The sequence below is a fragment of the Luteimonas salinisoli genome (genome assembly GCF_013425525.1).
In the GTDB taxonomy this organism is placed as follows: Bacteria; Pseudomonadota; Gammaproteobacteria; order Xanthomonadales; family Xanthomonadaceae; genus Luteimonas; species Luteimonas salinisoli.
The window spans coordinates 1-104,002 of the sequence record NZ_JACCKA010000054.1 but is presented as its reverse complement, the minus strand read 5'-3'; the positions used below and the strand labels follow the sequence as shown (position 1 = coordinate 104,002).

Genomic DNA, 104,002 nt, shown 5'->3' with positions numbered 1-104,002 from the left:
ATGGCCGGACCGAAGGGCGGAGCAACACCCCCGGCGCGGCTCCCGCCCCGCGCAGCAACCGAAGGCGCTCTTCCAAGGAGCCACCTGCCAGAGGCGGCTAGTCATTGGCCCGGCCCCGTGGCGACGGCGAAAGATCCCCGCAACGGATGGGGCTGCCTGGCGCGGCCGGACCGAAGGGCGGAGCAACACCCCCGGCGCGACTCCCGCCCCGCGCAGCAACCGAAGGCGCTCTTCCAAGGAACCACCTGCCAGAGGCGGCTAGTCGTTGGCCCGGCCCCGTGGCGACGGTGAAAGATCCCCGCAACGGATGGGGCTGCCTGGCGCGGCCGGACCGAAGGGCGGAGCAACACCCCGGCGCGGCTCCCGCCCCGCGCGGTCGACCGAAGGCGCTCTTCCAAGGAGCCATCTGCCAGGCACCGCGATTGACTGTCGCCGCCCCGTGGCGACGGTGATGGATCACCACGACGGATGGGACTGCCTGGCGCGGGAACCGACCGGCGCCGCGACGATGGTGCGTTACCCGAAAGCCGCATTGGCGAATCACCGGCGCTTGCACCACAATGCCGGCTCCGTCCGCAGACCGCCGTACACGATGCCCAAGCACAAGAAGGGAAAGAAGAAGATCGAGGCTCGCCTCTCGCCGATCCACGGCAACGGCGTCTTCGCCACCGACGCGATCGCCAAGGGCGAGCGGGTGATCCGCTACAAGGGCAAGCTGCGCACCCACGACGAGGTCGATGCCGAATACGGCGACATCGACGAGGACGGCCATACCTTCCTGTTCACCCTCAACGACGACTACGTCATCGACGCCAACGTCGACGGCAACGTCGCCCGCTGGATCAACCACAGCTGCGCACCCAACTGCGAGGCCGTGATCGAAGAGGACGACAAGAGCCGCCCCCACAAGGACAAGGTGTTCATCGAGGCCGTCCGCGACATCGCCGCCGGCGAGGAGCTCACCTACAACTACGGCATCACCCTGGACGAGCGGCACACTCCGAAGCTCAAGAAGCTCTGGGGCTGCCGCTGCGGCGCGAAGACCTGCACCGGGACCATGCTGCAACCCAAGCGCTGACCGCCGCGCCCCGAGCTCCGTCCGCGACCCTGCCGCCGGCTGGGCCGCGGCGATGTCGGTCCGGGAGTCGATGATCGCGGGTCGAGGGTCGTGGGTTCAGGCGGAGTCGGCAAGGAGCGACGCCAGTGTTCCAAGGGCGCCGCGGCCGTGCCCGCCTGCCGGACGCGCCCCGTTGCGCGACGGCGCGAAAAGGTTGCCATGACCAATGCCAGTCGGATCGGCGCGGCATCGCGGGTAGCGTGCATCCCTCCGGCGCCGACGCCTCCCCGAAGGACCTCGATTCCCGATGCGATTCGCGCACGCCGCCGCCGCGTTCCTGGCGTTTTCCGCAGTAGGCCTGCCGGCCGCGGCGGTCGAGATCGACGGACGCGTCGACCCGCTCGAGTGGGACGGTGCGCATCGCGTCACCGACTTCCGCAAGGTCCAGCCGCTCAACGGCGAGCCCGCCTCGCATCCTACCGAGGCCTGGATCCTCGCCACTCCCGAAGGTCTCGCGGTGGCGTTCCGCAACCTCCAGCCACCGAGCGTGCCGCGCTCGCGCGAGCGGCTGCCGCGCGATTTCCAGGCACAGGTCGACCGCGTCAACCTGATGGTCGACTTCGACGGCGGCGGCCGCACCGGCTACGCCTTCACCGTCAGCGCCACCGGCGACGTCTACGACGCCGTGATCACCGACGGCAGCAGCTTCAACAGCGACTGGGACGGCAGCTGGCGAACCGCCGTCAGCGAGGACGCCGAAGGCTGGTCGGTCGAGATCCTGGTGCCCTGGCACCTAGCGCCGATGCGCGGCGGCGACGGCGACACCCGCACCCTGCACGTGTACCTGGACCGGGTGGTCGGCGCCAGCGGCGAGCGCGTCGCCTGGCCGGCGGCCAGCTTCCAGCGGCCGCGGTTCCTCACCGAGTTCGCCCCGCTCGAGGTGCCCCGCCACAGCCAGTCGCTGCTGGCGATCACGCCCTATGTCTCCGGCCTCTACGACAACGTCGACGGTCGCGGCAACTTCGAGGGCGGCGCCGACCTGTTCTGGAAGCCTAACGGGCAGTTCCAGCTGACCGCCACCGTCAATCCCGACTTCGGCCAGGTTGAGAGCGACGACCTGGTGGTGAACTTCAGCGCCACCGAGACCTTCGTCAGCGACAAGCGTCCGTTCTTCACCGAGAACCAGGGGCTGTTCGAGTTCACCACTCCCTCCGACTACAGCCAATTGCTGTACACGCGCCGCGTCGGCGGCCCGGCCGACGACGGCTCCGGCGCCGGCGACATCACCGCGGCGCTGAAGCTCAACGGCAATGCCGGCGCGTCGCGGTACGGGCTGTTCCTGGCCGACGAGGCCGGTGCCGCGGGGCGCAGGTTCGGCGCGCTGCGGCTCACCCACGACCTGGAGCGGCAGAACCTCGGGTTGATGCTGACCCGGGTGGAGCGCCCGTTCCTGGACCGCGAGGCCACGGTGCTGGGCGTGGACCAGGACTGGCGGCCCACCGATCGGCTCAGCGTCCGCACCCGCCTGCTGGGCAGCCGCGTCGACCAGGACGGCGCGACCACCCGCGGCGCCGGCGCGACCTCCTATGCCGACTACGAGATGGAGCGCGGCTGGCGCCAGCAGTGGATGGCCATGCATTTCTCCGACGACCTGCAGATCAACGATTTCGGCTATCTCTCGCGCAACGACCTCAACTATGCGCACTGGCAGGTCTCGCGGCGCCTGGCCTCGCTGCCGGCCGCATCGCGCTATTCGGCGCACGACTGGCGCTGGCGCGTCTCGGCCACGCGCAGCGACAGCGGCGAAGGCCTCTCCGAGCAGTTGCGCATCTCCCGCAGCAGCACCCTGCGCAACGGCAGCGAGGAATACGCCCAGGTCAACATCAACAGTGCCGGCGTCGACGACCTGCTGACCCGCGGCCACGGCTCGCTGCGGGTGCCGCCGCGCACAAGCGCCTACTACGAATTCTCGCGGCCGCGCCGGGGCGCTTGGGCGCACGAGGTCGAGGCCGAGGTGTTCGGCGGCGGCCTGTCGGGAAACCGCCGCCTCGGCCATTTTCTGGAGTACGTGCCCACCTTCCACGTCAGCGACCACCTCAACCTGCTCGCCGGCCTGTCGATCCTGCGCCGGCCCGACTGGCTGGTCTGGCAGCGCGACAATCTGGTGGGCAGCTTCTCCCACCGCAGCCTGCAACTGGAAGCCGGGATCAACTGGACCATGGCCGAGCGCCAGGAACTGCGGGTGAAGCTGCAGGCGCTGGCGCTCGATGCGCGGCTGCGCCAGGCCTACCGGGTCGAGGGCGGCCGGGCCATCGCCACCGCCGAGCCGGTCGACGATTTCAGCGTCCGCACGCTGGGGTTCCAGGTGCGCTACCGCTACGAGCTGGCGCCGCTGTCGCACCTGTACGTGGTGTATGCCCGCGGCGGCTACGACCAGCTGGCGCAGGCGGGGGACGACCTCGGCGGCATGCTGGGCGACGCGCTCGGGCTGCGCGACGACGAGCAGCTGCTGGTCAAGTTGAGCTACCGCTTCGAGCGGTGAGCGCGGTAGCGGCCGATGCGTCGGCGCCATTGCCGGCCATCGCGCTCCGGCAACGGTTGCACCGCGGCGGGCGCCGGTTCACGGCTGCAGCTCGCGCAGCTGCGCGGAGGCGATGCGCCAGGCCCGCTGTTCCGCGCTGGCGCCGTCCACCACGGCCCGGCGCAGCGTGTAGGCGCCCACCTGGCGGATCGCGGCGCCGTCGCCGCCGCGCGCGGTCACGCTGACGGGGATCTCGACGTAGCGCGAGCCCGCCGCACCTTCTACCGGGCCGGCGTCGCCGACCTGCACGGCCAACTCCGCGGTGGATGCGAAAGCATCGGCGAACTGCTCCGGGGTCTGCCCGCTGCTGCGGCCGCCGTCCGACCACAGGGCATAGGCGCGCGGGTAGTCGCGAGCGGCGAGCGCCGCGTAGTAATCGCGAATCACCGCGACCGCGCCCGCCGCGCCCGGCTCCGGTCCTTGCGCGGGTTCCGTTCCCGGTGCCTCGGATACGGGGGCCGGCGTGGCGGTGGGGTCGTGCCCGACCAGGCCGGCCTCCGGGTTGTCCTCGAGCGGCGGCAGGCCGCCATCGCCGTCGGCCGGATAGAGCGGCGGGATCTCGGGCGCGGGCGGCGGGCCGCCGACCACGGCCGCGCCTGGGCCGGCGCCCTCGGGCATTCCGGTGACTGCGCCCGCCGGCCCCGCCGGTGCCGGCAGAGGCTCCTGCCCGGCGGCCGTCGGCTGGTCGTCGGTCGTCCCGCGATCCGCGCCGCCGCAGGCAGCCAGCAGCAGCGCGTGGATCAGGGCGATGGCGATCGTCGGGCGGATGCGGCGCATGGGCGTGGACCGGAGCGGGCGGAAGGGCATGGCGAATCCTACCCATGCGCCGTGAACCCGCGGTCGCCGCCCCGCTTCAGTCCGGCAGGGTCAGCGCCTTGCGCCCGGGCCGCAGCCACGCCAGCAGCATGCCCAGCGATGCCATGGCGACGAGGTCGAAGGCGACCTGGCGCAGCATCAGCGACAGCGGCAGCGGCTGGCCTACGTAAGCCAGCAGGTGCCACGGCACGAACGACAATAGCGCGACCGCGATGCCGAAACGCAGGCCGGTCCCGAGCTCCACCTCGTCGGTGTCGTGCAGGCGCCGGTACAGCCACGTCATCGAGAAGCCGATCAGCAGGTAGGCCGCCACGATCCAGCCGAAGCGCGCGTTGGCTTCGGTCTGGCTGCGGTAGAGCGAGGCGTGGGCCAGGTAGTCCGCACGCAGCAGCACGCCATGGACCAGGAAGCCGAGCAGCAGTGCGGCCATCGCCACCACGAACCCGCAGACCCAGAAACGCTTGTCCATGTGCCGCTCCGCGCAGCGCGCCCGCGCGCGCCCCGCCCACATGCTAGCGCCGCGCCCGGGGCGGGTCGATGCCGACCTCCCGTGCCTGGAGAACCTCGCGGCTGGCCCCGGCGCGGGAGTGCGCGGTTCGATCGCTGCCGGATGCGCCGTCCTCCAGGGCCTCCGCCTCGGCGGCCGCGGCCATCAGCAGCGGCAGCGGATCGTATGCGCCGCCGGCTCCGTAGACTCCGTAGTGCAGATGCGGCGGCGTGCCGCGCGCGTTGCCGGTATCGCCCACGGCGCCGAGCGCGCTGCCGGGCCAGACCACGTCCCCCGGCGCCAGGCCCGGCGCCCAGTCGTCGAGATGGGCGTAGTAGTGGCGTTCGCGGGCCGGTCCCAGAACCCACACCTGGCGGCCGCCCAGCCCGCCTTCGCGCACCGCGGCGACGATGCCGGGGGTGGCGCTCAGCACCGCGGTGCCGCGCGGCGCGAAGATGTCGACGCCCTCGTGCCGGCGGTCGGCGCCGCGCGGGTCGCCGAAGGTGTCGGCCACGCGTGCCGCCGACACGTCGCGAACCGGCATCGCCAGCGACGCCGGCGGCGGCATCCGCGACAGCGTCCAACCCATCCGTACCCGCTCCATGAAGGGTTGCCGCCACGCCCAGGCGCCAGCGTACGCGACGGCGACCAGCAACAGCGCCCAGATCGCCAGGCGCATGGCTGCGGAGCGGTAGTCGCGCTTGGATGCTGTCGGCGTGCCGGCCACGCGTCGAGGCTAGCGGCCCGGCGGTGAACCGATCGTCGCGGCGCAGGCCTTCAGCTGGCGTGCAGCTGCTGTTCCAGCCCGGCCTTCAGGGTCTCGTCGAGCCCGAGCTGGCGAGCCAGCTCGTCGAGGTAGGCGCGCTCCATGTAGTTCTGCTCGTCCGCCACCATCAGGCTGGCGAGGTACATCTCCGAGGCGATCTCGGGCGTCGCGCCGGCGCGCGCGACCTCGGCCGGGTCCAGCGGCTTCTCGAGCTCGGCATGCATCCACCGCTGCAGGTCGGCGTCGCCGGCGAGGCGGCGGAACTCGCCCTCGATGGTCTCGCGTTCGCGCGCGTCGATGTGGCCATCGGCCTTGGCCGCGGCCACCAGCGCCTTGAGGATCGCTTCGCTGTGTACCTCGGCCTGCGGCGGCGGCAGCCGGTCCACGGTCTGCGGTTCCGGCGCGGAGGTCTGCTGCTGCCGCTGGTAGTCGCCGTAGGCGCGATAGGCCATCACGCCGATCGCCGCCAGGCCGCCGTAGGTGGCCAGCTTGCGGGTGGTGCGGTTGCGGCCGAGCAGCAGCCCGAGCATGCCGCCGCTGATCGCGCCCTTGCCGAAATCGGATTCGAGCACGCCCTTGCGGTCGCCGCTGGAGGCGCCGGGCAGGTTCGATTTGAGCAGATGGTCGAGAAATCCCTGGAGTTGCATCGTCGAGTCCGGAAGGGGGTGATCGTGCCCCGCGAGGCGGGGCGGAGGGCCCAAAGAAAAGGCCGGGCGCTCCTGCGGAGCGGACCGGCCCTTTCGATCATGCCCGGAGCGCGCGCGCGCCGGGGCTCGCCGCGATCAGGCGGCGGCGTCCTTGAGCTTCTTCAGCGGGCGCACCTTGACCTTCACCGAGGCCGGCTTGGCGGCGAACCACTGCTCTTCCTTGGTGAACGGGTTGATGCCCTTGCGCTTCGGCTTGGCGGCGACCTTGACGGCGCTGATCTTCAGCACGCCCGGCAGGGTGAAGGTGCCGGCGCCCTTCTTGTTGACCGAAGCGGCGATGGTGCCTTCCAGCGCGGCCATCACGGCGCGCACGTCCTTGGCGGCGACGCCGGAGGTGTCGGCAATGTGGGCCACCAGGCCGGACTTGCTGAGGGACTCCTTGATCGGCTTCTGGGCGGTCGGCTTGGCAGCCGCCTTTTTCGGGGCAGCGGCTTTCTTGGCCGCCTTTTTCGCTTTCTTCGCCATGTTTCCTGTTCCGTGATGGATGATTGTAGGAATGACCGGGCATCGCCCGGCAGACGGAATGTAGGGCATGCGCGCGCTGCCGCCAATAGGAAAACGCAAAAAAACTAGGGTTTTTTCGCTTTCGGGCGATCCGCATCATTCGTGCCAGCGCGTCGCGGGCGCGGCGGCCAGCGCCACCAGCACGCGGCGAGCAGGACCGCGAACGCGCTGTAGGCGGCCACGAAGATCCACCACGGCGCCTCGAAAAAGATCAGCCGCGAGAGCCAGTGCTGGATGAAGGAAGCGTCGTAAGTGGCCTGTCCGGCACGGTTTCGCAGCGCCTGCTCCCAGACGGTCAGCGGACACAGGCGCCCCAGCCAGGCCTGCGCGGCGATCAGCACCATGAGCGCCAGGTGCGCGATCCGGAATCCGCGATGGCGCACCCAGCGCCAGCCGAGCGGGCCTCCGACGAGGATCCCCAGCGCGCCGGCGACCACGAAGGCGACGATGGCCACGTGCGCGGCCAGGATCGCGTCGGCCAGCCACCCGGCGAGCATGGGGCTCATGCTGCGCTCCGCGCCCGCGGCGGTCGTTCTCGAGGCGAACGGCCCGTGTCGCGCCGTGCCGGTGCGTCGGGGGCGACGGTGCCCACAGGCGTAGCGCGCCTGCGGCGGAGACTGAGGGCGGCGAAGGGCATGACCGGGCGGGGCGGACGGCGGGGGCAGGGCGGGAGCGCCATCGACGCATTATCGCCGACTGGCGCAGTCCGGCGATCGCGCAACCCTGTGGCCGGGGCCTACAGTTCCCAGGACGGCCGCCGCTACCGGGGAAGCATTCACGGTCGTTTCCCCGGGACTGGTGAAGAATGGGCCGCCATTCACCGCTGGGGGGGATGGGAGCAGATGAGCAGATCCCGGAACATCCATCGTCGCGGCGTCCGGACGCGCCGCCAGGCGGAGGGGTTTACGCTGCTGGAGCTGGTGTTCGCAGTGGCGATCGCGGCGGTGATCTCGATGCTGGCCATGAGCCAGTTCTCCGACTATGCCGAGCGCTCCAGGGTGGCGACGGCCAAGGCCGACATCTCGGTGATCTCCATCGACATCCAGCGCTATCGCAACGACCATGGCAAGCTGCCGGGATCGCTGGCCGACGTCGGCCGCGGGGGGTATCTGGACCCGTGGAAGAATCCCTACCACTACGCCGACGTGACCGGTCCCGGCGGCAAGGGCAAGGCGCGCAAGGACAAGAAGTTCAATCCGCTGAACTCGGATTTCGATCTCTTCAGCGCCGGCAAGGACGGCGTATTCCACAATCAGGTCAGTCACAAGGACAGTCTCGACGACGTGATCCGCGCGCGCGACGGCTCCTTCATCGACGTGGCGGAGAAATTCTGAGCCCATGCAGCCGCTGTCCGGCCCGCGGATGAAGCGCGTCTTCCTGGCCACGCGCTTCGGCCGTCGCATTTTCCTGATGTTCTGCCTCGCCGCGCTGATGCCGGCGATCGCCGTGTTCTGGATGACCTGGCGTGCCGCCTCCGAGGACGCGGAGGCCGCCGCGACGAGGGGCCTGCACGAGGCCAACAAGAGCTACGCGCTGGGTGTCTTCCAGCGCCTGCATACCGCGCGCCAGGCGCTGGCCGCGGCCGATCCGGAGGCGCTGCTGGAGGGGGCGGACGGCGAGATGCTGTCGATGTTCTTCAGCGACGTGATGGTGGCCGATGCGCCCGACGGCAGCGCCCCGCTTCGGTCGGGCGGATTCGCCGAGCGTTTGCGCGCTTCAGGGATCCCTCCGCGCTCCGAGTTGATGGTGGTAGCGCCGGCGGTGGCCAACCGTGCCCACGATGTGGTCCTGCTCAGGCGCTTCCCGGGCAACGGACGGGGCAACGTGATCGCCGGGCGGCTGGACCGCGCGTACCTGTGGGGCAATCCCGAGGAGATCGGCAACGCGGTGCGCATCTGCGTGCAGGTCGAGGACGGTGCGTGGCTGTTCTGCGGGGGCGAGCGCGAACCGGGCGGCGACGGGGCGCGCCGGATCGAGACCGAATGGAACATGTTCATCAAGCCGCACTTCGGCGCGCCCTCCTGGATTTTCACCGCGACAACGGAAGCGTCGGACGCGCTGGCGCACTTTTCGCGCTTCGTGGCGCCGGTGATGGTGGGCATCCTGCTGCTGGCGATGCTGCTCAGTTCGCTGCAGATCCGGCGCGTGGTGGGGCCGCTGGAAGTCCTGCTGGGCAGGATCCGCGCCTTCGGCGGCGGTGGCGAGCGCATCCGGGCCACGGTCGGGGACGAGTTCGGACTGCTGTCCGACACCTTCGACGAGATGCGCGCCCGCATCACCCAGCAGCTCGATACGCTGCGGGTCCTGTCGCAGATCGATCATCTGATCCTGGCGCGGGTGCCCCTCGAGGAGGTGATCGAGCTGGTGCTCGACAGGGTCGTGGAAGTCGCGGGGGGCGCCGGCGTCTGCGTGGTGCTGGCATGGCCCGAGGACGGCCGTCCCGCCGAATGCCACGCGCGCGGGCGCGGCGCCGGCCGCACCTCGGTGGCGCCGCTGCCAGCGGTGCCGCCGGTGCTGCAGCGCATGTCCCCGAGGGAGGGGGCCGGAGGCGTGGTGTTGAGCAGCGGCGAGCTCGGGCCGGCGTTGCCGCGGGACGGCGATGCGGGCCCGGGCCCGGCCGAGTCGCACGCCTGGGCGATCGCGCTCGGCGGCGAGGGCGAAACCCGCGTCTGGCTGCTGCTCGGGCGCGAGGGCAATGCGCAGCCGGCGGAAACGCTCCAGGGGCAGGTGCACGACCTGGCCGAACGGATCGCCGTGGCGGCCGCGTTCGCCAAGCACCAGGACCTGCTGCTCTATCAGGCCCGGCACGATCTGCTCACCGGACTGCCGAACCGCCTGGCCACCTTCGAGGCGCTCGCTGCCGCCATCGAGGAGGCGCGCCCGTCCGCGCGCGCCTTCGCCGTGGCCTTCGTCGACCTCGACCGCTTCAAGGCGATCAACGACGGCCTGGGCCACGCGCTGGGCGACGACATCCTGGTGCAGAGCGGCGAGCGCATCCGCGCCAGCCTGGCGCCGGGCGACTTCGTGGGCCGGTTCGGCGGCGACGAGTTCTTCGTCATCCTCCGCGGCGCCTCGCGGCCGGAACTGGTGACCGCGGCGATGGCGCGCATGGACGAGGCGTTCGCGCGGCCGATCGTGGCCGGGCATCGCGAGTTCCACCAGCGCTTCAGCGCCGGCGCGGCGTTCTTTCCGCGCGACGGCGTCGAGGCCGGCACCCTGGTGCGCAACGCCGACGTGGCGATGTACCGCGCCAAGCAGACCGGCGGTGCGCGAACGGCGTTCTTCGAGGCCGAGATGAACCAGCGCGCGGAAGAGCGCGTGCAGATGGAGAACGAACTGCGCGCGGCCATCCAGGAGGGGCAGATCGAACTGCACTACCAGCCCCGCGTGGACAGCCGCGACGACCGCATCATCGGCGTCGAGGCGCTGGCGCGCTGGATGCACCCGACCCGCGGCGTCGTCCCTCCCGACGAGTTCATCGGGCTGGCCGAGGAATGCGGGCTGATCGAGCCGCTGGGGAAGCTGGTGCTCGACAAGGCCTGCCGGCAGTTGGCCGAATGGCAGCGCATGGGCTTCGAACTCGGGGTGATGGGCGTCAACATCTCCGGCCACCAGCTGCGCTCCGGGCGCCTGCGCGGCTACGTGAGCGAGGCGATCGCCGCCAACGGCATCGCCCCGGGACGCCTGGAGCTGGAAGTCACCGAGACCATGCTGGTGCTGGACAGCGATTCCGGGATGGCGCAGCTGCAGTCGGTCCGCGAGCTCGGGGTGAAGGTGGCGATCGACGACTTCGGCACCGGCTACTCGTCGCTGGCGTACCTGACGCGCCTGCCCAGCGATACGCTCAAGATCGACCGCGCCTTCGTCGTCGACCTGCAGGACGGCGACGCCGCGGTCGAGGCCGTGGTGCGCTCGATCATCGCCATCGCCCGCGACCTGGGCAAGGGCGTGGTGGCGGAAGGGCTGGAATCGATGGAACAAGTACGCATGCTGGGCGCGTGGGGTTGCCACGTGATCCAGGGCTACGTGTACGCCCGGCCGCTGACGGCCAACGGCATCACCGGGATCCTCCTCAACGGCGGGATCGTGACCCCGGCGGGCGCGCCCGAGCCTGTCGCAACGACCGGCACCGGCGCCGATACCTGAGCGGTGCGCCCCGAGCCGGCGCTCAGTCTTCCTCCTGGCGCGGGCGCCAGCCTTCCGTCAGCTTCTGCTGCACCTGAGGCGGCACCGGCTCGTAGTGGCTGAAATCGATCGCGTAGCGGCCGCGGCCGGCGGTCACCGCCTTCAGCTCGGCGGCGTAGCCTTCCAGTTCCGACAGCGGCACCTGCGCCTTGACCAGGATCTCGCCGTCCCTGGCGGCGTCGGTGCCGTTGATGCGCGCGCGCTTGCTGGCCAGCCCGCCGCTGACGTCGCCCATGTGCGCCTCCGGCGCATGCACCTCCAGGTCGACGATCGGCTCGAGCACCTGCGGCCTGGCCTTGGCCACCGCGTCGAGGAACGCTTTGCGGCCGGCGGCGACGAAGGCCACCTCCTTGCTGTCGACCGGGTGATGCTTGCCGTCGTGCACGGTCACCCGCAGGTCCTGCATCGGGTATCCGGCCACCGCGCCGCTGCGCAGCACCTCGCGCACCCCCTTCTCGACCGCCGGAATCAGCGACCCGGGAATCACCCCGCCCTTGACCGCGTCGGCGAACTCGAACCCGGCCCCGCGCGGCAGCGGCTCGACGCGCAGGAACACCTCGCCGAACTGCCCGGCGCCGCCGGTCTGCTTCTTGTGTCGATGATGGCCCTCGGCCGCGGCGCCGACGGTCTCGCGATAGGCGATGCGCGGCGGCCGGGTCTCGACCTCGATGCCGTGGCGCTCGCGCAGGCGCTCCAGGTGAATGCGCAGGTGCAGGTCGGACAGCCCGTGGACCACGGTCTCGTTGGTCTCGACCTCGTGCTCGACCTGGAAGCAGGGATCCTCCTCGGCCATCTTGTGCAGGGCGTTCGCCAGCTTCTGCTCCTGGCCGCGGCTGCCGGCCTCGATGGCCAGGCCGAACATCGGCCGCGGGAACTCCAGCGGCGCCAGGTGGATGTGGTCCTCGTCGTGGCTGTCGTGCAGCACGGCGTCGAAATGAAGCTCTTCCACCTTGGCCACCGCGGCGATGTCGCCCGGCACCGCATGCTCGATTTCGACGTGGTCCTTGCCGTGCACGCGGAACAGATGGCCGACCTTGAACGGCTTGCGGCCGTCGTCGACGAACAGCTGGGTGTCCCTGCGCACCGTGCCCTGGTAGACGCGGAAGATGCCGAGCTTGCCGACGAATGGGTCGTGGACGATGCGGAACACGTCGGCGACCACGTGCGCGTCCGGGTCGGGCGACAGGGTGAGCGGTGCGGCGTCGGCGCCGCTGCCCTTGAGGAACTGCGGCGGATTGGCCTCCCCGGGGTGCGGGAACAGCTTCGCGGCGGCGTCGAGCAATTCCTTCACGCCGGTGCCGGTGCGCGCCGAGACGAAGCAGACCGGGACCAGATGGCCCTCGCGCAGGCACTGTTCGAAGGCGTCGTGCAGCTCGTCGCCCGACAGCGCCTGTTCGCCCTTGTCGAGGTAGCGGCCCATCACCGTCTCGTCGATCTCCACCACCTGGTCGAGGATCCGCTGGTGCCAGTCTGCCACCGCGCCGAGGTCGCTTTCGCCGCCGTCGCGGCCGAAGCAGTCGATCACCGCGGTGGCGCCCGCGGCCGGCAGGTTGAGCGGCAGCACCTCCGGGCCGAACTCCTCGCGCAGCTCGGTCAGTACCCGGGCGCAGTCCGCGCCCTCGGCATCGATCCTGTTGACCACGATCGCGCGGCACAGCCCGCGCCCGGCGGCGCGCTCCATCAGCCTGCGGGTGCCGTACCCGGCCCCGGCCACGGCGTCGACGACGACCGCAACGGTCTCGACCGCGGCCAGCGCCGAGAGGGTCGGGCCACGGAAGTCGGGGTAGCCGGGGGTGTCGATCAGGTTGATGTGCACGGACCGGCCGTGGGCCGCGGCGTGGTCGACGCTGGCGATGGCGGCGTCGATGGAGTGGCCGCGCGCCTTCTCCAGCGGGTCGTGGTCGGAGACGGTATTGCCGCGTTCGATGGTGCCTGCCGTCTGGACGGCGCCGCCGGCATGCAGCAGGGCTTCGAACAGGGTTGTTTTGCCGGCGCCCGGGTGGCCCGCGAGGGCGATGTTGCGGATCTGCGGTGTCGAGTAGGGCATGTGGCCGTTCCTCCCTGGCTGGGGTCTGGAAGTGGCCGTCATGGCTGTCCGCGGGGGGAGCGCTGCCGTCCGAGCGGCGCTCGGCGGGCGGTCATGGCGGGAAGGCACAGTAACGCCTGCCCGAACGCAGCGTCCCGTTGCATCGCAGCAAACCAGACGCGGGCCTAACGCCCGGGCCGATATCCTGCCTGTGGACGGTTCCGGCGCCGCCGGGTCCCGACAACGCAGCCGAACGATTCGATGGAGAACACGATGGGCATTTCGCGCAAGGCCACCGCACGCTGGGAAGGCGACCTCAAGTCCGGCCGGGGCAGCATCAGCACCCCGCAGAGCGGGCTGATGGACGGCACCCGCTACGGCTTCAACAGCCGCTTCGGCGACGAGAAGGGCACCAACCCCGAGGAACTGATCGCCGCGGCGCACGCCGGCTGCTTCAGCATGGCGCTGTCGGCCAAGCTCACCGAGGCCGGCCACCCGCCCGAGTCGATCGAGACCAGCGCCGAGGTCGACCTGTCGATGGAGGGCGGTCCGACGATGACCGCGATCCGGCTGAAGACCCGGGCGAAGGTGCCCGGCATCGACGCGTCGGGCTTCCGCGCCATCGCCGACGACGCCAAGCAGAACTGCCCGGTGTCCAAGGCGCTGTCGGCGGTGCCCATCGAGCTCGACGCCGAGCTCGAGGGCTGAGCTTCCGCCGGGTCATTCGCCCAGGGTCATGCTGAGCATGATCCTGCGGCCCGGTTCCCAGGTCTGGATCCCGCTGCTGCCGGCCGACCAGGCGAAGCGGTCGGTGGCGTTGTAGATCCGCAGCCTCCACAGCACCGGCACGCCTCCGGCCACGTGCCGATAGCGCGCACCGGCATTGACGATGGTGCGGGCGGGAACGCGCGTGCGCCCGAACGGGTCGGCGGGCGCCTCGCCGTGGTGGGCGGCATCGGCATCCACCGAGAAACCGTCCCAGCCGGGCGGCTGGTAGCGGAAGCTGGCCAGGGCCAGCCGCGACGACCGGCCCACCGGACGCCGGCCCGTGGTCCCGGCATCGACCAGTTCTCCGCGCAGCCGCGGTTGCAGCCAGCTCAGGCCGGCGACCACGTTCAGCCCGCCGCCGATGTCGCCCGCGACCGAGAGCTCGGCGCCGCGATGGCGCACCTCGGTGAGCAGGCGGTAGGTTCCGTCGGCGTCGAACCCTGGTTCCGGCTTGCTGATCTCGAACAGGGCTCCGATCACCGCCAGTCCCCCGGCGGCCTGCCATTTCGTGCCCACCTCGACCTGCCGCGCCAGCGCCGGGGGCAGGATCTGGAAGCGGTTGCGCGCGTGCTCGGGGGCGGCGCCGGCCTCCTCGATCGCGCGGGTGGTGGAAGCGAACGCCGTCAACCGCTCGGCCAGGGGCAGCACCACCGCGGCGTTGTAGAGCCATTGAGATGAAGATCGCGAGGTGCGCGCGCCGTCGGCCGCGAGCGAGGACTCGTCCAGGCGCACGCGGCGCAGGCCGAGGTTGGCCGCCATTCCGCTGGCGCGCAGGTGATGCCAGCCGATGCCTGCTTCCTCCTGGCCGATGGCGGCGGTGCTGCCGGCCTCGCCCCCCCAATCGCCCGGATCCGCCATCCGCGGGGGCGGACCGGACAACGAGGTGTGGCCCAGGACGACCGTGCGCACCCGCGGGCCGTGATAGTGCGAGCGTCGGCCCCGCAGGGTCACCACCAGTTCGTCGCGGCGCTGATCGCGGCTCCAGTCGCGCCGCGCGCTCGCCTCGTAGGCGCGCGCGCGCAGGCGCCGGTCGTGAGCGACGATCGTCGTGGCAGTGGCGCCGCCGTCCGCATCGACCTCCCTGAACAGGTTGAAGTCCGAGCGCGGGCGATCGACCCGCGAATCGATCGCCGACAGCGACATGTCCCAGGCGCCGGCGCGGGGCTGCGTGGTCAGGATCGCACCGGTGGTGGTGTTGCGCGTGTCGTAGCGCGACCAGTCCTGGCCCGGATAGCGCGACCGGTCGATCCGCGGCAGCGGATGCGCGCCGGCGGCCTGGTAACCGACATCGGCCTGGTATCGCTGGCGATAGCTGCCGTGGAAGGCCGTGGCCTGCCAGCGTTCGCCCAGCGCCATGCGCGGCACCAGGCCCAGGCCGCCGTAGCGCGCCTCGTTGCCATAGTAGTAGCGCGCGCTTGGAGACCCCAACGCGCCGCCGGAGAGGCTGGCGCGCCCGTCGCGGCTGCGCCGAGTGAAGAAGGCGCGCGCATAGGGCCGGGGGTTGGCGTCGAGCAGGTGCTGGAAGCCCAGTTCCAGGCTCCGGCGCTCGCGCGCGTCGTCCAGCAGCCGGTACTCGACGACCCCGGACGGGGCGGGAAAATCGAGCGCCAGCGCGCTCGGCCCGACCCTGATCTGCGACCCGGCGACGATCGTGTCCGGAGGAGCGGCGGCGCGGACGAAATAGGCGCCGCCGATCCGGTAGTTGCCGGCCTGCTGCAGATTGAATCCGCGCACCAGGGATTCGGAGTACAGGCCGATGCTCTCGACGCCGATGCGGCTGCCGAATGCGTCGTCGGCCTCGGAGATCACATCGTCCTGCGCGCGGGCGGGCGCAAGCGTGGCGGTGCCTGCTAGTGCGCCGCTCAGCGCGAAGATGCCCGCTGTTCGTCTGATGGCGGATCCGCGGGTGGTGGTGGGCATTGCCTTGCAGTTGCTCATGCGGTCTTCGGGGAGGGGGGAAGGCGACGATGTTGGCGGCTCGGGATCCGTTGACATAGCGCACCGGTCGATGCTCAGCTGTGCGCCATATGCACAGCCCGGAGACCCTTCCGCCGATCGAGGCGCTGGCCGCCGTGATCGCCGCCCGGCGCTCCGGATCCTTCACGGCCGCCGCGGAGATGCTCGGGCTCACGCATGGGGCGGTGAGCCGCCGCGTGCACGCGGTGGAGCACTGGCTGGGAACGCCGCTGTTCGAGCGCCACGGCCGCGGCGTGCGCATCACCCCCGCCGGGCAGCGCTTCGTCGCGCAGGTGGAGCAGGCGCTGGCCTCGATCCGGGATTCGGCCGACCGCTGGCGCCCGCGCCGCGACCTGCCCGTGGTGCGCTTGAGCGTGGTGCCGTCGTTCGCCCGGCTCTGGCTGATGCCGCGGCTGCGCGAACTGCAGGGCGCGCCGCCGCTGTGCCGGATCGAACTGCAGATCGAGCATCGCGTCGCCGACCTGCGCGCCGGACAGAGCGACCTGGCGATCCGCTACGGCCGCGGACGCTGGCGCGGGGTCGACAGCCGCCTGCTGTTCGGCGAGACGCTGTTCCCGGTGGCTTCGCCCGGTTTCGCCGCCGAGTCGGGGCTCGCCGCCGGCGCCGGCAGGATCGCGGGCGTGCCGCTGCTGCACGACTCGGACACCGGCCAATGGCGCACTTGGCTGCGCGCGGCGGGAACCGAGTTCCGGGCCAAGGCGTCGGACCGCCGCTTCGAGGACTACGACCTGGTGCTGGCGGCCGCGCGCGCCGGGCTGGGGGTCGCCCTGCTTCGCTCGCCGCTGGTCGAGGACGCGCTCGCCGACGGCCGGCTCGTGCGCATCGCCGGCCCGTCGATCGGCAACGTCGCCGGGCATTTCCTCGCGACCGCGCCCGGCGAGTCGCGGGCGCCGGTGTGCCGGCTCGCCGACCGGCTGCTGGCGCTCACGGCGGGGATGCGGCGCTGAGGCCCTGCTCGACGCTGCTGCTGCACGGCGCCGGCGGGGCAGGCTGGGAGTGGAACGTCTGGCGCGGCATGCTGGAGTCGAGCGGGATCGCAGTGCATGCGCCCGATCTGCATCCGGCAGGCCGGCGGCCCGATCCACCCCCCGCTCGGCGAGTACGCGATGCAGGCCGCGCGGGCACTGCTCGGGCTGCCGCGCCCGCGCGTCGCGCGGCGGGTGCCGGCATGGATGTCGGTTGAGCCGCGTCCGGGCCGCGCCGGCCCGCGATTGCCGGTATCGCTGCCGGCCGGCATAGTGGCCGCTTTCGGACACGGGAAACCCGCATGCGCCGCACCCTTGCCGCCTTCGTCCTCGTCGTCTGCTTCGCCGCGGCGACCGCACATGCCGCGGGCGAACGCCTGCTGACCGCTGCACGGATCCACAGCGCCGACCCCGCGACGGCGCCGGCGGATGCGATGGTCTGGGACGGCGGCGGGCGGATCCTGGCGGTCGGGCGCGCCGATGCGCTGCGCGGCGAGTACCCCGACGCCGAGGTGCTGGACCTCGGCGATGCGGTGGTCGTGCCCGGCCTGATCGACGCGCACGCGCACCTGATGAATCTCGGCCAGGCCCTGCTCAGCGCCGACCTGGCCGGCGCACGCAGCAAGGACGAGGTGATCGAGCGGCTGCAGGCCTATGCCGCGGACCTGCCGGAGGGCGCCTGGCTGCTCGGTCGCGGCTGGGACCAGAACCTGTGGCCGGACAAGGCGTTCCCGACCGCGGCCGACCTGGACGCGGCGTTCCCGGATCGGCCGGTGTGGCTGGACCGCGTGGACGGCCACGCCGGCTGGGCCAACAGCGCCGCGCTGCGCGCCGCCGCCGCGCAAGAGGGCGCCCGCGAACTGCGCGGCGACTGGCAGCTGGACGGCGGCCGCATCGTCCGCGAGGGCGACGAGCCGACCGGCGTCTTCGTCGACGCGGCGATGGCGCTGGTGGAAGCCGCGATCCCGCCCGGCGGCGGCGCTAGCGCCGAGGAAGCGCTGGAGCGCGCGCTGGCGGCGGCGGTGCGCAACGGCCTGACCGGCGTGCACGACATGGGCGTCTCCCGCGAGGAGCTCGCCCTGTTCCGGCGCTTCGCCGATGCCGGCCGCCTGCCGCTGCGCATCTCCGCCTACGCCGACGGCGATGGCCGCGCGCTGGACGATCTGTGCACGGGCGGCCTGTACCGGCACCCGCAGGGGCGGCTGCGTATGGAAGGGGTGAAGCTGTACATGGACGGCGCGCTCGGCAGCCGCGGCGCGGCACTGCTGGAGGAGTACAGCGACGAGCCCGGCAACGACGGCCTGCTGCTCACCGAGCCGGACGCCCTCGCCGCGGCGGTACGCAAGGCGCGCGACTGCGACGTGCAGGTGGCCACCCACGCGATCGGCGACCGCGGCAACCGCATCGTCCTGGATACCTATGCCGAGGCCCTGGACGATCGGGCCGACGGCGATCATCGCTGGCGCGTCGAACACGCCCAGGTGGTGGCGCCTGCGGACATCCCGCGCTTCGCCGCGCTCGGCCTGATCGCCTCGATGCAGCCGACCCACGCCACCTCCGACATGCCGTGGGCGGAAGACCGCGTCGGTGCGGACCGCCTGGCCGGCGCCTACGCCTGGCGGCGGTTCCTGGATGCCGGCGTGCCGCTGGCGCTGGGCTCGGACTTCCCGGTCGAGTCGGTCGACCCGCGTCTGGGCCTGTACGCGGCCGTGACCCGCCAGGACCGCGACGGGCGCCCGCCCGGCGGCTGGCTGGCCGACCAGAAGCTCAGTGCCGCCGAGGCCCTGCACGGCTTCACCGCCGCTGCCGCGCACGCGGGCCGCGCCGAGGACGCGGTCGGTCGCCTCGTTCCGGGCCTGCGCGCCGATTTCGTGGTGCTGGCCGCCGATCCGCTGGCGCTCCCTGCCGCGGAACTGGATGAGGTGAGGATCCTCTCCACCTGGGTGGACGGCGTCGCGGTCTACGAAGCCGAGTAGCGCGGGCGTCGCTGCACGCGGCGTAGCGGTAGCCAACGATGCTAGGGCTTCGGTAGGAGCGGCCCATGGCCGCGAAGGCCGCGGGAGGCTCCGGTGGGGGTGGCGGCAATACCGGGGGCTGTCCCCCGCGCCGGCCTTCGCGCGCATGGCGCGCTCCTACAGAGAACGCGCTCCTACGGAGAATGTGTGCGCACGGCGCTCGTAGGAACGGCCCCGTGGCCGAGGTCGTGGGAGGTTCCGGTCGGGCACGCGGTGATCGCGGGGGTTGCCGCGCGCGTCGCTCCTGCGGATGCGGCGGATCCGCTGACGGCCTACCAGTCGATCTCGCCGTGCACCACGCTGACCGCGTGTCCGCCCGACCAGATTTCGCCGTCGGCGTCGACCTGCAGTTCCAGGGTGGCGTCGTAGCCGACCTCGCGGCCCTGGCTGGCGCGGTAGCGCCCGCCGCTGCCGGGCAGCGCATCGCGCGCGGCCAGCCAGGCGGCGAGGGTGGCGTTGGCTGCGCCCGAGGCGGCGTCCTCGAAGCGCGCGGGCGCGCCGACCCAGGCGCGCACCGCGAGATCGTGGGCGCCGCCCTCGTCGGCACGCGCGAAGACGCACAACCCCATGCTCTCGGTGGACTCGGCGAGCAGGCCGATCGCGTCCCAGTCCGGGGTCGCGCCGCGCAGGGTCGACTCGTCGGCCAGCTCCGCCAGCCACCAGCGCCGCCCGCCGTCCATCAGCGCGGGCGGCAGCCGTCCCGGCAGCAGTCCGTCGAGGACGTGGCGCAGGCGCGGATCTCCGCGGCTGCTGGTTTCTAGCACCCGCGCGCGGGGGGTGCGCACTGCGATCGTGCGCGCCGCGCCGTCGCGGGCGACGCGCAGCGGCAGCACCCCGGCGACGCCTTCCTGATGCACCAGACCATCGTGGGGGGCGATGCGCCCGGCCTCGAGCAGGGCATGCGCGGTGCCGACGCTGGGATGTCCGGCGAACGGCACCTCGCGGCGCGGGCTGAACATGCGGATGCGGTAATCGGCTTCCGCGGTGGTCGGCGCGAACACGAAGGTGGTCTCGGGCAGGCGCGTCCAGCGCGCGATGGCCTGCATGGTGTCGTCGTCCATGCCGTCGGCATCGAACACGACCGCGAGCGGATTGCCGGCGCCCGGACGGTCGGCGAACACGTCGAGCTGCACGAAGCGGCGTGAGGTCATGGGGGGCGGATCGCATTGGGGGTGGGGATCGCGCAGCTTACCAATCGAGGTTGCCGTGGATCACTGCCTCCAGAGGAGCGCACCATCCGCGCGAAGGCCGGTGCGGTTGGATGCCTGCAATTGCCACCAACCCGGGCGGAACACTCCGTGGCGAGGGGCCGGTTCCGGGGAAGCAGCGCGCTTGGGGCTCCCTGTAGGAGCGCGCCATGCGCGCGAAGGCCGGCGTGGTTGACAACGCCCGGAGTCACCGCCAACCCGATCGGAACCTCCCGCGGCCTTCGCGGCCATGGCCGCTTCTACGGCGACGCGCGCCTGGACGTCGGTCGGATGCCCGGCAGCCGATTTCTCCGAAGCCCACCGACGTCAAGAAGCGGGAGACGCGCCGGGGGTTTTGCGGAGAGCAGACCATGGATGGTCTGCGGCCCTGAGTCCGGCCATGGATGGCCGGACCGAAGGGCGGAGCAACACCCCCGGCGCGGCTCACGCCCCGCGCGGTCGACCGAAGTCGCTCTTCCAAGGAGTAAACCGCCAGTCGTGGCTATTCACTGGCGCCGCCCCGTGGCGACGGTGATGCAGCACCGCAACGGACGCGGCCGCCTGGCGCGCGTGCGTCTACAATGCGCAGCTTCGTGCGTCCATTCCGGGCGCGCCTGGACAGAACCGCGCCGATGACCCTCCAAGACTCGCCGGAACACCGCTGGATCGTCCTCAAGTTCGGCGGCACCAGCGTGTCGCAGCGAAGCCGCTGGGACACCATCGGCAGGCTCGCCAAGGCCCGGGCCGACCAGCACGGCGCGCGCGTGCTGGTGGTGGTCTCGGCCCTCTCCGGGGCGACCAATGCGCTCCAGGCGATCACCGAAGGCGTCGAGGATCTGCCGGAGCGGATCGAGACCCTGGTGCGACGTCACCACGACTTCGCCGCCGAACTCGGTCTCGACCCGGAGGCCGTACTGCACGAGCGCTCGGCGGCGCTCCGATCGCTCGCCGCGGACGCCCGCGCCGCCGCCCGACCGCTCGACTGGCAGGCCGAGGTGCTCGCCCAGGGAGAGTTGCTGTCCTCGACCCTCGGCGCCGCTTACCTGCGCAGCCAGGGCCTCGACTTCTGCTGGTGCGACGCCCGCGACTGGCTCGACGCCGTGGAACTGCCGAACCAGAGCGACTGGTCTCGGCGCCTATCGGCCAGCTGCCGGCGCGAGGCCGACGAGGGTTGGCGCGCACGCTTCGCCGCGCAACCGCCGCGGCTGCTGCTCACCCAAGGCTTCATCGCCCGCCACGGCGACCGCGGCACCGCGGTGCTCGGCCGCGGCGGCTCCGACACCTCCGCCGCCCTGTTCGGCGCGCTGCTGCGCGCGCGCCGCGTGGAGATCTGGACCGACGTACCCGGCATGTTCAGCGCCAACCCGCGCGAGGTGCCGGACGCCCGCCTGCTCACCCGCCTCGACTACGCCGAGGCCCAGGAGATCGCCACCACCGGTGCCAAGGTGCTGCACCCGCGCGCGCTCGGCCCCTGCCGCGACGCCGGCGTCCCGCTGGCGATCCTCGATACCGCCCGCCCCGACTTCCCCGGAACCAGCATCGACGCCAGCGCCGCCGCAGTGCCCGGCGTCAAGGCGATCAGCCGCCGCAACGGCATCGTCCTGGTGTCGATGGAAACCGTGGGCATGTGGCAGCAGGTCGGTTTCCTGGCCGACGTCTTCGACCGCTTCCGCGCCCACGGCCTGTCGGTGGACCTGATCGGCTCGTCCGAGACCAACATCACCGTCTCGCTCGACCCGAGCGACAACCTGGTCAGCACCGACGTGCTCGCGCGTCTTTCCGAGGACCTGGCGCGGTTCTGTCGGGTCAAGGTGATCGCCCCCTGCGCGGCGGTCACCCTGGTCGGCTGCGGCATGCGCTCGCTGCTGCACCGGCTCTCGGACATCTGGGCCGCCTTCGGGCGCGAGCGCGTGCACCTGATCTCGCAGTCCTCCAACGATCTCAACCTCACCTTCGTCATCGACGAGGCCGATGCCGAAGGCCTGCTGCCGCAGCTGCATGCGCTACTGATCGCCAGCGGCGCGATGCCGGTGGGCAACGTCGACGTGTTCGGCCCGCGCTGGCGCGAGATCGCCGGCGCCGTGCGTCCGCGCGAGACGCCCTGGTGGCGCGGCGAGCGGGCGCGGCTGCTGGCGCTGGCCGCGCCCGGCGCGCCGCGTTACGTCTACCACCTGCCCACGGTGCGCGCCCGCGCCCGCGCGCTGGCCGCGATCGCCCCGGTCGACAGGCGCTTCTACGCGATCAAGGCCAATTCGCATCCGGCGATCCTGCGCGCGCTGGTCGAGGAGGGCTTCGGCCTGGAGTGCGTCTCGCTGGCCGAACTGCACCTGGTATTCGAAGCGGTCGACGGACTGCAGCCGGGGCAGGTGCTGTTCACCCCGAGCTTCGCGCCCCGCGCCGAGTACGAGGCGGCGCTGGCGCTCGGCGTCACCGTTACCCTGGACAACGTCGAGGCGCTGCAGCGCTGGCCGGAGGTCTTCCGTGGCCGCGCGCTGTGGCTGCGCGTGGACCTCGGCCGCGGCGAGGGCCACCACGAGAAGGTGCGCACCGGCGGTCTCGCCTCCAAGTTCGGGCTGGCGGTGGCGCGCATCGAGGAATTCCTCGCCGCCGCGCGCGCGCTCGACGTGCGCATCGCCGGGCTGCACGCGCACCTGGGCAGCGGCGTGGAGACCGCGCAGCACTGGCGCTCGGTCTGCGACGAACTCGGCGGCATCGCCGAGCGCATCGGCAGCATCGACACCATCGACATCGGCGGCGGCCTGCCGATCCCCTACCAGGACGACGACGAGCCGTTCGACCTCGACGCCTGGAGCGCCGGCCTGGCCGAAGTGAAGGCCGCCTATCCCGCCTACCGCCTGGCGATCGAGCCGGGCCGCTTCCTGGTGGCCGAGTCCGGGGTCCTGCTGATGACCGCCACCCAGGTGGTGGAAAAGGGCGGCATCCGCCGCGTCGGCGCCGATGCCGGCATGAACGCGCTGATGCGTCCGACCCTGTACGACGCCTTCCACGGCATCCACAACCTCAGCCGCCTGGACGAGGCGGCCGACGCCGCGTTCGACGTGGTCGGCCCGATCTGCGAGTCCGGCGACGTGTTCGGCAAGCAGCGCCGCCTGCCCGCCGCGACCGCCGAGGGCGACGTGCTGCTGGTGGCCGATGCCGGCGCCTACGGCTTCGTCATGGCCAACCGCTACAACCAGCGCGCGCTCCCGGAAGAGGAGGTGCTGGCATGAGCGCATGGCGCTTCTCCCGCGACGCGATCCGCGCGTTCCGCTTCGTGCGCTGCGATTTCGATGCCGATAGCGGCGTGGCGCGGCTGATCTACGCCTTCGACGACGGCCCGGAGCTGGTGGAGACGGTGACGGTGCCAGGCGCGCCGTTCGCGGTCGACGGCGACCGCGCAGCGGCCGCCACGCGCGTGCTGAGGCTGCTGCATCTGGTCGCCGGGGTGAGCTACTACAAGGCCGCGGTGCCGGCGGAGATCCGCATCGACGGCTACGCCATCGATGCGGACACGGCGGCGCTGCTGGAGGAGATCTACGTCCATGGCCTGGGCGAGTTCGCCTACCGCAACGGGCTGGACCTGCATGGACGGATCCGCTTTCCGGTCGCGGACGCGTCCTCGCTCCAGCGCTCCCTCGCAAGCGAGAGCGGGCGCAGCGACGCCAAAGCTTCCGAACCCAGCCCCCGCGCGCTTGCGAGCGCGGGCCGGGGAGAGCCAGCCCCTGAGGGAGAGGGCGAAGCAGGGCACGGCCCCATCGGGACGGGTGGACGCGCGCTCGTCGCCATCGGCGGCGGCAAGGACTCGCTGGTGTCGATCGAGGCGCTGCGCGCCGCCGGGGTGGCGCAGACCGTCACCTGGATCGGCGGCTCCCAGCTGATCCGCGCCTGCGCCGAGCGCACCGGACTGCCCACCCTGAACATCGGCCGCCAGCTGGCGCCGGAACTGTTCGAGTACAACCGCCAGGGCGCCTGGAACGGCCATATCCCGGTGACCGCGATCAATTCGGCGATCCTCGCCTTCGCCGCGGTGCTGCTCGGCGCCGGCCAGGTGGTGTTCTCCAACGAGCGTTCCGCCAGCTACGGCAGCCTGATCGAAGGCGCCGGCGAGGTGAACCACCAGTGGTCCAAGGGCTGGGCGTTCGAGCGCGATTTCGGCGCCTGGCTGGAGCGCCACGCCGCCGCCGATCCCGGGTCGGATCCGCGGCGGACCCTGCACTACTACTCGTTGCTGCGTCCGTTCTCGGAGCTGGCGGTGGCGCGGCAGTTCGCCGGGACCGACCGCTACGACGCCCACTTCTCCAGCTGCAACCGCAACTTCCACCTGCTCGGCGAGCGGCCGGTCAACCGCTGGTGCGGGATCTGCCCGAAGTGCCACTTCGTGTTCCTGGCGCTGGCGCCGTTCATGCCCAAGCCGCGGCTGGTGGCGATCTTCGGCCGCAACCTGCTCGACGATGCCGCGCAGATCCCCGGCTACGACGCGCTGCTCGAATACCGCGACCACAAGCCGTTCGAATGCGTCGGCGAGGGCCGCGAATCGCGCGCAGCGATGGCCGCCCTGGCGCGGCGCCCGGAATGGCGCGAGGACGCGGTCGTGCGGCGTTTCGCGCGCGAGATCGCCCCGCAGCTCGATCCGGCCGGGCTGTCGCTCGAGCCGCTGCTGCGTATCGACGGCGAGCACCGCATTCCGGCGCCGCTGTGGGAACGCCTGCATGCGCATTTCGGAGCTTGACGGCTCGCGCGTCGCGCTGTGGGGCTGGGGCCGCGAAGGCCAGGCGGCCTGGCGCGCGCTGCGGAATCGGGAATCGGCGCATGGCGCATCGATGCCGTTGACGCTGTTCTGCCGGCCCGACGAGGCGGAGCAGGTGCGGGCACTCGGCGACGCCTACCTGACCGTCGAGACGGAAGCCAGAGCCGCACGGCTGTCGGCGTTCGACGTGGTGATCAAGTCTCCCGGGATCAGCCCTTACTCGACCGAGGCGCAGGCGGCCGCGGCCGGGGGAACGCGCTTCGTCGGTGGGACGGCGCTGTGGTTCGCCGAACGGGCCGACGCGCGCACCCTCTGCGTCACCGGCACCAAGGGCAAGAGCACGACCAGCGCGCTGACCGCGCACCTGCTGCGCGCCGGCGGCCTGCGCACGGCGCTGGCCGGGAACATCGGCCTGCCCATGCTCGAGTTGCTGGGAGCGCAGGCCGAAGCCTGGGTGATCGAGCTGTCGAGCTACCAGACACGCGACGTGGCCGCGGCGGGCGTGCCGCCGCACGTGGCCGTGGTCACCAACGTCCATCCGGAGCACCTCGACTGGCACGGCGGCGAGACCCGCTACGTCGAGGACAAACTGGCGCTGCTGACCCAGGCGCGGCCGAGGATCGCCGTGCTCGACGCGCTCGACGCGCGGCTCGCTGCGCTGGAGCTCCCGCACAGCGAGGTGCGCTGGTTCAATCGCCCCGACGGCTGGCACCTGCGTGGCGAGGTGCTGCACCGTGGCGAGGCCGCCGTGCTCGACACCGCCGTGCTGCCGCTGCCAGGGGCGCACAATCGCCGAAACCTTTGCGCTGCGCTGGCCGCGATCGACGCCCTGGGCGTGGACGCCGCGCCGCTGGCGGCGCACGCGGCTGGGTTCGTGCCGCTCCCGCACCGGCTGCAGACGCTCGGCGATCGCGACGGCCTGGTCTGGGTGAACGATTCGATCAGTACCACGCCGCAGGCGGCGATCGCCGCGCTGGATGCGTTCGCCGCGTCCCGGGTGGCCATCCTGGTCGGCGGGCACGACCGCGGCCTGGACTGGGCCGCGTTCGCCGCGCGCATGCGCGCCGCCGCCCCGCGCGCGGTGGTCACCATGGGCAGCAGCGGGCCGCGCATCCACGCCGCGCTTGCCGGCATCGCCGCCGCCGGCGGATTCGCGCTACGCGCGGCGACGGACCTGCCGGCCGCCGTCGCCGCCGCGCGAGACGCGCTGGGCGAGGCGGGAGGCGTGGTGCTGCTTTCGCCCGGGGCGCCGAGCTTCGGCCCGTACCGCGACTACACCGAGCGGGGGCGCCATTTCGCCGCGCTGGCGGGGTTCGACCCGGAGCGGATCACGGCGATCCCGGGGCTGGGCATCGCCTGAGCGGGGTCGGCGGGACCGGCCACCCTCCCGCGCCGGTCCCGGGTCATCTCCGCGCGCATCGCTGCACATCAGTCGCGTCTCCCCAGGAGCCGTCGCGGCGCTAGGCTTGCGGCTCTACTCTTGCGAGGGCCCGGCCCATGATCCGATTCGAACTGGCGGCGCTGGTATTGCTGCTCCCGGTTGCCACCGTTGCGCAGGCAGCGCCCAGGAGCGATCCGGTCGAATGGGAGGTCGACGGCCGCACCTTCAGCGGCGTCGTGGTGTACGACGACGCCGGTGGTCCGGATCCGCGCCCCGGCGTGGTGATGGTGCCGAACTGGATGGGGGTGGGCGAGCATGCGCTGGCGCGCGCGCGCACCCTGGCCGGCGACGGGCGCGTGGTGCTGGTGGCCGATGTCTACGGCAAGGGGGTCCGCCCGGCGAACCGGGACGAGGCCCGGCAGCAGGTCATGCAGGTGTACTCGGACGGCGGCACGGCCCTGCGCAGGCGCGTGGCGGCCGCGGTGCAGGCGCTGTCGGGACAGGCGGGCCGGGTGCCGGTGGATCCCGCCAGGATCGCCGCGATCGGGTTCTGCTTCGGAGGTTCGGCGGTGCTCGAGCTGGCGCGGTCCGGCGCCGACGTCGCCGGCGTCGTCAGTGTGCACGGCGGCCTGGAGACCCATCTGCCGACGGAGGACAACCGGATCATGGCCCCGGTTCTGGCGCTCAACGGCGCCGAGGATGCCTCCGTCACCGACGCGCACATCGCCGCCTTCGGCCAGGAGATGCGCGCTGCCGGCGCCGACTGGCGGTTCGTCGACTTCGGCGGCGCGCGGCACTGCTTCAGCCAGGAAGAGGATGCCGGTGCGGACCCGGAGGACAACTGCCGCTACGACGAGCGCGCCTCCCGCCGTGCCTTCGTCATGATCGACGCGTTCTTCGAGGAGATCTTCGCCGCCGACCCGCGCTGACGGCTCGCGGTTCCCGGAGCGCGCGGTCAGGGGGAGGCGCCCACGCGCGTCGCGGCCCGAGCTTCGCCGCCTGCGCAGTCGCTGCCGTCTACCGGGTCAGCTGCCGCGCTCGACCGCGTGGCGGGCGAGGCCGCGCAGCGCGGCGACCGCCGCGTTGTCCGGCAAGCGGTCGAGGGCCGCCACGGCGGCGGCGGCGAACTCGTGCGCCCGCGCGCGGCTGTAGTCCAGTCCCCGGCTGGCCTGGATCGCCGCCATCACCTCGTCCATCGCCCCGGCGTCGCCCTGTTCGACGATGCCGCGCAGGCGTTCGCGGGTGGGCGCATCGGCATGGGCCATGGCGTGGATCAGCGGCAGCGTCGCCTTGCCCTCGGCCAGGTCGTCGCCGAGGTGCTTGCCCAGTTCGTCGGCATCCGCGCTGTAGTCGAGCACGTCGTCGGCGATCTGGAACGCGTAGCCCAGTTGCAGGCCGTACTCGTGCAGCGCCTGCTGGGTCGCCGCATCGGCGCCGGCGGCCAGCGCCCCGAGCCGGGTGCCGGCGGCGAACAGCACCGCGGTCTTGCGCTCGATCACCCGCAGGTAGGCCCCCTCGTCGACGTCCGGGTTGCGCACGTGCAGCAGCTGCAGCACCTCGCCCTCGGCGATGCGGTTGGTGGTGTCGGCGAGGATCCGCATCACCTCCATGCGGCCCAGCTCGACCATCAGCTGGAAGCTGCGCGAGTAGAGGAAGTCGCCGACCAGCACGCTGGCGGCATTGCCCCAGATCGCGTTGGCGGTGCTGCGGCCGCGGCGCAGGTCGGACTCGTCCACCACGTCGTCGTGGAGCAGGGTGGAGGTGTGGATGAACTCGACGATCGCGGCGAGCTGGTGGTGCTCCGCCCCGCCGCCGCCGCAAGCCCGGCCGGCCAGCGCCACCAGCATCGGCCGCAGCCGCTTGCCGCCGGCCGAGACGATGTGCTCGGCCACCTGGTTGATCAGCACCACGTCGGAAGCCAGGCGCCGGCGGATCAGGGCGTCGATCGCGGCCATGTCGGGGGCGGCGAGAGCCTGGATGGCCGCCAGGTCGGGGATCGTCGCGGGCAGGGCCTGGTCCATTGCGTCGCCGTGGCTGGGGAAACGGGATTATACGGGGCCCCTGCCGGGGGGCCGACACGGCGACGCGGCATCTTCCGACACCGCGGGGCGGTCGGCTCGGACAGCCGGCCGGCGCCCGCTATAATCCAATGATCCCCTGCCGCTTCCGGCAAGCAATCCCAAGGAATCCTTCATGGCCCGTGGCATCAACAAGGCGATCCTGGTCGGCAATCTCGGCAACGACCCGGAGACCAAATACACCCAGGGCGGCATGGCCATCACCAAGATCAGCCTCGCCACCACCAGCGTCCGCAAGGACCGCGACGGCAACCCGCAGGAGAACACCCAGTGGCACCGGGTCACCTTCTTCGGCAAGCTCGGCGAGATCGCCGCCGAGTACCTGCGCAAGGGATCGCAGGTGTACGTCGAGGGCGAGATCCGCTACGACAAGTACACCGGCCAGGACGGGGTGGAGAAGTACTTCACCGAGATCGTCGCCAATGAGATGCAGATGCTCGGCGGCCGCGGCGAGGGCGGTGGCGGTGGCGGGGGCGACCGCCCCTCGCGACCACCGCGCCAGGAATCGGCCGCGCCGCGGCGGCAGCCGTCCTCGCAGTCGGCGCCGCCACCGGCCGACGATTTCTCCGACGACGACATCCCGTTCTGAGACTCGACGTTTCGCCCTGGTCCCGGTACCGGATCCGTTCAACCCGAGGTGGCAATGTCGACTTGGCTGGTGACAGGCGGCGCCGGATTCATCGGTGCCAATTTCGTACTGCAGGCGGTCGCATCCGGGGTCAGGGTGGTGAACCTCGACCTGCTGACCTATGCGGGCAATCCCGACACGCTCGCTACCCTGCAGGGAAATCCCGATCACGTCTTCGTTCAGGGCGATATCGGCGACCGCCAGCTGGTCGACACCCTGCTGCGGCGGCACCGACCGGACGCGGTGATCAATTTCGCCGCCGAGAGCCATGTCGACCGGTCGATCGACGGGCCTGCCGCATTCGTGCAGACCAATGTCGTCGGCACCCTGGTGCTGCTCGAGGCGGTGCGCGACCACTGGCGTGCGCTCGAGGACGATGCTCGTAGCGCCTTCCGCTTTCTCCACGTCTCCACGGACGAAGTCTACGGGTCGCTCGGGGACACGGGTAAGTTCACCGAGAGCACGCCCTATGCGCCCAATTCGCCGTACTCGGCCTCGAAGGCGGCATCGGACCACCTGGTCCGGGCGTTCCATCACACCTATGGCCTCCCGACGCTGACCACCAACTGCTCGAACAACTACGGCCCCTACCAGTTTCCCGAGAAGCTGATCCCGCTGGTGATCGCCAAGGCCCTGGCGGGCGAGGCGCTGCCGGTCTACGGGGACGGCCGCAACGTGCGCGACTGGCTGTACGTCGAGGACCATTGCAAGGCGATCAGGACGGTCCTCGACAGCGGCGTCGTGGGGGAGACCTACAACGTCGGCGGGGACGCCGAGCGCGAGAACATCGAGGTGGTCAAGACCATCTGCGCGCTGCTCGACCGTCGCCGTCCCCTCGAGGACGGACGCCGGCGCGAGGAGCTGATCGCCTTCGTCGCGGACCGGCCGGGCCACGACCGGCGCTACGCCATCGATGCGTCCCGGATCAGGGATGGACTCGGCTGGCGTCCCGCCGTCACTTTCGAGGAGGGCATCGCGCGTACGGTGGACTGGTATCTCGACCACCAGCCGTGGGTGCGGCGGGTGCTCGACGGCAGCTACCGCCTGGAGCGGATCGGGAGCGCGGCATGACGCAGCGGCGCGGCATCGTCCTGGCCGGCGGGTCCGGCACGCGGCTCTATCCCATCACCCAGGGGATCAGCAAGCAGCTGCTGCCGGTGTACGACAAGCCGATGATCTACTACCCCCTCAGCGTGTTGATGCTGGCCGGCATCCGCGAGGTGCTGGTGATCAACACTCCGCACGAGCAGGCCCTGTTCAAGGCCCTGCTGGGCGACGGCTCGCAGTGGGGCATGCGGATCGAGTACGCCGCGCAGCCGAGTCCGGACGGCCTGGCGCAGGCCTACCTGATCGGACGCGACTTCCTCGACGGGCGGCCGAGCTGCCTGGTGCTGGGGGACAACATCTTCCATGGTCCCGGGCTCAGCGGGTTGCTGCACCGTGCGGACGAGCGCGAGCGAGGCGCATCGGTCTTCGGCTACTGGGTGAACGATCCCGAGCGCTACGGCGTGGCCGAATTCGATGCCGACGGGCGCGTGATCGGCCTCGAGGAGAAGCCCGTCGCGCCGCGGTCCAACTACGCCGTTACCGGACTGTACTTCTACGACGGACGCGCGAGCGATTTCGCGGCCACGCTGGAGCCCTCCGCGCGCGGGGAACTGGAGATCACCGACCTGAGCCGCTGCTATCTGCAGGAAGGCTCGCTGCACCTGGAAAAGCTGGGGCGCGGCTATGCGTGGCTGGATACCGGCACGCATCAGTCCCTGCTGGAGGCGGCGAACTACATCGGCACGATCGAGGCGCGGCAGGGCCTGCGCGTGTGCGCGCCCGAAGAGATCGCCTGGCGCAACGGCTGGATCGACGCCGACCAGCTGCGGACCCTCGCCGCGCCGTTGGCGAAGAACGGATACGGCAAGTACCTTCTCGCGCTGGCCGACAGCCGGATCGTAATGTGAAGATCGTCCGGACGGACCTGCCGGAGTGTCTCGTCGTCGAGCCCCGGGTGTTCGAGGACGAGAGGGGCTTCTTTTTCGAAGCTTTCAGCCAGTGGGCGCTGGCGAGCGAGGGACTCTCGCCGGCATTCGCGCAGGGGAACGTGTCCCTGTCCAGGCGAGGCGTCCTGAGAGGCCTGCACTACCAGTGGCCGAAGCCCCAGGGAAAGTACATTTCGGTGCTGGAAGGCGAGGCCTGGGACGTCGCCGTCGATGTTCGAGCCGGATCGCCGACCTTCGGTCGTTGGACCGCGGTCCTGCTCACCGCGGACAACCGCCGCCAGTTCTGGGTCCCGGAAGGCTTCGCACACGGGTTCGTCGCGCTCAGCGACCGGGTGCTTGTGACGTACCTGTGCACATCGGCCTACGATGCCGCGGCCGATGCAGCGATCCGCTGGAACGACCCCGACCTGGCGATCGACTGGCCCATCGCCCGGCCGCTGCTCTCGGACAAGGACGCGGGGGCGCCGTTGCTCGCGGAGATCGGCGAGGAGCGCCTGCCGCACTACGACGCGCCCAGCGCCAGGGTGCCGCCCGGCTTGATGGGCGCCGGGGGCGCGGGGCGCTGATGCGGATCCTGCTGCTCGGCGCCAACGGGCAGTTGGGTACCGAGCTGCGCCGCAGCCTGGCACCTCTGGGCCAGGTCGCCTGCGCGACGCGCGACGGCACGCTCGCGGGCGACGCTCCCTGCGAGCGCGTGGACCTCGAGGACGCCGCCGGCGCCGCGGAGCTCGTCGCCAGGCTGGCGCCGGATGCGGTCGTCAACGCCGCGGCGTTCACGGCGGTCGACCGCGCCGAAACGGCTGCCGAGACCGCCTTCCGCGTCAACGCCGCGGCGCCTGCCGCGCTGGCCGCTGCGTGCCGTGGGCGCGACGCCCTGCTGATCCACTACTCCACGGACTACGTCTTCGACGGCGAAACCGGCGGCGCCTGGCGCGAGGACGATCCCGTCGCACCGCTCAACGTCTATGGCGCCAGCAAGCTCGCCGGCGAGCGGGCGGTGCGCGCCAGCGGCGCACGCCACCTCGTGCTGCGTACCTCGTGGGTGTACGCGCCGCACGGCCACAACTTCCTGCGCACGATGCTGCGGCTGGCGGGCGAGGGCAGGCCGCTGCGCGTGGTCGACGACCAGTTCGGCGCGCCGACGCCGGCGGGCTGGCTGGCCGACGTCACCGCGCGGCTGCTCGGCTCGCCGCCCGCGCGCTCGGGTCTCTGGCATGCCGCCGCCACCGGCTGCACCAGTTGGCATGGCTTCGCCGCGGCGATCTTCGAGCTGGCGCTGGCGCGCGGACTGCTGGCGCGGCCGCCGGAGCTGCAGACGGTGGCCACCACGGAATACGCAGCGGCCGCGCGGCGCCCGGCGCGCTCCTGCCTGGATTCCTCGCGCCTGGCAGCCGATTTCGGCATCCAGCCGCTGCCGTGGCGCGAGGGGCTGGCGGCAGTCCTGGACGCGATCGCCGCCGCGCCGGATCGCCGGCCCGGATGAATGCGCCGGGAACCCTTCGCAACCGCGGCGCTGGGGCCCGCCCGCCGAGGGCGCTTGCTTCCGCCGGCGACCGCTGACATACACTAGGCCCCTTTCAAGGGTCCAGGACAGGAGGGAAGCATGAGATTCCAGCGAATCGCACTGGCGGTCGCATTGACGGTCTGCATCGGCGGTGCCGCCGCCCAGCAGCCGCAGCAAGCGCAGCAGCAGCAGGCGCAGCAGCAGCAGCAGCAGCAGCCGACGCAGCAGCTCACACCCGAGCAGCAGCAGCAGCTGCAGCGCCAGGACGCGGAGATGACCCGTGCGGCGCAGCAGATCGTGCAGATGATCGACGCCAACCGCACCGGCGAGGTCTGGGAGATGGCGACGGAAGAGGTCAAGCGCATGGTCCCGCGCGACAGCTTCGTGCAGCAGATCACCACCGATCGCGCGCGCCTGGGCGCGCCCGGCAGCCGCGGCAACGCGGTGGTCTCGCGCTCGCAGTTCCAGGCCGGCGGCGAGGTCCCGGAGGGGCTGTACATCAACGTCGCCTTCCCGACCACGTTCGCCAACAACGCCGAGCCGGTGCGCGAACTGGTCTCGTTCCGGCTCGACGAGGACAAGGTCTGGCGCGTCTCCGGCTACAGCCTGCGCTGAGCGCCGGGCGCCCGGTCCACAGGTGACGGGATCCGCCAGGATCCCGTCGTCGTGTCCAGGCCGGGATCGCGCCGCGTGAGCCGCGCCGGCCGCGTCCGGAAGGCACTCCCGCGCGGGCGACCCGACTGCCACGGCCCCTGCCGCCCGGCGGCGCCATCGATCGAGATTCCCGAACCACGATCCCCGAGAGCCGATGACAGACACGCCCGCAGCCCCCCGCAAGTCCGCGATCGACCGTTTCCTCAACGTCGTCGAGGCCGGCGGCAATGCGCTGCCGCATCCGGCCACGCTGTTCGCGATCCTCGCGATGGTGGTGGTGGTGCTGTCGTGGGTATTCTCGCAGTTCGATCTCTCGGTGCAGCATCCGACCACCGGCGAACTGATCACGCCGGTCAACCTGGTGAGCGTGGCGGGACTCCACCGCATCCTCACCGGGCTGGTCACCAACTTCACCAGTTTCGCGCCGCTGGGTACCGTGCTGGTCTCGCTGATCGGCATCGGCGTGGCCGAGCATTCGGGCCTGATCGGCGCGGCGCTGCGGCAGCTGGTGCTGGCCGCGCCGCGTTTCCTGCTGACGCCGGTGATGGTGTTCGCCGGCGTCATGTCCAACATGGCCAGCGAGATCGGTTACGTCTTGCTGGTGCCGCTGGCGGGCCTGGTGTTCCTGGCTGCCGGCCGCCACCCGATCCTCGGCATGGCCGCGGCCTTCGCCGGCGTATCCGGAGGCTATTCGGCCAACCTACTGCTGGGCACCATCGACCCGCTGCTGGCGGGGCTGTCGCAGGAGGCCGCGCAGATCATCGATCCCGCCTACACGGTCAGCCCGGCGGCCAATTGGTACTTCATGATCGTCTCCACCTTCCTGGTCACCGGGCTGGGCTGGTGGGTGACCGAGCGCATCGTCGCGCGGCGTTTTCCCGATGCCCCGAAGGAGGACGGCGGCGGCAGGATCGAGCCGATGACGCGCGAGGAGCGGCGCGGCCTGCTGTTCGCGCTGCTGGCATCGGCGGTGCTCACCGCGCTGGTGGTCTGGGGTACGGTGCCGGCCGACGGGTTCCTGCGCAACCCCGAGGACGGCGACCTGCTCAATTCGCCGTTCCTGCAGGGCATCGTCGCGCTGATCTTCGCCTACGGCGTGGTGGCGGGCGTGGCCTACGGCATCGGCGCGGGCACCATCAAGAGCGACGCCGACGTGATCAAGGGCATGGGCCAGAGCATGAGCACGCTCGGGGTCTACCTGGTGCTGGTGTTCTTCGCGGCGCAGTTCGTGGCGTTCTTCAACTGGACCCAGCTGGGCCTGATCTTCGCCGTCAACGGCGCCGGCCTGCTGGCGCAGATGCAGCTGCCGGGGATCGTGCTGTTCGCCGGCTTCATCCTGCTCACCGCTACCGCGAACCTGTTCATGGGGTCGGCCTCGGCAAAATGGGCGCTGATGGCGCCGGTGTTCGTGCCGATGTTCATGCTGCTGGGCTATTCGCCCGAGCTCACCCAGATCGGGTATCGCATCGGCGATTCCACCACCAACATCATCTCGCCGATGATGAGCTACTTCGCGCTGATCATCGCCTTCCTGCAGCGCTACGAGCCCAAGGCCGGCATCGGCACCGTGGTCGCGGTGATGCTGCCGTACTCGGTGACGTTCCTGATCGGCTGGACCATCCTGTTCTCGATCTGGATGGCGATCGGCGCGCCGATCGGCCCCGGGTCGCCGCTGCAGTACATCCCGGCGGGCTGACCCACGCGACGGCGCGGATGCCGTGCGGCCGCCCCGTCCGACGCGCCGGAACAGCCGATGCCCACCGACCAGCGCCCGTCCGCCATCGCCCTGATGGGCCCCACCGCCTCCGGCAAGACCGCGCTGGCGCTGGCGTGGGCGGAGCGCCTCGGCGGCGAGATCGTGAGCGTCGACTCGGCGCTGGTCTATCGCGGCCTCGACATCGGCGCGGCCAAGCCCGACGCCGCGGAACGGGCGCGGGTCGCGCACCACATGCTCGACCTGCGCCAACCATGGCAGGCCTATTCGGCGGCCGAGTTCGCCGACGACGCGCGCGCGGCGATCGCCGGCGTGCTGGCGCGCGGCCGCATGCCGATCCTCGCCGGCGGCACCGGGTTGTACTACCGCGCCCTGCTGCAGGGCCTGTCGCCGATGCCGCCCGCCGATCCCGGCGTGCGCGCCGACATCTCCGCCGAGGCGCGTGCGCACGGCTGGCAGGCGCTGCATGCACGGCTGGCCGAAGTCGACCCGCAGGCGGCGGCGCGGATCCGCCCCGGCGATGCCCAGCGCATCCAGCGCGCGCTGGAGGTCCATCGCCTCAGCGGCCGCGGCATCAGTGAATGGCAGCGCCGGCCGCCGCTGCAGGCGCGGCTCCCCTGCCGGGTGTTGAAGCTCGCCATCGCCCCGCGCGATCGGAGCCTGCTGCATGCGCGCATCGCGCGGCGCCTCGACGCCATGCTGGCCGCGGGCTTCCTCGATGAGGTGCGGCGCCTGCGCGCGCTGCCGCAGCTGCAGGCGCATCCCGCGCCGCTGGAACTGCCGGCGCTACGCGCGGTCGGCTACCGACAGGCCTGGGAACACCTGGCCAGCGGTACCGGCGTCGCCGACTTCCGCGACCGCGCGATCTTCGCCACCCGCCAGCTGGCCAGACGCCAGCTGACCTGGCTGCGCGGGCAGCTCGACCTGCGCTGGTTCGACCCGGAACAGGACGCCGGGCGCCTGCAGCGGGCCGTCGAGGACTTCCTGGGGCCCGGCGTCCGCGGCTGATTTCGGGGCGGAAACGCGACGCGGCCATGGTTTTTCCGCATCGCCCGCGCAGCGCAGCGCCACGATTTGTGTACCATCGGGAGGTCGCCGCCACGGGGAAAGCGGGTCGGGCGACGCGGCCTGCGGGCCGCCCACAACAATAACCAAGCTGGGGAAACACGATGTCCAAGGGGCAGTCCTTGCAGGATCCTTTCCTGAATGCGTTGCGGCGCGAGCGTGTGCCGGTTTCGATCTACCTGGTCAACGGCATCAAGCTGCAGGGAACCATCGAGTCCTTCGACCAGTTCGTGGTGCTGCTGCGCAATACCGTCAGCCAGATGGTCTACAAGCACGCCATTTCCACCGTGGTTCCGGCGCGCAACGTGCGCGTGGGGCCGGGCGGCGGCCACGTGCAGGCGACGCCGGCCAACGGCGAACCGGCCGAACAGGACGAGGAAGCGGACGCCTGAGCGCGTCCGCCGGCGCCTGACCCCGGCGCCGGCCTGTCCGGCGCAGCAGTGCTTGATAACCCCGCCGGCGGCCCGCATGTCGGGGGTTCACATCGTGCCGCAGGAGGCGCCGCCGCGTGTTCGAACGCAGCCGCAAGGGCGAACACGCCCTGCTGATCCAACCCCACGCCGGTGGTCCGCCCGACCAGGATGCGCTGGAGGAGTTCGCCGATCTCGCGCGCTCGGCCGGCGCCGCCGTGGCGACGCTGATGACCGCGCGCATCGACAAGCCCAACCCCGCCACTCTGATCGGCAGCGGCAAGCTCGAGGAAGTGAAGGCCGCGGCCGACGCCAGCGGCGCCGACCTGATCCTCATCAACCACCCGCTCAGTCCGGTGCAGGAGCGCAACCTGGAGAAGGCGCTGGAGCGCCGGGTGGTGGACCGCACCGGCCTGATCCTCGACATCTTCGCGATGCGCGCGCGCAGCCACGAGGGCAAGCTGCAGGTGGAGCTGGCGCAGCTGCGCCACATGTCCACGCGCCTGGTGCGCGGCTGGACCCACCTGGAGCGCCAGCGAGGTGGTTCGATCGGCCTGCGCGGGCCCGGCGAGACCCAGCTCGAGACCGACCGCCGGCTGCTGCAGAAGCGCGTGGAGCAACTGCAGCGGCGGCTGGACAAGGTCGAGGTGCAGCGTACCCAGATGCGCCGCGCACGGGTGCGCAGCGAAATGCCGCGCGTGGCCCTGGTCGGATACACCAATGCCGGCAAGTCCACGCTCTTCAACGCGCTGACCGGTGCCGGCGCCTACGCCGCGGACCAGCTGTTCGCCACGCTCGACCCGACCGTGCGCAAGATCGTGCTGCCCGGCGGCAACGCGGTGCTGGCCGACACCGTCGGCTTCGTCCGCGACCTGCCGCACGAGCTGGTGGCGGCTTTCCGCTCCACGCTGTCGGAGGCGCGCGAGGCCGACCTGCTGCTGCACGTGGTCGATGCCGCCGACCCGCTGCGCTCCGAGCGCATCGGCCAGGTCGACGCGGTGCTGGCCGAGATCGGCGCGGGCGAGATCCCCCAGTTGCTGGTCTACAACAAGATCGACCGCCTGCCCGCGGCGCGCGCCGCCGCCGATCCCGCGACCGGTTCGCCCGGAGACGCCACTCCCTGGGACGGGCCCGCCGCAGAGCGTTCGCCGCCTCGGTCCATCCTCCCTTCCGGCGAAGACCGTACGCCGGGCGCCCCCGGGGGCCCGGATCCGCGAGCACACGCTTCCGACGACGCTCGCGGCGACGGCGCCTCCATGGCCCCCCGCCACGACCGCCCCCGGGGCGCCGCCGCCGACGAACCGGGCCGCGAGCGGGTGTGGATCTCGGCCCGCGACGGCGCCGGTCTGGAGTTGCTGCGCGACGCCCTGACCGCGCATCTCGGACTGCGCAGGATCGTCGCCGACCTGGCGCTGCCGTCCAGCGCCGGGCGGTTGCGAGCCCGCCTGCACGAACTCGACGCGGTGCGCGGCGAGACCCAGGACGAAGGCGGCTGGCAGTTGCGCATCGACCTGCCGCATGCCGACGCGGCGCGCCTGGCCGCGCAGTCCGACGGCGCACCGCTCCGCTCCCTCCTCGGGGAAGTGCCCGGACGCGGCTGAGCGGGCCATCGCGCGGCCGGTCGCCGCCGGCGGGCGAGCCCACGGCCGCAGGTCCCGGCCGGTGCCGGTCGCGGGCTTCGGCCCATCGGCCGTCCTGCGCTGGGCCCGCCGCGGTGCTGTTCCGCCCGGCGCAGACAGGTGCGCGCCTGGCGCACGGAGGCCGCCGCGCTTGTCTTCGGGCACGGCGGCCCGCACCTTGTAGAATGTGCGTCCCCGCACCGCCTCCGGCTGCGTGCGGGGCGATTCCCAGACTGGAGCAGGCATGGCCTGGAACATTCCCGGCAAGAAGAACAATGGCGGGTCGGGCGGCAACGGCCGCAGCCCCTGGAAGCCGACCGGCGGTGGTCGCGGCGGCGGCGGGGGAGGTGCCTTCGACGGCATCCTCGACGCGCTTCGGCGCCTGCCTGGCGGCGGCGGTGGCGGACCGCTGCGCTGGATCGCCATCGCCCTGGTGGTCTGGCTGCTTTTCAGCTCGTTCGTGCTGATCGGCGAGCAGCAGCGCGGCGTGGTGCTGCGCTTCGGCCAGGCCGCGCGGGTGATGCAGCCGGGTCCCAACTTCAAGATCCCGTGGCCGATCGAGCGGGTGATCAAGGTCAACGCCACCAGCATCCGCACCTTCAGCAATACCGTGCCGGTGCTGACCCGCGACGAGAACATCGTGGTGGTCTCGCTCAACGTGCAGTACCGGGTCGGCGATCCCGAGCTGTACCTGTTCGGCACCCGCGACGCCGAGCGCGTGCTCGAGCAGGTGGCCCAGGGCGTGGTGCGCGAGCAGGTCGGCCGCTCCGACCTGGACACCGTGCTCGGCGCCCGCGGCCCGCTGTCGGCGATCGCCGGCAAGCAGCTGCAGGATTCGCTGGACATCTACCGCACCGGCCTGATCGTCACCGAGCTCAACCTGCAGGATGCGCGCCCGCCGGAGGAGGTGAAGCCCGCCTTCGACGCGGTCAACAGCGCCCAGCAGGTGCAGGAGAGCCTGGTCAACGAGGCACGCGCCTATGCCGCCAAGATCGTGCCCGAGGCGCGAGGCGAGGCGTCGCGCACCAGGACGGTCGCCGAGGGCTACAAGACCGCCTCGATCGCCCGTGCCACGGGTGACGCGATGCGCTTCTCGCTGCTGCTCGACGAGTACCGCAATGCGCCGGAGGTGACCCGCAAGCGCCTGTGGCTGCAGACGCTGGAGGAGGTCCTGGCCGACAACCGCAAGGTGATCGGCGGCGACGGCCGCCAGCTGATCTACGTGCCGATGGGCGGGCAGGGCTCTGGCGGCGGCAGCGGTCCGCCGGTGCTGCCGGCCGAGGTGATCTCGCCCAGCGTCGGCGCCACCCGCGAGCAGCCCGCCCGCACCCAGACCACTCCGCGGCCCACCCGTGGCGAAGGAGGTACGCGATGAGACCCGCCACCCTGGTTCCGGCCCTGATCGTCCTGCTGCTGCTGGGCCTGATGGGCTCGGTGTACGTGGTGCGCGAGGGCCAGGTCGGCCTGGTGCTGCACCTGGGCCGCGTCGCCCGCACCGACATCGGCCCCGGCCTGCACTTCAAGTGGCCGCTGGTCGAGACCGCACGCGTGTTCGACCGCCGCTTCAACGCCCTCGACTTCTCGCCAGAGCGCTACCTGACCTCGGAGCGCAAGGACGTCAGTGTCGACTTCGTGGCGATCGTCTACATCGAGGACGTCGGCGACTTCTACCGCGCCACCGCCGGCGACGAGGCCAACGCCAGCGACCGCCTGGCGCCGATCATCAAGGATTCGCTGCGCAACGAGATCAACGCCCGCACCCTGACCCAGCTGGTGTCCGGAGACCGCAGCGAGGTGATCGCCCGGCAGCTGGAATCGATCAACAAGGGCGCGCAGAACCTCGGCATGCGCATCATCGACATCCGCCTCAAGCAGATCGACCTGCCGACCGACAGCGAAGTGATCAGCCAGGTCTACAACCGCATGCGCGCCGAGCGGAACCAGGTGGCGGCGCGCCTGCGCGCCGAGGGCGAGGAGCAGGCGCGGCAGATCCGCGCCACCGCCGACCGCGACCAGGCGGTGATCCTGGCCGAGGCCGAGCGCGACGCGCAGACCCTGCGCGGCGAGGGCGATGCCGAGGCGACCCGTCTCTACGGCGTGGCCGCCAACCGCGATCCGGCGTTCTTCGCCTTCCAGCGCAGTCTGGAGGCGTACCGCGCCTCGTTCGAGGACGGCAATGCGGTGATCGTGCTCGAACGCGACGATCCGTTCCTGCAATACATGCGCAGCGATCGATGAGCGATCTGTGGGCGGCCCTCTGCCTGGTGGCAGTGCTGGAGGGCCTGGTGCTGTTCGTCGCCCCCCGCGGCTGGAAGCGCGCCGCCGAACAGATGCTGGCGATGCCGGACCGCCAGTTGCGCATCGTTGGCGGCATCGTCCTGGGCGCCGGCGCGCTGGCCCTGTTCCTGGTCCGGGGCGCCTGATCCGGAGCGCCTGAGCCGCGCAGCGGCCGCGACCAAGCGCGCCTGCCGATCCCACCAGGAGCGGCGCCCCCCCGCCCCCCGCGGGAGCGTGCCATGCGCGCGAAAGCCGGCGCGGTCGACTGCTCCCGGGAATCGCCGCCTCGCGGCCGGAGCCACCCGCGGCGCAGCGGCGCACGCAAGGCTGGCATTCCACCGGCAATCCCGGATAATGCACAAAAGCCGGACGGGCGCTTTGCCCGCCGGCTTTTTCCGTGCCGGTCATCCGCGATCCCGCCACTGCGGAGCGCCCCATGGCCGCGAACCCGCGAGCCGCCCGCGCCTCGCGTTCACGCCGTCGCCGGCATGGTCCGCAACTATCGCCAGCCAGGAGTTTCCCCATGGGTCAGTCAGTCGTCGTTCTCGGTGCCCAGTGGGGCGATGAGGGCAAGGGCAAGATCGTCGATCTGCTCACCGAGCGGATCGGCGCGGTGGTGCGCTTCCAGGGCGGCCACAACGCCGGCCATACCCTGGTGATCGGCGGCAAGAAGACCGTGCTGCACCTGATCCCGTCCGGGATCCTGCGCAAGGACGCCCTTTGCCTGATCGGCAACGGCGTGGTGCTCAGCCCGGCGGCGCTGCGCAAGGAGATCGACGAGCTCGAGGCCGAAGGCGTGGACGTGCGCTCGCGGCTGAAGATCAGTCCGGCGACGCCGCTGATCATGCCGTACCACATCGCCCTGGACCAGGCGCGCGAGAAGGCCGCCGGCGGCGCCGCGATCGGCACCACCGGGCGCGGCATCGGTCCCGCCTACGAGGACAAGGCCGCGCGCCGCGGCATCCGCGTGGCCGACCTGCACTACCCGGAGCAGCTGGCCGAGAAGCTGCGCAGCACCATGGACTACCACAACTTCGTGCTGACGAAGTTCCTCGGCGTCGAGGCCGTGGACTACCAGCGGACCCTGGACGAGGCGCTCGAATTCGGCGAGTACGTGCAGCCGATGAAGTCCGACGTGGCCGGCATCCTCCACGATCTGCGCAAGCAGGGCCAGCGCGTGTTGTTCGAGGGCGCCCAGGGCTCGCTGCTCGACATCGACCACGGCACCTATCCCTACGTCACCTCGTCCAACACCACCATCGGCGGCGCGCTGGCCGGCAGCGGCGTGGGCGCGGACGCGATCGACTACGTGCTCGGCATCGCCAAGGCCTACGCCACCCGCGTCGGCGGCGGCCCGTTCCCGACCGAGCTGCACGACGACATCGGCAAGACGATCGCCGAACGCGGCCAGGAGTTCGGCGCCACCACCGGCCGGCCGCGCCGCTGCGGCTGGATCGACCTGGTCGCGCTCAAGCGCGCGGTCGCCATCAACGGCATCAGCGGCCTGTGCATCACCAAGCTCGACGTGCTCGACGGCCTGCCCAGCCTGAAGGTCTGCATCGCCTACCGCTACCGCGGAAAGGAAACCGAGTACGCGCCGCTCGACGCCGGCGGCTGGGACGAGTGCGAGCCGGTGTATCTGGAGTTCCCCGGCTGGCAGGAAAGCACCCACGGCATCACCGAGTGGGGCAAGCTGCCGCCCGCCGCGCGCGCCTATCTGCGCGCGCTGGAGGAGCTGTCGGGCAGCCCGCTGGCGATGGTCAGCACCGGGCCCGATCGCGACGCCAACATCGTGCTGCAGGATCCGTTTGCGTGAGCATGCGCTGGACCGTGCTGGTCCTGTTGCTGGTTCCGGCGGCGGCCGCCGCCGCGGACCCGTTCCATCCGCACGTGGACTATCCGGTCGTCGCCGAACGTGCCGGGGACGCGGAGGGCTTCGTGCCCGCCGGCTGGCGCCTGGAACAGCGACACGCGGGCGATCTGGACGGCGACGGCCGCGACGACCTGGTGCTGCTGCTGAAGATGGACGATCCCGGCAATCGGATCCCGAACGAGGCGCTGGGGCCGCCCGTCTTCGATACCAATCCGAGGATGCTGGTCGCCGCCTTCGCCGAGCGGCCGGGCGGCTATCGGCGCGTGCTGGCCGACCATGCGCTGATTCCCAGGCCGTACTCGCCGACGCTGGACGACTTCCTCTCCGAGAACGGAGGGGTCGGCATCGTCGACGGCGCGTTGCGGATCGGCCTGCACCTGTGGGCGAGTGCGGGAACCTGGTCCACCAGCCGGAGCGGATTCACGTTCCGCTGGCGGGAGGGCTGCTTCCGCCTGGTGGGCCACGACCATCGCCACCTGCACCGCGGCAGCGGCGCGGTGCAGGAGACCAGCGCCAACTACCTCACGCGCAGGGCATGGAGGGCGGAAGGGTCGATCGAGGACGACGCCATGGAAAAGACCTGGCTGCGCCTGCCCGCGCAGCCGCTGCGCTGCCTGGAGGACATCGGCGACGGCTTCGCGTTCGATCCCGGCGTGCCGCCGACCGATCCGTGAGCGCCGTCTGGATCGTCCAGCGGACCGGGGACGTCCGCTTCCCCTACCGCATCGCCATCGAGCAGGCCGGCCGCGTGCTGTTCGCCGTTCGCGCGAAAGCCGCCTGGCCGGGGGCGGGAACGCAGGTGTTCTGCCTGCGCGAGCGCGAGCCGGACGCCGGCGGACCCCTGGACGACCTGGAGCGCGCGCCGGTCCTGCACCTTTCGCGCCTGGGCCGCAAGCTTTCCGTCGCCCTCGACCGCCCCCGGCGCAAACGCTGCGAGTTCCTGATCCTGGAGAAGCCGCGCCGCGACGGCGGCAGCTACGAGCAGGTCTTCTTCCGCACCGAGGCCGCGGTGCGCGCGCACAAGACCAGCAAGCGTGCCGAGCTGTCCGCGCGGTCCGGCGAGGCTCTCGACATCGTCGTCGACAGCCTCGAGCGCTACCCGTGGTCCTTCCCGGGCGCGAACGTGCAGCGCCGCAGGCTGCCGGTGGGCGACTACGCTCTGGCCCACGACGAGCGTCCGCTGGCGATCGTGGAGCGCAAGACGCTCGACAATCTGCTCGGCGACCTGTCCGAGCTCAAGGGCCTGCACCAGCAGCTCTCCGAGCTGGCCGCCTGGCCCCACGCCGCCCTGGTGATCGAGGCCCAGTACGCCGACTTCGGCAACCCCGCGAAGGTCGGCCGCTGGCCCACCGCCCACCTGTTGCGCGTGCTGGGCGAACTGCCGGCGCTGTTTCCGCGAGTGCAATGCATCTTCGCCGGCAACCGCAAGCTGGCCAACGTCTGGGCGCAACGCTGGTTCGGCGCCGTGCACGCGGCCATGCAGCAGCCGCGCCTGCCGCAGGTCGCCGAAGCCGCCGCACGCTACCGCGCGCAACCGGCCGACGGCGGCCTCGACGCCCGAATCCGCATCGCCGCCTTGCGCGACCTGCCCGATCGCTTCGAAGTCGCGCTGTTGCGGATGCAGTTTCCGGAAGCCCCGCCCGCGCGCGTCAAGTGCGTGCTCGACCAGCTCCGCGCGGAGGGATGCCTGCGCACCGAGGGTCGCGGTCGCGGCACTCGCTGGTGCCGGGCGGCGGCTGGCTGAAGGGACGCCACCGTTTCGCCATGGCGCCTGGCCGCGATCGTGCGAAGGCACTTCCCGCACCTCACCGAACAGCGGCCCCTCGATGCGCGGCTCGCGTGCGTTTCGAATCGCCTCGCCGGACGTCGCTTCCGGAAGATGAACACATTCCCGTACGGTTGCGCGCATCTCCACGCGACCTTGCAGCGCCCGCCGATACGGTGAGTCCGTCTATCGGAGGCGCGTCGGCGCCGCGGAGCAGGAATGGATGGCTCGAATGCAGCACCCGGGCATCGCCCCGGCGGTTGTCCGCTGGAGGCCGGCGGGCCGCCGGCCGCGCACGACGGCGGCGCGCGCGCCGACCCGCGCAGGGACTTCATGGAGTTCGTCGGCAGCGACCGTTTTCCCTGCGTGGGGTCGCGGCTGGCCCTGGTGCAGGACACCATCCGCATGCTCGAACTCGAATCGCTGGGCAGCCCGCGCAACGATGCGCCGCTGCTCGGCCGCCTGGAGCGCTTCGCGGCGATGGTGGATGCCAGCGACGCTGACGATCCGGCCGTGCACTCGCTGGCGGCGCTGTTCCGCGGCCCCGCCGGCATCGACGAGGCGCGCTTCGAATCGCTGCTGTGGGCCCAGCTGCAGCGCCTGCACGATCTCGACGCGCGGCGCGGCCGCCGCTGGGCGTCCGACGTCGACAGCGATCCCGACAGCCCGGATTTCAGCATGAGCCTGGCCGGCCATCCGTTCTTCGTGATCGGGTTGCACCCGGGTGCGTCGCGGATCGCCCGGCGCTTCGCCTGGCCGACGCTGGTGTTCAACTCGCATCGCCAGTTCGAGCGGCTTCGCGCCGACGGGAGGTTCGCGAAGATGCAGGCCGCCACCCGCGCCCGCGACCGCGAGCTGCAGGGCTCGATCAATCCCAACCTGAGCGACTACGGCGAGGCTTCCGAAGCGCGCCAGTACGGTGGCCGCGCCGTGGAAGCGGATTGGTGCTGTCCGCTCCAGGTCAGGAAGGCGGCATGAGCGGCGCGCGGGCCGTCGAGCGCATCCCGCCGTGCTCGGCGCGAGCGGTAGAACTGGAACGCGGCGACGAGCTGATCGTCATCGATCCGGAAGGCCAGCAGGTCAGCGACCTCGTCGCCTTCTCCCGCGACGACCTCGACGAGTACCTGTCCTCGGGGCGGTCGATCGACTATGCGTCGAAACTCTGGCTCAGCACCGGCGACCTGCTGTACTCCAACCGCAGCAGGCCGATGCTCGCCATCGTCGAGGACAGTTGCGGTCGCCACGACTTCACCCTGACGCCGTGCTCGAAGGACACCTTCGCCATCCTCTACGGGGAAACCGAGGGCCGTCCCGGCTGCGAGGGCAACCTGGCGCAGGCGCTGGCGCCGTACGGCATCGGCGTGGACCGCATCCCCATCGCCTTCAACGTGTTCATGCACGTGTCGGTGGACGCGGACACCGGCAGGATCGCGGTGCTGCCGCCGCGCAGCAGGCCGGGCGACAGCATCCGCCTGCGCGCGGAGATGCCGCTGGTGGTTGCCATGACCGCGTGTTCCGCCGGGCAGTCCAACAACTTCCGCTACAAGCCCATCGACTTCGGTATCGAACGCCTGGGCAAGCCCTGATTCCGGCAGCCGCTGCCGCCGGATCCTGCATCGCTTCGGGCAGCCGGTTCCGCGACGCGCGCATTTCGTCCCGACGGCGGCGTGACCGAGAACCCGGGAGAACGGCTTCCCTGGAACGATACGCACACGCCACGCACGCATCGCCATGACCGTCGCCGGTCTACCCTGTTGACGTACCCAGTCTGGAGCCGCTCATGACCGCAGAACGCGAACGCGTCGAACCCAACGAGCCCAAGGGCAATCCCCAGCGCAAGAGCTAACGAGACCGACGGCCAGCCGGGTCCCACCTCAGGCGTGCGCCCCGACCTGGAAAAGCGCCGCGACGGCCAGAAGGACGATACGGCCGGCGGCGTCGGCAAGGGCTACTGACCCGCGCGGGCATGGCCCGCTCCTGCCTGGGCCGCGCGCCTCGCATACCTGCAGGAGCGACCCATGGTCGCGAAAGCCGGCGCGGTCCCTGATCGGGCGGCAGCCACGCAGGGCGTTTCCCGTCGATCGAACTCCGCGACGCGGCCGGCTGCGGTCGAGCCTCCTCCAGCGGCGGGGACGCTGAACAGGTTCATCCGCGGATCGCACCTCCGCTGGCACCGCGCCCCCCGTGCCCCCATCTGCAGCGCATGGACCTGTTCGCTTCGCCACCGCAGACCCTGATCGAAGATGCCGACGGCGGCGTGCGCTACTGGCCGGCCTTCGCCGCGCCCGCCGAGGCCGATGCCTGGTTCGCCGCCCTGCAGCGCCAGGCGGCGTGGAAGAGCGAGCGCCGCAAGATGTACGACCGGGTGGTGGACGTGCCGCGCCTGCTCGCGGCCTACCGCACGGCCGCGCTTCCCGATGGGTTGCCGCTCGGGGAGATCTTCGCGCGCGTCCGGGCCGCGGTGCCGGCCCCGTACAACGCCGTCGGCCTCAACCTCTATCGCGACGGTGCCGACAGCGTGGCCATGCACAACGACAAGCTGCACACCATCGTGCCCGGCCATCCCATCACCCTGCTCAGCCTCGGCGACTCCCGGCGCATGCTGATTCGCGCCAAGGGCGGCGATCGCCGGCGCATCGCCGTCGAGCTCGCCCACGGCAGCCTGCTCAGCATGAGCCACGCTTCGCAGCTCACCCACGAGCACGGCATCCCGAAGACCGCGAGGCCGGTCGGAGCGCGCATGAGCATCGTGTTCCGGGTGCGGCCGGAGGCGCACGCCGCGAGTCCGTGATCGCTCCCCTTTCACGGCGCCCGCGCGAGGCTGAAAACCGTTCCCACAGTGGAGGGTTTGGCGATGATGGGCGATGGACGGTCGGATCAGGCCGCACCGGAAGACGAGCCGCGCGACGAGGGCGCCGCGGGCGAAGAGCCAACGCAAGAAGATGGACCCGTGTCGCAGAAGGGCGGCCGCGACGACGACGGCGAGGCGCGGGAAGACGCCGAAGACATCCGCAGGAAGGCCCCGACCGGCCTGCCGGGCGCGGCCGGTGGCGGCCTGATCGGCGGGTGAGGCGAGGGGGCCTGCCTAGGCGCGCCGCGCTCGCTGCTGGCGCCGGGTATTCGCGCCCACGGCGCGGCTCACGGGCGCGAGGCCGGCGGCGATGACCGCGTCGACGTCGCGCACCGCCCGCTGCGCATCGAACGCCGGCCAGGCGCCTGACCACCACGGCGTCCATGCCGCGCGTATCGCGCGGGCGAATTCGCGCTGCTGAAGCTCCAGCAGCGCCGTGCCCATCGCCGTCCAGCCTTCCTGGGCGGCGGCCAGCTTTTCCATGCCCATGCGGCGATGGTCGCGCCGTTGCGCCGCGCTGGGCGGGCCGGTCGTCGTGGCCATGTCGTACAGGCGCGTTGCGGCCACCGCGGGAGCGGCGAGCGACAGTGCGACGAGCTGGTGCAGGGTGGAGTGGGGGCGGCGAGGCATCGGCGGCTCGGTCGGGGCGATCGGCGCGAGCGTGGAGTACCGCAGTGGGAGGCGACGTGACGGACGAGGCGCCCCGCGACGTATCGCGTTCCGCGCCACGGACTGGCGCGGTGGACAGGGTCGCGGCGGGGATGGGCGACAATGGCGCACCCGCCACCACGCATCGAACGCCCGTCTTGAGACCCGAACGCCTGCTGCCGCTGATCGTCGCCACCGCGCTGTTCATCGAGAACATGGACTCCACCGCGATCGCGACCTCGCTGCCGCAGATCGCCTCGGACCTGGGCGTGGAGCCGGTGGCGCTGAAGCTGGCGCTGACCACCTACATGCTGGCCCTGGCGGTATTCATCCCGGTCAGCGGCTGGGTGGCGGACCGCTTCGGGGCGCGGCCGACCTTCATGGCGGCGATCGGCGTGTTCCTGATCGGCTCGCTGGGCTGCGCCGCGTCCGGGTCGCTGGGCGAGCTGGTGGCGGCGCGGTTCCTGCAGGGCACCGGCGGGGCGATGATGGTGCCCGTGGGGCGGCTGGTGCTGCTGCGCAGCGTGCCCAAGGCCGAGTTGGTGCGCGCGCTCAGCTGGCTGACCATTCCGGCACTGCTGGGGCCGATGCTGGGCCCGGTGCTGGGCGGGCTGATCACCACCTACGGCCACTGGCGTTTCATCTTCCTCATCAACATCCCGATGGGGCTGCTGGGGATCTGGCTGGCGTGGCGCCACATCCCGATGCTGCGTTCGGCGGTGGGGCCGCTGGACTGGCGCGGGTTCGCGCTGACCAGCGCTGGGCTCGGCCTGACCATCTTCGGCTTCGCCTCGATGGGCCGGCACCTGGTGAGCACGCCGTTGGCGGTGGGCTGCACGCTGCTGGGAATGGTGCTGCTGGCGCTGTACTGGCCGCATTCGCGGCGGCATGCGCATCCGTTGCTGCAGCTGGACCTGTTCCGGCTGTCCACCTTCCGCAACGGCGTGATCGGCGGTTCGCTGTTCCGCATCGGCATCGGCGCCACCCCGTTCCTGCTGCCGCTGATGCTGCAGATGGGGTTCGGGCTCAATCCGCTGCAGTCGGGACTGATCACCTTCACCTCGGCGGCCGGCGCGATGTTCATGAAGACGCTGGCGGCCGGGATCCTGAAACGGTTCGGGTTCCGCCGGGTGTTGATCGTCAACGCGCTGATCGCGTCGGCGCTGCTGTGCGGATTCGGACTGTTCCGTGCCGACACGCCGTATCCGCTGATGGTGGGCGTGCTGCTGGTGAGCGGTTGCTTCCGTTCGCTGCAGTTCACCAGCCTCAATGCGATCGTCTACGCGGACGTGGACCCGGCGCGGATGAGCCAGGCCAGCAGCCTGGCGGCGATGGCCCAGCAGGTGTCGCTGGCGATGGGCATCACCATCGGCGGCTATGCGCTCAGCATGGCGAGCGCGGCGACGGGCGACCCGATGGGCGCGGCGACGAACTTCGGCTTCGCGTTCCTCACGGTGGGCCTGATCTCGGCCACCTCGGTGGCGGCGATGTGGCGGCTGTCGCCGCACGCTGGCGCGGAGATGGCCGGTCGCGCGCAGCCCGGCGAAGAGATGTCCGAACCCAAGTCGATGGCGCGGCCGGGGACCTGAGGCGCGGGTCGCCCCCGCGGGAGCGGCGCATGGCCGCGAGGGCAACGGGAGTTTCGGGCGGTCCGGGTCGAGCACCCTGGCGTCGGCTGGAAGAGTGGCGGCATTGTCGGACGTTGGGCGACGCGCCGGCTTTCGCGGCCATGGGGCGCCCCTACGAAGCGCCGCTTGCCGCCGGTCGGGCGGGTTTCGACTTCGCCGCGCGTTTCGATGCCGCGGTCCCGGCCGCGGTGCGGCGCAGCTTGATCCACACCGGGGCATGGTCGCTGGCCTTCTCCAGGCCGCGGACCCAGCGATCGACGCCGGCATCGGCCAGGCGCGGCTGTAGCTGCGGATTGAGCAGGAGATGATCGATGCGCAGCCCCGCGTCGCGCTGCCAGTGCTGCCGGAAGTAGTCCCAGAAGGTGTAGATCCGCGCGTCCGGATGCACCGCGCGCAGTGCGTCGATCCAGCCCTGCGCCAGCAGGCGCCGGTAGCAGTCGCGCGTCTCCGGCTGCAGCAGCGCATCCTTGCGCCAGTGCTTCGGGTCGTAGATGTCCTCGTCTGTCGGCACCACGTTGAAATCGCCGGCGAGCACCACCGGGTGGCCGCTGTCGTACAGCCCGCGCGCGTGGCGGATCAGGCGTTCGAACCAGCGCAGCTTGTAGTCGAACTTCGGTCCGGGCTGCGGATTGCCGTTGGGCAGGTACAGGCAGCCGACCATCACCCCGTGCGCGGCCACCTCCAGGTAGCGGCTCTGCGCGTCGGCGCGGTCGCCGGGCAGGGCGCGGCGGCTTTCCACTGGATCGGCGCCGCGCGCCAGCACTGCCACGCCGTTCCAGGAGCGCTGGCCGACCCACAGCGCGCCGTAGCCTGCGCGCTCCACCTCCTCCCTGGGGAAACCCTCGTCGGCTGCCTTGAGTTCCTGCAGGCAGGCGACGTCCGGCTTCTCCTGCGCCAGCCACTGCAGCAGGTGCGGCAGCCGGGTACGGATGCCGTTGACGTTGAAGGTCGCGATCTTCAGGTGCCGGGGCATGGCTTCATCGGAGTGCGCTGCGGTTGCCGCACCCAGCCTGCCGCGCTGGGGACGGGAGGCGCGCGCGTGCCGTCGCGCTCAGGACTTCTTTCCCGCGCGCTTCTTGGCGGCGGTCTTGCGTCCGCTCCCCTTTGCGGCCGACTTGCGGGCGGTCTTGCGGCCTCCCTTCTTTGCCCCCGCCTTTCTCGCGGCTGTGCCGGATGACTTCTTCGCGGTCTTCTTCGTCGTCTTGCGTGTGGACTTTCTCGCGGCCTTCTTCGCGCTCTTGCCGGCAGTCGTCTTCGTCGCCTTGTTCGCGGCCTTCTTCCCCGAGGTCGTGGCTGCCTTCTTGGTGCTCTTCCCGGCGGCCTTCTTCGTCGTCTTCTTCGTGGCCTTCTTTCCCGACTTCTTGGCGGCCTTCTTGGTGGACTTCTTCTTCGCCTTCTTTCCGCCCTTGGCGCCGCCGTCCTGTTTGTTCACGGTGGCCCAGGCGATGCGCTCGGCGGCCGCGTCGCTGCGGCCGCGCTGCTTCTCGTTTTCCTCGATGTGCTCGGCCTTGCGCTTCTGCTTGCCCGAGTAGCTGGACTTGTCGCCACGCGGCATGGCTCGCTCCTGTACGGGGGCGTTCCACGAGCAGACTGCGTCGCCGGTCATGCCGGCGTGAAGAAAAGGCGGCGCGAGCGCGCTCGACTCGAGCGTCCCGATGCGAAGCGCATGCGGTTTCGATCAGGACGCGTGCGCGCGCACCCAGGCGACGTAGCGGTCCATCCAACCCTGGAGGAACTCGCGGCTGTCCTTGCCGATACCGCCGTCATCGTCGAACAACCCGTCCTTCGCCTGCAGGAACACCTCCGGCTGGCCCAGCGTGGGCATGTCGAGGTAGGCGAGCATGGTGCGCAAGTGCTGCTGCGCGCAGGCGGTGCCGATGGCGCCGATCGAGATCCCGAGCACACCGGCCGGTTTGCCGGCGAAGGCGCTCTGACCGTAGGGGCGCGAGGCGTGGTCGATGGCGTTCTTCAGTACGCCGGGGATCGAGCGATTGTATTCCGGGGTGACGAACAGCACGCCGTCGGCGGCGGAGATCGCCTGCTTGAGGCGCCGTGCAGGCTCCGGCTGGTCGTCGTCGTCGTCCTGGTTGTAGAGCGGCAGGTCGTCGAGGCGCTGGCGCTGGAATTCGATGTCGTGCGGGGCCAGCCGGGTCAGCGCTTCGGCCAGGCGGAGATTGAAGGATTCCCGGCGCAGGCTGCCGACGAGAACGGCGATGGTGAGGCTGGCCATGAGGACCTCCGAGACTGGCGGGTGGAACCGCATCCTCGCGCCGGGGGCGTTAACGGCCGGTGGCGGCGCGCCGTTTGCGCCGGGATCACGCCGACCGTGGCATCCCTGGCGACCCCGTGATCGAGACCCGACGATGAAGGCGCTCACCTGGCAAGGCACCCACGACGTGCGCGTGGAAAACGTTCCCGATCCGGTATTGCGGGACGACGACGACATCCTGCTGCGGGTCACCGCGACCGCGATCTGCGGCTCCGACCTGCACCTGTACCGGGGCAAGATTCCGGGCATGAACGACGGCGATATCCTCGGTCACGAATTCATGGGGGTGGTGGAGGAAGCCGGTGCGGGTGTCACCCGGCTCGAGCGCGGCGACCGTGTGGTGATCCCGTTCGTGATCGCGTGCGGGCGGTGCTTCCACTGCCAGCTGTCCGAGTACTCCGCCTGCGAGTCCACCAATACCGGCCCGGGCGCAGCGATGAACCGCAAGGGCATGAAGCCGCCGGCGGCGCTGTTCGGCTACAGCGCGCTGTACGGCGGCGTGCCCGGCGGGCAGGCCGAGTACGTGCGCGTGCCCAAGGCCAACGTGGGCCCGATCGTGGTGCCCGATGCGCTGCCCGACGAGCAGGTGCTGTTCCTCTCGGACATCCTCCCCACCGGCTATCAGGCGGTGGTCGACGCCGGCGTCGGCGAGGGCTCGACGGTCGCGATCTTCGGCGCCGGTCCGGTGGGGCTGATGGCGGCGGCCTGCTGCCGCATGCTCGGCGCGTCGAACATCTACATGGTCGACCACCACCCGTACCGGCTGGAGTTCGCGCGCCAGGCCTACGGCGTGGTGCCGATCGACTTCGACGAGCACGACGATCCGGCCCAGATGATCGTCGAGCAGACCCGCGGGCGCGGCGTCGACGCCAGCATCGATGCCGTGGGGTTCGAGGCCAAGGGCAGCGCGGTGGAAACGGTGATGACCAACCTCAAGCTCGAGGGCAGCAGCGGCAAGGCGCTGCGCCAGTGCATCGCCGCCACCCGCCGCTGCGGTACGGTGAGCGTTCCCGGTGTGTATGCCGGTTTCATCCACGCCTTCATGTTCGGCGACGCCTTCGACAAGGGCCTGACCTTCAAGATGGGGCAGACCCACGTGCAGAAGTACATGCCGGAACTACTTGAGCGCATCGGCGAGGGCCGCCTGGACCCCGCCGCGATCATCAGCCACCGGATGAAGCTGAGCGAAGCCGCGGAAGGCTACCGGATCTTCGACGAAAAGGAGCAGGACTGCCGCAAGGTGGTGCTCACCCCGGACTGACCGTCGCCCGCCCGCGACGGCGAACCCGGCCGCGGCCGTGCGGTCGTCGCCGGCCATGCGGGCGATGTCGCCGCCGGTCAGTCGGGACCTGGCCGAGGCGACGCTCGCGGTGGGAACGCGGCCGCAGCCGTCGGCCGTCGGCCGTAGTTCGGCAGTGGCCGCAGCCGGTCAGCCGGCCTGTCCGGCCTGGCTCCAGGTCTTCTGGAACGCCTCGCGCTGCTGGAAGCGGTCGGTCCAGTCCTTGAGGTTGCGATGGCCGTCCAATGGCACGCCGCAATAGCTGCTGTAGATCACCACGCTGGCGACGATCAGGTCGGCCAGCGAGAAGTCGTCGCCGAGCAGCCACCGACGATCGGCCAGGCGCGCGTCCAGGGTCGCGAGCATGGCGTCCATCTCGCGCAGGCAGTATTCGGCCATCGGCGCATGGCGTACCGCCGGGTCGACGCGGTCGCTCTGCGACAGGTTGAGGCGCTGCACCGCGCCGCCGTAGGTCACGTAGGCCCAGGTGGTCCAGGACAGCGCCTGCAGCCGATCGGGGGTGCCGGCCGCCGGCCACAGGCCGCGCTCGACGCCGTAGGTCTCGCCGAGCCACTGCATGATCGCCACCGCCTCGAACATCGGGGTGCCGTCGACCACCAGGGTGGGTACCACGCCATTGGGGTTGATCGCCAGGTACTCCGGCTGCTTCTGCTCGCCTGCGGACAGGTCCAGCATCACCAGCTCGTGCAGGACACCGAGTTCGGCCATCGCGTGGACCACCGGGGTGGCGCTGGACATCGGGGCGGCGTAGAGGGTCAGGGACATGGTTCGGACTCCTTCTGGGTAGGGTTCGGTCCGGGCGGGATGCGCCGGAACCGTGGAAAACAGGCTACGCGCCATCGAGGACAACTTCTGTCCTCGATCTGCGGCATCATGGCCGCCATGCTCGAGACCTCCGCCCGCCTGCTGCGCCTGCTCGCCCTGCTGCAGGCGCGCCGCTTCTGGACCGGCGCCGAACTGGCCGAACGCCTGCAGGTCACCCCGCGCACGGTGCGCCGCGACGCCGACAAGCTGCGCAGCCTCGGCTACCCGGTGCGCTCGAGCAGCGGCGTGGCCGGCGGCTACCAGCTCGGCGCCGGCAGCACGCTGCCGCCGCTGCTGCTCGAGGACGACGAGGCGCTGGCGGTGGCGCTGGGCCTGCGCATGGCCACCACCGGCAGCGTGGCGGGGATGGAGGAGAGCGCGGTCGGCGCGCTGGCCAAGCTGGAGCAGGTGCTGCCCGCGCGGCTGCGCAGGCGCGTGCGCGCGCTGCACGCGGCGGTGTCGCCGCTCGGGTTGAGCGGGCCGCTGGTGCAGCCCGAGGTGCTGACCACCCTGGGTGGCGCCTGCCGCGGCGAGCAGCGGGCGAGGTTCCGCTATCGCGACCGCGAAGGCCGCGGCAGCGAGCGCGAGGTGGAACCGCACGGCCTGGTGTGCGCCACGGGGCACTGGTACCTGGTCGGCTGGGACCTGCAGCGGCAGGACTGGCGCACCTTCCGGGTCGACCGGATCGACGCGCGCATCCTCACCGGGCAGCGCTTCATGCCACGGCCGATTCCCGGCGGCGACCTGGCGGCCTACGTCTCGCGCAACATCGCCTCGGCCCCCTATCCGGTGCGCGCGCGGGTGGTGCTGCACGCGCCGCACGCGCGGATGGCAGCGAAGATTCCGCCGCTGGTGGCGCGGCTGGAGCCGCTAGACGAATACCGCTGCCTGCTCGAAGCCGGCGCGCAGTCGCCGGAGACCCTGGCGTACCACCTGTCGATGATCGGGGTGGAGTTCGAGGTGCTGGAGCCGCCGGAGCTGGTGGCGCAGGTAGCCGCCATGGCCGGCCGGCTCACCCGCGCCGCCGTACGTGGTTCCCGTGCACCGTAGGAGCGCGCCATGCGCGCGAAGGCCGGCGCGGTACGCAACGCCGCGGATCGCCGCCGCGCCGGCCGGAGTTTGCCGCGGTTTCGCGGCCATGGGCCGCCCCTAGGGGCGGTGACCTCGATGGCGCGGCCTTCAGGCCTGGGCGTCCTCCTCGCGGTAGGCATCGACCGGGATGCAGGCGCACATGACGTTCTTGTCGCCGTACACGTTGTCCACCCGCGCGACAGGTGGCCAGTACTTGACCTGCCTGAGCACCGCCAGCGGGAAGGCCGCCAGCTCGCGCGGATAGGCGTGCGTCCACTCGCTGCCCGCCACCATGGCGGCGGTGTGCGGGGCGTGCTTGAGCGGGTTGTCGTCGCGGTCCAGGCGGCCGTCCTCGATCGCGCGGATCTCCTCGCGGATCTCGATCATCGCATCGCAGAAGCGGTCCAGTTCGTGCAGCGACTCGCTCTCGGTCGGTTCCACCATCAGCGTGCCGGCCACCGGGAAGCTGAGCGTGGGCGCGTGGAAGCCGAAGTCGATCAGGCGCTTGGCGACATCCTCGGCGCTGATGCCGGTGGCGTCCTTGATCGGGCGCAGGTCGAGAATGCACTCGTGCGCCACCAGGCCGTTGCGGCCGCTGTAGAGGGTCGGGTAGTGGTCGGCCAGGCGCCGCGACACGTAGTTGGCGTTGAGCATCGCCACCTGGCTGGCCTTGCGCAGGCCGTCGCGGCCCATGAGGGTGATGTACATCCAGCTGATCGGCAGGATGCTGGCGCTGCCGTAGGTGGCGGCGCTGACCATGCCGCCCTGGCCGACGCCGGCGGTAGGGTCGGGGTTGATGTCGCGGGGCTCCGGAATGCCGGCGTTCTGGCGCACCCCCCGCTCCGCCTGCGGACCAGGTCCGGTGCCGACTCCTTCGGCATCCCCATCCGCCGAGGGCGGACGCGGGCGGCCGTCATGACCATCGCCCATAGCCGGGGAAAGAGGGAAGGCGCCGGGCAGGTACGGGGCGAGGTGCGATTTCACCGCGCAGGGGCCTACGCCGGGGCCGCCGCCGCCATGCGGGATGCAGAAGGTCTTGTGCAGGTTGAGATGGCTGACGTCCGAGCCCCATCTGCCCGGCTGCGCCAGCCCCAGGATGGCGTTGAGGTTGGCGCCGTCGGTGTAGACCTGGCCGCCGTGCCGGTGCACGACCTCGCAGATCTCCACCACGTCCTCCTCGAACACGCCGTGGGTGGACGGGTAGGTCATCATGATCGCCGCCAGCCGCTCCGAGTACTGCTCGGCCTTGGCGCGGATGTCGGCCACGTCGACGTTGCCGTCCTTGTCGCAGCGGGTCACCACCACCTTCATGCCGCACAGCTGCGCAGAGGCGGGATTGGTGCCGTGGGCGGACTCGGGGATCAGGCAGATGTCGCGCTGGTCCTCGCCGCGGGCGCGGTGCCAGGCGCGGATCGCCAGCAGCCCGGCGTATTCGCCCTGGGCGCCGGAGTTGGGCTGCAGGCTGACGTTGTCGTAGCCGGTGCAGGCCGCCAGCATCGCCTCCAGCCCCTCGATCAGCTCGCGGTAGCCCTGCGCCTGCCCGGCCGGTGCCAGCGGGTGGATGTTGGCGAACTCCGGCCAGGTGACCGGGATCATCTCGGCGGTGGCGTTGAGCTTCATCGTGCACGAGCCCAGCGGGATCATGGTGCGGTCCAGCGCCAGGTCGCGGTCGGCCAGCATGCGCAGGTAGCGCAGCAGCTCGTGTTCGGAATGATGGGTGTTGAACACCGGGTGGGCGAGGAAGGCCGAGGTGCGCAGCAGCGCCGCCGGCAGCGCGTCGGCCGTGGCCGCGTCCAGCGCGTCCAGGTCGCCCAGCTCGATCCCGAACAGCCCGGCCAGGCGGATGACGTCCTCGCGGGTGGTGGTCTCGTCCAGGCTGATGCCCAGGCTGCCGGCGTCGATGTGGCGCAGGTTGATGCGGGCCTCGGCGGCGCGCGCGTGCAACCGGCCGGCGTCGATGCCGGTCACGTGCAGGGTGTCGAAGAAGTCGCCGCCCACGTCCACGCCGGCCTCGCGCAGGGCCGCGGCCAGGATGGCGGCGAAGCGGTGGGTGCGGCGGGCGATGCGCAGCAGCCCCTCCGGACCGTGGTAGACCGCGTACATCGAGGCCATCACCGCCAGCAGCACCTGCGCGGTGCAGATATTGGAGGTGGCCTTCTCGCGGCGGATGTGCTGCTCGCGGGTCTGCAGGGCGAGGCGGTAGGCGGGGTTGCCCTCGGCGTCGATCGACACGCCGATCAGCCGGCCCGGCATCGAGCGCTTGTAGGCGTCGCGGCAGGCCATGAACGCCGCGTGCGGCCCGCCGAAACCGAACGGCACGCCGAAGCGCTGGGTGTTGCCCACCACGATGTCGGCGCCCCATTCGCCGGGGGCCTTGAGCAGGGTGAGCGCCAGCAGGTCCACCGCCACGCACACCACGCCCTGGCGCGCGTGCACCGCCTCGGCCAGCGCGGCATGGTCCTTGGCGCGGCCGAAGGTGTCCGGATACTGCAGCAGCACGCCGAAGGCGTCCGCCTCCGCGGCCCTGTCGTCGTCGCCGACCAGCAGCTCGATGCCGAGCGGCTCGGCACGGGTGCGCAGCACCTCGATGGTCTGCGGGTGCACGCCGGCCGAGACGAAGAACGCCTGCGACTTCGCCTTCGACATGCGCCGCGCCAGGGTCATCGCCTCGGCCGCCGCGGTGGCCTCGTCCAGCAGCGAGGCGTTGGCGATCTCCATGCCGGTCAGGTCCGCGCACATGGTCTGGAAATTGATCAGCGCCTCCAGCCGGCCCTGCGAGATCTCCGCCTGGTAGGGGGTGTATGCGGTGTACCAGGCCGGGTTCTCGAGGATGTTGCGCAGGATGACGTTGGGGGTATGGGTGCCGTGATAGCCCTGGCCGATGAAGCTGCGGAACACCCGGTTGCGATCGGCTACCTGGCGGATGCGCGCCAGCGCCTCCTCCTCGGTCACCGACTCGGGCAGGTCCAGCGGATCGCGGGTGCGGATCGAGCCGGGCACGATGGCGTCGGTGAGCGACTCCAGCGAATCGAAGCCGACCGCCTCGAGCATCCGCGCGATCTCGGCGTCGTTGGGGCCGATGTGGCGGGCGATGAACGCGTCGTGCTGCTCGAGCGAGCGGAGGGACGTGGACTGGGACATGGCTTCGGACTCTGGCGGGCGCGGAAGGGCCGCGTGCGGCTGCACGCAGGGCGCCCCTCTGTCCTTTTGCCTGAGAGTTCGGGGGCGGGCCGCAGCCTGTCCCATGCACCTTCGGCGCCGGATCGAACCGGTCTCTCCAGAGTTGTCCCCGCCGGCGGTACGTGAGCCTGAGCGATTACGGGCGTTGCGCCTTCGGCAGCGGGCGCCCGGTGGGCCGGGGCCTGCTTCTCCCGTCGGGGGGTGTTGCGGGATCGATTATAGCGGGCGGGCGTCCGCCGCGTGGCACCGTACCCCTCGTTCAGGCAGCGGGTGCCGCCGGCCAGGCCCCGCCGGGAAGGTAGTCCTCCAGCCAGACCGGCGCGAGGGTGTCGGCTTCCCGCATCCATTCGACCACCAGGGTGTGGTGCAGCAGGGTGTCCGTCCAGCTCCGCGCGCGCGGCCAGCGGGTCAGGTCGGCGCCGTGCCTGCACAGCCGGATCACCGTGGGCACGTGCATGAAATCGGCCAGTGAGATCGCGCCGAACAGGAACGGCCCCGAATAGCGCGCCAGCAGCGCTTCGTAGTGCGAGAACAGCCGTTCGCAGCCGGCGCGCTCCGTTGGCGAGAACGCGCGCTTGACCGGGTAGAACGCGCTCTCGAACGAGATCCGGTGGCAGATCGACGACAGCCCGGCATGCTGCCACGCCGCTACCGAGCGCGCATGCGCCCGCGCCTCGGCATCCGTCGGGAGCAGGGCGCCGTTGCAGACGTCGTTGGCGAACTCCATGATGGCGATGGAGTCGTAGATCACGGTGCGGCCGGTATCGAGCACGGGCACGGACGCCGCGGGGGAGAGCTTCCCTATCCGCGCGAGATTGCCGAAACGCTGGGGTTTGCGGATGTCGACCAGTTCCTCGTCGAACTCGTACCCGGCGGCCCGCAGGGCGAGCCACGCGCGCATCGCCCAGCTGGAGGCGTTCATGGTGCCCGTGTAGAGCTTCGCCCGAGCCACCGCCGACTCCGACCGATTCAACTATTAAAAACATAGCAAACCCGCGGGCGCGGGCGCAAGAGGAAGCGGCGCATGACCAAGATCCCCGTACCCGGCACGCCGGTCCGAGGCTCGAAATCCGGAAGCGCGATCATGGCGCTGTTCGATCTTCTGGGCCGGCGCTGGGCCATGGGCGTGCTGTGGACGTTGAGCGAACGCGGGCCGAGCACCTTCGGCGAGCTGGAGGCTGCGTGCGAGAGCATCTCGCCCGCTGTCCTCAATACGCGGCTCAAGGAACTGGCGATGGCCGGCCTGGTGGCGAAGGGCGCGCACGGCTACACCGCCACCGGGCTGGGCCGGGAGATCTATCGGGGCCTGCTGCCGCTGTCGGCCACCTCGAAGAAATGGGCGCGGCAGGTCGAGACCAGGCTGAAAGCCGACAAGTGACGCCGGGCGCGCCACTGGCGATGCGGAGCAATCCGGTGGCGCACTTGCACGGATGCCGCCAGCAGCGCCAGGCATCGAGGGCCGGTGCGCAAGCGGCGAACCGATGGACCCGGCTGCGGCCTTCGGGCCGCCATCGTTGCGATCCGTCATCGCATCCGCGGCTTTCGTCGCCCGCCGATGGCGCCGTACGGATGGAACATGGCAGGCTGCAGTCCGCGAATCCCAATCCAGAGGCCGCCGACTTGAAATCAGGAATTCTCCCGACAGGCGCATGGCTGCGTGCCGTTGCTCTCGCAGGTGCGCTGCTCGCCGGGCAGGTGGCGGCATCGGACCAGTCGCCGCCGTGCGAGGTCGGCAGCTACCGGCTGGACAACGGCGACACGCTCGACATCGGCCCCGGCGCCGCCGGCCAGCTGCGGTGGCGCGCGACGGACGGCAGTACCGGCGCGCTCGCGTCGGAGGACGATGGCACCTGGACCAGCACCCTGGGCTGGACGGAGCGGCCGGACGGGCACCGCGTGTCGTTCGACGATTGCGGGCGCGGCGGCATCCGTTTCGACCGGACGGCCGGGCAGCGCGTACCGCTGCAGCAGATCGACACCCGCTTTCAGGGCAGCGGCGTCACGCTCGCCGGGCGCTTGACGCTTCCGCCCGGCAACGACCCGGTACCGCTGGTGGTGCTGGTTCACGGTGCCGAACGCGACTCCGCGCTGGAGCGGTATTCGCTGCAGCGCGAGTTCGCCGGCGCCGGCATCGGCGTGTTCGCCTACGACAAGCGCGGCACCGGGGCATCGGGTGGTCGCTACACCCAGGACTACCTGACGCTGGCGATCGACGCCATCCACGCCATGCGCGAGGCGCGGCGCCTGGCCGGCGCGCGCGCCGGACGCGTCGGCTACCAGGGCGGCAGCCAGGGCGGCTGGGTGGCGCCGCTGGCGGCGCGCATCGAACCGGTGGACTTCGTCATCGTCAGCTTCGGGCTGGCGGTCTCGCCGCTGGAGGAGGACCGCGAGGCGATCGCCTTCGACATGCAGCGCGGCGGCTTCGGCCCGGAGGCCGCCGCCGGCGCCATGGCGATCGCCGACGCCACAGCGCGGGTGATCGAGAGCGGCTTCATCGAAGGCTACGCGCAGCTGGAGTCGGTGAAGGCGAAATACGGCGACGAACCCTGGTATCCCTCGGTGCGCGGCAACTTTACCTGGTACCTGCTCGGCAACGACGAAGCGACCGTGCGCAAGGAGGCCCCGCACCTGGTGTACGGCATCCCCGCGCACTACGACCCCATGCCGGTGCTGGAGACGCTGGACGTTCCGCAGCTCTGGGCGCTGGGCGGCCAGGACCGCGATGCGCCGCCGGGCGAGACGCTACGCCGCCTGGCCGCGCTGCAGCGCGACGGCAGGCCGATCGTGACCGCGCTGTTCCCCGGCGCCGACCACGGCATGTACGAGTTCGAGACCGGACCCGACGGAGAGCGCGTCTCCACCCGCCAGCCCGAGGGGTACTTCCGGGTGATGGCCGATTTCATTCTCGGCGGGCCGCTGGAGCCGGGCTATGGGACAGCTGAGCTGTCTTCGCACCCGTAGAGCGACCCCAATCTCCTCCGTTCCCTCGTCTCCGCGCCGGGCCGCATCAACGGCCCTGGAACAGCCGGATCGGGCGGATCCCGTGCTCGCGTTCGGCCGCATCGGCGAGCAGCGCCAGTTCGGCCAGCTCGCGCCGGTACAGGTCGAGAAAGGCGTCCTCCACGGGTGCCGTGACGTGGACGAACGCGAACGGGTCGCCGCCGGCCGACGACATGCGGCCACAGCGGCTGCGCAGACGCCGGCCGAGGCTCGATCCACCCGCCAGCATGACCGCGTCGAATTTCGACAGCGCACCCTCGAAGTCCCGCCGGTACTGCTCTGCCATCGCGTAGACGCGCGCGCGCAGTTCATCCGCGTCGCGCGTCATGCCTCCGTGCAGGCGCAGGCAGACGCGGCCTTCGGACAGCAGGCGCTCGACCTTCGGCCAGGCGTCGTGCAACTGCTGCAGCAGCGCCAGCTTGGCCTGCGCCTGCGAGCGCTCTGGCTCGGCCAGCGCGGCGACCGCGAGTTGGAAACGGCGCGCGAACAGCCCGAGGATGCGCACCGCAAGCTTGCGGTCGGCCGAGTTGCGGTCGCGGCAGGCACCCAGTTGTCCGCGTAGCGCGGCCGGGTCGGGATCGGAGCCGTCGGGCATGGTGAAATCCACGTCCAGGTCCACCAGGCGCACCCACAGCTCCAGTTCGTCGCCCCGCGTGCGTGTGCGTTCGAGCCGCGGCCACAGGTCGGCGGCGTCCGGGCCCAGCCGGCGCAGCTCGTCGACGCAGCCCTGCCAGTCGAAGCCGGCCGCCGGCAGCAGCCCGCCCTCGGAGGGGTCCAGCAGCGGCACCGGGCCGAGCATGCCGTTGGCGAAGCGCTTCCAGCCCTGCGCGAGATCCTCCGGCAGCTCGCCCATGCCAAGAAGCTGGGCCGGCTCGACCAGGTTGCGCGCGCCGAACTCCAGCGCCATCTCGCGGTAGTAGTGCTCGGTCACGCGCCGGCTCAGCGCTGGGAAATCGGCGAACAGCGCCGCCGCCGGGCGTTCGTCCAGGAACATGCCTTCCACCGGTCGCGAGACCGCGTTGGCGATCCGCGCCTGGTCGGCCGGGTGCGAAGCCCAGAAGCGGGTCTCGTCGTCGTTGTCGAGCTGGCGCTCGATCGCCTGCCAGTCCTCCGCGCGCCACTGCCCCAGCCGCAACGCTGCGGCGGCGGGCAGGTCCCGCACCAGGCTTCCCTCGCGCCAGGCCTTGCCGTTGGCAGCCTCGACCTCGTGCATGGCCTGCGACAGCGCACGCAGGCGCAGCGCCGTGGCGGCGAAGTTGTCGCTGCCGGCCACCGCGACCTCGTAGCGGTCGGCGTCGAATTCCATCTCCTGCGACAGGCGCCGGCTCATCCGGAAGCTGATTTGGAACAGCGCGCGCAGGAACACCCGCGTCAGACCCAGGCAGGCCAGGGTGGCCACGCACATCAGCTGGAACAGGTTGCCGCCATCGTCGTCGCCATCGCCTTCGACCCAGCGCTGCAGCCGGTCGTCCCACTCGTCGCGGTGGTAGGCGCGCGATTCCAGCCAGCGGTTGACATGGTTGATCACGTGCGCCGCGCGCATGCCGCCGCGCTGCGCGAAGTGGCCGAACTCGTGCGCGAGCACGCCCACCAACTGGCGCGCCGTCATGCCGGCCACCAGCGGCAGGCCGATGGTCAGCGTCCTGGCGCCGCCCACCAGCCCGGCCGGGCCGGCGCTGAACTGCACCCATGCATTGACGCTGTGGCTGAGGAAGATCTCGCGCGGCGGCGCCACGCCGACCGCGCCGCACAGCGCCACCACCGCGTCGCGGAATGCCGACTCCTCGCCCGGCAGCCGCACCGCGTCGGGCACCTTGGTCCGCGGCGCAAACAACGGCTTGAGCAGGAACAGCACCAGCACGCCGATGACGAAGCCGGGCACCACCCAGGCCAGCACGGTCCACAGTCCACTCATGCCGCGCGGTGCCCACTCGGCGTAGTAGGCGTAGCCCAGCCACGCCAGCCCGGCAACGAGGCCGAAGTAGACCACCGGCAGCAGGCGCGACAACAGCGCCACCAGCCAGAGCAGGATCGAGTACAGCGGGCGCCGCGGCGGGCGCGGCACGGAGCCGGGCGCCATCGCGCGCATCAGTCCGGCCGGCGATTCCGCCGGGGCGGTCGGAGCGGGCATTACCATCGTGTCCATCAGCATCCCTGCGCGCGCGGGGGGCCGGGCACGATTCGGCGTTGATCCATCCCCGTCGGCGGCGCGCTGGACGCGGCTCGCAGGCGCGACGCTCCACAGCCCCCTGCGAGTCGTCGCGCCGCCGAGCATACAAAATCCTCCCGCGCGTTCACAGTGATGCTGACCGGGCTGATCATCCTGGTGTCCTTGGCCGCGCTGTCCGTGGTGGAGGGCGACCACCAGCCCGAGGCCTTCTTCGGCAGCATCCCGCCTTCGCGAGAGCCCGTGCGCGCGGCGAGGACAGCGGGAAGAGGGCATGAGGTTTCGCCGACGCATCACCATCGCTCCCGGGCTTCGCCTGAACGTGTCGGGCAGCGGCCTGAGCCTACTGGATGGCCCGCGCGGCGCGTGGTGACCTGCGAGCCTCGCTGAGCGATCAGGTCGAGGCTCGCTGCGCTAGCGTGCGTGAGGGCTTGCCGCAGTTCCCGGTTGCGGGGATAGCGCAGCGGGCGCAGCCACGGCCGCCGCGCCAGGCCCGGGTGGCCGGCCGGTGCGGCCCGGTTGACCGCTGGGCATCCACAGGCATATGCTCCGGCATATGTCAGGTTGGAGTGGCCCCGTGAAGGCCGAACGCCATGTCCGTCTTTTCCGCAACGGCCGTAATCAGGCCGTGCGCATTCCGCGCGAGTTCGAGCTGCCGGGCGACGAGGCCATCATGCGCCAGGAGGGCGAGCGGCTGGTGATCGAGCCGATCAAACCCAGGCGCGATCTGCTGGAGATACTGGCGACGCTCGAGCCGATCGACGAGGCATTTCCTGACGTCGACGAGGGCCTGCTGCCGCTCGACGATCCCAGGCTGTGAGCGCCCCGCGCTATCTGCTGGACACCAACGTGGTGTCCGATCTCATGCGCCACCCCCAGGGCCCGGTAGCGCGGCGCATGGCGCGGGTGGGGCTGGAACAGATCGCGCTCGGCATCGTGGTCGCCGCGGAGTTGCGTTTCGGCGTGACGCGGGTACCAGGGCATCGCCTGGCGGAGCGGCTGGACTTGATCCTGAGCCAGGTACCGGTCCTGCCCCTGGAGCCGCCGTCGGAGATCCACTATGCAGACATCCGCAGCACGCTCGAAGGCGCAGGCACACCGATCGGGCCGAACGATCTGCTGATCGCCGCCCAGGCGCGCGCGCTCGGAGCCGTGCTGGTGACGGACAACGTGCGCGAGTTCGCGCGTGTCCCGGGGCTGCAGCTGGAAAACTGGCTGACGCCGGCCGACGGCTGATCGGCCCACGACGCTCCCCTTCGTTCCCGCGGCACCAACATTGCGCGCCCCAGGCCGCCGAACATACCGATCGCCACCATGTCCCAGCCCCCACCCGCCCTGTTCGAGCTGATCCCCGGCGGCCTGTTCGGCCCGCTGGCGTCGGCCAACCGCGAGCACTACTGGCAGCTGCTGTGCCGGCTGTTCGACGAGTTCTTCGGCCCCGATGCGCCGGTGCCGCCCAGCCACGGCATCCCGCGCCGCGAGATCACCGCGGCGGTGGAGCGCTACCTGCTCAGCGACGACCCCTGGGAGGACGAGGACGGCGAGGCGCCCGATGCGCCGCTCAACGTGCGCGCCAACGGCATCTACGAGCGTTTCCGCGCCGCGGGCTGGCTGCGCCAGGAGCGCCTGGGCGCGCGCGAGATGGTGTCCATGCCGCCGGTGGCGGCGCAGCTGCTGTCGACGCTGATCGGCTTCTGCGAGCTGGGGCCGACCTTCGTCTCGGCGAAAGTGCGCTCGATCGAGCTGCAGCTGCAGCAGGTGGTGCAGGGCAAGGCCGGCGGCGAGGCGCTGGAGGAGGCCGCCGACCAGGCGCGGCGGCTGCTGGTTTCGCTGTCCTCGATGAGCCTGCAGGTGCGCGACCTGATGCCCGAGCTCAGCCGCGCCGAAACCACCGCGCAGTTCGCGCGCGCGTGGTTCGAGCGCTACGTCGGCGAGTTCTTCATCGGCGACTACGCCGAGCTGCACCGCGCCGACCATCCGCTGGCGCGGCGCAGCGCGATCCTGGCGATGGCGCGCGAGGTGGAGGGCACGGAGCTTCGAGGGCGGCTGCTGGCCTGGTATCGCGCCCACGTCGCGGCGGGCGACGCGGTGCGCGCGGAGTCGCGCCTGAACCGCAGTCTGCGGCGGCTGTACGAGCTCGATCGCATCGACGACTACCTGGCGCGGCTGGACGACGACATCCGCCAGGCCAACCGGCGCGCGCTGGCCTTTCTCGACTACCGCCTGCGCGCGCCGGACCGGCTCGACGTGCTGCTGCGGCGGGCGTTCCAGGGCGTGCAGCGCGCGCCGGAGGAGGCGCTGCGGCTGCCGGTCGGCCCGGGAGGGCTGATGGACGCGGACCGGCTGCGCCCGCCACGGCGCCGGCCGCGGCCGATCCCGCGCTCGGCGAACGCCACCACCCCGCCCACGCCCGAGCAATTGGCGCGCCTGGCCCTGCTGCGGCGGATGAAGCGGTCGCGCCTGGTCACCGCCGAGGACCTGGCGGGCTACGTCGGCCGCCATCTGCCGACCGAGGGCCGCGTCGAGTCCACCCGCCTGGACATCGCCTCGATCGCGGACCTGCGCGCCTACCAGGTGCTGGTCACCCTGGCGCTGCGCGGCCATCGCCTGGGCGGCCTGCGCCGCGAGGATCCGCTGTCGCGGCTGCAGCGCGGCTTCCGGGTCGAACTGCTCGACGGCGGCGACGATAATGGGCCGGGCTCGGCCGGGCGCTACCTGCGCGCGCCGCGCTTCGTCGTCGAACGCATCCGGAATTCCGCATGAAGCGCAGTTGGAACACGCTCAGCCAGTCCTCCAACGGCATGTATTCGGTGCAGGATTTCGAGCGCGCCGCCTACCGCCTGGTGACCGAGCAGGTGCTGTACGCCGCCGACCGCGGCTCGAAGGTGGCCTACCACCTGGTCGAGGCGCACCTGGAGGATTTCGCGACGGCGCTGCAGCCGCTGGGCATCCGCCTGCAGCGCAACGCCCAGCACCGCTACCTGGTGGCACTGCCCGCGCATGCCGAGGGCACCCCGGTCACGCTGGAGGAAACCCTGCTGTTGCTGGTGCTGCGCCAGCGCTACGACGAGGCCTTCCGCCAGGGCAGGATCGAGGAGCACGGCGAGGTGGTGGCCGAGCTGCCCGAACTGCAGGAGGCCTACCAGGCGCTGGCCGGGCGCGCCATGCCCGAGGTCGGCGCGCTACGCCAGCTGGCGCGGGCGCTGCGGCGCTGGGGCGTGTGCCGGCTGGTGGAGTCGGAGGGCGACGACCCGCAGCCGTTCCATCTGCTGGTGCGGCCGGCGATCGTCGAGATCGTCGGCGAGCAGTGGCTGCAGCGGCTGGACCAGCACAACGCCGATGACGCGGACGACGGCGACGACGCGACCGCGGAGGACGACGATGCAGCTGCTTGAGCGCGTGCACCTGGTGCAGTTCTTCCTGTTCGAGGCGCAGACCCTGCGACTCGACACCACTACCGCCATCATCGCTCCCAACGGCGCCGGCAAGAGCGCGCTGCTCGACGCGCTGCAGATCGTGCTGCTCGGCGGCGACCGCGGGCGCATCCGCTTCAACGCCCAGGCCGGCGGCAGCCACCGCGCGCGCACCATCCGCGACTACTGCCTGGGTACCTACCGCAGCGGCGAGGACGGTCGCAAGCGCCGCACCGCCACCACCTACATCAGCCTGGTATTCCGCGACCAGGCCAGCGGCATGCCGCTGACGGCGGGCATCGCCCTGGGCGCGTCGGCCGACGAGCCCGAGCACCGGGTGCACGGCATGTACCTGCTGCCAGGGGTGGCGCTGGAGCTGGACGAACACCTGGAGCGCGCAGGCGGCAAGGAACTGCCCCTGGCCTGGGCCTCGTTCCGCGAACTGGCGGTGCGCCGCTGCCGCGAGGCCGGCACCGGCATCGAGCTGCACACCACCAGCGAACGCTTCGTCAGGGACCTGCTGCTGCGCCTGCGTGCGGCGCCGGGCCTGCACCCGGACGTCAACGCCTACCGCAAGGCGTCCCAGAACGCGCTCAACCTGCAGAAGCAGGACGACATCGACCTATGGGTGCGCACCCTGGTGGCCGAGGACCGGCCGACCGACGTCGCGCGCTTCCGCGGGCTGCTCGACACCTTCCGCCAGATCAAGGAGCGCATCGAGCAGCTGGCGCAGCGCATCGAGGCGGCCGAGGGCGTGGAGCGGCAGTACGCCAGGGTCGCCGCGCATGCGGTGCGGGCGGCGTCGTATCGGGCGCTGGGCGCCGAGTACGCGCGCGATCTGCTGGAGGAACAGGTGGCGACCGCCGAGGAGGCGCTAGAGGCGGCGCGCGCGCGCGAGGCCGCGGTGGGGCGCGAGCTGGAAGGGGTGCGCGCCGACCGCGACCTGGCCCGCGAGGACTACGAACGCACCAACGCCCGGCTGCAGGGCAGCGCCGGCTACGGCGAGCAGGCGCGGTTCGACGAACTGGCCGGGCGCGATCGCGAGCAGCTGCAGCGGCTGCAGCGCGAGCTGCTGGCCGAGATCTCGTTCGTGCGCGAGCGCCTGCGCGACATCGGCCGGCTCGAACTGCCCACCGTCGACGCCACCGCGCTGCGCAACGCCGCTGCTGCCTGGGAGGCGTGGTACGACCTGCTGGTCGGCCTGCCCGGCGACGCAGCGCTGCCGTGGACGCCGGAGGCGTTGCACGCCCAGGCGCAGCAGGCACTGGCCGCGGCCGTTCCGCTGGTGGCGGCGGTGGAAGGCCATGCCCGCGAGAGCCGCGCCGCGTTCGAGAAGGCCCGCGAGCGGCTCGCGACCGCGCGACTCAACCAGAAGCGGTTGGCCGCGGGGCAGGCCGAACTGCATCCAGACGTCGGGCGGCTGATGGGTTACCTGCAGGACGCGGGCATCGTCGCGCGCCCGGTGTGCGACCTGGTGCGGGTGACCGATACGGCGTGGCAGGGGGCGATCGAGGCCTACCTGCGCAGCAACGTCGAGGCGCTGCTGGTGCCGCTGGAGGACGAGGAGCGCGCGGTGAAGCTGTACCGCTCGCTGCAGGGCGGCCGCGCGGTGTACGGCGTCAAGCTGGCCCTGCCGAGCCAGGCACGCGCGATGCGCGAACGCGGCGAGCCCGCGTCCGACAGCGTCGCGGCGCTGCTCGACGGCACCGACGCCGACGCGGTGGCGTTCCTGCGCCGCCAGCTCGGCGACCTGTGTCGCGTGGAGACCGAGGTCGAGCTGATCCGGAGCCGCCGCGGTCTGAGCCGCGACGGCGTGCTGGCCAAGGGCGGCAGCATTGAGCGGCTGCGCCCGGTGGCGGCGGCGGAATGGAAGATCGGCGCGTCCGACAACCGCGCGCGCGCCCGCGCCCAGCGCGAGGAACTCGCTGCCGCCGAAGCGGAGGTGCGCCGCATGGAGCCCGGGGTGCAGCATGCGGAAGCCTGCCAGCGCGGGCTGGCGCGTCTGGCCGCGGACGGCGGGTTCGCCCAGGCGCTGCACGATCGCGCGCTGGAGCATCGCAAGCTGGAGCAGCGCTATCGCAGCGCGCGCGAGGGCCACGACGCGGCCGCCGATCCCGACCTGGTGCGCATGGGCGAGGCGGTGCGGGAGCTGCAGGCGCGGATCGCGGCCGGCGAGATGCGCATCGAGCAGCTTGCCGGCGATGCGCGCGAAACGGCGAACGTGGCGAAGCAGTCGGCCGAACGGCTCGCCTGGCTCGGCGCGCAGGTGGAACTCGCGGCGCGGCGCGCGGTGGAGGCCTTCGGCGATCCGGACGTCGACCCCAACCGGGTGGAGCGGCAGCGCGAGGAACTCGACGGCAAGCATCCCGCACTCGAGGAGCGCAAGCAGCGCTGCGAGGAGCGCGCGGCCGACGCCCTGGCCCAGCTGCAGCGTGCGCTGCCCGACGCCTGGAGCGCGCTGTCGCAGTACGCGAAGGACCATGGCGTCGAACCGGAGTTCGAGCCGGACCAGTGGCGGCCGGCGCACGCGCTGATGGAGCGCGAGCTCGAGTACCTGCGCGGCACCGAACTGGTGCGCTACCAGGGCCAGGCTGCGCAAGCCTACGACACCGCGGTGGAGACGTTCCGCGCCAACGTGGCCTCGGCGCTGTACGACAATTTCAGCCGCCTGCGCGAGCAGATCACCACCCTCAACCGTACCCTGCGCAACAGCCCGGCGTTCTCCAACAACGAGCGCTACCGGTTCCACTTCGAGGTGCTGCCCGAGTTCCGCGAGCTGCACGGCTTCATCAAGCGCGCCACAGACCTGGGCGCCGAGGACGGCCTGTTCGGCAGCGCCGGCGAGGTACCGCCGGCGTTCCGCGACCTGATCGAGGACAGCGCCGCGCTGCGCGGCGCCGCGGCCTCGCCGCTGGACGACTACCGGCGCTTCTTCCGCTTCGAGGTGCAGATCCAGCAGGACGACCGGGTGATCGGCACGCTGAGCGAGCGCATGCGCTCGGGCTCGGGCGGCGAGCACCGCGCGCCGCTGTACGTGATCGCCGGCGCCGCGCTGGCCGCGGCCTACGGCAAGAGCGATGTGCATCCCGGCGGGCTGGGGCTGATCCTGCTCGACGAGTTCGGCGACAAGATCGACGCGCAGAACGCCCGCGCCACCACCAACTACCTGCGCTCGCTCGGGCTGCAGCTGGTGCTGGCGGCCCCCGACACCGCCCAGGGCACGCTGAGCGGCGTGCTCGACGGCTACATCGAGCTGTTCCGCGACGACGACCTGGTGCAGGTGGAGCACGTCGAGGTGACCGAGGCGGCCCGGGAGCTGCTGCGCAGCGACCAGTTCGACCTGCATCCGGAGCTGCTTGCCGACGAGGCCGCGCGGATCGCGCGCGAACGGTCGTCGGCGTGAGTCCGGCCCGGCGCGTGCTGGAGCGGTTGCTGCAGCGCGCCGAGCGCGCGCGGCTGCGCGGGGCGGCCGGCGCCGCGTCGCTGCCGATGGGCAGCCAGGCCAGTGCGGGGGAATACCTCGGTCTGCGCACGCTGGAGGAACTGGAGACCTTCCATGCCGAGATCGCGCTGGCAGAGCGTGCCGGCGCGATCGGGGTGCAGCGCGCGAGGTCGGGCGATGGCTCGAAACTGCAGCGGCTCACCGTGACCGACCCGGGGGCGCTGGCGCGCCACCTGGGCGTGCGGCTGCTGGACGAGCGGACGGGTGAGGCGCGGCAGCGGCTGGAGGCGTGGGTGGCGCGGTTCCCGGTGATCGCCGAGGTGCTGGAGCGCTGGGGCCGGGGCCGCAGGGTGCGCGGCCAGGATGCGGAGGCCGCGGCCGACCTGGCCGATGCCGCCCTCGCCGCCGCGGCGCTCGACGAGGAACCCGGCCGCGAACGCATCCTGCGTCGCGAGAGCGTGCGGCTGTTCCGCGACAGCAAGCGGTTGGAGCGGTTGACGCCCTGGCTGGAGATCCTGGTGACCGGCGAGCTGGCTGCAAGCGGGCTGCCGCGCGAGGACGTGTGGGCGGAACTCGGGCTGAAGCGCGAACCCCAGCCGCTGCTGCTGGCGGGCGAGGGCGAGGTGGTGGCGGGCGGCGTCGCCGTTCCGATTCTCCGGCCGTTCCTCGGCGTCGCGCCGCAGGCGATCGAGCGCCTCGGCACGCCGGCCCGCTACCTGCTGAGCATCGAGAATCTGGCCAGCTTCCATGACGCCGCCGTGCGCGCGCCGGGCGCCGGGGCGCTGCTGGTCTATACCGGCGGCATGCCGTCGCCGGCGTGGCGCGTCGCCTATCGGCGTCTGCTGGCGGGGCTGCCGGCGGGCGCTCCGGCCTGGCATTGGGGCGATATCGACGAAGGCGGCTTCCGCATCGCGGCGGTGCTGTCCCGGGAAGCGACGGCCAGCGGCCGGGAGTTCAGGCCCTGGCAGATGTCGCCAGACGACCTGGAGGGCGCGGCGCTCTCCGCCGCCGCACGGCCGACGGACGCCGCTCTGGCGCGGATGTGCCGATGGGCCGCGCGCGCCGGTTGGCCCGAAGTGGCCGCGGCGCTCGCCCGCCATCCCCTGACGTTGGAGCAGGAGGCCCTCGGCGCGATGCGCTGGCCCGGCGAATGAACTTCGCATCCCCGGATCCCGGAATGCTCGGCATCCCGGTAGGAGTCGGCATCCCGGTAGGAGAGAGCCACGCACGCGAAAGCCGGCGCGGAGGCCATGTCTGGAATCACCGCCGACCCGGCCGGAGTTCCCGCGGCCTTCGCGGCCAAGGGCCGCTCCTACGGGTGTCGCGTGCCGCCGATCGTTCGGCGGCCGCCGAACGGTCCGTTCCTGCCGCAAGGCTTAAACTGCCCGTCTACCGCCCGCAGGATGGATCCACCGCCATGACCGCACCGCCGTTCCGCCCCCTTCGACTCGACCACATCGTGTTGCGCGTGCGCGACGTGGCGCGCATCCAGGCGTTCTACTGCGACGTGCTCGGCTGTGCGGTGGAGAACCGGCAGGAAGCGATCGGCCTGCTGCAGTTGCGCGCCGGCGATTCGCTGATCGACCTGGTCGATATCGACGGCGAGCTCGGCCGCGCCGGCGGGGCGGCGCCTGGCGCCGAGGGCCGCAACATGGACCACCTGTGCCTGCGCGTGGACCCGTTCGATCGCGAAGCCATCGTCGCCCACCTGCGGGCGCACGGCGTCGAGGTCGGCGAGTTCGGCTCGCGCTACGGCGCCGAGGGCGAGGGCCCGTCGCAATACCTGCTCGACCCGGAAGGCAACGCGGTCGAGTTGAAAGGGCCGCCCGACCCGCCGCGGCCGGCGGCGTGACCGGCGCCGCGTCGAAGCCCGCGCCGCCCGGCCGCCGCCTGGCCTGGCTGCTGGCCGGGTTGGCGATGTTCGGGCCGTTCTCGATCGACACGATCTTTCCGGCGTTCGCGCAGATCGGCGGGGACTTCGGCGCCGACAAGCTGGCGATGCAGCAGACCATCAGCGTGTATCTGGTGGCGTATGCGCTGATGAGCATCGTGCATGGGCCGCTGTCGGATGCGATCGGCCGGCGCAGCGTCATCCTCGGCGGGCTGGTGGTGTTCGCCGGCGCCTCGGTGGGCTGCGCGCTGGCGCCGGACCTGGGCACGCTGCTGGCGTTCCGCGCGCTGCAGGGGCTGTCGGCGGGGGTGGGGCTGATCGTCGGGCGGGCGGTGATCCGCGACGTCTACCAGGGCGACGACGCGCAGCGGCTGATGAGCCAGGTGATGATGATCTTCAGCATCGCCCCGGCGATCGCGCCGGTGATCGGCGGCTGGATCCTGGGCTGGGAACGCTGGCCGGCGATCTTCTGGTTCCTGGTGCTGTTCTCGCTGGCGCTGCTGGTGGCGACCTGGACCTGGCTGCCCGAGACGCATCCGCGCGAGGCGCGCGGCTCGCTGGTGCCCGGCCGCCTGCTGCGCGACTACGTGGCCATCTTCACCAATCCGCGCTTCCAGCGGCTGGCGGCGGCAGGGGCGTTCAACTTCTCGGCGCTTTTCCTGTTCATCGCCTCGGCGCCGGCGTTCGTGATGGACCTGCTGGGGCTGCGCGAGGACCAGTTCGGCTGGTTCTTCATCCCGATGATCAGCGGCATGCTGGTGGGGTCTTGGGTGGCGGGGCGGGCGGCCGGCCGCATCAGCGGGACGCGGCTGGCCAACATCGGCTTCGCCTGCAGCGGCGTGGCGATCGCCGGCAACATCGGCTACTACCTGCTGGTCGACGCCCCGACGGTGCCGTGGGCGGTGCTGCCGATGGTGCTCAATTCCTTCGGCATCGCCCTGGTGTTCCCGATCGTGACCCTGGCGATCCTGGACATGTACCCGCGCCAGCGCGGCTCCGCCTCGTCGCTGCAGGCGTTCACCGGGCTGGTGCTCAATGCGATCGTCGCCGGGGTGCTGTCGCCGCTGGTGAGCGGCAGCGGCATGTCGCTGGCGCTGACCGCGGCGCTGTTCCTTGCGGTGGGCTGGCTGTTCTGGCGCTGGGAGGTCCGCCGCGACCGCACCCGCCCGGCCTGCGCGAAGTCCCCCGCTGGCCTGGAGCCGACCGACCACATGTAGGCCGCGCGAGTCGCGCCCGGCCCGCGCCCATGCGGCGCCGGTCGTTCGTGATGCCTCGGCCGCATGCCCGTAGGAGCGTGCCATGCACGCGAAAGCCGGCGCGGTGGACCATGCCGGGAATCGCCGCCCGGCCCGCCGGAGCCGCCCGCGGCCTTTGCGGCCATGGGCCGCTCCCGCGATTCGCGGGCGTCGATGGTGCGCCGCGCCTACGGGGTTTTCGCGGCGACCGGCGCCGGGGCCGGCCAGCCGCAGGCCTGGCCTTCGTTCTGCGATTCCAGCCAGTCCTGCAGCGGCGCGAAATACTCCAGCACCGCGGCGGCATCCATGGTGCCCGCGCCGGTCAGTTCCTCGAGGGTCTGCTGCCACGGCTGGCTGGCGCCCTTGCCCAGCATCGCCCAGAACTTCTCGCCGGCGGCCTCGTTGCCGTAGAAGCTGCATTCGTACAGCGGGCCGTCGTAGCCGGAGGCGTCGCACAGCGCCTTGTAGAACTGGAACTGCAGGATGTGCGAGAGGAAGTAGCGCGTGTACGGGGTGTTGCCGGGGACGTGGTACTTGGCGCCCGGGTCGAAGAAGTCCTCGCCGCGCGCGTCGGCCGGGGCCACGCCCTGGTACTGCGCCTTGAGGTTCCACCACGCGCTGTTGTAGTTCTCCGGGGCGATCGAGCCGCCGAACACGCCCCAGCGCCAGCGATCGATCATCAGCCCGAACGGCAGGAACGCCACCTTCGACAGCGCCATGCGCATCTGCGAGTTGATCAGCGCGGCCTGGCTCTGCTGTTGTTCCTCGACCAGGCCGATCGTCGACATGTACTGCGGCGTCATCGCCAGCACGATGGTGTCGCCGATGGCCTCGTGGAAGCCGTCGTGGGCGCCGGCCTGGAACAGCGGCGGCTGGTCCTTGTAGGCCATGTAGTAGTAGATGTGGCCCAGCTCGTGGTAGACCGTGGTGAAGTCCTCCTCGCTCGGCTGGATGCACATCTTGATGCGCACGTCGTCGGCCATGTCCATCGGCCAGGCGCTGGCGTGGCAGACCACGTCGCGGTCGCGCGGCTTGATCAGCTGGCTCTTCCGCCAGAAGGACTCCGGCAGCTCCGGCATGCCCAGGGAGGTGTAGAAGTCCTCGGCGCGGCGGGTCATCGATTCGGCGATGTCGGCCTCGGCGCGGCGCTCGATCTCGACGCGGCCGACGGCGTCGGGCAATCCCCGGGCCGCCGCCAGGCGCTTGTTCAGGCCTTCGCGGAACTGCGTCTCCAGCGCGGCGCTCACGTCGAGCGTGCCGGCGCTGCCGTAGGGCTGCAGGATGTCCCAGAGGTTGCTCCAGTCCTGCTGCCACATGTTGCCCATCAGGTGCGCGGGCAGCAGGCCGTCGACCGAGCCGCGGTCGGGGTACTTGGCCTCCAGGCGGGTTCTGGCATAGCAGTGCAGCTGCTCGTAGAGCGGCTTCACCTGGCCCCAGAGACGGTCGGTCTCGGCAGCGATCTCGCCCGGACTCATGTCGTAACCGGAGCGCCACATCTCGCCGGCGTCGGCGAAGCCCATGTCGCGCGCGCCCTCGTTGACCAGCTCGACGAAGCGCACGTAGTCCTTGCGCATCGGCTGCGCGATCGAGTGCCAGCCCTGCCAGGCGTCCAGCTGCTCGTCGTGGTCGCGGCTCTTGCGCAGCACCTCCTCGAGCTCGCCGAGCTGGCGGCAGCTCTGATTCTCGCCTTCGCCCACGCAATAGGCGCCGGCGCCGTACATGCCCTCCATGCGGGTGGCGATGCGGGTCAGCTCGGCCAGCCGCTGCGGGTCGCGCGGCGCCGGCATCGCGGTGCTGAGCTTGAGCAGACCGATCGCGCGTGCGGTGGCCGGCGACATGTCCTGGCCCTCGAAGCGCCGCGCCTGCTCGATCCAGCCGTTGAGCGCGGTCAGCCAGCGCTCGTTGGCCTTGGCGGCCAGCAGCTGGCTGTCGTCGTTGATATAGGTGGAGGAGAGCCACTGTGCGGCGCTCAGCTCGGGGTACATCGCGCGCAGCTCGTCGTCGACCCGGGCGATGAACTCGTCCGCGGTCTCGTTCTCGGGGATCGCCGGGTCGGTGGCGGTGGCGGCGTCGCGCTTGCAGGCGGACAGCGCGAGGCAGGCGGCGATGGCAAGGACCCAGAGTCTGCGATGATTCACGGCGATTTCCTGAATGGGGGCGTCGACAGGCGGAACGGGCAGGCTAGAGCGGCGTCGGGGCGCCCGCAAGTGCGGATCGGCGGGCCCGCGCGGCCGTCGCCCGGAACGGTCCGTCGGCGGTCCTCGCGCCCTTGCGGGCGCTCAGGCGCCCGCGGGCAGCAGGCCGCGCTGCTGCAGCCACAGGTGCGCGTCCCCGGCGTCGTGCTCGAACCAGGCGCGGGTGCTGCCCAGCCGGAAGCTGTAGCCCCAGGCATCCATGTCGGCCATCAGCCGCTCGCGGCCGACGCCGGGCAGGACGTCGGCCAGCAGGACCTGCAGGTAGCAGGCGGCGTCCTCCTCGGCGACCGAGTCGGTGGCGTCGGTGTGCACCATGGCGCGGCGATCTGGCGGGAGCACGATCAGGTGGCAGGCCTCGTGCAGCAGCGAATGCACCGGGGTATCGGCGCGCGCGTGGACGGCGCTGCCGATCACGCCGGCCTCCGGCTCGCCCCAGTAGCTGCCCGGAATCGGCGCGCCGTCGGCGACGCCGTGCAGCACCAGGCCGTGGCGCGCCAGGAGTCCGGCGGCAGCCGCGAAGCCGATGTCGCGCAGGCACAGCACGGCGGGGGAGGGGGCGCTCGCGGACGGCGCCCCATCGGCTTGCGCGGGACGGCCCGGCGCGGGCGGGGCGTCGGCCGCTGGCGGCGGCGTCGGGGCGATGGAGGCGCGGGCCGTCATGGTCGGGGCGCCGAGGGGGCCGGCAGGGCCGCCCCGGCGATGCGCTCAGGCGGCCGAGGGGCGCTCGTCCGGCAGCGACACCGAGATGTCGAGCACGTCGTGGGCGCCGTCCTTCACCAGGTCCACCTTCACCGCCTCGGCATCGACGCTGACGTACTTGCGGATCACCTCGAGCAGCTCGCGCTGCAGCATGGGCAGGTAGTCGGGCGCACCGCGGCTGCTGCGTTCCTGGGCGACGATGATGCGCAGCCGCTCCTTGGCGATCGACGCGGTGTTCTTCTTGGTCTTGAGGAAATCGAACAGCCCCATGCCTCAACCCCCGAAGATCTTGGTGAAGAAGCCCTTCTTCTCCACCTGGGTGAAGCGCATCGGACGCTCCTCGCCCATCAGCCGGGCGACGGCGTCGTCGTAGGCCTGGCCGGCGCTGGATTCCATGTCCAGGATCACCGGCTCGCCCTTGTTGGAAGCGTTGAGCACATCCGGGGATTCCGGAATGACGCCGATCGTCTTCAGGCCCAGCACCTCCTCGACGTCGCCGATCGACAGCATCTCGCCGGTGCCCACCCGCGACGGGCTGTAGCGGGTCAGCAGCAGGAATTCCTTGACCCGCTCGCCGTTCTCGGCGCGGCGCGTCTTCGACGCCAGCAGGCCGAGGATGCGGTCGGAGTCGCGCACCGAGGACACTTCCGGGTTGACCACCACCACCGCCTGGTCGGCGAAGTACATCGCCAGGAACGCGCCCTTCTCGATGCCGGCCGGCGAGTCGCAGACGATGTAGTCGAAGCCGTCGTCGGCCAGCTCCTTGAGCACCCGCTCGACGCCTTCCCGGGTCAGGGCGTCCTTGTCGCGGGTCTGCGAGGCGGCCAGCACGTGCAGGCTGTCGAAGCGCTTGTCGCGGATCAGCGCCTGCTTGAGCGACGCCTCGCCGGTGACCACGTTGACGAAGTCGTAGACCACCCGGCGCTCGCACCCCATGATCAGGTCGAGGTTGCGCAGGCCGACGTCGAAGTCGATCACCGCGACCCTCTTGCCGCGGCGCGCCAGGCCGCTGGCGAGGCTGGCGCTGGTGGTGGTCTTGCCGACGCCGCCCTTGCCGGACGTGACTACGATGATTTCGGCCAATTTCGTTCTCCGGGATTCGTTGATTCGTTGATTCGTGATTTGGTGATTGGTGATTCGCAGCTGGAGCTCGGAGTCGACGATTCGTGGCGCAGGCTGGGCTTCTATCAGATCACGAATCGCCAATCGCGAATCACGTACCTTCGAATCACGGGCCTCATTCCAACGCGGCGATCCTGAGTTCTTCGTCTTCCAGCCAGACCTGTACGGCCTTGCCCTGCAGGTCCTTGGGGATGTCGTCGAGCACCTTGTAGTGGCCGGCCACGGCTACCAGCTCGGCCTGGAACACGCGGCAGAAGATCCGCGCCTTCGGGTTGCCCTGGGCGCCGGCCAGGGCGCGGCCGCGCAGCGGGCCGTAGATATGGATCGAGCCGTCCGCCAGGACCTCGGCGCCGGCGCCGACGGCGCCGAGCACGGTCAGGTCGCGGTTGTCTGCGTAGATCTGCTGGCCGGAGCGGACCGCGCCGGCCTGCACCAGGCCGGGCTGCGGGGCGCCCGCAGGGGCGGGGGCGGCCGGCCTGGCGGGCGCCGGTGCGGCGGGGGTGGGACCGGAGGGCGCGGGCGCCGGGGCGCCGGCTCCGCCGTCGCGCTCGTACTGGGCACGGAACTTGGCCAGCAGGGGCAGGCCGATCTCCTCGGCCAGGCGGCCGTTGTCGCTGCTGCCCCAGGCCAGCGCGACCGGCAGCACGCCGGCCCCACGCAGGGCATCGAGCAGGGCGCGGGCGCCGGCCGCGTCGGGAGTGGCGGCGAGGCCGCCGAAGTCGACCACCACCGCCGCACGCGCGAACAGGTTGGGTGCGCGCCGGACCCGGTCGCGCATCTCCTCGGCCAAGCGCTCGGGATCGAGCGTGCGCACCCGCAGGTTGGCGATGCCGACCTGGCCGAACTTCAGCTCGCCTGCGGGTTCGTAGTCGGGACTGGCCGCCACGCTCAGGTTCCCGTCGAGCGCTGCGCCGGCCCGGGCAGGTGCCGGGAGCGCTGCAGCCAGGCGGCGTCCGGCAGGGTGTCGCCGTAACGCTCGCGGACCCAGGCGTAGCTGCACAGCTCCTTGGTCAGCATCGAGGCGCGCACGCCGGTTTCGGGCATGACGTGCTGGCCGACTTCGTGGAACCCGAAGGCGCCGTGGAACAGCCGCGCCGGGTCGTTGTCGTGCTCGATGAACACCTCGCAGGCCAGCAGCGGGTAGCGCACCTCGGCATAGCTCTGCACGTCGGCGTAGAACGCTCGCCCGACGCCGCCGCCGCGGCGGCGGCTGGCGACGACGATGCGGTCGATATAGAAGAACGGTCCGTACTGCCCGGCGAACCAGCGGAAATTGCTGCTGTCGTGGCCGGAATCCGAACCGAAGCCGACCAGGAAGCCGGCGAGGTTGCCGTCGCGCTCGGCGACACGGAAGTACTCGGCGGTGTCGAAGAAGCGCTTCAGGCGGGAAGCGTCCAGCGGCAGGATGGTCGGGCCAGCGGCGTTGTTGAGGGCGAGGATGGAATCCAGCTCGTGCTCGCGCACGTCGCGGATGACGATCGACATTGCCTGACTTCCTCGCTGCTTCGACACGGATTGGCCGCGGCATGGCGCCGCCGGGCCGCCGCGGCGCGCCGGGCGCGCGTGCGGAACGGGGATTATCGCATGACGGGCAGGCCCCGGCGACTCGCCGCCATGACTTCTGGTGGGCCCGCGGCGACGCGTTTGCGCCTACCATCGGCACGGCGCACGGCACCCTGCCGCGCCGGGCCCCCGCCGGCCCGTTCTGCGGCCACGCCGCCAAGGCAGCCATCCGCCCGGACATGATCGCGCACCTGAACCACAACCGTCTGCTGCGCTACGCCGGCATGTTCACCTGGGGGGTGATCGGCCTGCCGCTGGTCATGCTGACCCTGATGCCGGTCGAGCAGGTCACGATGGCCCAGGAGCCGGCGCTGGCGATCGGGCGCTGGCGGGTATGGGTGGCCTGGGCGATGTTCGGCTTCTGCTATGCCTGGCTGACCCGCAGCCTGGGCGAACGCCGGATCACTGCGGTCGACCACGGCCTGGTGCTGCTGCTGGCCGCCAGCGCGATCGCCATCAGCTACTACAGCCAGAGCGGGCTGGGCAGCATCCTGCTGATGGTCGTGGCCTGCGTGCTGCCGTGGCTGCTGCCGCTGTGGGCCGGAGTGGCGCTGCTGGTGCTGTGCGAACTGGTGATCGTGCCGGTCTACGTGCGCGGTTTCGATTTTTCCTGGGGCGAGGCGGTGCTGCAGGCCGGGCTGTACGTGGGCTTCACCGGCTTCGCCTTCGTCACCGGGCTGGTGGCGCGACAGCAGACCCAGGCCCGCGACGAGCAGCGCCGGCTCAACTCCGAGCTGCGCGCCACCCGCGCGCTGCTGGCCGAGAGCGTGCGCGTCAACGAGCGCACCCGGATCTCGCGCGAGCTGCACGACCTGCTGGGCCATCACCTCACCGCGCTCAGCCTCAATCTCGAGGTGGCCAATCACTTGACCAGCGGGCCGGCGCAGGAGCACGTGAGCCAGGCGCACACGCTGGCCAAGCTGCTGCTCAGCGACGTGCGCGAAGCGGTCAGCCAGCTGCGCGACGACGATGCCATCGACATGGTGGCCACGCTGCGCCCGCTGGCCGAGAACGTGCCGGGCCTGCGGGTGGACATGGAGATGCCGGAACCGTTCCTGATCGACGATGCCGAGCGCGCCCACGTGCTGCTGCGCTGCACCCAGGAGATCATCACCAACGCGGTCCGCCACGCCGAGGCCGGCAGGCTGCGGCTCGGCTACAGTGTGCGCCGCGGGGTGCTGCAGCTGGACGCGCGGGACGACGGGCGCGGCGCGGAGATCGCCGCGGTCGGCAACGGGCTGCGCGGGATGCGCGAGCGGCTCGCGGCGTACGGCGGCACCGTGGAGATCGAGACCGCGCCGGGCGCGGGGTTCGCGCTGCACATCCGGCTGCCGCTGTGCGAGCCGGCCGAGCCGCTGGCCGCGGCGGCCGGGCAATGAACGAACGCCGCGAGGCGAGTGACGAGCAACGGGAGAAGGCGATGATCCGCGTATGTCTGGTGGACGACCAAACGCTGGTGCGGCAGGGCATCCGCTCGCTGCTGGCGCTCGACGGCGGCATCGAGGTGGTGGCGGAGGCGAGCGACGGCAAGCAGGCGATGGAGGTCGTGCCGCAGGCCGCCCCCGACGTGGTGCTGATGGACATGCGCATGCCGGTGATGTCGGGGCTGGAGGCGCTGCAGAACCTGTCGCGCCTGGGGCAGCTGCCGCCGACCATCATCCTGACCACCTTCGACGACGACCAGCTGGTGCTGGCCGGGCTGAAGGCGGGCGCCAAGGGCTATCTGCTCAAGGACGTGTCGCTGGAGCAACTGGTCGGGGCGATCCGCACGGTGGCCGGGGGCGGCTCGCTGGTGCAGCCGGCGATGACCCAGCGGCTGCTTTCCGGTCTGGAGCACATGCGCAACGATTTCGTCAGCCTGGACCGCCCGGATCCGCTGACCGACCGCGAGACCGAGATCCTGCGGCTGATGGCGGGGGGCTTCTCGAACAAGGAGATCGCGAACTCGCTGGGCGTGGCCGAGGGGACCATCAAGAACCACGTCTCCAACATTCTTTCGAAGCTCGGCGTCCGCGACCGCACCCGCGCGGTCCTCAAGGCCTTCGAACTCAAGCTGGTCTGAGGCGGCCCGCGCAGCCGAGCGAGCTCGGCTCTACGGGGGGCGGAGCCCGCGCAGCCGAGCAGGCCCGGCTCTGCGGCGTCACGGCGCCGGCCGTTCCCGCGGATCGCGGCCGGGGCATGCGCGCCGTTGCCGCGGCCCGGCGGCAGGCGGGGATGGGCGCTGCGCACGCGGCGTGGTACCGTTCGCGGCTTGCTCGCCCGTGACGACACAAGTTGCTACGATTGCCGACCTGCGCCCGGCAAGGTCGGGTCCGGTCCTGGAGAACCCTGAATGACCCGTTTGCTTGAGATCCTGATTTCGCTGGTGATTGTGGCCGTGCTGTTCCTGGTGGTCGGCGTGCTGCTGCCGTCCGAGCGCAACCTGATGGAGCAGGTGGAGACCAACCGCCGCCAGACGATCGTCTTCGACACGATCAACAGCTTTCGGCGTTTCGACGACTGGCATCCCATGGTGCTGCAGGACCCGCGCATCGAGCTCAACCGCGCCGGCCCCGAGGAAGGCGTCGGCGCCCGCATCGACTACAGCTCCGACAACCGCAACGTGGGCACCGGCAGCTGGGAGATCGTCGCGTCCGAGCCGCGCGAGCGCGTCGAATTCGCGATTCAGGACAGCCACCGCGGCACCGACAAGAAGTCCGTATTCACCCTGCGGCCCACCGGCCGCGGCGGCCGCAACATCGAGATCACCCAGACCTATCACGTGAAGTACGGCTGGGACCTGATCGGCCGCTACGCCGGTCTGTACGTGAGCCGCAACGTCGGCGACAACATGCAGCTGGGCCTGCGCCGGCTGAGCAACATGCTCGCCTCCGTGCCGAACGTTGACTACGCCGTCGACGGGACCACCCTGCGCGGGATGACCACCGAGGAGCGGCCCGCCGAGGACCTGCTGGTGGTCAAGGCCGGCGCGATCGAACGCAACAACCAGGTCATCCAGAAGTCGATGGAAAGCAACATGGAGTGGATCAACCGCACCATGGCCGCCAACGACCTCGAAGCGGCCGGCCCGATGCGGATCGTCTCCACCGAGCTGGGACGCGAGACCTATACCTTCGACGTGGTGCAGCCGGTCCGGCGCCAGCGCAACGGCAACGGCAACGGCAGCGACGACGCCGAGGATGCCGAGGACGCTCAGGAGGACGAGGGCGAGAACGGCGATGCCGCGGGCGAGCGCGTCCTCGACAACACCCCGGTGCCGGTGGTGGCCGCCGAGGGCGAGGAGCTGCAGGACCTGGAACTGCTCGGCCCGGTCGAGTACGTCCGCAGCGCGCCGAGCAGGGTGGCCAAGGGCCGCTACACCGGCTACATGGCCGAGCTGGAGAACGTGCGCAACGCGCTGCGCGCCTGGGCGATGACCCAGGGCTTCGAGGCGGTCGGCCGCCCGTATGAGATCTACATCAACGGGATCGACGGGGCGTTCACCCCGGAGGGCGAGTACGAGGTGTTCTGGAACCTCAAGCAGTAGCGGGTCGGCGCTTGCCGTCGCATCCGCTCCAGACCACGACACACCGCATCCTCAGGGTGCGGCGTGTCGCGTTTTGCGTCCGGGCGCCATGAACCGCACGTCGGCGGCGTGGCCGCCGCTGGCCGCTGCCGGGGCCTTCGCGGCTGCCGCGGCCGTCGGCCTGGCGGCCTGGGCGGCGCACGGCCTGGAGGGCACCGACCAGGCGCGAATGCAGACCGCCGCGGTGTACGCGTTCGGCCACGGCGTCGCGCTTGCCGTGCTGGCGCCGCAGCCGCGCGGGCGCGCCGGCCGCGCCGCGTTGGCGCTGCTGCTGGCCGGCATGCTGCTGTTCTGCGGCAACCTGGCCGGTGCCGTGCTGTTCGGCTGGGCGACCCCCGCCGCCCCGCTCGGCGGGTTGCTGACGATCGCCGGCTGGATGCTGCTGGCGGCGGATTTCCTGCGCATGCGGAGCCGGGACTGATGCCGCGTCATCGCCGCGGATTCGATACCGCGGCCGCGCATGCCCACCTGTCGGCGCGCGATCGCCGCCTCGGCCGCTGGGTGGAGCGGGTCGGCTACCTGCCGCCCGAGCCGCGCTGGCGCCGGCGCTTCGATCCGGTCGACGCGCTGGCGCGCGCGATCCTCTACCAGCAGCTCAGCGGCAAGGCCGCGGCGACCATCGTCGGCAGGGTGGAGGCGGCGATCGGCAGCCGGCGCCTGCATGCCGAGACCCTGGCCGGGGTCGACGACGCCGCGCTGCGGGCCTGCGGCGTATCGGGGAACAAGACCCTGGCGTTGCGCGACCTGGCGGCGCGGGAGCGGCGCGGCGAGATCCCGACGCTGCGGCAGATGGCGACCCTGCACCAGGACGAAATCGTCGCCGCGCTCGTGCCGGTGCGCGGGATCGGCCGCTGGACGGTGGAGATGATGCTGATGTTCCGCCTCGGCCGCCCCGACGTGCTGCCGGTGGACGACCTGGGCGTGCGCAAGGGCGCGCAGATCGTCGATCGCCTGGCAACGATGCCGACGCCGAAGCAGCTGCTGGCCCGCGGCGAGCGCTGGGGGCCGTATCGCACCTACGCCAGTCTGTACTTGTGGAAGATCGCCGATCTGGCGGTGGACGCGAAGGCGCCGACCAAACGTTCGCAGGACTGACGCGCCGCGCACCGTCGGTCGGCGCCCCGGGAGGGTAGGCGGCTTCAACCCGGACCGTTCCCGGGGCCGGTCAGGTACCGGTCCCACAGCCGGTTGCGGAAGCGCCGGCCGGGGTCGACCCGGTCGCGGATGCGGGCGAACTCCGCGGCCCGCGGATACCCCCGGAGGAATTGCGCGCGGCTGGCGTGCAGCCGGTACGGCAGGTAGTGGCGGCCGCCGTGGGCGAGCGCGGCGGCGATCAGCTCCCGGCTCCAGGCGCCGGCGGCGCGGTCGGCTTCGGGGCTGTTGCGCTGCTTGTAATAAAGCACGAAACAGAAGACCTCGGTGGCGGCCCAGCGCAGCAGGGTGATGGTGTCGGCCGGCGAGTGCCGGATCGAGACGTTCAGGGCATTGACCCGGTGGCTGCGGAGAATCGTGGTCATGTCCCGGGCGAAGGAAGCGAAGCCGGCGACGGGAACGAAGTATTCCTGCAGCAGGTAGGTGGAGAACGCGCGGGTCCGCGGTTCCAACGACGCGACGTCGAGGCTGGCCTCGTAGTTGCGCCGCTGCACGGGATGCTCGCGCAGCAGGCGTTCTGTCATGTGACGCTCGCGCAGGCGCTCGCCGTTCGGCAGTTCGGACGCCGCCCAGATCAGACCTCGTTCGCGGCCGTAGTCCAGGTTGCGTGGCACCAGGCGTCGCTGCTCGGTCAAGGCCGCATCGCTGTGCGCCCAGCTGATGGCGAGCGGCCGGTCGAAGTCGGGCGGTACGAGGTCGGCGTTGTGCAGGACCATGTCCGGGTCGCGCAGGATCCGCTCCTGGAAATACGCGGGATAGTCGGCCAGCGCGACGCGTTCGGCGCTGCGCGCCATGGTGCAGTTCGCGGCGAGGTCGAGTTCGACTTCGGTGATCACCCCGAGTCCGCCGTATCCGCCGACAACGGCGGCGAACAGTTCCGGCCGGCTGTCGCGGCTCAGCTCGTGTACCGCACCATCGGCCGTGACCAGCTGCAGCGCGCGGATCGAATTGACGATGGGGCCGGTGCCGACATAGCGGCCATGGCAGTTGACCGAGACCGAGCCGCCGACGGTGAAGTTGCTGTAGCTCTGCATGATCTTCACCGCGAGATCGTGCGGGTCCAGGATGTCCTGCAGGTCGCGCCAGCGCATGCCGGCCTGTACCCGCGCCGCCGGGATGCCCGGGTCCAACCACAGCAGCCGGTGCATGCCTCGCATGTCCAGGTGCAGCGAGCCGTCGGCGGCGGTCTGCCCCCCCATGCTGTAGCGGCCGCCGCCGATCGAGATGATCGCCGGGGAACCGCCGAGGTGGTGCAGCACCCCGGCCGTGCTGTCGGGCCGGACGATCCCGGCCACCGGAGTCCGTTCCAGGCTGCCGATGTCATCGACGAAGAGGCCGCGGTCGGGTTGCCGGTGGCAGCCGGCCGGGGCGATCGCCGCCGACGCGGCGATCGCCCCCAGGATGCGCCTGCGCTTCGGGTCCATCGTCTGCGCGCTCAGGCGCGCCCGGCCGCCGGCCGGTAGCGCCAGTGCCACGGCTCGTAGACGATGCCGTGCGGGTTGCCGCGCGGGTAGCTCATGGCGAACCCGTGTTCGCCGGCGTGGCCCGTCAGCCAGGCGAAGGCGGCGGTGGCGTCGAACGACTCCTCCGCGGGCGGCTCGCCCGGTGCACCGATGTCGAGCGCCAGGCCGGAATGATGCTCGCTGTAGCCCGGCGCGGCGTTGACCGCGAGGATTTCGTCGAGCGCGAGGCCGCGCGCGCGCTTTCGTTCGAAGATGCCGAGCTGGTAGTCGTGGCTGCGGTAGCCGGAGATCGCTTCCAGCACCACGCCGTCGCGGTGCGCGGCGGCGCGCAGGCGGGCCCAGGCGCGCGCAGCGTCGACGTGCAGCCACAGCGGGCGCCGGTAGCGGTCGAATCCCGCCAGCGCGAGCCGGTCGGGTTCGGCGACCAGCGGCAACCCGGTGCGCCGGGCATAGGCGTCCGCGTCGACGCCGAGCGTCCGCATGCGCTCGTGCAGGCGGTGCAGCGGCAGCGTGCCGACCTGGAGGCCGGAGCGGGCATGCGCGGGCACCGCGTCGAGCGCGTCCAGCGCCGCGTCGATGCCGGGTTCTCGCCTCCAGCGCGGCAGCAGCGGCATCAGGCCTTCGGGCAGTTCCGCGACGAGATAACGGCCGTCGCGCTTGCGCCGCAGCACCCGGTGCGCGCGTGCGAGGGTGCGCGCGTCGCGGTTGCCGCGGGCGCGCAGCAGGTAGGCCGGCCACAGCTCGACGTCGGGAGTGTTGACCAGGATGCCCGGCTGGTTGCGCATGCCGGCAGCCTATCGCCGTGCGTCGTCCGGAGCCAGCTCGCGCAGCCGCTGCAGCAGCGCCCGGGGCTGTCGCGGCTGCAGCAGCAGGGCATGCCCGCGGGTGGTGGGGACGAACAGCACCCGGCGCCCGCCGGCACGCGCCACGAACGCCTTCTCGCGATTGCGCAGGCGGAACCAGCCGCTCTGGAAGCCGGGCAGGGCGGTGCCGTTGGTCTTGAGCATCGGCCTGAATTCGCCGCGCTCGTCCAGGTCGACGATGCGCGCCTGCTCCAGCCTCAGCTCCGCCAGGGCGAGCCGCTGCCGATAGAACGTGGTGACGATCTCCAGGCCGCCCGCGTCCAGGAGCAGATGGTGGCGGCCCAGCTTCCGTCCGATGCCCCACCAGATCGCCACGGTCGCCAGCGCCGCCCCGCCGCCGACCAGCGTGGCGGTGAGCGGGACGCTGCCGGCGATCAGCCGCTCGGGCGGATTGCCGGTCAAGGCCAGGCCCACCGCTACGGCGATCGCCACCAGCGGCAGGGCCAGGGCCAGCGTGTTCCACCATTGCCGCGTGCGCGCCGACGGCGGTTCCAGTTGCAGCGAGGCGTCCATCATCGGGCTCCGTTCGTCGCCAGCACCAGCCCGGCGACGAGCGCCAGCGAGGAGAGCGACAACAGCGCCACGACGATGCCGCGGCCGTGACGGGAGAAGCGTCGTTCGATCGAGGCGACGATGTGCAGCATGACGGGATCTCCTCTTCGGGGGCGGTCTACGGAAGACGCTCGCCGATCCAGTCGGCGATGTCGGCGATGAGGGCGGCATCGACCGTGCCGGACCGCATGTAGTCGGCCGGCGAGCCGGGGCCCTCGCCGGCGATGCCGAGATGGCTCAACGCCGCGTGGCGCTTCAGGGTGGCGCGCGGGTCGGCACCGAATGCCGCGCGCCAGCCCTGCCAGTCCGTGTCGGTCACCTGGATGTCGCGGCCGCCGTGCAGCAGCAGCACCGGGATCTCCAGCGCCCGGATATCGGCCGCGGCGTCGATTGCATCGACGCTGCGCCAGTAGCCGGCCGGGAGCCCGAGCGGCGACGCCGCGGCCGGGAGGTCCTCGCCGGCGCGCAGGCGCGCGATCGACCGCTCCAGCTGGTCCAGCCCGGACGCGCCGGTGGCGGCGTTGCGCCGCAACTGTTCCTGCAGCACGTCGAGCAGGGGACGCGACGGCGCCGCCAGCAGGATCACCCCGGCGACGTCGCCGGAGCGCCGGGCGATGCGCGGCGCCAGCATGCCTCCCTGGCTGTGGCCCAGCACGAACAGCCCTGCGGGATCGATCTCGGGCAGCTTGCGCATCGCCGCCACCGCGGCCACGGCGTCGTCGGTGGTCTCGTCGTCGATGGTGAACCCTTCCAGCGCCCCCGGCTGCGGATGCGCATGAGTGCGCTTGTCGTAGCGCAGCACGGCGATGCCGCGGGCGGCGAGGCCGCGGGCGATGTCGCGGAACGGGCGGTTGGGGCCGATGCGCTGGTCGCGGTCCTGGGGTCCCGAGCCGTGCACCAGCACCACCGCTGGGAACGGCCCCGCGCCGTCCGGCAGCGCCAGCGTGCCCGGCAGCTCCAGCCCGGCGCTGCGGAAAACGAACTCGCGTTCGGCGTAGCCGGCGCCGGGCCCGGCGGGTGCGGTGGCCGCTTCGGGCGCCGGGGCCGGCTGCAGCAGCAGGGTGGCGATGCGCCCTTCCGCGTCGACCGCGACGAACGCATTCAGCGTCCCGTGCTCGAAACGCAGCGGGATGGCGAACCGGCGCACCCCTCCGGCCTGCCCAGCGACGGGTTCCCCGCGCGACCGCAGCGGGCCGAGCTGCAGCGGCAGCGCGTTCCACACCCGTTCGAGCTGGTCGGCGCTGACCGCGGCCTGGCCCTGCGGGGCCAGGGTCCGCCACACCTCGTCGAACCGTCCGGCTTCCAGCCGATCGAGCGCCTGCAGGGCGAGCGCGCGGTCGCGCGCTTCGTCCGCGCGGGCCGCGGGCATGTCCCCGAGCAGGACCAGCGTCGCCAGCAGCAATGCCGCGCGCATGGCTCAGCCCCGCGCCTTCCGGAAAACCGCCACCATGCTCAGTACCGGCATCTGGGTGAGGCTCACCAGCTCCCAGCCGCGCGCATCGTGCTGCTCGAACTGCTTTTCCATCTCGGCGGGGTCGGTGCTCTCCACCACCGCTACCTTGTAGTTCCAGTGCGTCATGTCGGGTTTCTTCCTCCGGGTTGGCGGGACATTACGGAGCGCCGCCGCCCCCCGGAAGACCGGAAGGCGGGCGCGACGGAACTACTCACCGGCCGCCGCGGGCTGCAGCAGCAGGCCGGCCAGGCGGGATTCCGCGTCGAAGCTGATGACGGCGTCGACGGCCGCACGCTCGTACTGCAGCGGCACGACCACCACGTCGTACGGTCCCTGCCGGGCCTCGACCGGCGCGCCGCGCGACTGCAGCGCTCCCACCTGCTGCGGCAGCGAGGTCCATGCCTGGCGCAGGCGGTCGGCGTCGATCGCGGCGCGCATCTGCGGGTCGAAGGTTTCCGCGATCGCTTCGTACTCGCCGGCCTCCAGCTGGTCGAGCACCCGCGTGGCGCGTTCGCCCGGGCTCTGCGCCCAGGCGGCGGAAACGGCCATCGCGGCCAGGAGTGCGAGTGCATATCGGAACGAGCGGTGGTGCATGTCGATCTCCTTTCGGTCGGAACGGGGCGGCCGATGGCCGCGGGGGCCGGCGCCTGCCGGCGGGGTTGACTGGTTCGATCGCATCGGCGGACAGGGCGGCACCGGCTCAGGGGCCCTGGTCGGCCTGGTCTCCAGGTTCCGGCGTTCGCGGCAGGCGCCCCTCCCTGCGCAGCGCCTCGCGCAGCACGTATTCGATCTGGGCGTTGAGGCTGCGCAACTCGTCGTCGGACCAGCGCTGCACCGCCGCCAGGATCCCGGCGTTGATGCGCAGCGGGTAGCTCTTCTTGAGGCTCATCGCCGCCGGCCCCCGGCGCGGGCGCGCAGCGCATCGAGCAGCACCGCCAATCCGAGACCGTTGACCGCCAGCGCCAGCACCACCGCGACCGCCACGATCCGGTCGCGGTCGTCGCCGGCCCAGGCCAAGCCGGCCGCTCCGGCGAGGATCGCCACCGCGACCAGCCGCATCAGCCTGGCCAGCCGCGGCCGGTCGGCGGCGAAGGCGCGCGCGGCCAGCAACGCCGGCAGGCTGCTGGCGGCGACGATCAGCGGCAGGACCAGGCCGTCGGTCACGTCCGCCTCAGTACAGCGATCCGGCATTGACCACCGGCTGGGTGCCGCGATCGCCGCACAGCACCACCAGCAGGTTGCTGACCATCGCCGCCTTGCGCTCCTCGTCCAGCGCCACCACGCCGCTCTTCTGCAGCTCGGCCAGGGCCATCTCGACCATGCCGCAGGCGCCGGCGACGATCCGCGCACGCGCCGCGACCACGGCGTTGGCCTGCTGCCGCTGCAGCATGGCGTGGGCGATCTCGGCCGCGTAGGCGAGGTGGCTGATGCGCGCCTCCAGCACGTCGACGCCCGCCGAGGTCAGGCGCTCGTCGAGATGCTCCTTGAGCCGGTCGGAGATCTCGGCGGGGTGGCTGCGCAGCGAGATCTGGCCGTCCTCGTGCTGGTCGTAGGGGTAGGTGGTCGCCATCGCCCGCAGCGCCGCCTCTGACTGGATGTGCACGAAGCTCTCGTAGTCGTCGACGTTGAATACCGCCTCGGCCGAGTCCACCACCCGCCACACGATCACCGCGGCGATCTCGATCGGGCTGCCGTCGAGCTCGTTGACCTTGAGCCTGCCGCTCTCGAAGTTGCGCACCCGCAGCGACACCTTGCGCTTGGTGAAGAACGGGTTGTTCCAGCGCAGGCCGTTGTCGTGCACGGTGCCGACGTACTTGCCGAACAGGCTGAGCACCGCGGACTGGTTGGGCTCGACCATGTACAGACCGATCAGGGACAGCGCCGCCACCGCGCCGACCAGCAGGGCGCCGCCGATCAGCACGGAATCGTTGCCGTCCAGGCCGCGCACGAAGACGTAGCCGCAGACCAGCAGCAGCGCCAGCATCGCCAGCAGCATCGGGATGCCCGGCAGCGAGCGGATCGGATTCTCTTTCATCGGATGTCTCCCCTGCCCCCAATGGGCGTCGAGGAATTGATATCAGAATGATATCTATCTGTAAAGCGGCTCGGCCCCCGGCGGTCCCGCTCGCTCGCGGTGCCGGGAGGGCGGCGGACCGCGAATACAATGGCGGCCCATTCGCGATGGAGCCCCGCATGGTCGCCCTCGGCACCCCGCTGTCCCCCCGCGCCACCCGCGTGCTGCTGCTGGGTTCGGGCGAACTGGGCAAGGAGGTGGCGATCGAGCTGCAGCGCCTCGGCGTGGAGGTGATCGCCGCCGACCGCTACGCCGATGCCCCGGCGATGCAGGTGGCGCACCGCAGCCACGTGATCGACATGCTCGACGGCGCCGCGCTGCGCGCGCTGGTGGCGGAGGAGCGGCCGGCCCTGGTGGTGCCGGAGATCGAGGCGATCCATACCCCCACCCTGGTCGAGTTGGAGCGGGAGCTGGCCGCCGCCGGCAGCGCCACGCGGGTGATCCCCACGGCGCGGGCGGCATGGCTGACCATGGACCGCGAAGGCATCCGCCGCCTGGCCGCCGAGACCCTGGGCCTGCCGACCTCGCCCTACCGCTTCGTCGACACCCGCGACGAGTACCGCGCCGCGGTGGCGGAGATCGGCCTGCCCTGCGTGGTCAAGCCGGTGATGTCGTCCTCGGGCAAGGGCCAGTCGCTGGTGCGCGACGAGGCCGACATCGACCGCGCCTGGGACACCGCCCAGACCGGCGGCCGCGCCGGCGCCGGGCGCGCGATCGTCGAGGGCTTCGTCGACTTCGAGTACGAGATCACCCTGCTCACCCTGCGCCATGCCGGCGGCACCGACTTCTGCGCGCCGGTCGGCCACCTGCAGCGCGACGGCGACTACCGCGAGAGCTGGCAGCCGCAGCCGATGTCCGCCACGGCGCTGGCGCGCGCGCAGGACATCGCGCGGCGCATCACCGACGATCTCGGCGGCTGGGGCCTGTTCGGCGTCGAACTGTTCGTCGACGGCGACGAGGTCTGGTTCTCGGAGGTCTCGCCGCGCCCGCACGATACCGGCCTGGTCACCCTGGCCTCGCAGGAGCTCAGCCAGTTCGCGCTGCACGCGCGCGCCATCCTCGGGCTGCCGGTGCCGGCGATCCGCCAGCTCGGTCCCTCGGCGTCCTGCGCGCTGCTGGCCGAGGGCACGGGCGTGCCGGTGTTCGGCAACGTCGAGGCGGCGCTGCGCGTGCCGGATTCGGCGCTGCGCCTGTTCGGCAAGCCCCGCGTCGAGGGCCAGCGCCGGGTGGGCGTGACACTGGCGCGCGGCGGCGACGTCGACGAGGCGCGCCGCATCGCCCGCGAGGCCGCAGCGGCGATCTCGATCGCGCTGGTCTAGGCGCGCCGCGGTCGCGGCTCGCGCGACGGTCCGCACGCAACATCCGGCCGATCGCGCGGCGGCGCGGCAGCCGCCCCGCAGAACATCCAGGAGATCCCGCATGAACGCACACCACGGCTACGCCGTGTTCTTCCATCCGCAGGCGCTCGAGGTGCTGGGCGAGGCGATCAAGCCCTACCTGCGCGAGAGCGAGATGGGCGCGCACGTCGCCTGCGACGAGATCGACACCGGCGGGGCGATGATCGAGATGACCCTGCGCGGCCGCACCGAGCAGGGCGGCGAGGTGACCGTCGAGCTGATGGTGCCCGGCGCCATGGTGCGGATGATCGTCTCCACCCAGAGCGACGGCAGCTTCGGCTTCGGGCCGCGCAGCGCTGCGCCCGCGCCCGCCGCCGTCGAGGCGTCGTCCTCCGAAGGGTCGTAGCGGGACGGCCGCTCTGCCGGCGTACCCGCCGCCGGCCACGGCGCTGCCGCTAGTCGGCCCCGGTCGTCGGCACGCGCACGTCCACCCACACCAGGCGGTGGTCGGTACCGTCGACGATCGCCGCGGCGGGGTCGCCGGGCGCCGGCCAGAACACTCCGTTGGCCAGCATCGCGAAGCCCGTCGAGGGCAGCACGTAGTCGAGCCGCAGCGGCCCGACCGGGCCGAAATCGCCGGTGGCGTGGGCGGGGTTGCCGCGGCGCCGCCCGGCGACCGCCGGGGCGTGCAGCGCGGCCGCCGCGGCGCCCGCGCTGGACGGCGTGGCGTGGCGCAGTACCCGCGGATGCTCCAGCAGTTCCAGGATCGCCTCGTGGCGGCCATCGCCGTCGACCGGATCGTTGTTGAGATCGCCGAGGATCACGAAGCGCGCGCCGGCATCCAGTCCGCCGCAGCGGCCGGCGTCGTCGCATAGCCACGGCCGCTCGCCCGTCGAGACGTACTCCCTCCACAGCCGGATCTCGTCGGCATTGCGCGCGCCGTTGCGGTCCTCGGGGCCGTCGAACACCGGCGGGGTAGGGTGCGAGGCGAGCACGTGCAGCATGCCCGCCGGGGTGCGTACCGGCACGTCCCAGTGCGACTTCGAAGACAGCCGCAGCCGCGTCCACACCGCGTCCGGATGCCAGGGCGCGCCGGATGCCGGGTCGACGGGGCGGCGCGCGCCGGGCATCGCGCTCCAGCGCAGGTGCTGGAAGGTGCGCGCCGCGGCGCGGTCGATCGGATGCTTCGAAAGCAGCAGCATCCCGTACTGGCCCGGGTGCAGTCCGTAGCCCCAGGCGTCGTTGCCGCGGGCGCGCCCTTCGCCGCCGACGCTGCCGTCGCCGTCCAGGTCGAGGCCGCTGGGCACGCCGGTATTGACCGGGGCGAAGTACCGGTAGCGGTAGTGCAGCGCCTCGCCGCCGCCGGGCTGCGGCACCTCCAGGTACCGGCGCTGAAACAGATCGGCGGCGCGGCCGTCGGCGTCGTGGTCGAACTCGTTGAGCAGCACCACGTCCGGACGTACGCGCTGCAGCACCGCGGCCACCTTGCCTGCATCGGCGTCGCCCCCCTGCAGGCGCCGGACCAGGCCGCCGGCCTGGTCGGAGTAGAGCGAGACGTTGTAGGTGGCCAGGCGCAGGTCGGAGTCGGACATGGCTTCGCGGTAAGCGTGGGGATCGCCGTGCACGTTGACGCGCAGGCAGCCGGCGCTGGCCAGAAGACCCGTGCAGGCGAGCAGGGCGGCGAACATGCGAGTGGATCGGGTCATGGCAGCGGGCCGGTCGGTGGGGGAACGGCACGGGCCGGGCGGGCGCCCGCGCCCGCGGGGATCGCGCCTGCGAGGATCGCGCCTACGAAGATCGGGGCACATGTCTACGGCGAGGTCCCCAGCGGCGCCCAGCGCCGGCCGTCGAAGGCCTCGAGCGGCCGGAACCTGCGCTTGTAGTCCATCTTGCCGTGGCCGTCGATCCAGTAGCCGAGATAGAGGTGGTGGCGGCCCTCGCGCTGCGCCCACTGGATCTGCTGCAGGATCGCCAGGGTACCGGGGCTGCGTGCCGCTTCGTCCGGGTCGTAGAAGGTATAGACCGCCGACAGCGCGTGCTCGGTGAGGTCGGTGGCGGCCAGCGCCAGCAGCCGCCCGTGCAGGCGCAGTTCCAGGAAGCGGCCGCTGGTCCAGCTGCCGAGCAGGAACTGGTCGAACTCGGCGGCGCCGTGGTCGTCCATGCCGCCCTGGGGGTGGCGCGCGCGCAGGTAGCGCCGGTACAGCGCCAGGCGCTCGTCGCTGCGTTCGGCCGGCGTCACGCGCGCCTCGACATCGGCGTTGCGGGCCAGGCAGCGGCGCTGGCTGCGATCGGGACGGAAGCGCGCCACCGGGATGCGCACGGCCACGCAGGCGCGGCAGCCCTGGCAGTGCGGCCGGTAGACGATGTCGCCGGAGCGGCGGAAGCCCCACTGCAGGGCCTGCGGGTAGAACTGCGGCAGGCGCGGATCGCGCGGGTCGAGCACCAGGTCGCGTGCGACACGGTCGGGCCAGTAGCCGCACGGATGCAGCCCGGTGTGGAACAGCCGCAGGGAGTCGGAGTCGCCGACGCTCATGGCGCCGGCCACTGCGGCACGAGGGGCCAGGACAGCGCCGCCGCCGCGGCGCCGGCGGCGATTCCCGCGAACAGGTCACGCGGACGGTGCCGCGCCAGCGCCAGCCGCGACCACAACACGGCGGTGGCGAACGCCAGGGCCGCGGCACCGGCCCAGGCCGACCAGCGCAGCAGCATCAGCGCGCAGAACACCGCGAAGGCCGCGTGCAGCGACAGCTTGCACCAGCGCGAGGACAGCACCGCCGCGGCGACGATCAGCGCCGACAGCGCAAGGTAGGCGGACACGCCGGGTGTTGCGCGCAGGGCCAGTATCGCGGCCGCCGCCAGCACCGGCAGCAGGAACCGGTGCAGCGAACGCCGCTCGTCGGCGGCGCTGGCGTCGACATGGGCCCAGCGGCCGGTCCGCACCCTGCGCCACGACCAGCCCATGACCAGTGCGGCGGCGGCGGCGAAGGCGACCGCGGTGGGTGCCGTCCCCGGCATGCCCCCGACCGCCGCCGGCAGCAGCAGCGCCAGCGGCAGCATCAGCAGCGGATGGCCGAGGATCGACACGGAACGGGCGAGAGCGCGCTTCACGCCGACAGCATACCCGCGCGGATCGCAGGCGCCGCGACTGTCCGCGCCCTGAACGCGGCAGCCCGGGTGTCAACGCCGGCGCCGGCCGCGGCGTTGTCCAGTGCACGGGCGGCGCATGGCCGCAGCTACGGAGACCGCAATGAAGTCCAGGATCCTGTTCACCGCCACGCTGGTAGCGCTCGGCGCGCTCGGCGCCGCCGCCGCTGCGCAGAACGGCGGCGCCGAATCCCGCCACGGGCGGATGCAGCTCGACGGCAACGGCGACGGCGCGATCGACCGCGCCGAGGCGGCGGCGCACCCGCGCCTTGCCGCGCGTTTCGACCAGCTCGATCGCAATGGCGATGGCCGTCTGGACGCCGACGAGCGTCCCGCCCGCCGGGGCAAGGGCATGCATGGCGGCCGCGGCCACACGGGCGGCATGGGCCACGGCGGGATCGCACGCCTGGATGCCGATGGCGACGGCCGCATCAGCCGCGCCGAACTCGAAGCGGGTGCCGGGACCGATAGCGGCCGTGGTCGCGGCGGACAGCGTGGGCTGCTGCAGCATTTCGATGCCATCGACGCCAACGGCGATGGCCACATCGTCCGCGCCGAGCTGCGCGCCTGGCACCAGGCCCGGCGCCCGCAACGCCAGGCGGAGATGGCCAAGCGTTTCGAGGAGCGCTTCGCCGCCGCCGACCTCAACGGCGACGGCCGGCTGAGCCGGGTCGAGGTCGGGGAGAAGATGCCGCGACTGGTCGCGGGCTTCGCCTGGATGGACGAGAACGGCGACGGCGTCCTCTCCCGCGAGGAGTTGCGGCCGCAGCCGATGCGCTGAATCAGGGAGCGTGGCAGAAAAGGGGCAGGCCGAAAGTCGGTAGTCTCCGCCCGCGTGTTCGTCGCACGCGGGCATTTTTTCGTCCCGCGCTCAGGGGTCGGCGCTCTCGTAGCGGCCGCGCATGAAGCTGACGTAGAGGAAGCCGAAGCGCCCGTACCAGTCGCGCTCGCCGAAATGTTCCGCCTCGCATTCGCCGAGCTGGCGCATCGCGCTCTCGAGGTTGTCGAGGTATTCGCGCGACTTGTTGCGGTAGGTGTTGCGCAGGCTGCCGGTGGCCTTCTCGATCTCCGGCTTGCCGCCCAGCTGCCAGGCCAGGCCCGACATGCCATGGAAACCGGAGGCGCTGTCGCCGAAGGCGGTGGCCTTCTTCGCCATCACCAGGTGCGAGTGGGTGATCGACCAGGCGCGGTGCAGCCAGAAGCGGTTGAAGTCGATGCGCTCCACGGCGCGCGCGTAGCAGGCGCTGCACTCGTCCGATTCGGCGCAGGCCGAAGGGACGGTGGGGCCGTCGCCGAGGTCGGGGTCGTAAGCGTCGTCGCCATCGTCCAGCGCATCGAACGCGCGCCGGAAGTCGACATAGGAGTTGTAGGTATTGAGCCCCCACAGGGCGTTGCGGACGCCGGCCTGCACGCCCTTGTCCACCGCCGTGCGGTATTCGGCTTCCCTGGTGCGGCGCCGCGCCGCATCCGTCTCGCGCTGGGCGCGGGTGTCGCGCTCCAGATCGTTGCGGTCGTTCATGCGCCGCCATTCGCGCCAGTCCTCGACGTCGCTGGCGCCCAGCCCTGCGGGCGAGGTCGGGCCGTTGGCAGCGGCCGCGGCGCAGCAGAACGCAGCGGCCAGCAGCAGGGGCAGGCGTACCCATCGCGATGCGTTCATGCGCGCTTCCTCCGCAGGACCAGCAGTGCCAGCACCGCGGCCGCCAGGCCGGCCAGCGCCAGTGCGCCGAGCCACAGGCCCCAGCGCCGGCCGGACGCCGGGGCGTACTCGCTCGCCGGCACCACTACCGGGCGCAGCTGCGCCTCGACTTCCTCGCCGACCCAGACCACCAGCTGGTAAGGCGTGCCGGCGGTGGCGGCGCGCACCGTCGCCTGGAACTCGCCCTCGGTCCGGAACCGGAAGTTGACCAGCCCTTCGCCGTCGTCGCCGGTGCGGCCGCGCCGCAGCGGCCGATCCCAGGCGTACTTGGTGAGCAGCAGTTCGACCGGGGCGTCGTCGTCGACGCTCATCAGCGTGACCGACACCGGGGTCAGCACGTTCAGCCCGTCGAGGAAGAAGCGGTGGCCCTCCGGGGCGGCCTCGCCGCGGACCACCTCGACGCGGCCCCGATCGACGCCGCGCATCTGCTCGGGCTGCAGGCGGAAGACCTGGGGCGCGCTGCCCTGGGCCAGGGCGGGCGCGGCGGCGGCCAGCAGGCACGCCAGCAGGAGCATCGGTAGGAGTACCGGCAGGAGCGGGCGGAGCGCTCCCCTGCGAAGCGGGCGGACGGGCATGGGGCCTCCTGGCAGCGGGGTCTCCCAGGCATACGCGGTTGCGGGCGCGGAAAGGCCAGCTGCCCGCGCGCGACCCGGCTCAGGCCGTCTGCAGGTGCATGATCGCCAACAGGCCGAGCACGCCGATGTTGCTGATCAGCACGCCGCTGGGCCCGAAGATCAGCCGGTAGGCCAGCTCCCGCTTCCGGGCGCCGGCGGGGTTGCGTCCGGAGTCGCGGCGAATCAGCGGATCCATCAGCCGTGCCATCGGACCGAGCAGCTGGTAGCTGAGCACCGCCAGGGCGGCCACGACCGCCGCGTACGCCGGCATGCGGCTGGTGAACGCCAGGGCCAGGATTCCCGCGCCGGCGAGCATCGCAAGGCAGGTCCACAGGTAGATGTTGTAGCAGCGCAGGATCGCCCGGCGTTCCTGTTCGTTGTCGGCGTACCGGGCCAGGTACCTGCGGCACAGCCATGCGGTGACCAGGCCGCTCAGCAGTCCGCCGCCGGCGGCCGCGGCGCTGCCGCCCAGCAGCAGCTTGCCGAGGATGCCGCCGGCCACGGTGGAGCCGGCGGCGCCGAGCCCGGCGGCGGCGGCCGGTTTGCTGAAGCTGCCCAGCGCGGTGACCACGGCGAGCGCGAACGCAGTGCCCGGGGCGCTGCTGCTGGCGAACTCGCGGAAGCGCTCGACCAGCTCGACGCGCAGGCAGCGCCGTGCCCGCGACAGGCGCTTGCGCACGGCGGCATCGGACAGGCCCAGCAGGGCGGCCACCTGGCGCGAGTTCTGGCCCTCGCGGTAGTACAGCAGCAGCACCTCGCGGCTGTCCTCGGGCAGCTCGGAGATCAGTTCCGCGGCGACCGCCTGGCGTTCGGCGTCGATCAACTGGTGCACCGGAGTGCCGGCCGGGTCGGCGGCACGCGAGATCGCCAGCTCGGCGACCTCGCCGTCGAGCGGCCGTCGCCGGGTGGCCCGCAGGTGGTCGTGGGCCAGGTTGCGGGTGATCTGCCGTAGCCAGGGCAGGAAGCTGGTCGGGCTGTGGAGCCGGCCCAGTTGCTGCCAGGCCTTGAGGAACGCCTCCTGGGCGATGTCCTCGCTGGCCGGCACGTCGCGGGTGATCGCCAGCGCCACCGCGGTCACGGTGTTCTGGCTGGCGGCGACGATGCGGCCGTAGGCGTGGGGGCAGCCGGAGGCCGCGGCGGGCAGTTCGCGGCTGATCAGCTGCTCGACCGGCGCTTCCAGGGCATCGACGGGGACTGCGGACATGGCGGCATCCGGTGCGGGTCTATCGGCCAGGACGCTCCCGGGCGGTGGATGTGACCGCGACCGCGACGGAGGGCCCCGCGCTCGAGCCTACCCCTGTTCCGGCGGGAATGCGCGCGCCAGCCCAGGGGGCACGCCTGCAGACGGGACCGCGTCCTGCGGTCCGGCTTCAGAAGGAGCGCGCCAGCACCAGCGCCACCAGCACCGCGATGCCGACCAGCAGCATCCGCCGGTAGCGCACGATCTTCTGCTGGGTGGGCGCCGGCGCGGCGCGGCCACCGCCCATCCGGCCGGGCGTATGGGCGGTGGCGAGATAGCTGTCGGCCACGGGACGCGTGGTCGGCCCGCTCAGGCCGGTCGCACGCATGAGTTCGCGCGCGCGCGGCTGATCCTCGGAATGGGTGACCCAGACCGCGGGCTGCGGGCCGTTGTTGGCGCCCTCGCGATAGCTGAAGGTGCGCCGGCGGCCGCTCTTGTAGGAGCGGCCGTTGGTGATGCGCACCTCGATGCCCTCGTCGCGCAGCAACTGCGCGACCTTCTCGACGTTTTCCAGCCGGGGACTGCTGAAGATCTGCCTCATTGCGTTCGCTCCACCGGTGCCGGCGTCGCTGCGCCGGAGGGCGCGGCGCCGGTGCGGATCAGGCCCTCCTGGCAGGTGCTGGCCACCAGCCGGCCTTCGCTGTCGTAGATCAGCCCGCGCGCCAGGCCGCGCGCGGCGTGCGCGCTGGGACTGTCGATGGCGTACAGCAGCCAGTCGTCGGCGCGGAACGGGCGATGGAACCACAGGCCGTGGTCGAGCGATGCCATCTGCACCTCCGGCTGGTAGTAGCTGATCCCGTGCGGGAAGGTGGCGGTGCCGAGCAGGTGGAAGTCCGAGGCGTAGGCCAGCAGCGCACGATGCAGCTCGGGCGCATCGCCGACGCGCTCGGCCAGCCGGAACCACACCTGCTGCAGCGGGGGGCGGCGCGGCGGGTGCAGCTTGTCGCGCCAGTCGCTGCCGGCGCTGCCGACGTGGCGGAATTCGAACGGGCCGGTGCGGTCGAGCCAGCGCCGGATCTTGGTCGGCAGCGTCGCCAGCACCTCCGCCGGCACGGGCGCCGCCGGGGGGGTGTCGTCGGGCCCCGGCACCTCCGGCATCGGCAGCTGGTGCTCGGCGCCGGATTCGGCCTGCTGGAACGAGGCCGCGCAGAAGAAGATCACCTTGCCGTGCTGGATCGCGGTGACTCGGCGCACCGAGAAGGTGCCGCCGTCGCGGGTGCGGTCGACCTCGTAGACGATCGGGTGGTCGACGTCGCCGGCGCGCAGGAAGTAGGCGTGCAGCGAATGCGCCGCACGCGGATGGCTCATGGTCGCCTGCGCCGCCGACAGCGCCTGACCCAGCACCTGGCCGCCGAACACGTAGCGGGTGCCGATGTCGCGGCTCTGGCCGCGGAACAGGTCGTGTTCCAGCCGCTCCAGCGACAGCAGTTCGATCAGTTCGGACACGGGGGATTGCATGCGGGCGGGACGCTGCGAGGGAACAGCCGATTATAGCCGCTGCCGGCCGCCGTCCCGGCGCGGCGCCGGCTCTTGCGTAGGAGCGTGCCATGCACGCGAAAGCCGGCGCGGCGGGCAGCACCCGGGATCGCCGCCATCCCGGCCGGAGCCGCCGCCCCGCGAGGCGAGGTCGCCGGCCTACGCCCCGTGGGCGTTCAGGGCCGGAGCCGTGTCAGCGGTACCGCGGCGAGGATCCGCGCCCACGGGAACAGCGGCCCGGGATCGCGCTTGCGCGGCACTTCCAGCGCCGGGTCGTCGCTGGCAGCGACCCGGTCGGTGTCGAGGTCCTCGTGTCCGGCGATCAGCCGCAACGCCGGCAACACGGTCCGCAGGTGCAGCAGCAGCGCGACCAGGGCGTCGATCTGGGCCGCGGCATAGGGCTCGTCCATCGCCTGGTGCCGCGAGTCGTACCACTGCGGGAAGCGGCCGCGGTTGACCAGTTCGATGCCCACCGAGCGCGGGTTCCAGCCGCGCACGTGGTGGGCGATGCGCTCGGCCGGCACGTATTCGACGATCGCGCCGTCGCGGTCGACGTACCAGTGCCCGCTCGCTCCGGTTCCGGCCTCCGGATAGAGCATGCGTTCGCCGTATTCGCGCGCCATCGCCATGTCCGGCAGTTCGGTGCAGTGCACGACCGCCAGGTCGATGTCGGACAGCGGGCGCAACGGCAGCCGGTCGACGTAGGGCAGCGGCTGCGGGGCGATCGCGAGTGCGGAAGCGGGACCGGGCGGCATGCGGCGGATGCTAGCATTCGCGGATGAGCAGGCCGCTGCCCGGATCCGCGCCCCCGTCCGCCCGCATACGCGGCGTGCCGGCATGAGCGCGCGCGGGCACTGCATCCTCTCGCACGGCTTCGAGAGCGGCCCCGACGCCAACAAGGTCACCGCACTGGCGGAGGCCGCCGAGCGCCTGGGCTGGACCCACGAGCGCCCCGACTACACCGATCTGGATGCGCGTCGCGAGATCAGCGACCACGGCGACGTGCCCGCGCGGGTGCAGCGCCTGCTCGCACGCGCCCGCGATGCCGCGGCGCGCGGGCCGCTGGTGCTGGCGGGCTCCAGCCTCGGGGCGTGGATCTCCGGGCACGTCTCGCTGCAGCTGCCGGTGGCGGGCCTGTTCCTGATGGCGCCGCCCACGCGCATGCGCGGTGCGCCGCCGCTGGAGGCGGCGCAGGTGCCGATCTCGCTGGTGCACGGCTGGGACGACGAGCTGATTCCCGCCGCCGAAGTGGTGGCGTGGGCGCAGCCGCGGCGAGCGCGGTTGCTGCTGGTCGACGACTCGCACCGGCTCTCCCGCCATGCCGGGGCGTCCGCGCAGGCGTTCGCCCAGCTGCTGGAAAGCCTCTGAGCCGCCCGGCTCCGGGCCGCGCATGAAGTTCTTCGTCTCCTGCGCCAAGGGCCTGGAATACCTGCTCGCCGACGAACTCGTCGCGCTCGGCTGCGCGCGCGCCACTGCAGCGGTGGCCGGGGTAAATGCCGAGGGCGGGATGCGCGACGCGCTGTGCGCGGTGCTGTGGTCGCGGCTGGCCAGCCGCGTGCTGTGGCCGCTGGCCGACTACGACTGCCCGGACGAGCACGCGCTGTACGCCGGCGCGCGCGAGATTCCGTGGCCGGAGCATCTCGATCCGTCCATGACCCTGGCCGTCGATGCGCATGTTTCGGGCGCTGCCGTCACCCACGCGCGCTACGCCGCGCAGCGCATCAAGGACGCGGTGGTCGATGCGATGCGGGCGGCCGATGGCAGCCGTCCCGATGTCGATCTCGCCGCGCCCGATCTGCGCCTCAACCTGGTGGTGCGCAAGGGCAGGGCGCTGTTGGCGGCCGACCTGGGCGGCGGGCCGCTCCACCGGCGCGGCTGGCGCCGCGCGCAGGGCGAGGCGCCGCTCAAGGAGACCCTGGCCGCGGCGGTGCTGCTGCGCGGTGGCTGGCCGCAGCGCCATGCCGAAGGCGGTGCGCTGTGGGACCCGATGTGCGGCAGCGGCACCTTGCTGATCGAGGGGGCGCTGATGGCGGCCGACGTCGCCCCCGGGCTGCAGCGCCTGCGCGGCGCCCTGCCCGGAGAGCGGGCAGCGGAGTCGGATGCCGCCGATGAATCGGTACCGGCACCGACGCGCTGGCGCGGCTTCGACGGCGCAGCCTGGGCCGCGCTGTGGACCGAGGCCCGCGAGCGCGAGCGACGCGGTCGCGACGCGCTCGCCCCGGTCTTCTTCGGCAGCGACCGGGATCCGCGGGCGATCGACGCGGCGCGCGTCAATGCCGCCGCGGCCGGCGTAGCCGACGCGATGCTGCTGGAAGTGGCGGACCTCGCGGCGTTGCGCGCGGCCCCGGGGCGGCGTGCGGTATCCGCACCAGGAGCCGGGCCGACGCCGGAGGTGCCGGCCGGGCCCTGGGCACGTGCCGCCGGGAAACTGCGCGCGGCGGCAACGGCCGGCTCCGCCGTTGCTGCCCACGCGTCCGCCGGTGGTGGCGGCGAGGGCACGGTGCCGCCGCCCGGGCTGGTGGTCTGCAATCCGCCGTACGATGCCCGCCTGGCGGCCGATCCGGCGCTGTACCGCGCGCTCGGCGCGATGCTGAAGGCCACGGTCGCGGACTGGCGCGCCAGTCTGCTGTGCGGCGACGACGAACTCGCATTCGCTACCGGCCTGCGCGCGCGCAAGCGCTACAAGGTCTTCAACGGCGCCCTGGATTGCGCGCTGATCGTCTGCGATCCGGTCGCTCCTGCCCGCGCCGCGGGTACGGCGGAGGCGCCCGCGCCGGCGCTGTCGGAAGGCGCACGGATGGTGGCCAACCGTCTGCGCCGCAATCTGCGCGCACTCAAGGCCTGGCGCGCGCGCGAGGGCGTTGAATGCTTCCGCGTCTACGACGCCGACCTGCCGGAGTACGCCGCCGCGATCGACGTCTACGCGGAGGCCGACGCCCCGGAGCGCCGCTGGCTGCACGTGCAGGAGTACGCGGCCCCGGCGGAAATCCCGGAAGCCACGACCCGGCGCCGCCTCGGCGATCTGCTCGCCGCCGCGCGCGAGGTGTTCGAGCTGCCGCAGGAGCGCATCGCCACCAAGACCCGTACGCGCGGCAAGGGCGGCAGCAAGTACGGGCGCTTCGCCACGCGCGGCGAGTTCCTGGTGGTGCGCGAGGGCGAAGCGCGGCTGCGGGTCAACCTGTTCGACTATCTCGACACCGGCCTGTTCCTCGATCACCGGCCGTTGCGGGCGCGCATGGCCGCCGAGGCGCGCGACGCGCGCTTCCTCAACCTGTTCTGCTACACCGGGGCCGCCACCGTGCTCGCCGCGGTCGGCGGCGCGGCGCATACCACCAGCGTGGACTTGTCGGCGACGTACCTGCAATGGCTGGTCGACAACCTGCGCGAGAATGCGATCGGCGGCAGCGCTCATCGCCTGGTGCAGGCGGACGCGCTGCAGTGGCTCGAGGCCGAGCGCGGCCACTACGACGTAGTCTTCTGCGATCCGCCGACGTTCTCCAATTCGGCGCGGGCGAAGGACTTCGACCTGCAACGCGAGCACGTGCGCCTACTGCGCGCCGCGGTTGCGCGGCTGACGCCCGGTGGCGTGCTGTACTTCAGCAACAACTTCCGGCGCTTCCGCCTGGATGCCGATGCCGTGGCGACGTTTGCGCGCTGCGAGGACATCGGCGCCGAGACCATTCCCCCCGATTTCGCCCGCAACCCCCGCATCCACCGCGCCTGGCGGCTGCTGGCTTGAGAATGGGGCGCAAAAATGGGGTCCGCAAAAATGGGGTCAGGTTCTGAGGTTTCCCCACGTTCTTCTCTGTCAGGTCAGCCGCTTAGCGGCGCTCTGACTGGAAACAAGTGCGCGCATGGCGCAGTCTTCAAGGTGACTAAGCCAAAGAAGGACTGACGACCATGCGCGCCAGCCGAGTATTGCAGAAGTGCCTGCCGGAATCACTGGAGCCGATGCACGCGCTGCGTGAGCATGCTCTGCTAAACGCCGTGGAAGCCGTGCTTCAAGGACGCAGGTTGACGCTGATGGACGTGGCCCGCTCCTGGCCCGGTGCCGAGCGTGTCCGGCCGCCGCTCAAGGCGTTCGACAGGCTGCTGGGCAACCCGCACCTGCACGCCGAACGCGAAGGGATCCATGCGGATATGGCGCGCTGGCTACTACGCAGCCCTCGGCCGGTGATCGTGATCGACTGGACGGATTTGAAGGCCGACAAGTCGTGGTGCCTGTTGCGTGCAGCGGTGCCGGTGGGAGGGCGAACACTGACGCTGCTGGACATGGTGTTCCCTGGCAAGAAGCAAGGCTCGCCCGCTGCGGAGAAGCGATTCCTGCAACGGCTGCGTGCACTGGTGCCGGAAGGCGCTCGCCCGGTCCTGATCACCGATGCGGGCTTCCGCACGCCCTGGTTCCGCGCCGTCTCGGCGCTAGGTTGGGACTGGGTGGGCCGCTTGCGCGGCCGCACGCAGGTCAAGCCAGTAGAGGTCGAAAATCGTATCGAGCAATGGGTGGACTGCCGACAGCTGCATGTGCTGGCCACTCGAACGCCGCGGGAGCTGCCGGTGATGCAGACCAATCGCGGCGATCCCCTGTCCTGCCGTCTGGTCGTGTACGCCAAGGCGCGGCAAGGCCGCAAGCACTGCAATCGGCGGCGTCGCACGGAAGTGGCACGCAGCTCGTCCAGTCGCAAGGCTGCGGCGCGCGAGCGCGAGCCTTGGCTGATCATCGCCTCGCCCAGTCTGGCCGAGGCCAGCGCCCGGCAGTTGGTGAGCCTGTACGCGCGCAGAATGCAGATCGAATGCTCCTTCCGCGACCTGAAGTCGCACCGGTACGGACAAGGCTTCGAAGATAGCCTGACGCGCAGTGACGCCCGTCTGCAGATCCTCCTACTGGTCGGCACGTTGGCGGCCTTCGCCAGCTGGTTGGCAGGCGTGGGATGCGAGAAGACCGGCATCGCCCAATGGCTATTGCCGATCCGCACCAAGCGCAAGCTGTACTCGACCTTGCGCGTAGGGCGGGAGGCCTTGGTCCGAGGCTGGCCGATGGAGCCCGTCTCCCAATGGCTGGATCGCTTACGATCACTACCCCCTGCGGTGATCGACCAGATGGTGCTGGGGGCATGAAAACGCGGGGAAACCTCAGGGTCAGGTTCA

96 protein-coding genes, 4 pseudogenes and 2 riboswitches are annotated in these 104,002 nt (G+C 71.7%); of the genes and pseudogenes, 56 read left to right on the top strand and 44 right to left on the bottom strand.

Annotated features, from left to right (window positions below):
- The first annotated feature begins 592 nt into the window (after window positions 1-592).
- Window positions 593-1,078: an SET domain-containing protein gene (locus H0E84_RS08660; protein ID WP_180678243.1), complete on the top strand. Its 486-nt coding sequence runs from the start codon at window positions 593-595 to the stop codon at window positions 1,076-1,078.
- A 286-nt stretch (window positions 1,079-1,364) separates the two neighbouring features.
- Window positions 1,365-3,599 (top strand): DUF5916 domain-containing protein, encoded by a 2,235-nt coding sequence (locus H0E84_RS08655; protein ID WP_180678242.1) that lies wholly within the window; start codon window positions 1,365-1,367, stop codon window positions 3,597-3,599.
- A gap of 78 nt (window positions 3,600-3,677) precedes the next feature.
- Here the strand turns inward: H0E84_RS08655 and H0E84_RS08650 are convergent, their stop codons facing one another.
- From H0E84_RS08650 to H0E84_RS08625, 6 genes and pseudogenes are all read right to left on the bottom strand, one after another.
- Complete coding sequence (locus H0E84_RS08650; protein WP_180678241.1) at window positions 3,678-4,415, bottom strand: hypothetical protein; 738 nt, start codon at window positions 4,413-4,415, stop codon at window positions 3,678-3,680.
- A 76-nt stretch (window positions 4,416-4,491) separates the two neighbouring features.
- Window positions 4,492-4,923 (bottom strand): hypothetical protein, encoded by a 432-nt coding sequence (locus tag H0E84_RS08645; protein ID WP_180678240.1) that lies wholly within the window; start codon window positions 4,921-4,923, stop codon window positions 4,492-4,494.
- 169 nt (window positions 4,924-5,092) lie between these two features.
- A pseudogene (locus H0E84_RS08640) lies at window positions 5,093-5,620 on the bottom strand (M23 family metallopeptidase); the annotation flags it as partial.
- Between the two features lie 98 nt (window positions 5,621-5,718).
- Window positions 5,719-6,354 carry a tellurite resistance TerB family protein gene (locus H0E84_RS08635; protein WP_180678239.1) on the bottom strand — a complete coding sequence of 212 codons (636 nt, stop codon included), beginning with the start codon at window positions 6,352-6,354 and terminating at the stop codon, window positions 5,719-5,721.
- A 135-nt stretch (window positions 6,355-6,489) separates the two neighbouring features.
- Window positions 6,490-6,879, bottom strand: a complete 390-nt coding sequence (locus H0E84_RS08630; protein WP_180678238.1) for an HU family DNA-binding protein — start codon at window positions 6,877-6,879, stop codon at window positions 6,490-6,492.
- A gap of 104 nt (window positions 6,880-6,983) precedes the next feature.
- A complete protein-coding gene (locus H0E84_RS08625) occupies window positions 6,984-7,424 on the bottom strand; it encodes a DUF2784 domain-containing protein (protein ID WP_180678237.1) in 441 nt (146 codons plus the stop codon).
- A 336-nt stretch (window positions 7,425-7,760) separates the two neighbouring features.
- Between H0E84_RS08625 and H0E84_RS08620 the strand changes: the two genes are divergently transcribed.
- Together H0E84_RS08620 and H0E84_RS08615 are read left to right on the top strand one after the other, a co-directional pair.
- Complete coding sequence (locus tag H0E84_RS08620) at window positions 7,761-8,252, top strand: prepilin-type N-terminal cleavage/methylation domain-containing protein (RefSeq protein ID WP_180678236.1); 492 nt, start codon at window positions 7,761-7,763, stop codon at window positions 8,250-8,252.
- Window positions 8,253-8,256: 4 nt separating this feature from the next.
- Window positions 8,257-11,064: a putative bifunctional diguanylate cyclase/phosphodiesterase gene (locus H0E84_RS08615; RefSeq protein ID WP_180678235.1), complete on the top strand. Its 2,808-nt coding sequence runs from the start codon at window positions 8,257-8,259 to the stop codon at window positions 11,062-11,064.
- 22 nt (window positions 11,065-11,086) lie between these two features.
- Here the strand turns inward: H0E84_RS08615 and fusA are convergent, their stop codons facing one another.
- The gene (fusA, locus tag H0E84_RS08610; RefSeq protein ID WP_180678234.1) at window positions 11,087-13,150 is read right to left on the bottom strand and encodes an elongation factor G; all 2,064 of its coding nucleotides are present in this window, start codon (window positions 13,148-13,150) and stop codon (window positions 11,087-11,089) included.
- Between the two features lie 252 nt (window positions 13,151-13,402).
- Between fusA and H0E84_RS08605 the strand changes: the two genes are divergently transcribed.
- On the top strand, window positions 13,403-13,837 hold the full coding sequence (locus H0E84_RS08605) for an OsmC family protein (RefSeq protein WP_180678233.1): 435 nt from the start codon (window positions 13,403-13,405) through the stop codon (window positions 13,835-13,837).
- 12 nt (window positions 13,838-13,849) lie between these two features.
- Here the strand turns inward: H0E84_RS08605 and H0E84_RS08600 are convergent, their stop codons facing one another.
- A complete protein-coding gene (locus H0E84_RS08600; RefSeq protein ID WP_180678232.1) occupies window positions 13,850-15,835 on the bottom strand; it encodes a TonB-dependent receptor domain-containing protein in 1,986 nt (661 codons plus the stop codon).
- A gap of 89 nt (window positions 15,836-15,924) precedes the next feature.
- Here H0E84_RS08600 and H0E84_RS08595 point away from each other — a divergent pair, with 89 nt between their 5' ends.
- Window positions 15,925-16,821 (top strand): LysR substrate-binding domain-containing protein, encoded by an 897-nt coding sequence (locus tag H0E84_RS08595; protein ID WP_180678231.1) that lies wholly within the window; start codon window positions 15,925-15,927, stop codon window positions 16,819-16,821.
- A 320-nt stretch (window positions 16,822-17,141) separates the two neighbouring features.
- Entirely contained in the window at window positions 17,142-18,815 is a 1,674-nt protein-coding gene (locus tag H0E84_RS08590; protein WP_180678230.1) for an amidohydrolase, read from the top strand.
- 311 nt (window positions 18,816-19,126) lie between these two features.
- On the opposite strand, the gene H0E84_RS08585 is transcribed toward H0E84_RS08590, so the two are convergent.
- The gene (locus H0E84_RS08585; protein WP_180678229.1) at window positions 19,127-20,005 is read right to left on the bottom strand and encodes a PhzF family phenazine biosynthesis protein; all 879 of its coding nucleotides are present in this window, start codon (window positions 20,003-20,005) and stop codon (window positions 19,127-19,129) included.
- Between the two features lie 668 nt (window positions 20,006-20,673).
- Between H0E84_RS08585 and H0E84_RS08580 the strand changes: the two genes are divergently transcribed.
- The 4 genes from H0E84_RS08580 (at window position 20,674) to H0E84_RS08565 (ending at window position 27,098) form a co-directional block, all read left to right on the top strand.
- Window positions 20,674-23,271, top strand: coding sequence for a bifunctional aspartate kinase/diaminopimelate decarboxylase (locus tag H0E84_RS08580; RefSeq protein ID WP_180678228.1), 2,598 nt, complete (start codon window positions 20,674-20,676; stop codon window positions 23,269-23,271).
- Entirely contained in the window at window positions 23,268-24,770 is a 1,503-nt protein-coding gene (locus H0E84_RS20835; protein WP_180678227.1) for a MurL-like N-terminal domain-containing, read from the top strand. The genes H0E84_RS08580 and H0E84_RS20835 overlap by 4 nt, the downstream gene beginning before the upstream one ends.
- Window positions 24,751-26,148, top strand: a complete 1,398-nt coding sequence (murD, locus tag H0E84_RS08570; RefSeq protein ID WP_180678226.1) for a UDP-N-acetylmuramoyl-L-alanine--D-glutamate ligase — start codon at window positions 24,751-24,753, stop codon at window positions 26,146-26,148. The genes H0E84_RS20835 and murD overlap by 20 nt, the downstream gene beginning before the upstream one ends.
- A gap of 137 nt (window positions 26,149-26,285) precedes the next feature.
- Entirely contained in the window at window positions 26,286-27,098 is an 813-nt protein-coding gene (locus H0E84_RS08565) for a dienelactone hydrolase family protein (protein WP_180678225.1), read from the top strand.
- A 96-nt stretch (window positions 27,099-27,194) separates the two neighbouring features.
- On the opposite strand, the gene H0E84_RS08560 is transcribed toward H0E84_RS08565, so the two are convergent.
- The gene (locus H0E84_RS08560) at window positions 27,195-28,190 is read right to left on the bottom strand and encodes a polyprenyl synthetase family protein (RefSeq protein WP_180678224.1); all 996 of its coding nucleotides are present in this window, start codon (window positions 28,188-28,190) and stop codon (window positions 27,195-27,197) included.
- 172 nt (window positions 28,191-28,362) lie between these two features.
- Between H0E84_RS08560 and H0E84_RS08555 the strand changes: the two genes are divergently transcribed.
- The 20 genes from H0E84_RS08555 (at window position 28,363) to H0E84_RS08460 (ending at window position 46,820) form a co-directional block, all read left to right on the top strand.
- A complete protein-coding gene (locus H0E84_RS08555) occupies window positions 28,363-28,836 on the top strand; it encodes a single-stranded DNA-binding protein (RefSeq protein WP_180678223.1) in 474 nt (157 codons plus the stop codon).
- Window positions 28,837-28,890: 54 nt separating this feature from the next.
- Window positions 28,891-29,946 (top strand): dTDP-glucose 4,6-dehydratase, encoded by a 1,056-nt coding sequence (gene rfbB, locus H0E84_RS08550; RefSeq protein WP_180678222.1) that lies wholly within the window; start codon window positions 28,891-28,893, stop codon window positions 29,944-29,946.
- Window positions 29,943-30,830 (top strand): glucose-1-phosphate thymidylyltransferase RfbA, encoded by an 888-nt coding sequence (gene rfbA, locus H0E84_RS08545; protein WP_180678221.1) that lies wholly within the window; start codon window positions 29,943-29,945, stop codon window positions 30,828-30,830. The genes rfbB and rfbA overlap by 4 nt, the downstream gene beginning before the upstream one ends.
- Complete coding sequence (rfbC, locus tag H0E84_RS08540) at window positions 30,827-31,435, top strand: dTDP-4-dehydrorhamnose 3,5-epimerase (RefSeq protein ID WP_180678220.1); 609 nt, start codon at window positions 30,827-30,829, stop codon at window positions 31,433-31,435. The genes rfbA and rfbC overlap by 4 nt, the downstream gene beginning before the upstream one ends.
- On the top strand, window positions 31,435-32,352 hold the full coding sequence (gene rfbD, locus H0E84_RS08535) for a dTDP-4-dehydrorhamnose reductase (RefSeq protein WP_180678219.1): 918 nt from the start codon (window positions 31,435-31,437) through the stop codon (window positions 32,350-32,352). The genes rfbC and rfbD overlap by 1 nt, the downstream gene beginning before the upstream one ends.
- Window positions 32,353-32,472: 120 nt before the next feature.
- Window positions 32,473-32,988: a DUF4019 domain-containing protein gene (locus H0E84_RS08530; RefSeq protein WP_180678218.1), complete on the top strand. Its 516-nt coding sequence runs from the start codon at window positions 32,473-32,475 to the stop codon at window positions 32,986-32,988.
- Window positions 32,989-33,181: 193 nt separating this feature from the next.
- Entirely contained in the window at window positions 33,182-34,723 is a 1,542-nt protein-coding gene (locus H0E84_RS08525) for an AbgT family transporter (RefSeq protein ID WP_180678217.1), read from the top strand.
- Between the two features lie 57 nt (window positions 34,724-34,780).
- Window positions 34,781-35,749, top strand: a complete 969-nt coding sequence (gene miaA / locus H0E84_RS08520; RefSeq protein ID WP_180678216.1) for a tRNA (adenosine(37)-N6)-dimethylallyltransferase MiaA — start codon at window positions 34,781-34,783, stop codon at window positions 35,747-35,749.
- A 161-nt stretch (window positions 35,750-35,910) separates the two neighbouring features.
- Window positions 35,911-36,198 carry an RNA chaperone Hfq gene (gene hfq / locus H0E84_RS08515; RefSeq protein WP_180678215.1) on the top strand — a complete coding sequence of 96 codons (288 nt, stop codon included), beginning with the start codon at window positions 35,911-35,913 and terminating at the stop codon, window positions 36,196-36,198.
- Between the two features lie 116 nt (window positions 36,199-36,314).
- On the top strand, window positions 36,315-37,817 hold the full coding sequence (gene hflX, locus H0E84_RS20450) for a ribosome rescue GTPase HflX (protein ID WP_345776292.1): 1,503 nt from the start codon (window positions 36,315-36,317) through the stop codon (window positions 37,815-37,817).
- A 262-nt stretch (window positions 37,818-38,079) separates the two neighbouring features.
- On the top strand, window positions 38,080-39,210 hold the full coding sequence (gene hflK / locus H0E84_RS08505) for an FtsH protease activity modulator HflK (protein WP_180678214.1): 1,131 nt from the start codon (window positions 38,080-38,082) through the stop codon (window positions 39,208-39,210).
- Entirely contained in the window at window positions 39,207-40,073 is an 867-nt protein-coding gene (gene hflC, locus H0E84_RS08500) for a protease modulator HflC (protein WP_180678213.1), read from the top strand. Before hflK ends, hflC begins: the two co-directional genes overlap by 4 nt.
- Window positions 40,070-40,258: a DUF2065 domain-containing protein gene (locus tag H0E84_RS08495; RefSeq protein WP_180678212.1), complete on the top strand. Its 189-nt coding sequence runs from the start codon at window positions 40,070-40,072 to the stop codon at window positions 40,256-40,258. Before hflC ends, H0E84_RS08495 begins: the two co-directional genes overlap by 4 nt.
- A gap of 377 nt (window positions 40,259-40,635) precedes the next feature.
- Window positions 40,636-41,928 (top strand): adenylosuccinate synthase, encoded by a 1,293-nt coding sequence (locus H0E84_RS08490; RefSeq protein ID WP_180678211.1) that lies wholly within the window; start codon window positions 40,636-40,638, stop codon window positions 41,926-41,928.
- A gap of 2 nt (window positions 41,929-41,930) precedes the next feature.
- The gene (locus tag H0E84_RS08485) at window positions 41,931-42,659 is read left to right on the top strand and encodes a hypothetical protein (protein ID WP_257644140.1); all 729 of its coding nucleotides are present in this window, start codon (window positions 41,931-41,933) and stop codon (window positions 42,657-42,659) included.
- Window positions 42,656-43,729, top strand: coding sequence for an ERCC4 domain-containing protein (locus H0E84_RS08480; protein WP_180678210.1), 1,074 nt, complete (start codon window positions 42,656-42,658; stop codon window positions 43,727-43,729). The genes H0E84_RS08485 and H0E84_RS08480 overlap by 4 nt, the downstream gene beginning before the upstream one ends.
- A gap of 240 nt (window positions 43,730-43,969) precedes the next feature.
- The gene (gene gntA, locus H0E84_RS08475; RefSeq protein ID WP_257644135.1) at window positions 43,970-44,728 is read left to right on the top strand and encodes a guanitoxin biosynthesis heme-dependent pre-guanitoxin N-hydroxylase GntA; all 759 of its coding nucleotides are present in this window, start codon (window positions 43,970-43,972) and stop codon (window positions 44,726-44,728) included.
- Window positions 44,725-45,336 carry a DUF1989 domain-containing protein gene (locus tag H0E84_RS08470; protein ID WP_180678209.1) on the top strand — a complete coding sequence of 204 codons (612 nt, stop codon included), beginning with the start codon at window positions 44,725-44,727 and terminating at the stop codon, window positions 45,334-45,336. Before gntA ends, H0E84_RS08470 begins: the two co-directional genes overlap by 4 nt.
- Before the next feature lie 617 nt (window positions 45,337-45,953).
- Window positions 45,954-46,541: an alpha-ketoglutarate-dependent dioxygenase AlkB gene (locus H0E84_RS08465; RefSeq protein ID WP_180678208.1), complete on the top strand. Its 588-nt coding sequence runs from the start codon at window positions 45,954-45,956 to the stop codon at window positions 46,539-46,541.
- A 63-nt stretch (window positions 46,542-46,604) separates the two neighbouring features.
- The gene (locus H0E84_RS08460) at window positions 46,605-46,820 is read left to right on the top strand and encodes a hypothetical protein (protein WP_180678207.1); all 216 of its coding nucleotides are present in this window, start codon (window positions 46,605-46,607) and stop codon (window positions 46,818-46,820) included.
- 15 nt (window positions 46,821-46,835) lie between these two features.
- Here the strand turns inward: H0E84_RS08460 and H0E84_RS08455 are convergent, their stop codons facing one another.
- On the bottom strand, window positions 46,836-47,144 hold the full coding sequence (locus H0E84_RS08455) for a hypothetical protein (RefSeq protein ID WP_180678206.1): 309 nt from the start codon (window positions 47,142-47,144) through the stop codon (window positions 46,836-46,838).
- A 263-nt stretch (window positions 47,145-47,407) separates the two neighbouring features.
- Here H0E84_RS08455 and H0E84_RS08450 point away from each other — a divergent pair, with 263 nt between their 5' ends.
- A complete protein-coding gene (locus H0E84_RS08450; protein ID WP_180678205.1) occupies window positions 47,408-48,838 on the top strand; it encodes an MFS transporter in 1,431 nt (476 codons plus the stop codon).
- Between the two features lie 151 nt (window positions 48,839-48,989).
- On the opposite strand, the gene xth is transcribed toward H0E84_RS08450, so the two are convergent.
- The 3 genes from xth to H0E84_RS08435 form a co-directional block, all read right to left on the bottom strand.
- On the bottom strand, window positions 48,990-49,850 hold the full coding sequence (xth, locus tag H0E84_RS08445) for an exodeoxyribonuclease III (protein WP_180678204.1): 861 nt from the start codon (window positions 49,848-49,850) through the stop codon (window positions 48,990-48,992).
- Between the two features lie 78 nt (window positions 49,851-49,928).
- The gene (locus H0E84_RS08440) at window positions 49,929-50,432 is read right to left on the bottom strand and encodes a hypothetical protein (protein WP_180678203.1); all 504 of its coding nucleotides are present in this window, start codon (window positions 50,430-50,432) and stop codon (window positions 49,929-49,931) included.
- 123 nt (window positions 50,433-50,555) lie between these two features.
- The gene (locus H0E84_RS08435; RefSeq protein ID WP_180678202.1) at window positions 50,556-51,107 is read right to left on the bottom strand and encodes an NADPH-dependent FMN reductase; all 552 of its coding nucleotides are present in this window, start codon (window positions 51,105-51,107) and stop codon (window positions 50,556-50,558) included.
- Window positions 51,108-51,240: 133 nt separating this feature from the next.
- On the opposite strand from H0E84_RS08435, the gene H0E84_RS08430 reads away from it, so the two are divergent.
- Complete coding sequence (locus H0E84_RS08430) at window positions 51,241-52,407, top strand: zinc-dependent alcohol dehydrogenase (RefSeq protein WP_180678201.1); 1,167 nt, start codon at window positions 51,241-51,243, stop codon at window positions 52,405-52,407.
- Window positions 52,408-52,575: 168 nt separating this feature from the next.
- On the opposite strand, the gene H0E84_RS08425 is transcribed toward H0E84_RS08430, so the two are convergent.
- Window positions 52,576-53,211, bottom strand: a complete 636-nt coding sequence (locus H0E84_RS08425) for a glutathione S-transferase family protein (RefSeq protein WP_180678200.1) — start codon at window positions 53,209-53,211, stop codon at window positions 52,576-52,578.
- A gap of 117 nt (window positions 53,212-53,328) precedes the next feature.
- Here H0E84_RS08425 and H0E84_RS08420 point away from each other — a divergent pair, with 117 nt between their 5' ends.
- Entirely contained in the window at window positions 53,329-54,300 is a 972-nt protein-coding gene (locus H0E84_RS08420) for a helix-turn-helix transcriptional regulator (RefSeq protein WP_180678199.1), read from the top strand.
- 129 nt (window positions 54,301-54,429) lie between these two features.
- Here the strand turns inward: H0E84_RS08420 and H0E84_RS20830 are convergent.
- The 3 genes and pseudogenes from H0E84_RS20830 to H0E84_RS08410 all read right to left on the bottom strand — a co-directional run.
- Window positions 54,430-55,086: pseudogene (locus H0E84_RS20830) on the bottom strand (glycine dehydrogenase (aminomethyl-transferring)); the annotation flags it as partial.
- A 189-nt stretch (window positions 55,087-55,275) separates the two neighbouring features.
- Window positions 55,276-57,462 (bottom strand): annotated as a pseudogene (gene gcvP, locus H0E84_RS08415) (aminomethyl-transferring glycine dehydrogenase); the annotation flags it as partial.
- Between the two features lie 53 nt (window positions 57,463-57,515).
- Window positions 57,516-57,607, bottom strand: a riboswitch (glycine riboswitch).
- Window positions 57,608-57,617: 10 nt separating this feature from the next.
- Window positions 57,618-57,695: riboswitch (glycine riboswitch) on the bottom strand.
- Between the two features lie 65 nt (window positions 57,696-57,760).
- Window positions 57,761-58,453, bottom strand: a complete 693-nt coding sequence (locus tag H0E84_RS08410; RefSeq protein ID WP_219339646.1) for a glutathione S-transferase family protein — start codon at window positions 58,451-58,453, stop codon at window positions 57,761-57,763.
- A gap of 72 nt (window positions 58,454-58,525) precedes the next feature.
- Between H0E84_RS08410 and H0E84_RS08405 the strand changes: the two genes are divergently transcribed.
- Window positions 58,526-58,879 carry a winged helix-turn-helix transcriptional regulator gene (locus tag H0E84_RS08405; protein WP_180678197.1) on the top strand — a complete coding sequence of 118 codons (354 nt, stop codon included), beginning with the start codon at window positions 58,526-58,528 and terminating at the stop codon, window positions 58,877-58,879.
- A 242-nt stretch (window positions 58,880-59,121) separates the two neighbouring features.
- The gene (locus H0E84_RS08400; RefSeq protein WP_257644134.1) at window positions 59,122-60,462 is read left to right on the top strand and encodes an alpha/beta hydrolase family protein; all 1,341 of its coding nucleotides are present in this window, start codon (window positions 59,122-59,124) and stop codon (window positions 60,460-60,462) included.
- Between the two features lie 46 nt (window positions 60,463-60,508).
- On the opposite strand, the gene H0E84_RS08395 is transcribed toward H0E84_RS08400, so the two are convergent.
- Window positions 60,509-62,632, bottom strand: a complete 2,124-nt coding sequence (locus H0E84_RS08395; protein ID WP_180678195.1) for a M48 family metallopeptidase — start codon at window positions 62,630-62,632, stop codon at window positions 60,509-60,511.
- Window positions 62,633-62,942: 310 nt separating this feature from the next.
- Here H0E84_RS08395 and H0E84_RS20825 point away from each other — a divergent pair, with 310 nt between their 5' ends.
- The 9 genes from H0E84_RS20825 (at window position 62,943) to H0E84_RS08350 (ending at window position 72,631) form a co-directional block, all read left to right on the top strand.
- Window positions 62,943-63,041, top strand: coding sequence for a DUF4236 domain-containing protein (locus tag H0E84_RS20825; RefSeq protein WP_180678194.1), 99 nt, complete (start codon window positions 62,943-62,945; stop codon window positions 63,039-63,041).
- Window positions 63,042-63,245: 204 nt separating this feature from the next.
- Entirely contained in the window at window positions 63,246-63,488 is a 243-nt protein-coding gene (locus H0E84_RS08385) for an AbrB/MazE/SpoVT family DNA-binding domain-containing protein (protein ID WP_180678193.1), read from the top strand.
- Window positions 63,485-63,904 (top strand): PIN domain-containing protein, encoded by a 420-nt coding sequence (locus H0E84_RS08380; protein WP_180678192.1) that lies wholly within the window; start codon window positions 63,485-63,487, stop codon window positions 63,902-63,904. Before H0E84_RS08385 ends, H0E84_RS08380 begins: the two co-directional genes overlap by 4 nt.
- A 78-nt stretch (window positions 63,905-63,982) precedes the next feature.
- Window positions 63,983-65,431, top strand: coding sequence for a Wadjet anti-phage system protein JetA family protein (locus tag H0E84_RS08375; protein ID WP_180678191.1), 1,449 nt, complete (start codon window positions 63,983-63,985; stop codon window positions 65,429-65,431).
- Complete coding sequence (locus tag H0E84_RS08370) at window positions 65,428-66,063, top strand: DUF4194 domain-containing protein (RefSeq protein ID WP_180678190.1); 636 nt, start codon at window positions 65,428-65,430, stop codon at window positions 66,061-66,063. The genes H0E84_RS08375 and H0E84_RS08370 overlap by 4 nt, the downstream gene beginning before the upstream one ends.
- Window positions 66,050-69,484 (top strand): SbcC/MukB-like Walker B domain-containing protein, encoded by a 3,435-nt coding sequence (locus H0E84_RS08365; protein WP_180678189.1) that lies wholly within the window; start codon window positions 66,050-66,052, stop codon window positions 69,482-69,484. The genes H0E84_RS08370 and H0E84_RS08365 overlap by 14 nt, the downstream gene beginning before the upstream one ends.
- Complete coding sequence (locus tag H0E84_RS08360; protein ID WP_180678188.1) at window positions 69,481-70,677, top strand: Wadjet anti-phage system protein JetD domain-containing protein; 1,197 nt, start codon at window positions 69,481-69,483, stop codon at window positions 70,675-70,677. Before H0E84_RS08365 ends, H0E84_RS08360 begins: the two co-directional genes overlap by 4 nt.
- A 263-nt stretch (window positions 70,678-70,940) precedes the next feature.
- Window positions 70,941-71,375 carry a VOC family protein gene (locus H0E84_RS08355; protein WP_180678187.1) on the top strand — a complete coding sequence of 145 codons (435 nt, stop codon included), beginning with the start codon at window positions 70,941-70,943 and terminating at the stop codon, window positions 71,373-71,375.
- Entirely contained in the window at window positions 71,372-72,631 is a 1,260-nt protein-coding gene (locus H0E84_RS08350) for a multidrug effflux MFS transporter (protein WP_345776291.1), read from the top strand. The genes H0E84_RS08355 and H0E84_RS08350 overlap by 4 nt, the downstream gene beginning before the upstream one ends.
- 206 nt (window positions 72,632-72,837) lie before the next feature.
- Here the strand turns inward: H0E84_RS08350 and H0E84_RS08345 are convergent, their stop codons facing one another.
- The 6 genes from H0E84_RS08345 to H0E84_RS20180 form a co-directional block, all read right to left on the bottom strand.
- Window positions 72,838-74,787 carry a M2 family metallopeptidase gene (locus H0E84_RS08345; protein ID WP_180678186.1) on the bottom strand — a complete coding sequence of 650 codons (1,950 nt, stop codon included), beginning with the start codon at window positions 74,785-74,787 and terminating at the stop codon, window positions 72,838-72,840.
- A 141-nt stretch (window positions 74,788-74,928) separates the two neighbouring features.
- Window positions 74,929-75,387, bottom strand: coding sequence for a hypothetical protein (locus H0E84_RS08340; RefSeq protein ID WP_180678185.1), 459 nt, complete (start codon window positions 75,385-75,387; stop codon window positions 74,929-74,931).
- Between the two features lie 162 nt (window positions 75,388-75,549).
- Window positions 75,550-75,813 carry a cell division topological specificity factor MinE gene (gene minE, locus H0E84_RS08335; RefSeq protein WP_180678184.1) on the bottom strand — a complete coding sequence of 88 codons (264 nt, stop codon included), beginning with the start codon at window positions 75,811-75,813 and terminating at the stop codon, window positions 75,550-75,552.
- Window positions 75,814-75,816: 3 nt separating this feature from the next.
- Window positions 75,817-76,626, bottom strand: a complete 810-nt coding sequence (minD, locus tag H0E84_RS08330; protein ID WP_180678183.1) for a septum site-determining protein MinD — start codon at window positions 76,624-76,626, stop codon at window positions 75,817-75,819.
- A gap of 154 nt (window positions 76,627-76,780) precedes the next feature.
- Window positions 76,781-77,551, bottom strand: a complete 771-nt coding sequence (gene minC, locus H0E84_RS20185; RefSeq protein WP_345776290.1) for a septum site-determining protein MinC — start codon at window positions 77,549-77,551, stop codon at window positions 76,781-76,783.
- A 2-nt stretch (window positions 77,552-77,553) separates the two neighbouring features.
- Window positions 77,554-78,150 carry a GNAT family N-acetyltransferase gene (locus H0E84_RS20180; protein WP_219339644.1) on the bottom strand — a complete coding sequence of 199 codons (597 nt, stop codon included), beginning with the start codon at window positions 78,148-78,150 and terminating at the stop codon, window positions 77,554-77,556.
- A 257-nt stretch (window positions 78,151-78,407) separates the two neighbouring features.
- Between H0E84_RS20180 and H0E84_RS08320 the strand changes: the two genes are divergently transcribed.
- The 5 genes from H0E84_RS08320 to H0E84_RS08300 all read left to right on the top strand — a co-directional run bounded on the left by H0E84_RS08320 (window position 78,408) and on the right by H0E84_RS08300 (window position 82,888).
- Window positions 78,408-79,607 carry a sensor histidine kinase gene (locus tag H0E84_RS08320; protein WP_180678181.1) on the top strand — a complete coding sequence of 400 codons (1,200 nt, stop codon included), beginning with the start codon at window positions 78,408-78,410 and terminating at the stop codon, window positions 79,605-79,607.
- 41 nt (window positions 79,608-79,648) lie between these two features.
- Window positions 79,649-80,290: a response regulator gene (locus H0E84_RS08315; RefSeq protein ID WP_180678245.1), complete on the top strand. Its 642-nt coding sequence runs from the start codon at window positions 79,649-79,651 to the stop codon at window positions 80,288-80,290.
- A gap of 270 nt (window positions 80,291-80,560) precedes the next feature.
- Window positions 80,561-81,754: a polyketide cyclase gene (locus H0E84_RS08310; RefSeq protein ID WP_180678180.1), complete on the top strand. Its 1,194-nt coding sequence runs from the start codon at window positions 80,561-80,563 to the stop codon at window positions 81,752-81,754.
- A gap of 88 nt (window positions 81,755-81,842) precedes the next feature.
- On the top strand, window positions 81,843-82,214 hold the full coding sequence (locus H0E84_RS08305) for a DUF423 domain-containing protein (protein ID WP_180678179.1): 372 nt from the start codon (window positions 81,843-81,845) through the stop codon (window positions 82,212-82,214).
- The gene (locus H0E84_RS08300) at window positions 82,214-82,888 is read left to right on the top strand and encodes a DNA-3-methyladenine glycosylase family protein (protein ID WP_180678178.1); all 675 of its coding nucleotides are present in this window, start codon (window positions 82,214-82,216) and stop codon (window positions 82,886-82,888) included. Before H0E84_RS08305 ends, H0E84_RS08300 begins: the two co-directional genes overlap by 1 nt.
- Window positions 82,889-82,932: 44 nt before the next feature.
- Here the strand turns inward: H0E84_RS08300 and H0E84_RS08295 are convergent, their stop codons facing one another.
- The 10 genes from H0E84_RS08295 to H0E84_RS08255 form a co-directional block, all read right to left on the bottom strand.
- Window positions 82,933-84,369, bottom strand: coding sequence for an FAD-binding oxidoreductase (locus H0E84_RS08295; RefSeq protein ID WP_180678177.1), 1,437 nt, complete (start codon window positions 84,367-84,369; stop codon window positions 82,933-82,935).
- Between the two features lie 11 nt (window positions 84,370-84,380).
- Window positions 84,381-85,193 carry a M15 family metallopeptidase gene (locus H0E84_RS08290; protein ID WP_180678176.1) on the bottom strand — a complete coding sequence of 271 codons (813 nt, stop codon included), beginning with the start codon at window positions 85,191-85,193 and terminating at the stop codon, window positions 84,381-84,383.
- A gap of 9 nt (window positions 85,194-85,202) precedes the next feature.
- Window positions 85,203-85,787 (bottom strand): hypothetical protein, encoded by a 585-nt coding sequence (locus tag H0E84_RS08285; RefSeq protein WP_180678175.1) that lies wholly within the window; start codon window positions 85,785-85,787, stop codon window positions 85,203-85,205.
- On the bottom strand, window positions 85,784-85,915 hold the full coding sequence (locus H0E84_RS20445) for a hypothetical protein (RefSeq protein ID WP_257644132.1): 132 nt from the start codon (window positions 85,913-85,915) through the stop codon (window positions 85,784-85,786). Before H0E84_RS20445 ends, H0E84_RS08285 begins: the two co-directional genes overlap by 4 nt.
- Before the next feature lie 26 nt (window positions 85,916-85,941).
- Window positions 85,942-87,237 (bottom strand): alpha/beta hydrolase, encoded by a 1,296-nt coding sequence (locus H0E84_RS08280; RefSeq protein WP_180678174.1) that lies wholly within the window; start codon window positions 87,235-87,237, stop codon window positions 85,942-85,944.
- A gap of 3 nt (window positions 87,238-87,240) precedes the next feature.
- Complete coding sequence (locus tag H0E84_RS08275; protein ID WP_180678173.1) at window positions 87,241-87,402, bottom strand: hypothetical protein; 162 nt, start codon at window positions 87,400-87,402, stop codon at window positions 87,241-87,243.
- An 81-nt stretch (window positions 87,403-87,483) separates the two neighbouring features.
- Window positions 87,484-87,870: a DUF3887 domain-containing protein gene (locus H0E84_RS08270; protein WP_180678172.1), complete on the bottom strand. Its 387-nt coding sequence runs from the start codon at window positions 87,868-87,870 to the stop codon at window positions 87,484-87,486.
- Between the two features lie 106 nt (window positions 87,871-87,976).
- Entirely contained in the window at window positions 87,977-88,165 is a 189-nt protein-coding gene (locus tag H0E84_RS08265; RefSeq protein WP_180678171.1) for a type II toxin-antitoxin system antitoxin, read from the bottom strand.
- Window positions 88,162-88,440 (bottom strand): hypothetical protein, encoded by a 279-nt coding sequence (locus H0E84_RS08260; protein ID WP_180678170.1) that lies wholly within the window; start codon window positions 88,438-88,440, stop codon window positions 88,162-88,164. The genes H0E84_RS08265 and H0E84_RS08260 overlap by 4 nt, the downstream gene beginning before the upstream one ends.
- Before the next feature lie 7 nt (window positions 88,441-88,447).
- Window positions 88,448-89,311, bottom strand: coding sequence for an SPFH domain-containing protein (locus tag H0E84_RS08255; RefSeq protein ID WP_180678169.1), 864 nt, complete (start codon window positions 89,309-89,311; stop codon window positions 88,448-88,450).
- A 158-nt stretch (window positions 89,312-89,469) separates the two neighbouring features.
- Here H0E84_RS08255 and purT point away from each other — a divergent pair, with 158 nt between their 5' ends.
- Both purT and H0E84_RS08245 read left to right on the top strand, forming a co-directional pair.
- Window positions 89,470-90,669, top strand: coding sequence for a formate-dependent phosphoribosylglycinamide formyltransferase (gene purT / locus H0E84_RS08250; protein WP_180678168.1), 1,200 nt, complete (start codon window positions 89,470-89,472; stop codon window positions 90,667-90,669).
- Window positions 90,670-90,769: 100 nt separating this feature from the next.
- Complete coding sequence (locus H0E84_RS08245) at window positions 90,770-91,093, top strand: hypothetical protein (protein ID WP_180678167.1); 324 nt, start codon at window positions 90,770-90,772, stop codon at window positions 91,091-91,093.
- A gap of 49 nt (window positions 91,094-91,142) precedes the next feature.
- Here H0E84_RS08245 and H0E84_RS08240 read toward each other — a convergent pair whose 3' ends face one another.
- The 3 genes from H0E84_RS08240 to H0E84_RS08230 all read right to left on the bottom strand — a co-directional run bounded on the left by H0E84_RS08240 (window position 91,143) and on the right by H0E84_RS08230 (window position 93,795).
- Window positions 91,143-92,393, bottom strand: a complete 1,251-nt coding sequence (locus tag H0E84_RS08240) for an endonuclease/exonuclease/phosphatase family protein (RefSeq protein WP_257644131.1) — start codon at window positions 92,391-92,393, stop codon at window positions 91,143-91,145.
- A 104-nt stretch (window positions 92,394-92,497) separates the two neighbouring features.
- Window positions 92,498-93,220 carry an arginyltransferase gene (locus tag H0E84_RS08235; RefSeq protein ID WP_180678166.1) on the bottom strand — a complete coding sequence of 241 codons (723 nt, stop codon included), beginning with the start codon at window positions 93,218-93,220 and terminating at the stop codon, window positions 92,498-92,500.
- Complete coding sequence (locus tag H0E84_RS08230; protein ID WP_180678165.1) at window positions 93,217-93,795, bottom strand: phosphatase PAP2 family protein; 579 nt, start codon at window positions 93,793-93,795, stop codon at window positions 93,217-93,219. The genes H0E84_RS08235 and H0E84_RS08230 overlap by 4 nt, the downstream gene beginning before the upstream one ends.
- A gap of 139 nt (window positions 93,796-93,934) precedes the next feature.
- On the opposite strand from H0E84_RS08230, the gene H0E84_RS08225 reads away from it, so the two are divergent.
- Window positions 93,935-94,612: a hypothetical protein gene (locus H0E84_RS08225; protein WP_180678164.1), complete on the top strand. Its 678-nt coding sequence runs from the start codon at window positions 93,935-93,937 to the stop codon at window positions 94,610-94,612.
- Between the two features lie 90 nt (window positions 94,613-94,702).
- Here H0E84_RS08225 and H0E84_RS08220 read toward each other — a convergent pair whose 3' ends face one another.
- The 6 genes and pseudogenes from H0E84_RS08220 to H0E84_RS08195 form a co-directional block, all read right to left on the bottom strand.
- Window positions 94,703-95,488 carry a hypothetical protein gene (locus H0E84_RS08220; RefSeq protein ID WP_180678163.1) on the bottom strand — a complete coding sequence of 262 codons (786 nt, stop codon included), beginning with the start codon at window positions 95,486-95,488 and terminating at the stop codon, window positions 94,703-94,705.
- Window positions 95,485-96,042, bottom strand: a complete 558-nt coding sequence (locus H0E84_RS08215) for a hypothetical protein (RefSeq protein ID WP_180678162.1) — start codon at window positions 96,040-96,042, stop codon at window positions 95,485-95,487. Before H0E84_RS08215 ends, H0E84_RS08220 begins: the two co-directional genes overlap by 4 nt.
- A 139-nt stretch (window positions 96,043-96,181) precedes the next feature.
- Complete coding sequence (locus H0E84_RS08210) at window positions 96,182-97,345, bottom strand: RNA polymerase sigma factor (RefSeq protein WP_180678161.1); 1,164 nt, start codon at window positions 97,343-97,345, stop codon at window positions 96,182-96,184.
- A gap of 354 nt (window positions 97,346-97,699) precedes the next feature.
- Window positions 97,700-97,922, bottom strand: a pseudogene (locus H0E84_RS20820) (putative signal transducing protein); the annotation flags it as partial.
- Window positions 97,919-98,827, bottom strand: a complete 909-nt coding sequence (locus H0E84_RS08200; RefSeq protein ID WP_425600475.1) for an acyl-CoA thioesterase — start codon at window positions 98,825-98,827, stop codon at window positions 97,919-97,921. The gene H0E84_RS08200 and the pseudogene H0E84_RS20820, both read right to left, overlap by 4 nt.
- A 206-nt stretch (window positions 98,828-99,033) precedes the next feature.
- Window positions 99,034-99,612, bottom strand: a complete 579-nt coding sequence (locus H0E84_RS08195) for an N-acetylmuramoyl-L-alanine amidase (RefSeq protein WP_180678158.1) — start codon at window positions 99,610-99,612, stop codon at window positions 99,034-99,036.
- 82 nt (window positions 99,613-99,694) lie between these two features.
- Here H0E84_RS08195 and H0E84_RS08190 point away from each other — a divergent pair, with 82 nt between their 5' ends.
- From H0E84_RS08190 to H0E84_RS08180, 3 genes are all read left to right on the top strand, one after another.
- Window positions 99,695-100,225, top strand: coding sequence for an alpha/beta family hydrolase (locus H0E84_RS08190; RefSeq protein WP_180678157.1), 531 nt, complete (start codon window positions 99,695-99,697; stop codon window positions 100,223-100,225).
- A gap of 22 nt (window positions 100,226-100,247) precedes the next feature.
- On the top strand, window positions 100,248-102,596 hold the full coding sequence (gene rlmKL / locus H0E84_RS08185; RefSeq protein ID WP_180678156.1) for a bifunctional 23S rRNA (guanine(2069)-N(7))-methyltransferase RlmK/23S rRNA (guanine(2445)-N(2))-methyltransferase RlmL: 2,349 nt from the start codon (window positions 100,248-100,250) through the stop codon (window positions 102,594-102,596).
- Between the two features lie 161 nt (window positions 102,597-102,757).
- Window positions 102,758-103,972, top strand: a complete 1,215-nt coding sequence (locus tag H0E84_RS08180) for an IS4 family transposase (protein ID WP_180678155.1) — start codon at window positions 102,758-102,760, stop codon at window positions 103,970-103,972.
- Window positions 103,973-104,002: the final 30 nt, after the last annotated feature.

Coding starts and splice junctions, on each gene's coding strand:
- H0E84_RS08660 (WP_180678243.1), top strand. CDS start 593: ATGCCCAAGCACAAGAAGGGAAAGAAGAAGATCGAGGCTCGCCTCTCG.
- H0E84_RS08655 (WP_180678242.1), top strand. CDS start 1,365: ATGCGATTCGCGCACGCCGCCGCCGCGTTCCTGGCGTTTTCCGCAGTA.
- H0E84_RS08650 (WP_180678241.1), bottom strand. CDS start 4,415: ATGCGCCGCATCCGCCCGACGATCGCCATCGCCCTGATCCACGCGCTG.
- H0E84_RS08645 (WP_180678240.1), bottom strand. CDS start 4,923: ATGGACAAGCGTTTCTGGGTCTGCGGGTTCGTGGTGGCGATGGCCGCA.
- H0E84_RS08635 (WP_180678239.1), bottom strand. CDS start 6,354: ATGCAACTCCAGGGATTTCTCGACCATCTGCTCAAATCGAACCTGCCC.
- H0E84_RS08630 (WP_180678238.1), bottom strand. CDS start 6,879: ATGGCGAAGAAAGCGAAAAAGGCGGCCAAGAAAGCCGCTGCCCCGAAA.
- H0E84_RS08625 (WP_180678237.1), bottom strand. CDS start 7,424: ATGAGCCCCATGCTCGCCGGGTGGCTGGCCGACGCGATCCTGGCCGCG.
- H0E84_RS08620 (WP_180678236.1), top strand. CDS start 7,761: ATGAGCAGATCCCGGAACATCCATCGTCGCGGCGTCCGGACGCGCCGC.
- H0E84_RS08615 (WP_180678235.1), top strand. CDS start 8,257: ATGCAGCCGCTGTCCGGCCCGCGGATGAAGCGCGTCTTCCTGGCCACG.
- fusA (WP_180678234.1), bottom strand. CDS start 13,150: ATGCCCTACTCGACACCGCAGATCCGCAACATCGCCCTCGCGGGCCAC.
- H0E84_RS08605 (WP_180678233.1), top strand. CDS start 13,403: ATGGGCATTTCGCGCAAGGCCACCGCACGCTGGGAAGGCGACCTCAAG.
- H0E84_RS08600 (WP_180678232.1), bottom strand. CDS start 15,835: ATGAGCAACTGCAAGGCAATGCCCACCACCACCCGCGGATCCGCCATC.
- H0E84_RS08595 (WP_180678231.1), top strand. CDS start 15,925: ATGCACAGCCCGGAGACCCTTCCGCCGATCGAGGCGCTGGCCGCCGTG.
- H0E84_RS08590 (WP_180678230.1), top strand. CDS start 17,142: ATGCGCCGCACCCTTGCCGCCTTCGTCCTCGTCGTCTGCTTCGCCGCG.
- H0E84_RS08585 (WP_180678229.1), bottom strand. CDS start 20,005: ATGACCTCACGCCGCTTCGTGCAGCTCGACGTGTTCGCCGACCGTCCG.
- H0E84_RS08580 (WP_180678228.1), top strand. CDS start 20,674: ATGACCCTCCAAGACTCGCCGGAACACCGCTGGATCGTCCTCAAGTTC.
- H0E84_RS20835 (WP_180678227.1), top strand. CDS start 23,268: ATGAGCGCATGGCGCTTCTCCCGCGACGCGATCCGCGCGTTCCGCTTC.
- murD (WP_180678226.1), top strand. CDS start 24,751: ATGCGCATTTCGGAGCTTGACGGCTCGCGCGTCGCGCTGTGGGGCTGG.
- H0E84_RS08565 (WP_180678225.1), top strand. CDS start 26,286: ATGATCCGATTCGAACTGGCGGCGCTGGTATTGCTGCTCCCGGTTGCC.
- H0E84_RS08560 (WP_180678224.1), bottom strand. CDS start 28,190: ATGGACCAGGCCCTGCCCGCGACGATCCCCGACCTGGCGGCCATCCAG.
- H0E84_RS08555 (WP_180678223.1), top strand. CDS start 28,363: ATGGCCCGTGGCATCAACAAGGCGATCCTGGTCGGCAATCTCGGCAAC.
- rfbB (WP_180678222.1), top strand. CDS start 28,891: ATGTCGACTTGGCTGGTGACAGGCGGCGCCGGATTCATCGGTGCCAAT.
- rfbA (WP_180678221.1), top strand. CDS start 29,943: ATGACGCAGCGGCGCGGCATCGTCCTGGCCGGCGGGTCCGGCACGCGG.
- rfbD (WP_180678219.1), top strand. CDS start 31,435: ATGCGGATCCTGCTGCTCGGCGCCAACGGGCAGTTGGGTACCGAGCTG.
- H0E84_RS08530 (WP_180678218.1), top strand. CDS start 32,473: ATGAGATTCCAGCGAATCGCACTGGCGGTCGCATTGACGGTCTGCATC.
- H0E84_RS08525 (WP_180678217.1), top strand. CDS start 33,182: ATGACAGACACGCCCGCAGCCCCCCGCAAGTCCGCGATCGACCGTTTC.
- miaA (WP_180678216.1), top strand. CDS start 34,781: ATGCCCACCGACCAGCGCCCGTCCGCCATCGCCCTGATGGGCCCCACC.
- hfq (WP_180678215.1), top strand. CDS start 35,911: ATGTCCAAGGGGCAGTCCTTGCAGGATCCTTTCCTGAATGCGTTGCGG.
- hflK (WP_180678214.1), top strand. CDS start 38,080: ATGGCCTGGAACATTCCCGGCAAGAAGAACAATGGCGGGTCGGGCGGC.
- hflC (WP_180678213.1), top strand. CDS start 39,207: ATGAGACCCGCCACCCTGGTTCCGGCCCTGATCGTCCTGCTGCTGCTG.
- H0E84_RS08495 (WP_180678212.1), top strand. CDS start 40,070: ATGAGCGATCTGTGGGCGGCCCTCTGCCTGGTGGCAGTGCTGGAGGGC.
- H0E84_RS08490 (WP_180678211.1), top strand. CDS start 40,636: ATGGGTCAGTCAGTCGTCGTTCTCGGTGCCCAGTGGGGCGATGAGGGC.
- H0E84_RS08485 (WP_257644140.1), top strand. CDS start 41,931: ATGCGCTGGACCGTGCTGGTCCTGTTGCTGGTTCCGGCGGCGGCCGCC.
- gntA (WP_257644135.1), top strand. CDS start 43,970: ATGGATGGCTCGAATGCAGCACCCGGGCATCGCCCCGGCGGTTGTCCG.
- H0E84_RS08470 (WP_180678209.1), top strand. CDS start 44,725: ATGAGCGGCGCGCGGGCCGTCGAGCGCATCCCGCCGTGCTCGGCGCGA.
- H0E84_RS08465 (WP_180678208.1), top strand. CDS start 45,954: ATGGACCTGTTCGCTTCGCCACCGCAGACCCTGATCGAAGATGCCGAC.
- H0E84_RS08460 (WP_180678207.1), top strand. CDS start 46,605: ATGATGGGCGATGGACGGTCGGATCAGGCCGCACCGGAAGACGAGCCG.
- H0E84_RS08455 (WP_180678206.1), bottom strand. CDS start 47,144: ATGGCCACGACGACCGGCCCGCCCAGCGCGGCGCAACGGCGCGACCAT.
- xth (WP_180678204.1), bottom strand. CDS start 49,850: ATGCCCCGGCACCTGAAGATCGCGACCTTCAACGTCAACGGCATCCGT.
- H0E84_RS08440 (WP_180678203.1), bottom strand. CDS start 50,432: ATGCCGCGTGGCGACAAGTCCAGCTACTCGGGCAAGCAGAAGCGCAAG.
- H0E84_RS08435 (WP_180678202.1), bottom strand. CDS start 51,107: ATGGCCAGCCTCACCATCGCCGTTCTCGTCGGCAGCCTGCGCCGGGAA.
- H0E84_RS08430 (WP_180678201.1), top strand. CDS start 51,241: ATGAAGGCGCTCACCTGGCAAGGCACCCACGACGTGCGCGTGGAAAAC.
- H0E84_RS08425 (WP_180678200.1), bottom strand. CDS start 53,211: ATGTCCCTGACCCTCTACGCCGCCCCGATGTCCAGCGCCACCCCGGTG.
- H0E84_RS08420 (WP_180678199.1), top strand. CDS start 53,329: ATGCTCGAGACCTCCGCCCGCCTGCTGCGCCTGCTCGCCCTGCTGCAG.
- H0E84_RS08405 (WP_180678197.1), top strand. CDS start 58,526: ATGACCAAGATCCCCGTACCCGGCACGCCGGTCCGAGGCTCGAAATCC.
- H0E84_RS08395 (WP_180678195.1), bottom strand. CDS start 62,632: ATGCCCGCTCCGACCGCCCCGGCGGAATCGCCGGCCGGACTGATGCGC.
- H0E84_RS20825 (WP_180678194.1), top strand. CDS start 62,943: ATGAGGTTTCGCCGACGCATCACCATCGCTCCCGGGCTTCGCCTGAAC.
- H0E84_RS08375 (WP_180678191.1), top strand. CDS start 63,983: ATGTCCCAGCCCCCACCCGCCCTGTTCGAGCTGATCCCCGGCGGCCTG.
- H0E84_RS08370 (WP_180678190.1), top strand. CDS start 65,428: ATGAAGCGCAGTTGGAACACGCTCAGCCAGTCCTCCAACGGCATGTAT.
- H0E84_RS08365 (WP_180678189.1), top strand. CDS start 66,050: ATGCAGCTGCTTGAGCGCGTGCACCTGGTGCAGTTCTTCCTGTTCGAG.
- H0E84_RS08355 (WP_180678187.1), top strand. CDS start 70,941: ATGACCGCACCGCCGTTCCGCCCCCTTCGACTCGACCACATCGTGTTG.
- minE (WP_180678184.1), bottom strand. CDS start 75,813: ATGGGGCTGTTCGATTTCCTCAAGACCAAGAAGAACACCGCGTCGATC.
- H0E84_RS20180 (WP_219339644.1), bottom strand. CDS start 78,150: ATGTCGATCGTCATCCGCGACGTGCGCGAGCACGAGCTGGATTCCATC.
- H0E84_RS08320 (WP_180678181.1), top strand. CDS start 78,408: ATGATCGCGCACCTGAACCACAACCGTCTGCTGCGCTACGCCGGCATG.
- H0E84_RS08315 (WP_180678245.1), top strand. CDS start 79,649: ATGATCCGCGTATGTCTGGTGGACGACCAAACGCTGGTGCGGCAGGGC.
- H0E84_RS08310 (WP_180678180.1), top strand. CDS start 80,561: ATGACCCGTTTGCTTGAGATCCTGATTTCGCTGGTGATTGTGGCCGTG.
- H0E84_RS08305 (WP_180678179.1), top strand. CDS start 81,843: ATGAACCGCACGTCGGCGGCGTGGCCGCCGCTGGCCGCTGCCGGGGCC.
- H0E84_RS08300 (WP_180678178.1), top strand. CDS start 82,214: ATGCCGCGTCATCGCCGCGGATTCGATACCGCGGCCGCGCATGCCCAC.
- H0E84_RS08295 (WP_180678177.1), bottom strand. CDS start 84,369: ATGGACCCGAAGCGCAGGCGCATCCTGGGGGCGATCGCCGCGTCGGCG.
- H0E84_RS08290 (WP_180678176.1), bottom strand. CDS start 85,193: ATGCGCAACCAGCCGGGCATCCTGGTCAACACTCCCGACGTCGAGCTG.
- H0E84_RS08285 (WP_180678175.1), bottom strand. CDS start 85,787: ATGATGGACGCCTCGCTGCAACTGGAACCGCCGTCGGCGCGCACGCGG.
- H0E84_RS20445 (WP_257644132.1), bottom strand. CDS start 85,915: ATGCTGCACATCGTCGCCTCGATCGAACGACGCTTCTCCCGTCACGGC.
- H0E84_RS08280 (WP_180678174.1), bottom strand. CDS start 87,237: ATGCGCGCGGCATTGCTGCTGGCGACGCTGGTCCTGCTCGGGGACATG.
- H0E84_RS08275 (WP_180678173.1), bottom strand. CDS start 87,402: ATGACGCACTGGAACTACAAGGTAGCGGTGGTGGAGAGCACCGACCCC.
- H0E84_RS08270 (WP_180678172.1), bottom strand. CDS start 87,870: ATGCACCACCGCTCGTTCCGATATGCACTCGCACTCCTGGCCGCGATG.
- H0E84_RS08265 (WP_180678171.1), bottom strand. CDS start 88,165: ATGAGCCTCAAGAAGAGCTACCCGCTGCGCATCAACGCCGGGATCCTG.
- H0E84_RS08255 (WP_180678169.1), bottom strand. CDS start 89,311: ATGAAAGAGAATCCGATCCGCTCGCTGCCGGGCATCCCGATGCTGCTG.
- purT (WP_180678168.1), top strand. CDS start 89,470: ATGGTCGCCCTCGGCACCCCGCTGTCCCCCCGCGCCACCCGCGTGCTG.
- H0E84_RS08245 (WP_180678167.1), top strand. CDS start 90,770: ATGAACGCACACCACGGCTACGCCGTGTTCTTCCATCCGCAGGCGCTC.
- H0E84_RS08240 (WP_257644131.1), bottom strand. CDS start 92,393: ATGACCCGATCCACTCGCATGTTCGCCGCCCTGCTCGCCTGCACGGGT.
- H0E84_RS08235 (WP_180678166.1), bottom strand. CDS start 93,220: ATGAGCGTCGGCGACTCCGACTCCCTGCGGCTGTTCCACACCGGGCTG.
- H0E84_RS08225 (WP_180678164.1), top strand. CDS start 93,935: ATGAAGTCCAGGATCCTGTTCACCGCCACGCTGGTAGCGCTCGGCGCG.
- H0E84_RS08220 (WP_180678163.1), bottom strand. CDS start 95,488: ATGAACGCATCGCGATGGGTACGCCTGCCCCTGCTGCTGGCCGCTGCG.
- H0E84_RS08215 (WP_180678162.1), bottom strand. CDS start 96,042: ATGCTCCTGCTGGCGTGCCTGCTGGCCGCCGCCGCGCCCGCCCTGGCC.
- H0E84_RS08210 (WP_180678161.1), bottom strand. CDS start 97,345: ATGTCCGCAGTCCCCGTCGATGCCCTGGAAGCGCCGGTCGAGCAGCTG.
- H0E84_RS08195 (WP_180678158.1), bottom strand. CDS start 99,612: ATGCCGCCCGGTCCCGCTTCCGCACTCGCGATCGCCCCGCAGCCGCTG.
- H0E84_RS08190 (WP_180678157.1), top strand. CDS start 99,695: ATGAGCGCGCGCGGGCACTGCATCCTCTCGCACGGCTTCGAGAGCGGC.
- rlmKL (WP_180678156.1), top strand. CDS start 100,248: ATGAAGTTCTTCGTCTCCTGCGCCAAGGGCCTGGAATACCTGCTCGCC.
- H0E84_RS08180 (WP_180678155.1), top strand. CDS start 102,758: ATGCGCGCCAGCCGAGTATTGCAGAAGTGCCTGCCGGAATCACTGGAG.